Below are 110168 nucleotides of genomic sequence, written 5' to 3'. Positions count from 1 at the left end.
AGTATTACAACAATAACCGGATTAAGCAAAAACTGGCTGGCATGAGTCCGGTTCAATACCGTCTTCACACCAGCCAACTAGCTGCGTAATATGAAACTCTAACTTTTAGGGGTCACATCTGAAGCAGGATCTTCCTCCGGATATTTTTATTTTACTAATGAAAGTACTAAATCTTTAACGTCTAATACACTATCGAGAATGTATTCTGCATTGTGTTTTTCGAAGTCCGCTCTTGCGTCTTTTCCTGATAAGCCTGTCAGGACTGCTGCGAACGTACATCCCATTTTTCGAGCAGCGAGTAAATCTGCAAAGGAATCTCCCACTATCAAAGTTTCCTTACCATTAGGAATTGGCATTTCTTCCTCAATGCATTCTTGATCTGTCTTTGTTTTTCCGGACAGTGCCTTCACGTATGTAAAAGGATTTGGTTTTGAAAGTGGTGTTGCTTCTGGAATATTACGTTCAGCAGCCAAAACATCGTCTGCTGTAACGATATAATTCACGTCGAAATGTTTTAGCCACTCTAAATATTTAAATGGTTCTAGAGTCTCAAGTTCTGGACGTCCTGTTCCAATACCGATTGTGACCCCAGCTTTTTTTAATGATTCAAATAAAGATGCAATTTCCTCCGCTGGTGCTAATACTTTTTCTACAGATAAAAATCCTTTTTTTCCAGTTTGGACAGAAGGACGCCCCGTTGAAGCGAATACGTGCTTATCACCAACATACCATTCTTGGGAAACAAGTTCACAAGTAGACCAGAGTTCTCCTATTTCGCCAAAGACAGATTTTTCCACACCTAGCTTTTCTTTTGCTAAATCATCAAGATGCGAAAATAATCCTACCTTCGTTCTTTCAGACTGCTCAAAATCATCCAAAAATGCAGAAAAATCTAGGCTTAGCTCTTTTCCAGCTAAAGCTGCTCCGATTTCCAACAAAACGTCCCGATTCATTTCATTAGATACCCACTGTGCTACTTGTTTCGAATCTTTTACTTGCTCTAAAAGTCGAATTATTTGGTATGCTACTGTTAAATAAATCATGTCCCAGTTTGCATTTAGTCCACAAGACTTTTGAAACTTTAATACTAAATCATGTTCAAACACGCGAGCACGAATTTCATCAATTTCGGAATCGGAATAATCAGTTTTAAATTTTTCTGGATTCAACCCCAAATAATTTTTGCTATATAATATTTCCCACACCGTTAAAGCGGACGCATCAAAATAGCGTTCCTCGCTTAATAAAACCCCATCAACATCAAATAAAACCGTCTTAATCATCCAACTATCTCCTCATGTACATGATCAGCACTTCTATCCTTTAGTGTATCATAGCGACCATTGTTTTCAATCCTCATCTTTTACGTCTATATCTTCTGGAACAGGCTCATTCGCCAATTCCTCTACAAGGGCTTTATATTTTTCAAGCTGTTCAAAATGAGTTTTGAATTGATCTTTGTATATTAAAACTACCCCATCACCATCTCGTAAAAAACGAATTTTCCTTTGTAAAATTAAGTTTTCTACATACGGTACTGATACAGATAAATACTCTGCTGTTTCTTTTATCGTTAAGTACATCCCTTCAACCCCCATAAAAAAACTCGCATAATTCTTATTATATAATACCATCCTTATATTAAAAGGAGTGATCAACAATGCCAAGGAAAACAAGAGATACAGGTTCGCAAGCCACTCCCCATTTTGACGGGGAATATGAAGATATTATTAATGATCAAGGGTTGCAAAGTCCGCAAATGGGATTAAATATAAATATTACCGGGAAACAAAACTCATTTCATGTGTATGAACTTCCCAACAACGATATGAAAGATTTCGAAAAGCTAACAAGAGGTAAAAATGTAGAATAACCTCAAGAAATACTCAATCTACCCTCTAAAAGCGAATGTTTTGACACAACAAGTTTGTGTAAAACCATGCGTTCTAACGAAGATTCCTAAAAAAAATGCATGAATGGACTCCACTTCCTCCATTCATGCTTCTTCTAATCTTTGAGTTACAGTGTCAAGTGACTCGGTTCCTCCAAAATAAGCGAGACTTCCCTCGTTCAGATAAAGTATTTTATCTTCACACGATTGCCTGATTTCATCAACTAAATGAGTGCTAATTATAATGATACTGTGGTATGAAAGCCTCTGCAGAACCTGCCCAAAATGAAGCCGTTCTTCAATGTCCAAACTTTCAAACGGTTCATCTAAAATGCAAATTCGCGGAAGGTTTATGAGTGCTTGAATTAAACCTACTTTTTGTCGTTCTCCTCCCGAAAGATGGCGAATCTTCCTCCGTTTTACGTGAGTTAAATGACTCTCTTTCAACCAATGCTCAACAGACTTTTTTACAAGCTTCCGAGGGATTCCCTTATGATAAGCCATATAGGTTATATACTTTTCCACCGACATATCTGAATGCCCTGTAAAATGTTGAGGTAGAAAACCTATGATTTTCCTAATTTCATCTTTAGTTAGCTTTTTTCTGTACGTCCCCATCTGCTCGTCTCTGATCAAATGTGTATAATTAATTTCACCATTCATTGGTGTGATGGCAGTCGTAAGCAGCTTCAAAAGTGTACTTTTGCCAGCCCCATTTTTCCCAACAACATACGTAATTCCTTTTGTAAAAGAACACGAAATATTTTTTAAGTTTGTTGTATCCCCTGTTGAATATTCCACATTATTTAATGTTATTCTCATTTCAAATCCACCGAAAAGCGTTTCTTTAAAATAACACTACTCAATAAAAGAATTGAAACTACTAAAACCATCACGTTCATAACGATAAAATATTCATCACCTGGTGCTTGAAACAAGAGCTTTTTCTTTAATAACACTTGGCTGAACCAAATAAATAGTGTGATTGACAACCCTATTTTTTGCCCCAACCAAAATATTGCAACAAACCCAATCACACCAAAAAAGAAAACAGGAATAAAGGAACTGACGAGATATAGCATCGTACTTTCTTTCCCTACTATAACGAAACTTAATGGTAATGTGAGTACTAATTGTATTCCCATGACAATCATAAAACGAGTAAATATTTGTTGGATCATTGGATAGTAACTCAATGTTTCAATGATCTCGTTTCCTTCGTTTTTCGGTCTAAAGGAATACCCTATCACCCCGATAACAAGAAGTGTAATCCACTTGATCCAGCTCGCAAACCCAGTCACCGCGTCTGAAAAATTTTCACTAATCGTAAAAGTAATGGCAATCATAAGAAGAGCAGTTAACAGCCAGCTTGTCGTACCGTAAAAATTCCATTGTGATAAAAACATATTTATTATTTTTGATCTAGTCGAAAGAGATTGTTGCGTCGTTTCTAGCTCTTGACGCAAATCAACTGGACTTTGGTTTTGCTCCATATTTTTAATTTTTTGTATCAAATCGAGTGTCATTTCTCTCGTCGGCTCAGGGGCAGTAAATCGATCAAAATGAGCTTTCCATTCTTGTTCTAACTTCGTCAATTCTTGATTTTCACTCACTTCCTCCAACCCCTTTCCGCTCATCCGTAACTAATATGTTTTCAAGCTTTTTTAACCCACGAGCAATTCGGGTTTTTACTGTGTTAATTGAAAGATCCAATGCCAATGCTATTTCCGAATATTTGAAGTCCTGATAGAAACGTAGATAAAGAACCGTTCGATAATCAAGAGAAAGTTGATTTAACGATTCTACCATCCATTGGCGTTCAAGCTGATGATCAATAATATGGTGAACCTGCCCTGTTTTTTCTATATCTTGATCCGTCACATACTCAAGACGGGATGCTGGTTTTCTCCAATAATCCTTGCAAGTATTCGTCGCTATTTTATACATCCACGGTTTGAATTGATCTGGAACAAAACCTTTTTTTCCCTGTTGGTAGATTTTCAAAAACGTTTCTTGAACAACGTCTTCAGCCAATTTTTCATCTTGTAATAATCGATATATATATCCAAACAGAGGCTTATGATATCGGAAAACAAGTGCATCGAAAGCTGTGTCTATCCCAAGTGATAATTGCCGCATATATTCTTCATCTTGCATTCCCATCCCCCCGTTTCATGCTGACTTTCGATTGTTTTTTAAAATTGCTCCTATAGTACATATTACTCCTAGTCCGATATAAAACAATCGGTTAAAGAGAATCCAGCGATTTTCCGCTAAGAAAAGTCCACTTTCTCCGCTCACAACACGTTCAACACTTCCATATTTAAGTAAAATAGCATTTAATTCCCGAAGCAAGGCACCACCGAAAAGGATTGTCATCCAAAAAAGAATTCCAGCTATCAATCCTCCAAGCGAATGGTTTCCAATCATCGTTCCGAGAATAACAATTCCACCAATGGCCAGATACACTGGAATTGAAAAAACAAATCCTTTCCATACAAAATTTCCTAAAATAAATCCTAATGGCAAAGTAATGATAACCACTAAGACCACAAAAATAATGATGGAAAATAAAGTACGTTCAAGTAGAAACCTCCACCTAGATACGGGATATGTAATTAGCTGATTGTAAAATTTCGAATCCAAATCCACCGAAAAGCACCACTGAATAATAAATACAAACCAGATTGTTGCAATGTTTTCATAAATAAGACTAGATAAATCATCTATCGTATATGTCCCAGAGTTATATATAATTATCCCGATAATCGGTATCAGTACAATCGTTAATAACGAATATATGAATGTGCACCACAGCTTTAAAAATAGTCGAAGTCGAATTAAGAACCCCCTCATGATTTTAATTCTCCTTCGTATTGTTTTAAGGCGTCTTTCATGTCAAAATCCTGCTTGTTCTCGAGTCCTTTCCAATAATCGCAAAGAAATTTTACAACATCTTTAAATTGATCATGGCCATTCTCCTCATAGGTTTGTAACAAATTTACAAGTGAAAGATCCTCTTCTGCACCCCACCATGTAGATTTATACCATTCCACAAAACTAACCTGTTCGTGTAAATGATTCATAAGAATCCATTCCATTGCATCAACTATTATTCGAAAATCATCATTGTAACCTGCAGAAATTTCCGGATATATTTCATTTATTATTCCATATGCAATATCCCAATCATCCACCGATGCACTCCTTATAACAAAAAAGTCATGATTAACACTATCATGTATTTGATAATAGTAGTTATCGCTCATTACAAATACAACGGATGGACTCAAAGAAACCGCTAGCCAATCTTCCGTAAAACTCCATACTTTTTGATATCTTTCTATTACTGCTTTAGCACCGTTAAAAACTTCGGGATGTGCGACAACGCGAATATTTCCAACCTTTTCTTCCTTAAAATTCCCACCTACCAAGGATAGACCATATTGGGAAGTTCCTTGATATACTTCTTCATCGATCTGTGGAATTGTTAACGCAAAAGGAACTTTTTTATTCTCTCTCTTAATGTTAACTGTGAACTCCGTTGGAAAATCCTCGACTAGCCGAGCGTTCCTTAACTCAAATTGAGGATATAAATTATTGTGCTCCCTAGCAATGACGAGGGACCGCTTTCCGATTAAAGGATACCATCCCGCTTCTTTCGGAAGATACAATCGCTCATTTTTTATAAAAGCTTGTTCAATATAGCCATCATCGCGGTATTGCAAGATTTTCCCTTCATAATAAAGGTCTAGGTCAATTTCTTCACCAGGCTGTATCATTTGATCGAAATGAAGTGTAATAAAATCATTTTCTCTTGAACAAGTAACTGATTTTTCACTTGTACATTCTTTTATTTCTAATCCATGGTACAGTGTTAAAAATACTTCATTCACTGCATTATTTCCGTTATTTTTTATATTTAAGGTGCTTTGAACGTTTATATGATCATCAGCTTGAAGTTCCACATTCAAATCAGTTTTTTCCATTGAAAACTCATATGGTTGATCATCTTTATTGTATTCGTAGTAGGAATTCTCCCATTCGTAATATTCACCATCTCCATCAAAAGACTTGGCATATTGTTGCCCAGTTGCAATGTATTGTTCAAGAGCCTGATTATATTGCACAAATCGCATTCCACTTAACACAATTGTAGGAATGATTAAGATTGTAATCATAATGGGAAGCATCTTTTTTTCTTTATTGCTCCTTCGATGACGCCGGAACAATAATAGAGTTACAACAATGACTACGATTCCTAGCAACACAACGGCACTTTGGTGCAAAATTGAACTTTTAAACACATGGTGAATCCCCCATATCCCCTCATAAGGAGACCCAACAAACATATAATCAAATGGGGTTAATAAATGAAACTTTGGATTATCCCAAGTATTAGCTCGTCCAGTATAATCAAAAGGTAAAAGTAAACTTAATACTAAGATTGCTGGTATGCTAAGATACGCCAACATTGATTTAATCAAGATTCCAAATAAAAAACCAACAGAAATAAGAAGAAAAAATGCTCCTTCCATTTGGATGAATACGTAAAAGATATTTTTAAACCACTCTTCTACAGTCATTGCTGCACTAACAAACCAAATTGCTTGGCAGATTATTGTAATTACGGTAATACAAAGCCCGTACAATTGAGTAATAAGCCATTTCCCAATAATCCAATCTACATTTTTCACTTCGTATGTTACGACTAATTGTTCAAAATCATTATCCCGATCTTTACTCGCCATATAAACAGCAAACAGTCCGACAATGAGTAAATTGAGCATCAGCATCCAAATGAAACTTTGATAAAATGCAGCTGCACGTTCTTCATAATGGATAGGCTTTATTTCGTAAGAGATGATGACGTAGCCCAAACACAAAACATTTATTAAGAAAGGAATGGCTAGAAACTTATTGCGAAGTAAAAGGAGCCCTTCATTTCGAAAAACGGGTTTCACTATCTTCATGACGTCACCCCGTTTATGACCGCCATATAGCCGTCTTCTATTGTTGGTTGTATAGGGCTTACTTCGCCTTGAGGTTTTTCGTTTGAAATGATTCGAAAAACAACCTGATCCTTTTCTTTTCGACTGGAAATAATGACGTATTCTTTTTCGACTTGATCATATTCAGAAAAAGGTACCGTTAATTCCCATACTACATTTGTCGCGATTTCCGCTAACTCTTCAGTTGAACCTTGAAATAGGACATCGCCGTGATTAATGACTGCAACGTTTTCACAACTCGATTCAATATCACTAATAATATGTGTTGATAAAATAATAGAGTGGTCTTTACTCAACTTTTCTATTAAATTTCGAAAACGAATCCTTTCCGAAGGGTCAAGTCCTGCTGTAGGTTCATCGAGAATAATTAATTTAGGATTCCCGATTAGAGCCTGGGCAATGCCAAGCCGCCTCTTCATTCCACCTGAGTATCCTTTAATTTTTTTATTTGCTTGTGCAGTTAGGTTAACTTCTTCTAGTAGTTTCTCAACTTGTGAATTTCGTTCCTGTTGATTCGTCACACCTTTCATGGAAGCAACATAATGAAGGAATTCCTTTCCCGTAAACTGTGTTGGGACATTAAAATGCTGTGGCAAATAACCTAGCAGCTCCCTTACCTTATCTCCTTCTATTACTAAATCGTGGCCGTATATAGATACTTCGCCTTCTTGAAAAGGAAGAATCGTACTTAATATTTTCATTAAAGTTGTTTTTCCTGCCCCATTCGGTCCAAGAAGCCCGAATAAACCTGTACCAATTTGCAGATCAATATTTTTTAAAGCCTGAAATGAACGATAGGATTTTTGCAATCCTTCTATTTTTATAGACAATCCTTTTTCCCCCTAAAAATATCTTTCTGAATCCTACACGTATAGAAGGATAAAATTGTTTCATCTTTAGTTATTTTTGTTTCCACGTATAGTGTAAGATTTAAGGGCAAATTCGATTTACTTTCGTTTCCATCCCGATTCAGGATAGAATTCCCGAACAATTTCAATATCTTTTCTGTTTCATCGTGAATTATGATGGAATTCTCGACCAATTTCATATCCCTTTCAGTTTCATCGTGAATTTCGATAGAATTCTCGACCAATTACATATACCTTTCTGTTTCATCGTGAATCAGAAACGAATTCTCGAACACTTTCAATATCTTTTCTGTTTCATAGAGAATTAGAAATATATCATTAAAGGAAGTAACTTAAACGAAAACTCTTCGTCTGTTAATTTGGAGGTGTTAAAAATTGAATAAAATAATTTGCAGCTTATTTTTGATACTGTCACTGTTTTATTTATCAGGTTGTAAGAGCTCAGAATCAAAAGAAATAACTATAGGAAATCCTACTGCAGAAGAAGTCTTACGACAAGACGAAAAAGCGGATATCTTTCAATGGGATGACCTCATTTATACAACGAATGTGGATTGGGTAAATGAATTAGAACTTACGAGGAATGAGCTAATCGGCGAGATCCAAAAGTCATTTATAGACTTTTCCACAACACCTTTTGAAAACGGAATGGCAAATAAATTGCCGATAGGAGCTAAAATTTATTCGGCAAAACAACGAGGCGGTATATTAATTGTAGAGTTCAATAATGAAGAAAAGTATTATTTAGCTTTAGTTGAAGGTTAGATGTTTTGAGTAAAAATAATTGTTTTTATAAAAATTAAAGCAAAAAAGGTTTGGCGTAATTTCCAAACGTTTTTTGCTTATTTATTTTGAAGTGCGTTCACTAATTTGCTACATCACCAATTCTCAATCCGAATGATTTTAACTATTTTCCCTTCTTGTACCGTAATTTGTAATTCACCAGATTGCATATTATTTAACGAATCAACAATTACTTGTAGTTGATCACTTTCTTCTTTAACTTTTTCTGCCATTTCGCTCATCCCCTTTGATCATAAATTTACATAAGAACAAAAAAAGACCCCTTAATATGATAAGAGGTCTTCGCTTTTAATATATATAAGCAGTCGTCTCTTATCTGTCAGACCATACAAATCTGCTGGAATTGGCACCGTTTGAATACAAATGATTCAATGGTTGCCGAGGTTTCAACGGGCCAGTCCCTCCACCTCTCTTTATAAGAGTTATGGTTATTAAATTTTTTTCGTTAAAGTTAATTGTATTTTGAAAAAACGGCAATGTCAACCAACAATTACGTTTTCATCAATGCGTTGGAAAAAAATATTTCTTCACATTTTCTCTATATTGGTTATAATAGAGTCTGTTGTATTTTACAACACAAGCAAGACGTGGTTCGTGACCATCCCACGCTAAAAAACTAAGGAGAGAAATGAATATGAAAACAAAAACATTGGTGATCAATGGTATTTTGGCAGCACTTTATATTGTGGTAACTCTTTTGATTAAACCGATTGCTTTTACAAACATCCAGTTTCGTCTTTCAGAGATGTTTAATCATCTAGTTGTGTTTAACAAAAAATACATCTTTGGAATTGTTGTCGGTGTATTCCTAGCAAACTTGTTTTTTTCGGAATTGGGATTATATGATCTTATTTTCGGAGTTGGTCAATCAATCATTGCCTTATCCATTACGATTTTTTCAGGAAAATTTATAAAAGGCATCTGGAATCGTATGATTTTTAATACACTTATTTTCACATTTACAATGTTTATCATCGCTATTGAGCTTAATTTAGCTCTTGGATTCCCATTTTGGATTACGTGGATAAGCGTATCAATTGGTGAATTTATTGTAATGGCTATAGGTGCACCACTTATAATGGCACTGAATAAAAGAATCGATTTCAATAAACTACTTTCTTAATAATAGAAAGACTCTTTTTAAATTATTATTTACCTAAACGAAAACCCCTTAAATATAAGGGGTTTTCGTTTATACAATAATATATCTTTTTAAAGCTTGTTCCAATGAAGCAACAATATTCGCTTGTTTTTCAAGGGAAATTCCTAGCTGAATCATATTTTTCACAACATCGGGTCTAATTCCGCAAATAATTGCCTTACAGCCCATCATGACTGTTCCATCAATGACTTTTTTAAGACGATCAATGACATCTGGTTCCATTTCAGCTACACCAGATAAATCAATGATTAAGGTTTGTATTTTCATAATAGAAATTTCGTTTAAGACCTTTTCCATTATAATACCAACTCGTTTGTCATCAATAGGTCCAATTAGTGGAAGGACACATGTTTTTGCAGTTACCGGGATAATTGGAGTGGAAAGATGTTCAACAATTCTATTTTGTTCTTCTATTAATTTATCTTTAAACTCAGAGTAACTAATAAAGAAGCAATTTAAGAACTGGTCAATTTGGTTGTTAATCTTACTTTCAAGACTATAAAAGTCATCCCTGCTTGGTGGATCATCACATACCATTTCAAACTTATGTAAGAACATCCACAACGTTCTTCTAATTGCATGGAGCCATTCTAACTTAAAAGCCAATGTTAACTGAAATTTAGCCCATATTTTTCCCTCTTGCTTGGCAAAATCAATTACTTCTGACTCTCTTTCTTCAATAACATAATGAATAAGGCGTTGAGCATTTTCTAATAAATTTATATTACCAATAGAATGAATGTACTCAATTTTATCCCTTACATTAACAGCTTCACTTAAAAGCTTTTCTTCAAATTCTTGCCGATTTTCGTTTAAATAATCTATTAATGCTTTTGCATCATATGCTGATTTCACGATATCTCTTCCCCTTTTTTGGTGAATTGATTCACTAGCATTTTAGTTTATTCCTCATATTTTTTAATATTATCATAACTTCATTTTTTATAAAAACATAATGAATGGCATGGTCTAAATATTAAGACCAGTACCTCTATTAATAGGAACTGGTCTTATGTAGGGTTTACAATTACTTTCTCTCTGGTGGAACTTCTTTGTTTAGGGCTTCATAGAATTTTAGGACTGTAAAATAACTCAAGCCTAAATCTCCAACGCCCTCATATGCCGAGACAATATCGACACTGCAACGCAATGGTTCTACTTGAAGAACCGTTACAACGATTTGATTTCGTCTCATCCCTTTTTTTTCAATTAACAATTCACCGCGTTCTGCATCTAAATGTGTCAAATTCCAACCAGGAAGTTTATTACTTATGATATATTGAATTTTTTCAAGCAATACACGTTTACTTACTTTATAATAACGCGTTTTCAATTGTGGATCTTTCGCGCGATCACTTGTTTCCGTGCTATTTTTCCATAATCCCGTCAATATACGAGCAACAGACATGGTTTTCCCCCCTTTTTTTATAAAACTCGATTTAATATGTAGGTATGCGTATATTATATGTCTTTTCAGATGGTTATGTCTATTAAGCCGATGAAATAATTGTTCAAATAAAAAGAAAAGAAAGTCTAACAGCATTGACTTCCTTTTCTTAATCTCTTATTGTCTAGAAGACCAATCTTCTGCACGTTTTTGTAAATCATCCAAAAACTTTTGAATATCTGGCGCTTGGTCATTGGCTGCCTGACTGATAAATCCATTGATAGCAGGTGCAATTTCACTACTAAAGAATGGATTAGCTTCGTCCATCATAACGGAAGGAGAAACGGCAGCCACTTCCATCGCTTTTTGGATAAACTTATCTTCTGGTAATACAAAATCAGCCTCTGCTAGAGTCGGCGTAGCTTGGAAGTTTTCATAATTCCATTTTTGAGTTTCGTAACCCGCTAAAAACTTCATTACTTCCCAGGAAGCTTCTACGTTTTTAGCGTTCTTTGCCATAACAAATGGATCCATTGCAATCCATCCTTCACCTTTTGGACCAAGGTTTAATACTGGTACAAATCGATCTAATAACTCTTTATTTTTACTAGCTCGATATTCACCCATTGTAGGCCCGCCTGAATGGTCGAGGGCGATAGCAATATTGTTTGTTTCGATTCCAAAGTTTTCTTGACCTTGACCATTTACGAATTCAACTGGAGGATATTTTGCTGCTTCTTTTATCCATTCTAATACTTTTACCATTTCTGGTTCATTTAATTTCCATTCGATATTTTTTAGATCATCCAAAGAACCAACTGCACCAACTGCTCCAAATGCGTGGGTCAATGCTACAACAGTTGAAGCATTAAGAGAATTCCCACTCCACCATAATCCGTAATTTTCTTCACCGGTAACAGGATTTTTTCCTGTCATCTGTTTTGCTTTATCCAAAATTTCTTCAGGAGTTGGGTTCTCTGATAGTGGCTCAACACCCCATTCTTCAAACATCTTTTTATCATAGATCGTCACACGTTTTCCTAAAATTGCCGGAAGACCGAAGCGTGTGTTTCCATCAAAAGCAACGGTACTATAAGAATTTTCCCAAATTCCTTTTAAATATATATCGCCTTTAAAGCTAGTATCGTTTCCTATCAAATCGTCGATACTTCTTAAGAGCCCTTGCTGCATCCATTGAGACGCAAACGCTCCTCCTGAATAAATAACATCTACATCACCTGATTGCAACATAGCTGTTTGTTTCGCCTGTGCATTTTCCCAAGGAACTTGATATACCTCTAACTTAATGTTTGGGAATCTAGGGTAAAACTCTTCTTTCAAAAAGGTATTAAATCCAATATTATCAATTCCTGTGATCGGATCAATCCCATCTTCAAGCTGCCATCCAGCCAAGGAAACTCGTACAGTAGCTTCCACATCGGACACGACTTCAATATCTTTTTTCGAATTATTCTTGCCCCCACCACCGGAGGAAGAAGAGCATGCCGCTAATGTAAAAATAAGAACAAGCCCACTAAATATCGCTAATAATTTCTTCATTGTTAAGCCCCCTTCAAGGATTCATAGCTTTCGAGAAATTAATAAAACTAGATTATCCTAAAAATGCATCACCCCCCAAAAGGAAAATACTAAATGCTTAAGGATTTTTTACTGCTTTATACCTGATAAAGCGATACTCTCCACAATATATCTCTGAAGGAATAAATATAATGTAATGACTGGAATTAGACTGACGGTTGTAGCTGCCATGATGATAGATGGAAGTGGTTGGCTCTTATTGTAAGTAAACATTGCCAAACCAAGTTGAATGGTGTATTTATCAGGTGTTTTTAAAGCCAATAATGGCCAGAGTAAATCATTCCATACACCTAAAAATTGAAGAATCGTCATCGTTGCGATTATGGGGATGCACAAAGGAAAATACACTTTGAAAAAAACTCTAAATTCTCCGGCGCCATCAATGATTGCGGCCTCTCTCAATGTGGATGGAAGCTGATCTATAAATGATTTAGCCAAAAATGTACCGAAGGCATAATTTAGTGCAGGTAAATAAAACGCCCAATAGGTGTCTAGTAATTTTATTTTTGCAAAGAGCAAATATTGAGGTATCATTGTCATTTCAAAAGGAATCATCATTGTGCTTAATGCTAAAACGAGTACAATCATTGACCCTTTAAATCTTAATTTGGAGATAGCATAACCTGACAAAAGTGCAGACATCATGCTTACAAAAATAACTCCAATTGAAATAATTGCAGAGTTTATCATGTATTTAAGCATTGGGATATTTTTGAAAGCGAGTTCATAAGTTCTCGTTGAAAAATCCTTCGGCCAGAATCGCGGTGGAAAAGGAATATTAAGTCTTGCAGCCCAATCAAAACTTGTTAATAACATCCAAACAAAAGGAATAATCATAATTAACGAGCCCACTAACAGGACAACTAATAGTGTTAAGCTTCCTACTAGCTTAGATTTTTTCAAAGATTTACCTTGGAAGGATTTTGGATCTTCCATTTTCAAATTTGAAATACTTATAGGATTACTCATTTGATCCTCTCCTTCTAATCAAGATTGCTTTTCCTGTTTGATAGTAGCATGACGACCGTTAATACAAGAATAATCATAAATAAGATATATGAAGCAGCCGTTGCTATCCCCATTTGACTTGCAAGGAAAGCATTTCGATAAATATATAAAACGACTGTCATTAGGGAACCTGCAGGGTTTCCAGCCGTTCCCCCAATAAGCCAAACATCAGTAAAACGTTTCATTGCGCTGATTGTACTAATAATGACCATAAATAAAATAATTGGTTTTAAATAAGGAACAGTTATATAAAGCCACTTTTTAAACCAATTGGCTCCGTCTACTTCCGCGGCTTCATATAAGTCCCTAGGTACACTTGTTAATGCTGCGATAAAAATAATCGTATTGTATCCGAGCATTCCCCATAATGTCATTAAGACTATACTGAATCTAGAGAAACTAGGATTCGTAAACCAACCGATCGGATCCATCCCTACCCAACTAATAACAAAATTTAAAAGTCCTTCTTTTCCAGGATTGAATAGAAACTGAAAGAGAATACTAGTTGCAACTAGCGAAACAACGTTTGGAAGAAAATAAACCCCTTTGAAAAAGTTTCTCCATTTAAACCACGGAATATTATGTATAAAAGTAGCTAGAATAAAAGAAAAAGAAACTCCTAGTATTACTGCAAAAACTCCCATATAAACAGTGTTATAAAGTGATTTCCAAAAAACAGAATCAGATAGGACAAATTTATAATTGGATAATCCGATCCATTCTCCACCAAATGTAGATGCAGATTTTTGAAAGCTTAGCACTAAGGCTCCAAACATAGGATAGATTGCAAACATTAATACTCCAATTACTAATGGAGCTGAAAACATATAACCCGCCCAGTCAGTAGATGTAACTTTTTTCTTTTTACGAGGCTTTATTTCCATTCGTTTTTCTAAGGATGGATTGAGTTTCGTTTCCATTACTTCACCCCTTTAAAATTTGAGTTAATTACGCTTCCAGAGTAAGTCTCTCCTCTCCTATAGTTCTTTCTCCAGTGCCTTTATTAAGGTTACAATACCATAATAGAAGTAAAAATTTCAATGGTTTTTTCAGTATATTTTTAAGATTCAGATATTTTGACAGTGTTCTACAGCAATCAAATGAAAAAACGGAAATACATTCCTAATTTTAGGAACGCATTTCCGTTTAAATTCATGCTTTGTGTAGATATTAATCGAAATAAATCTCTTTTCCTTTTTGTGCGGATTCATAGATACCACATAAAATCTTTGTCATTTCGACACCGTCTTGTACAGGGCTGAATGTTTCTTTTTCCCCTAAGCAAACATCTACAAAATGGTCGACTTCATTTTGGAATCCATCAATAAAGTCAAATGTTAGGCTGTTTACTTGAGGAGTCATATTTAAGATTGTATCGTGTTTTTCGGAAATGATAGCTAGCTCTGGCTCTACTTCTGCACCACCTTTTGTACCATAAAGCTTCACAGCAATTTCATCCTTTTTAGCATGAAGCGTAAAGCTCACATCTACAAGCATGGAAGCTCCGTTTTCAAAGCGGATTAACGCATTTGCCATATCTTCTACTGTATTTTTTTCCGGATCATAATCAGCTGCTTGATAGAAAGCTAGATTTTTAATATTTTTGCGGTTACCTAGTTTATTATACGTATTACCGGAAATAGATTTAACTTTTGGACGTCCCATTAAATACCATAGAACATCAATAACGTGTACACCGATATCGATTAACGGGCCACCACCGGATCTTTCAACATCAGAGAACCAGCCACCAGGGTTACCAAGTCGACGAATACATGTAGCTTTTGTGAAGTAGATTTCACCTAATTCATCATTGTCGATGAATTTTTTCAATACTTGTGTGTTGGAAGCATATCTTCTAACGAATCCAACTTGTAATTTCTTTCCACTATTTTTCACAGCTTCTTCTAGCTTCAATGCTTTTTCAACACTTGTTGTCATTGGCTTTTCAACAAGAACATGCTTACCACTGTTTACTGCAGCAGTAGCAATTTCAGCATGAGTGTTGTTCCAAGTACAAATGCTTACTGCATCAACCTCTGGGTCATTCATTAAGTCATTGTAATCAACGTAAACTTTTTTCGCGCCATATTTTTCTGCTTTATCTTTTGCTCTTTGTTCATTTAAATCACAAATGGCATAAAGTTCTACTTTATCGTTCTTAACATATGCTCCTAAATGCGCTTCTGAAATGGAACCTGCTCCAATGACACCAATTTTTAATTTACTCATTATTTTTTTCCTCCTATGCTTCCTCAAATAATCTACGAACATTATTTAAAGCTATTTTTGAAGCTTGCTTACATTCTTCCAAACCTTCGAATTCAATAGAAATATATCCATCAAATTCTGAATTTTTAACGATTCTTACAATCTCTCTCATATCAATATCACCTTGGCCCACAATCGCGCCTCTTAAATAATTTCCTGCAATTGATTGGAAAAATCCGTCGCCAGGGTTTTGATAGGATGGTCTAATATAAAAATCTTTGAAATGGACAACTGATGCATGACCAATATTTTTCTTTACTGCAGATACCGGATTTTCGTCAGCACATAAGAAGTTTCCGATATCGACTGTCGTTTTAAAATTGTCACGATTCACTTCATTAATTAATCGAAGAACACGGTCACTTGCTTGAACATGGAAACCATGGTTTTCAATGCTCGTCGTAATACCATATTGAGCTGCGTAATCAGCAATTTGCTGACAAGCATCAACAATTATAGGAAGATCTTTTTCAAATTGAACGATTGATGTGTCACTTGGTGCGCGCCAAGCAACATCGTGTCTCATGAATTTAACTCCAAGAGCATTTGCGATATCAACTTGTTTTTTAACTCTTTCAATTTCTGCATCAAAAGCTTCTTTTGTTTCTGTTAAAAAGTTAGCACCAATTAAATAATGGGAAAGATCGATGCCAACACTTTGTGCTTTTTCTTTAATTTGTTCAATTAGTTCATCGTTATCATCAAGGCTAAAGCCTAATGGAACGATTTCAATATGTTCTCCACCATTGTCGGCTACCCATTGGATTGCATCTAAAATCGTCATTTCTCCGGAGTTAATTGCTTGGTATAAACTGTAAGAACTTAATCCGATTTTCATTTTGTCCACCTCTTAGGGATGTGTATTTAGTTTTTGCTGTATAGTTACATAGCTTATCGACTAGTGGATTTCTACTTCCTTTCTTACGATAAGTTAACATCGACTCGTTCCTCATCGTGCTTCCTTTTTCTCGTCGGGAATATGAAATCCTTACGTCGAAGTGCAGGGTGCTTCCACTTTTCTTTGTCTAGCTGCAGGCGCTAGGGGCTCGAGGTCAAATAACCTGAGGCATAAAAGTCAAAATACAGACTTTTTGCCTCAGAACATTTGCTTGTCGCCCCTTAGCAAGCGCCTTCCGCTTTTCTTACTATCTTTTCACCAATACAGCTTGGCCTTTTTCGAATGATTCGTAAGCTGCTTTTACGACTTCTAGTGTTCTTAAACCATCTGTACCAGTAATGGATGGTTCTCTTTCTTCTTTGATACATGCGATAAAGTCGTTAACGAGTCCTTCATCCATATCTTCTGCAAAAGGAAGTTGAGAAATTTCTTTAGAAGCGTCGTTATAATAAACGGAATGCTGTTTAAATGCATCAACCTGTAAGTTTCCTTTTGTTCCGATAAAGTTAATGATTGCATCTCCCCATGTTGGGAACGTTTGTGGTCTTGACCAGCTTGGATCAATGGAAACTATAACACCGGACTCAAGTTCTAAGGCTACCATTCCACAGTCTTCTACATCGATATCGTAAAATCTTCTATCAAGTTCAGCATAGACACTTTTCACTTCATCGTTAAGAACCCATCGAATGATGTCCATAATATGTACGATATGGTCAGTTGCAGCGCCACCTCCTGACAATTCTTTTTCTATAAACCAACCACCTGGCATTTTACCGTGGTTTGTTCCATTTATTGCAACAATTTCTCCAAGTGCTCCTGAATTAATCAACTCTTTCGCTTTTTGGAATCCTGGAGCAAATCGTACTGGATAAGCAATTTGAAGTTTAACTCCTTCTACTTCACAAACCCTGATCATTTCTTTTGCATCTTCAATTTCTGTTGCAATCGGTTTTTCACATAAAATATGTTTTTTAGCTCTTGCAGATTTGACAACATGCTCTTTATGATTAGCATTTTCAGAGCAAATGACAACTGCTTCAATATCTGTACTAAGAAACTCATCTAGATTTGATACATACTGGCAGCCAAAATGATTAGCCATTTCTTGTCCACGCTTTGCATCTTCATCCCAAATATACGCTAATTCCGTTTCAGGATGATTGACTAAATGCGTAGCGTAACTATGTGCGTGCATATGAGCAAAACTAATGATGCCGACTTTCATATTAATTTCCTCCTTTTCCTAGAGTGACAGGTTGTCCTTCTTCAGCAGATTTAACAGCAGCTTCGACAACCTTTATAACCTTCAAAGCATCTTCTGCCGTCACGATTGGTTGTGCCTCTCCAGAAATACATTGTACAAAATGCTCCAATTGGCGTTGGTATGGATCTTTCTCCATGATACTTCTTGGAATTTGGGCATTCTCATCTGAACGGAATTGAACGACTAATGGATTGCTGTCATCGTGATCGTATGTAATCATCCCTTTATCGCCTGTCAATTCAAAGGAAGCTTTAAATTTCGTCTCTGCCCACGATAGTTCAACATGTGCAATCGTTCCATCAGTCATCTTTAGATTAATAAAACCATACTCTAAGCCGCTTCGTTGTACTCTTTTAGCCATTACTCTTTCTACATCACCAAATGTCCATAGTACCCAATCCAAATCATGAACACCTAGATCCATAAATAAACCGCCGCTTTTTGACTCATCGGTATACCAAGAATCTTTCGCTGGATATGGAACTCCTCTAGATAATCTCATCACACCCGGCTTCCCAATGGCTCCATTTTTCACTTGCTCTCTTGCATTTACGTATTCTGGGAAGAATCGAAGAGTTTGAGCAACAAGTAATTGAACATTATTTTCAGCACAAACTTTAATGATATCTTCCGCTTCTTCACTCGTTAAAGCTAATGGCTTTTCACAAATAATGTGCTTCTTTTGATTTGCCGCTTCCATAACGAGAGCAGCATGTGTATGAGTTGGTGTACAAATATCAAACACATCTACCTCTGTATTGGCAACAAGCTCATCAATACTATTAAAAGCTTTTGTTCCATATTCACTAGCCACTTTTTCTAGTCTTTCTTGGTTACGGGCAATCACTCCGACGATTTCGATTCCCTCGATTTTTGACCAAGCAGATAAATGTCTTTGGCCAAGTTTCCCTGAACCGACTACAGCAATTTTCATTTACTCTTCCACCTCACATATTATCAATGACGCCTTGTAGATTTTTATGAAATTGTTCCATAAAAATCATGTAGTAAAAGTTAGTTTAATTCAGACATTCTAATCGTTTTATCTTCTTGATTTGATTGATTAGCAGCAAGGGTTAACGCTAAAGTTTTCAATCCCTCTTCATAAGAAGCTAAGATTAGTTCCTGATTATTCGTTCTTACCGCCTCAATGAAAGCACGGTCTTGAACCTCATAAAAATCAACCTTAGACTCATAGGTTTCTGTGTTACCTTTTTCAACTATTTTAAGAGTTGTCCCAACTAACTCAACACGGAAATCACGCCCTAACACTTCAACACCCATACGATGATCAGGTTGAGTGAAAGAACAGTCTAAATGTCCTACTGCACCTGATGAAAAAGTTACGTTAACAGACGTTACATCTGGAATATCAATATTTTCGATTGTCTCCATAACTTGAAGTGACATATTGGCATTAACCTTCTCAATTTCTCCTCCAAGGTATGTCATCAAGTCCATTACATGAGTAGCCTGTTCAACCAATTGGCCACCTGACTTACTCATAATTCGATACCAAGGTGTTTGTACAAAACTAGAAATATATTGACCTCGTACCATCGCAATCTTTTTATCAGCTAAATATTCCTTCGCCTTTTGGATTGTATCTAAATAACGAAGACAATATCCAGACGCATTGATGACACCTGATTCACGAATAACTTGTGCTTTTTTCTTCGCGACTTCAAGGTCCAGTTCTACCGGTTTTTCTACAAGTAGATGAATCCCCTTTTTAACCGCTTTTTCCTCAATTTCACCATGTGCAAATGGAGGAATACTCAAAAAAAGTGCATCAAATTGTTCATTTTCTAGCATTGAATCAAAATCAGTGTAGACAGAAGCGTTATATGCTTCACCTTGTTTTTTTGCATTTTCTTCATTAATATCGCAAACGGCTACAATTTCAGCATGTTCATTTTCTGAAACATTCTTTAAGTGGACTGAAGCAATACCTCCAACTCCTACAAAACCAACTTTAACTTTATCCATAATTTCGCTCCCCTACGCTCTCAGAATTACGTCCAAATGACGTGCAGTATCATCCGCTAAAGTGCTTGGGCACAAGGCATAAGGTGATAGTTCTGCAGTAAGTGTATCTTCATACCCAATCTCTTCAAGTGCTTGCTTTACAGATTTCCAATCAACATCTCCAGCAAGTAAAGGGACGAAACCGGTTATATTTCCAACCCTTGTACTAAAGTCTTTCACATGTATTTTAAAAATTCTTTTCCCTAAAATGTTGATCCATTGTTCTGGGAAGCCGAACTGCAATACATTCCCAACATCAAAATATGCTCCAATGTATTCTGAATCCAGCTCATCAATATATCGAGCCATCTCAAGTGGAGAAAGTAAAAATTTATTCCAAACATTTTCTATACCAATTTTGACGTTAAATTTTTCAGCAGTAGGAATGATTTGTTTAATTGCTTCTTGACTTCTCTCATAGCAGTCGTCATAAGAAACTTCCTTGGATACAGCTCCAGGCACCAGGAGAATCGTGTCCATTCCTATGAAGCTCGCAATCTCTAACATTTTTTCAACAACACGTATTCCTTCTTTTCTCACATTTTCATCAGGTGAGCTTAAAGGAGTTTTCCAAAGAAGGGATGTAGACAAGCTTCTTAGCTGCAATTGATACTCCGTAGCCAAGGCTACGATTTTTTCAGCTTCTTCCTTTGTAGTTTCTACTGTTAATCCTACGCCGCCAGCCTCATTTAAATTAAGTTCGACAGCATCAAAACCTGCATTTCTACTATACTCAAACACTTTTTCAATCGGCGTTCCTTCAGGATAACACCATTGATTAATACCTTTTAGCATAAAATCCCTCCTAAATTATTTTAAAATGTAGAGAAACATACATTTTTTATTGAATTTAGTCTTTTACTGTCTAGCTCCAGCTTATTTCAATGTAAAATGAAATAATTCATGGAGCAACAGTGAAGCAGAGCCAACGACTTCTGAATCATTACCAAAAGAACTTGGAAATACTTCTAATTGACGCGAATGCGTTTGCAGTGCATATCTAGAAATATGTTCATTCACTTTTTGTATTAAAAGCGGATTTTCAAAAGCCAATTCTCCACCTAATATTATTCTCTCAGGATTAAATAAATGAATGAGATTTACTAAGCCTGTACCAAGATAAAAAGCCATATCATCTAAAATAGTATTTGCTAGTACATCGCCTGCGAAAATGGCCTTTCGAAATAATTCCGGAGTTATTTTTGATAAATCTTCATGTACTTCTTCTACTAAAAGGGATTTGTTTCCTGCCTCAATTTCGGAAACAATTCGAGAACAAATGGCACGCCAGCTAACATAGTTTTCAAGGCAGCCAACGTTTCCACAATTACATGGAGCACCTTTATAATCAATGGTTGTATGCCCGAACTCACCAGCTCCTCCATGAAAACCACGGAAGATTGAATCATTTACGAGCATACTCGCTCCAACGCCATCTCCGATTGTCACATATATTAAGTTTTTAGATTGCTGATAATTTCCAAAACCTTTCTCCGCAAGTAGACTCCCATTCGTATCGTTATCTATGTATGTAGGAATATTAAAAGCGTCTTCTATTGCATTTTTTAATGGAAGATTATGAATTTTAAGTTTTGGATTATAAGCAACCATTCCTTTTTCTGAATCGACAATTCCTTGAATCGTGATGGAAATACCAAGGCAATTATTTAGATTTTTGCACTTTTTAAAAAAGTGATCAATCATCTTAATCAGTACATTACAAAAATCAAAATCGATGTTTTCTTTTAAAGAATGAACTTCTTTTCTTTTTACTTTTGCATTTAAATTCAATTCCGCAATAGTGATTTTGGATGCATCAATCGCAACTCCAATTAAGAAACAAACATCGGGATTCAATTGAACTAAAATCGGTTTTCTTCCGCCGCTAGATTCGCCTGTTCCTCCTTCTACAACTAGAGAATCGCGAATAAGGTCACTGACTGCAGAGGTAACAGTCGTTGGGCTTAAATTTACTTTTTTTGCAATTTCAGCCCTTGATATAGGGCCATTTTTTCGAATTACATCTAAAATGATTGACTTATTAAGTTCCTTAATAAGCTGTAGGTCACCTGTCCTTTTCAACATAATCTCCTTCCACTGAAATCGCTTTATAAGTTTCTTTCTCCAGTGCCCTTATTAAGTTTAAGAATAGCAAATATTGCTATTCTTTTCAATGGAATCTTCGTATGATTATTGATTTTTTTAAAAAAGTTCTGATAACCTTTTATTCAGTTGAAAGTTTAGGATTTATAAGGAATTGAGCTCACTATTTTTACCCCATTGGAATTCGTTTCTTGCATCCTTGTTCTTCATCAATTATTGTTTCAATTTTTTTCAATTGAACAAAAGTCTATAAATCTTCTATTATTATATATGCAGCTTTTACCGGTCCATGAACACCAACGACAAGATTCATTTCAATGTCCGCAGAATTACTAGGTCCTGTAATAAAATTGATACAGGAAGCAAGATGTTCGCCGTGTTTCACTTTTTCTCTGATGATTCTTGCTGCTTGCGTCATTCGTGGGACAATTGAACTTTTGGGCATAATAATGATTGACTTTAGAGGTAAAAAGCTTACTGTTCTCCCTTTATCTTTGTTGCTGAACAACACGGCTGTACCAGATTCTGCTAGAGTAATATCACTAATCGTAATTCCTATGTTTGCCTTTTCTGCTAGAGTAATATTTTCCTCTCCTAGTTCTGGATTCCATTGGTGGACTTGTATATTTTCTGACGGCCAAATGTGATTAAAAAGTGAGGAGAGTCCATATTCCTCAAATCGCGCATCTTTCCAAGTTACAATTGGTCCACCGCCGTATTGTGCAACGATTGTTCGTAATGTATCTATTAATTCCGTTTTATTCGTTTCAATTAAATCTGTGTGTATTTTTGTACACTGGGTTTTTAAGGCTTCAAGTAGTTCATCCGAATCGGCATGTTTTAATACTGCATCTTGTGGATGATAGCTCCAGTTGGGTTCTTCAACACTTGTTTGGAATTTGTCTCTTCCTAATCTGCTTGCAATTTTATTTAGGAATGCCTCCCTATTTTGGATTGTTCCACTCACGATTGATCCCCACCTTTTTTATGTTCTTTAAACCAATCTCGGAATCTTTCTTTGTTCGGAGCAGGGAATTCTCGAATTTCAGTCCAAGCTTTTAATGGGCCAACCCCTTTTGATATTTTGTTACCGTCTGTAAAAGGATTCATGGCAGTAGGAGCTATTTTGGAACCTAATTTGTAAAGGGACGGCGAAGCGGCACCTAAGCCAAATGCTTTCATAGCAAGCTTTTCAGAGATTGGCGCCCTTCCTTCTTTCTCAACGATGACTTGACGGTGCTTATGCAACAAATCATGAAGTGGAATTTTAACAGGACAAGCCTCTGTGCAAGCCCCACACAATGTTGAAGCATAAGGCAGTTCCTTATAGTCATCATAGCCTCCTAATAAAGGAGAAAGGACTGCCCCTATAGGACCTGAATAAATCGAACCATATGAATGTCCCCCTACATGACGATAAACAGGGCATACATTCACGCAAGCAGCACAGCGAATACACTGAAGAATTGATTGAAACTCTCCACCTAAAATATCCGACCTTCCATTATCAACTATGACTAAATGAAACTCTTCGGGACCGTCAACATCCCCCTCATCTTTTACACCTGTTAATACAGTAATATAGCTTGTTAACTTCTGACCAACTGCACTTCTAGTAAGTAAGCCGACTAAGACTTCCAATTCTTCAAATGTAGGAACAAGCCTTTCCATACCCATTACGGTGATTTGAGTCTTTGGTAAAGCCGTGACGAGATCAGCATTTCCCTCGTTTGTCACCAAACAAATTGATCCAGTTTCGGCTACGGCAAAATTACACCCCGTGATTCCAACATCAGCTGTCAAGTATTCATTTCGAAGCATTTGTCTCGCATGCCATGCCAATTCCTCTGGCTTTTCTGTCTGTTGATAGTTTAATTTTTCCGTAAAAACGTCCCTAATCTGCTCTTTATTCTTATGTAATGCAGGAGCGACAATATGTGATGGCGGATCATGATCATCTATTTGAAGAATGTATTCTCCTAAATCCGTTTCAATAACTTCACATCCAGCTTCCTCGAGGCACGGGTTCAAATTAATTTCTTCCGTTACCATAGACTTTGATTTTACGACTTTTTTAGCATTTTTCTTTTCGATTACACCACGGATGTATTCATTGGCTTCCTCAGGTGTTTCAGCAAAGAAAACATGCCCGCCTCTTTTTGAGACATTTTCACTTAATTGATACAAATAGTAATCGAGATTTTGCAAAACATGCTGCCGAATCTCTTCTCCAAGAGAACGCCACTCTTCCCAGTTTCCCAGTTCTTTCGCTTGATCCAGCCTTCTTGTCTGCAGTCTTTCCTGTGCGCTCGAAACGGCTCCTCTCATAAAAGTATTATGAATTCCCGTATCTACACGCTCCTTGAAATTACCAGTATCAATTTTCATAGGCATTATGATCACCCCGCTTTTTTATCAAAATTAACGATTATTTAATATTTCAGCTATATGCATTACTTTTACAGGTTTTCCAACTCGGTCGAGTCTTCCTCCAATATTCATTAAACATCCACAATCTGCACCGATTAAATATTCCGCTTCCGTTTCATCTATATGTTGTACTTTTTCGTCTACCATTTGCTCGGAAATCTGGGACATTTTCACTGAAAAAGTTCCACCAAATCCGCAGCATTGATGTTTTCCAGGCAGCTCCGTATATTCAAGCCCCTTCACATTTTTTAAAAGTTTCATAGGAGCTTCAGTTACTCCTAACAGCCTAGTCATATGACAGGAGGTATGGTACGTAACATGTCCTTTAAAAGTTGCTCCGACATCTTCAACCTTTAATACGTCTACAATAAATTCGGTTAATTCATATGTTTTTAGTTTAAGAGCTTTTGCCTTAGGTTCCCAAACTGGATCTCCTTTGAAAATATTCTCATATTCATGAAACATATAGGCACATGATCCTGAAAGACCAACGACATATTCCGCATCTTCAAAGGCTTTAATCATTCTTTTCATTGCTTCCTTTGAATCTTTTACATATCCACTATTATAAGCAGGCTGACCACAGCAAACATGCGACTCAGGAAAATCAACTTCGCATCCAAGCCGTTCTAATAACTCAACTGCTGATTTACCAACATGACTATGAAACATATCAACTAAACATGTAGCAAAAAGACTGACTTTCAAATTTATCACCCGCTCTCAATTAATGAAGTTTCATATAAATCTACTTTATTCCTATCAAGCTTTATAGTCAACAGGTCATCTGATGACTATAAAAAAACTTTTAGACGACTCGTTCAGTTTAACTTTTCATCTGTGAACGATATCGTCTTTTATCACTGAATCTTATTGCTCTTCTCAAAATATTCACCTAAAACTTGATCTACATTTTCTAGATGTTGCACCATTGCTTTTCTAGCAGCATTCTCATCACCGTGAAAAATAGCCTTATAAATATGTTTATGCTCTTCATATAGTTTTTCCGTTGTTGTTTGTCCTGAATAAAGCCATAGTCTTCTTGTTTCCTTCATCGTTTCTTGCATAAGACCAGAAACATGATTTAACAAGCTGGCTAGAAGCTGATTTTGCGACGCTTCTGCTATGGCAAGATGAAAATCTAGATCTGCTTTTTCTCCCAATTCTTCGTTGCCATTTGCTTTTTTCATTTCATCCAAAGCTATTTCCATTGCTTTTAAATTTTCGTTTGTTCTTTTTTTACTAGCGGAAACAACAGTGCCTGCTTCGATTATTTTTCTAACTTCTAAGAGATTCTCTACATCGTTCTTATTCATCAAAATCGCTGTGGACAAGGGAAATGCAATTTGATCAGAGCTAAACTCCTTTATATAAGTCCCTTCTCCTTGCTTCATTTCTACAAGTCCCATAGCTCTTAGTGCTGATAAAGCTTCTCTGATCGCTGAACGGCCAACTTGAAAATTTTCTGCAAGTTGTTCGACGGAATCTAATTTATCCCCTGGCTTTAATTGACCAGACCGAATCATCTCGTGAATGGCTTCTGCCACTTTTTCATATAGTTTAGTTTGTTTTATTTCTTTGTATTTCAATCCAATATCCCCTTTCTAAAAAAGCAAATCGATCCTGGAAGATTATGATATAATAAGCAAATCGTAACTTACCATCTTTTTGAACATGGGGTGTTCCAGATCTTTAGCATTGACGGTATTTTTTATCGATTAGGTACTTGGCTATTCAATTCCATGTTTCTAAATATTTTATTTATTATTTCTTGCATACCTATTATAACGATTTTCCCGGCTATTAGCGCGCTTTTCGGTGTCGTAAGACAGTGGAAGAGAAACAATGATGTATATGTTGTTGCACAGTTCAGGAAAATGTTTACTGAAAATTGGAAACAAAGTTATCTAGTCGGTATCTTAACTACGCTTATTGGTGGGTTTTTAGTTTTCGATTTTTATCTCTTATATCATACCGATATATCATATAAAACCGTCATCTTTGTTGCTCTAATGTTTATCATTTTTTTGTTTATGATTTGTTGCATTAGTATTTATCCATTAATGGTTCATTTAAAAACATCTTTTAAGCGTCTATGTATTTCTAGCCTTCAAGTCGGATTATTCAAGATTCACTTGTCTCTATTTTGTTTAATTCTTTTAGCAGCATGGACTACCTTATCGTTAAGATTTATCATTTTATTTGTATTTTTCTTTTTTAGCGTTTCAGCTTATATCATTTATTGGATAGCAGATGTTAAATTTAATAAATTGAAAGTTAAAGAGTAAATATCATCATGCCTTAAGTTGATATGAACAATAGTGGCTTGTCTTCTATTAAAACTATTTAATTCTCTTCTATTTAATATTTTTCTAAAATTCATCTTTTTATGTAGAGTCAAGCAGTGTACTATAATAATGAAATAGATAAAAAAATGGAGGCTTTTTAATGTCTAATCTAGAATTTCAATTAACAGATTCTTTAGAAAAAGTATTTCCTCATAACCAACCAAATGCGCTAGCTATGAAAACTATTTCTATTTTTCAAAATGAACAATTTTCTTTTCAATTAGCGTATCGATCTACTGATAATAAAAGAATTCATATTGGAGTGGAAGCAGACGATACGGTCCTAACATCCATCAGCCATGTGAAAAAGGTGCCTTCTAGTCTACCAGCCTATCCCGATTCACACGATGAAAATTACCTTTCTATTGAACCAGGTTTATTTCCAGACTTGTTAGAACCTGTAGTGTCTGATGTCATTGAACTTGAATCAGATGGCTGGAACGCGATTTGGATTGATGTTTGTCCAAGAGAAAATGCTGTGGGTGAAAAGACGGTATCATTACATATTACTGATGAAAATCATCAGTCCATTTACAATCAATCTTTAACTATTCAAGTCATTCCCTACGATTTACCTGAGCAAAAACTGATCCATACACAATGGTTCCATACTGATAGTTTAGCAAATTATTATGAAGTTGAAGCTTTTTCAGAAGAACATTGGCGAATCATCGAAAATTTCATTCGTACAGCAAACGAAAACGGAATAAATATGCTTCTTACCCCAATATTCACACCACCTTTGGATACGAAAGTTGGTGGGGAACGAACAACGGTTCAGCTTGTAAAAATTTCTTATGAAGATGGTACGTATTCATTTGATTTTTCATCGCTTAAAAAATGGCTAGATATTTGCGAACGAAACAGTATTAAATATATTGAAATTGCACACCTATTTACACAATGGGGTGCTGAATTTACTCCGAAAATAATGGTTGAGGAAGATGGAGTTCTTATAAGAAAATTTGGTTGGGATGTATCGGCTGACAGTAATGAATATCGTTTATTTTTAGAGTCATTTCTACCTGAGTTAACTGAGTTTTTAAAAGCAAACTGGGATGCGGAGAAAGTGTATTTTCATATTTCCGATGAACCAAACAATTCCAACATTACGACTTACGCAAAAGCGAAAGAGCTGGCAGAACCTTATTTAAAAGACTTTAAAATCATTGATGCATTAAGTGATTATTCATTCTATCAAAAAGGCATCGTTACGAAACCTGTTGTGGCAAATGATCATATACAAGAGTTTCTCGATAACCATGTCTCTAATTTATGGACATATTATTGCTGTGCACAAAATCAAAAAGTTAGTAATCGATTCATGTCCATGCCTTCAGCAAGAAACCGAATCATTGCTACACAATTATTTAAATACGATATCGAAGGATTTCTTCATTGGGGATATAATTTTTACAATAGCCAATACTCGATAGAGCCAATTGATCCTTATGTCATTACGGATGCAAAAGGTGCATTTCCTTCAGGCGATACGTTCCTCGTCTATCCTGGAAAAAACGGAGAAGCGATTCCGTCCATTCGTTCTCGGATCTTTTATCAAGCATTACAAGATTTGCGTGCGTTTCAATGGCTTGCTCAATTAAAAGGAAAAGATTTTGTTTTGAATATGATTGAAAAGTCTCAATCTATCACTTTTACTGAATATCCGAAAGACAAGGAATATATTTTTAATGTGAGAGAAGAGATTAATAGAGAATTAGAACGGGCTTTAAGTGAATAATTCAAAAGGCGATGGAAACAATTTCTCCGTCGCCTTTTTTGTTAACTTTTTGAAATATCGATCTAGCTTAAAAAGAGTCTGTCCCACAAAATAGATAGTTCACCTTGGGAAACAGCTTGTTCTCTTTCGAACCCTCAAGTAACATCGTAATAAATGTACTTTCGTTCAATTTAATTAATTCATTATAAGCAAACGAATCCGTCGGTTTAATCATTTCCACGATGCCTTCTTTTTTTGTAAATAGAACTTCATCTGATTCGCCACATTGCAAGAGTATTGTATAGTTCACAGCTTCAGATTCGGTCCTTTTTATGAAAACCGGTCTTAATTTATTCATTAATCCGTGATAATTAATGACTTTCCACATACCTGAGGTTTCAGCTACTTCTTCTGCTCCCCAATTTTGAAAATAACCTGAAAGTATGTGATTGCTTGGTAAGTCAATTCTGATACCGTCATAATGATTTATTTTATTTAATAGCGAAAGAACGGCATTTTCATGACCTTCTAAATAGCAACATTCATTGATTATAATTTTATTTCCATAAAGACGATAGCTTAAATACGCACTGATTTTATCATGATTCTTGGCCATAAGGAGGTTTGATGTCCTTTTTATTTGAGCTTCGAAATAAGAAGAAGATCGTATCCGAGTTCCAACGAAATTCTTACTGAACTTATCATACAAGGCTTTTATTTCTTCAAAATCCGACTCAACACATGGTGAAATTGTGTATTGATTTTCAGGAATTTCAGGAATTTTTCTTAAAACCTTATAATGCGTTGGAATCGTATGCCATCCAAGTTTTTCATAAAAAGGGTTAATACCAGCAAAAAGCAAAGACAAATCAAAATCGTTATCTTCCATCCATTTTATTTGTCTTTTCAAGATTGTATGAGTTAGACCTCTTCCACGAAATTCTGGAAGGGTTGCTACATTTCCAATTCCTCCTACCTTTAATATGACACCTTCATAGTTGATATAATAAGGAAAAATCTGAACCGCGGCCGCAATTTCTCCATTTACGTTTGCAATCCATGTAGATTTATAATTATAATCGTCTTCAATCTCCAATCGTTCTTGAAAAAAAGACTTATCTTCAGGGAATACCTTTCCCCATAGTTCATAAAGCTGTCCAAGCTCCCCGTCATTATGTATTGGTCTTATTTCAATTTTATCCATGGAATCACCTCATTTATAAGTATCTCAAAAAGGGGCTTGAACCTCAGCCCCTGTCATTCATTATAATATTTCTAGCCATTGAGTTCGGACATTGAGATCGTTTCAAGAGTCGGATTATGGTTTCCTTGATCGATTCGGACAACCTTCCCTCCATTACGAATGGATTCAGTTGCCGCACACCCTACCGCAACACTCATTCTGCCTGCAAATGGAGTTGTTAAAGGTTGTTTATTGTATAAAACTAAGTTGACGAAGTCCTCACAAATACGTGGGTCTGCACCACCATGTGTACCATCCATTTGTTTCATCTCGTATACGATATCGCTCATTTCATGCCATGAACCTGATTTTCTCGTTTTTACGTACACTTTATCGTTGACATCATCATTTTCAATGCGTCCTTTCGTTCCGATAAAAGTATAATTACGAGAATAGTCTGGCGTAAAATGACATTGCATATAAGAGGCCTTTATGCCGCCTTCTAATTCCATAATAACCATATTATTATCTTCAACATCAATTTCTTCACGGAAAGCACATTGTGTTAGACGATGTAAACTAACATCTGGGCACGTATCTTTTAATTCGCAGTCAGGGCAATATAAATCATTCGGCTTATCTCCGCCGTAATAGTCCAAGCTTCCAAATGCTGAAACTTTCGTAGCATATTTCCCTGTCAACCAATGAATAACATCGAAGTCATGAGAAGCTTTTTGTAAAAGTAGAGACGTAGTATTGGCAGCTGTTCCATGCCAATCATGATAATAGAAATAGCCACCAAGCCCTACAAAATGCCTTACCCAAACTGCTTTAATCTCGCCAATGACTCCTGAATCAATAATTTCTTTCATTGTTTGGTACATGCTCATATAGCGCATGTTAAATCCAATCATTAAATGTTTTCCTGATTTTTTCCACTCATCGAGAATGCGATCACATCCTTCTGGTGTAATGGCTAATGGCTTTTCACAATACACGTGTTTCCCAGCTCGTAGCGCAGCAATTGCATGTTCTTCATGCAAGAAATCAGGAGAAAAGATTGCGATTGCATCAATGTCATCTCTTTTTAGTAACTCTTTATAATCCGTTGTAATAAATCCATCTTTATTCACATCTTTTTTAAATCTTTCCAGTAACTGTAAGGATACATCCGCAGCCCCTACTACCACTGAATTTCCTTCTGGCTTATGCCAATATTCTACAATGGAGCTTCTACCACCCGCACCAATAATTCCGATTCTTAATTGTTTCACTGGTACCACCTCTTTTTAAGAGGGCTATTCATTTTTGTAATAGCCCTCAAATTTAGTCAATTGGATCTTAAGGCTATGGCTGTCTGCAATAGCAAAGATTTTATAATTAAAATAGCAATTGATACGTTTGGTTTTCACTCATATCAATTTCAATTAGACCATCGATAGGGTCTAAACGCTTATCATCTCTACCTTCTTCACGAATAATAACGGAGGTGCAAGATTTAAAAACAAATAGATTTTCAGTGTTTGAAGTTACTTTTAGCCCCGTCACTCGCAATTTGTCCCAAGACACATTCACTTCAAAACCACCTTGAACGCGAATTCCATTAATGGAACCTTTAATCCAAGTTGATGGTAGAGCCGGTAAAAGTTCGACATAGCCCTTATGAGATTGAATGATCATTTCTACTACTCCAGCTGTATAGCTGAAGTTTCCATCGATTTGAAAAGGTGGATGTGCTCCCAAAAGATTAGGGTATATTCCTCCCCCAACGAAAACTTCATTTTTTGCTTCAACGATGTTAAATAACTGTTGAAACAGTGCATTCACACGTTCACCATCTTTTAACCTAGCCCAAAGACAGATTTTCCAACCAAGACTCCAACCCGTTCCCATATCTCCTCTACGGTTAAGCGTCTGCTTAACAGCATCCAATAGTGGTCCTTCTGTTATTTGAGTCCCTGGATAAACACCGTACAAATGAGAAACATGGCGATGGTGAGGTTCAACGTCTTCGTAATCAATCGCCCATTCTTGTAATTGACCGTATTTACCTATTTGCATTGGATATAGGCGTTCTCTTGCATGTTTCACGTTCTCTATCCATTCATCTTCTATATCAAGAACAGCTGCCGCTTCGATACAATTTGTAAACAAATCCCAAATGATTTGCAAGTCCATCGTTGCACCCTTTGTTACTGAGCCCACCTGTCCTTTGTCCGTATAGAAGAGATGTTCCGGAGAAGTTGAGGGCGAGGTTGTCAAATAGCCATTTTCATCTTCTATTAACCAATCTAAACAAAATTCAGCTGCGCCTTTCATAATTGGAAGTGCTTCAGTTTCTAAAAAAGTTCGATCTTGAGAAAACGAAAAGTGTTCCCATAAATGTCGACATAGCCAAGGGCCTGACATTGGCCAAAACGCCCATATTGGATCCCCATGACGATCTCCACCAACTGGATCAGCATGTCTCCATAGATCAGTGTTATGGTGAGCTGTCCATCCTCTTAATCCATAGCGATCACTTACCATCCTCTCACCATTTACCGCTAATTCACTTACAAGTTTTAATAAAGGGCGATGACATTCTGCTAAATTCGTTATTTCAGCTGGCCAATAATTCATTTCTGCATTAATGTTTACTGTGTAATTGGATGACCACGGTGCACGAGTCAAGTCATTCCAAATCCCTTGCAGATTGGCAGGCTGTGTTCCTTCCCTCGATGACGAAATCAATAAGTAGCGCCCATATTGGAATAATAGTTCAACCATTCCTAAATCGCTTGAACCATTCTTTTTCACTCTTTCATCCGTATCAAGAATCTCTTCAGGTTTATTACATTCCAAAGATAATTCAACACGGTTATAAAGACTTTGATAATCTCTAATATGTTCAGCTTTTAACTGCTCATATGAAATACTCATAGCTTGAGCTAGAATCTCTTCATTTTTTCGAGTCAAATCGCCAAAATATTTCCCGGGCAATTGATCAAAACCATTAAATGAAGTAGCTACTGAAAAATAGATAGTAGCTTTAGACGCATTATGTATTGAAATTTTTCCATTTTGAATTTTCTTTTCTCCTGCATCTATAACGACACCTAATCTACCTTCAAAATGAATCGCTTTAGTCTCTTCAAATTCACCATAAACAATTGGTTGTTTATCTTCATTGAAATAGTTTGGTGCACAGTATTCAGGACAAATTCCTTGTAATATTAATTCATTTTCTGAGTTTGCCGTTCTATTTTTCAATATACTCTCTAGTAATATATCGAAATGCAAACTATTTTCTTCCGAACTCGTCAATTGAATGGCGAGTACTTGGTGTGGATAAGATATAAAAGCTTCCCTCTTAAAATGTACATTTCCTACCGAATACTTTACCGATGAAACCGCTTGTCGAATATCTAAGCTTCTTTCATAATTCCTAGCAATATTCCCATGCAAGAAATGGATTTTCATATCGCCAAGTGGCATATAGGATTGTGTATACGAACCAAACATATTCTTCGTTTCACTTATTGCTTCTTCATAATTCTCTTCATCTATTAATTTTCTTACCTTTTTAAGCGATTCCCTGTCATCATACTTTTTATCCTTTGACGGAGGACCGGACCATAACGTGTCTTCGTTCAATTGAAACTGCTCTACCTCAACACCACCAAAATGCATCGCTCCTAATCTTCCATTTCCAAGAGGCAAAGCTTCCGTCCATACTTTAGCAGCTTTTCTGTACATTAAATTCTTCAATTTACAATCTCCCTTCTCTACAATGTTTAGATTTTTAAAGCGCTATTTGTTTTCATTATTGTAATTTGATCATCGTTATGAATGTCACGGTCTTTCATTCCACGGATTTTAGTAGAGACATTCTTGAATCTTTTGTAAGTATTTTTAGTGAGAATTACATTTTTACATGTATTGAATTCATACAATAATCTGTTTTCCTCTACATTCTTCCCTTCCATATTAATGATTTTATTATTTCGAATGATTAAGTTCTCCACATTCTCAGCTAGAACTACACTTTCATGATGCATGAAAAAGATGTTATCTTCAATCGTAATATTTTTGTGAATGGCAACGGGTGAAATTTCCTCCCCTAAAGGTATCGGATGAATATGAATAGCAGGTTTTCGATCATTCCACCCTTCAACAGGAGTGATATCAAATATATTCCCGCGAATAGTCATATCTCTTACAGGACCTGATTCATACCAATCGTTCGAATCATTCGAAATAAATATTGTACTCATTGTAATATTTTGAAAATTATTCTTTTCAATCAATACTTTTCGACGGGTTGTGCATAATATTCCTCTTGTTGGAATATGGGCAAATGTATTATTCGTAATGATTACTTCCGGTGTATACGTCACATTCTCCATGACATATAGAAATTCATCGATTTCACTTTGGATATACTCAAATGGCAACTTTTTATCGAAGGTTACTTGCATCGTTTTAAGATCATTTCCATTTTGTCCAGGATGTGTGACATCTTTCACTTCATACTCTTCAAAATCCTCTCCCATCGTTCTTCGATTAAAGAAAGCAACTTTATCTCCTATGTGATATTGAGGAAATCCAGCCTGCTGGTGATGTGCGTATTTTACTTCAATCGAATATTCATCGATTATTTTTTCTACCCTTGTAAATGTACCGTGAATATTAATGGGATCGTCATGTGGATGGGCAAAATTGCAATTATCAATTATTATTTTTCCTTTCGCTCCGGAAACATGAATGGAATCAGCAAAACTAGATCCATGTTTTCCTAATGCTTCGTTAGGAATGAAATGGGTCTTTGCAAATGAAATGTCGCCACTCATCTGGATTAAAAATCCAAAACCGTGCAAATAATGAATCGTTACTTGCTCAAATGATATTTCTTCACTTTCCCAAATTAAAGCACCTGCCGTATTCCGATCAATGACTTTACAAAATTCAAAGACACGATTTGGTACTATTGCTTTCGGAAGTGATTGATCATAAAAAATACGAATATTTCCTTTACCGTGCTCTTCGATTTTCATTTTATTCTCTGCAAAAGGTCCCTCATTTACTGCAAATCTTCTTTTCACACCACTTGTTTCATCAAACCCAACAATAACCATATCATTTTTAGAATCTTCATCTTCCCAGTAATATTCATTTGTATAAGGACTCTTTTCACTTAACCAATAAAAATACTTCTGATCTCGTATTTCATATAGGAAATTTTCATTGATTCGACAATCAGCATAAAAATGATCATCTTTTTCATAAGTACTTTGAACGACTAATTCTGATAACGTGGATACTTCATAATCCCATGATAGGTTTTTAAGATGTATATTTTTCGAATGAAAAATCCCTAACCCCATAACATCTCCATGAAAAATAAACATGGAACCATTTCCTTCAATTGTAACGTTTTCAACATGTTCTATTAAAAAACAAACCGTTTTTATTGGATGTCTGATTGTGTCTGTATTCGAAGTATGGAATGCCCTTTTAGGAGCGCAATCCGGATAAAAGTGATAAACTCCTTTTGGAAAATCAATGATAATCTTACCCTCTGTCAACCTTTTAATATCCTCGAGCATTGAATAAACAATAGGTGAATGATCACTTCGTGTATTTGGTTTTCCACCGTAATTAACTATGCTGATAGTTCTCGCATTTCCTCTCATAAAATAGCACCTCAACCATTCTTCTAATAAACTAAAAAAAGAATACACTTCTATTTGGTACCTAAAAGTGTATTCTTTTTACTTATATTATTCTTTTTCTAAATCATATGCCTTTTGATAAATTTCTAAATATCGATCAACCTTCAGTTTCTTAAACCCGGCAATGTAATTATCCCACTCACTATCAATATTTTTTGTACCTGTAATAAACTGAACCATGTTTTCATTAATGTATTTATTAATATTAATTTGTAATAAGGAAACTTCCTCAGCCTCTTCTGGTTCTACCCAAGCCGAACCAGCAAGGAATATTTCTTTAGGTTCATTACCATCGTAACTTAATGTTGCGTTATAAAGTCTTCGCTCATAACCTTCAGGAGAATATTCATCAATTGCAGTAGCAGTTGCATCCCTAATTTCTCTTGTTAGCATGATCGGGCCTTTTTCACCCCAAGTGTTATATATCTTATTTTCTTCATCTTCTTCTTCTTTGTTTGGATCTTGAGGAACTCTAGCATATTTCGCTTGATTTCCTTTCAAGTCTATATCGTCTTCTTCACCGAATTTCCAATCAACGCCTTCAATTCCCTTTGTTGCTCTAACTGTACCTTCTTCGGTATATAAATAATCAGCTAATTTAATCAATGCTTCTGCTTTTGCCCCTTTTGCTTTTTCTGTAATCGCAAAAGTAAAGTTACTAATACTACCATAATCGGATGTATTGAATTTGGCACCTTGTGGTCCTTCAATTGGTGGTACAACATTGTAAGATGCAGAATTTTCGTTTTTCAAATCCATAAAAACAGCTAAATGATTGGCAGCTGATGCTCCAAGGACTGCCTCACCTTCTGGTGATCCAATTTGTTTTAATGCTTCCATATTCTGTGTATACGTTCCAGTATCAATTAATCCTTCTTCATATAAGGAATTGATATATTTAAGTCCCTCTTTCCATTCAGGACGCATCGCAGCTAAGTACAATTCTCCATCTTCAACATTAATATTATCTTTTCCGTTATTATGAATAAAAGCATTCATTAAAAAGATGTTCGGACTATTTCCAATTTCAGTTGTTTCACCGCTCAACGGGATTTCATCGTTCTTTCCATTTCCATTTGGATCGTTTGCTTTAAATGCACGTAATACATCTCTAAATTCCGCAGTATTCGTTGGCATATCTAAATTTAATTTTTCTAACCAATCAGTATTCATCCACATTTTACCATATCTTGAACAATGATAACATTCATTGATTTGAGGTAATGCATAAATATTACCGTCTGGAGCTGTAATCCCCTTTTCCAAATATGGAATGTCTTGCATCGCTTTAACGATGTTAGGCGCATGATCATTTATTAAATCGTTTAGAGGAAGAAAAACACCTTCCTTACCATATTTTTGTGCATCAACTTTTGAAATACCATCAAGCCAAGTTACTGATAAAAATGCATCTGGATAATCTCCACTAGCAAGTGCTAATTGTTGTTTTTCTTTAGCTGCATCTTGTGGTGCAAATTCCCAAGTAATTTTGATATTGAATTTTTCCTCTACATGTTTTGTAAACGTGTTAAATTCTGTTTCAAATTTTCCATCCCATGATAACAATGGCGTAAAAATTCTTACAGGGATTGGACCATCTTCGCCAGCATTATTATTTGATGAATTATTAGATGATGTATTCGTATCTTTTTTTGATGGAACGCAAGCAGTTAAAACTAGTGATAATACAATTAACAAAATAAAACTTACTATTTTTACTTTCTTCATATACATTTCCCCTCTTTTTTTCTATAAAATCTTTGACCTTACCCTTTTAAAGATCCAATTAATACTCCTTTTACAAAGTGTTTCTGAACGAATGGATATATGATTAAAACTGGTAAACTCGAAATGACGATTAAGGAATATTTCATTAGCTCTCTTAATCCTTGAGCTTTTAATAGTTGCATCACATCACCATTCGGGTCAACATTCAAAATAAGAACACTTCTTAAAACAAGCTGTAAAGGAAATAACTCTTCAGATTTCAAATAAATCATAGCATCAAAATAGGTGTTCCATTTCCCAACCGCATACATCAATACTAAAACTGCAATGATGGGCTTGGATAATGGTAAAACAACTTTTAAGATGAAATTAATATCACTGCAACCATCCATTTCACTAGCTTCCACTAATTCGTTAGGTATCGTCGATTGAAAAAATGTTCGTGCAATAATTACTTGAAATACCGCCAATGCGGATGGTAATAGTAAAGCCCAAATCGTATCAAGTAACTGAAGATTTTTGACTACTAGGTAAAGCGGAATTAATCCACCATCAAAAATCATCGTAAAAACAAGTAAAATCATAATGAAGTTTCTACCAAAAAAGGTTGGTCGAGAAAGTGGATAAGCTAGCATAATCGTAATACTAACACTGATCAGTGTACCAACTACTGCATAGAAAAATGAATTAGAAAATCCTAGAATAATTTGCGGATTTTTAAATACAGTTGTATACCCTTCCAATGTTGGATTTACCGGAAATAACCATACTCTCCCAGACGTAACTGCAGCAGGATCACTGAAAGATGCACTGAGTATATAAATTAATGGATAGAGCACAACAACTAGAACTAATGTTAGGAACACGTAAATGCTTCCCACAAAAATACGATCAGACCAAGAATCTTTTATTTTTGATTTTTTTTTCGGAATGACTACTTTACTATTTTCAGCTATGGTTTTCACATTGCTAACCCCCTACCATAAGCTTGATGATGAAAATCTTTTTGAAATCGCATTAGCTGATAAAATTAATATTAGATTAACAATGGAATTAAACAATCCAACAGCTGCGGCAAAGCTAAAGTTTGCACCTAATAGTCCTACTTTATAAACATAAGTAGAAATTACTTCACTGGAACTTGCGTTTAAATCATTTTGCATTAAATAAACTTTCTCAAATCCAAGAGACATGATATTACCAATATTTAAGATTAGTAATACGATAATAATTGGCATGATCCCAGGAATATCGATATTTATTATTTTTTGCCATCTGCTTGCTCCGTCTATTCGTGCTGCTTCATATAAAGATGTATCGATCCCAGCGAGGGCTGCTAAATAAATAATGGCTGAATATCCCGTACTTTGCCATACATCGGACCAAACATATATAGATTTAAAGTAAGCAGGATTTCCCATAAAATTAATAGGTCCAATGCCTAATAAACCAAGTATATTATTAACTAATCCAGCATTTGGGGACAAAAATAAAATAATAATTGAGACCATTATTACAGTTGAAATAAAGAATGGAGCATAGGTCACTGTTTGAACCAACTTCTTAAATCGAGCACTCGCCACTTCATTCAGAGCCAGTGCTAAGATAATGGGACAAATGAAACCAACTACAAAACCATAAAGACTTAAACCCAACGTATTTTTTATTAATAATGAGAAGTTGGGACTTTCAAAAAAATACTTAAAATACTTTAAACCTGCCCATTCACTTCCCATTATCCCTTTTATAACGCTATAGTCTTTAAAGGCAATAATGACTCCCGCCATCGGAACATATTTAAAAGTAATAAGGAAAAGTAACGGAATTATTACTAAAAAATATAATTGCCAATGTCTTTTAATTTTTTTCCATGGAGATCGCTTACTTCTTACAATGGTGCTTTTCAAATCTCGTTGAATAACATTACCATTTACTTCTCTAAACTCCACTTTTTCACCCCTTCTAATCATTTGATGTATACACAGATGACCAAAGCCTCATTTGTGTTACCGCTATCATAAATGATGACTTATAATTTTGAAAACAGACACTTTTTTATAAAGGTACAAAAAAAAACCCTTTATTTATAAGGGTTTCTCTTCTTAAAAGCTTGAAAACGTACAATTTTTTAAAAAGGTACACATTCTTGAAAGCAGTTCATTTATTTATATTTTTCACCATTTTTCTAAAATCAGAAGGTGAAGTTCCAGTTTTTCGTTTAAATGCCCTTCTAAACGAGTGAGCGCTATTATATCCTGCTTGTTCAGCAATCTCTTCTATCGATAGGGTTGTTTCCCCTAATTTTGTCTTTGCGAAATTTATTCGTACATCCTCAATATAATCTGAAATATTTATTCCTACATATTCTTTAAAGATTGTCGGCAACATCTTTTCTGGTAAATTTACAGCTTCAGATATTTTATATAAACATAAATCTGGATCACTAAAATTTATCTTTATCGTTTCTTTAATTTTTTTAAGCATTTGCATATTGCCAGCAAACTTTCGTTCATGAATACTTTCTGTAATTTCAAGTAATAATTTTCTAACCAGTTCAAAAGATGAAGTAAACTCCATTTTTTTATTCAATAATTCTTCAAACTGGTTATATATCTCTTCAACAATTACTGGATTAATTTGTGAGTTTTTAGCAAGTACTCGTAATATAGTGCTTTTCAAACATTCCAAAATTTGATAACCCATATTTGGTGTAATGATTCGTTTCGTAACATTATCACTATACAATTTCTCTAACAATCTGTCTACTTCTTCAAGTTCTCCATCTGTTACAGCATTTATTAAGCGATACTCTAGTTCAATAGGATAGTAAAATTCAATAACTTCCCCATGAAAAGAATCTTCATATTTATATATTTTTGGTCTTTGCTCTAAGCTCTGTATTAAAGGTAAACTTGATTTTGCCTCTTCATATGATTGATGTATTTTTAATAATTGATCATACTTTCTTCCAATTCCAATATTCACTTTGATACTATACTTATTTTCCAGCTGTTTCATTAATTTAGAAAGATTTATTTCCATTTTTTTTAAATCATCTGATGTAGGATTTTCATCATATGATTTTATAAAAGCAACTTGATCTGTACCTATATTAGATAAAATGATCTCTTCACCACATATTTCTGTTAATTCGTTTTGTATAATTAGTTGAGCAACATTCATTTCATTTATCATTTCTTTACTCATTTCGAGGGCCATGTCTTTTAACGTGTTCATTATCTCCAATATCCCTACAAATCCAAATTCACCTTTAAATGGAATCATGGACTGTTCTATTAATATCAATGTTTCTTTTGAAGAAGAATAATCGCCATACATTAACTTCTTAATGACGGAATCTCTTAAAATGGGCAGTTGATTTTGAATTTTATCACTAAGTTGGTTATTACTAATAATCATTTCTTCTACACTACTATGCAAAAAATCAAATGGATTTCTTACTTTTTTCATTTCTGTAAATTTCATAATTCCAAAAAGTCGATCTAAAGGGATGCTCTGCCTATATGAAAATAATAGGGCAACTAAAATACCTAAAATAATCGTAACTAAGGCGATAATAAAGCTAATCGTACGAATAAATTCTACATCTTTTGATAGTTCTTTCTTTGAAATAATCGCTGCATATGTCCAATTATTAAATTTAGATGTGGATTGTATATAAATATAATTTTTATCGGTAACTGTAAAGCTTTTATTAACTTTATCAAAACTAATGATATTTTCCTTCAAATTATCACTTGCAATGATTTGCCCATGTTCATCAAATATAAAAGCCGCTCCATCATATTGAGTTGAAATCCTGTTTAACAGCGACGTAAATTCATTTTCTTTGATCATAACTACAATATTTGCTTTTGGATTTTTTTTGTTATTAAAAGGAAGGGATTGTACATATGTTATGACTGATTCATTATTATTTCCTATCCTAACAGTTGTTGAAGGTAAATAGTATCGTGATCGATGTTCTTGATTTATCATTTTGTTCCATTCATCAAAGGTCAAACCTTTATACGAATAAAGTGCATAAAAGTCCTTCGGGCGTACATACGCAGATTCTGGTGAAACAATGATATCAATGTTATTAAAATAAATATAAAAATTTCTAAAAGAATTATTTGTAAACCAATACGGTGAAATACTATTACGAACCTTATAAATATCATAAACTAAATTTGCATCATCTTTTGATTTTTGAAACATCAACGTTTGAACATTAAGGTCAAGTGATAACTGATATGCAAGCCTTCCTAAGTCATCGTTCTTTTGATCAATTGTATTAATTGTTTCATATAATAAATTTTCACTAGTTTCAATGGCTTTTTCTTTTAATTTAAGTATATTAATTTGATAAATAAGAAAACTTGCTAATAATGGTATGATCAGGATTAAAAGATATGAAAATAAGAACTTCCTAAAAATACGGATTTTTTCAAAGTAATTTAGCATCTTATACTCCTTTCTACCATTGTTTAATTTATGGTATTTTAACGACTTTCTTTATTAACACTTATTGGTATGCCATTCGTCTGCTAGTGGACGGAAATTCTTCACATGCTTTATGCAATTGGAGTTGAGAGTTTCGTAGTAAGAATTTATTTAGACTCGTATTATTTGTTTATTTACCATAAAAAAAAGGGTAAATCTTTTACCCTTTTCCAGCAATATAACATGAAAATTCTCTTATCAACGGCGTTTCTACTGATTCCACTACAAACAACTTTAATTTAGTCGTTGTGATCGAAGGAATTTGTTTTATATACCTATGGCCAATTGCAGAACCTTCTAAAACTATTTTCCATTCTCCATCGATGAAGGCTGAGACTTCAAATTTGCGTACCCGTTCTCCGAATGCTATATCTTCCATTAAAACAATGTGATCAATAGTTGATTCATTTTCTAATAATAATTCTAATTCCGTTCCAGTACCTGAAACACTTCCTAGGGAATTTGAAAATCTTCTTTTGATTTCTGCTCCAAACTCCAATAGTCGTTTAGCGTCAATTTCAGGAATTAATCCGCGATTATCTGGCGAGAGGTTCAATAAAAGGTTTGTTCCATGTCCAACAGAATTGTAATATATATGCATCAAATCATCTAAAGAGCGTAGACTTTCTTCATCGTTTGGATGCCAGAACCAGTGAAGCTTGCGAATTGGAACATCACATTCAGCTGGAAGCCATTCAGGCGTACCCGGAAGCCACTTCACTTTTTCATCTGAGAACATACTGATCTTTGCAGCACTTTCTGTGTTCCAGCATGGATATGGCGCTACCCCTTCTTCATTTCCAACCCATCTGATTGTAGGTTGTCCCATATTGAAAATCATTGCGTCCGGTTGATATTTTTTTACGATGCCAATCATTCTTTCCCAGTTGTACTCTCTACCTTCTGAACCGGCCCCATCAAACCACACTTCCATAATTGGTCCATATTGTGTTAATAGTTCTGTCAGCTGCTCGCTGTAAAAATCATCATACGCCTCGGCATCTTCATAACACGGTTCATGTCGATCCCACGGAGATAAATAGAGGCCAAAATGAATGCCTTCATTTTTGCAAGCCTCTGCACATTCACGGACTACATCGCCTTTTCCATCTTTCCAAGGACTAGATTTAACAGAATAATCTGTTGTCGCAGTCGGCCATAGGCAAAAACCATCATGGTGTTTTGCTGTTAACACGAAATATTTGAATCCTGCATCTTTTGCAAGCTTTACCCATTGAGCTGCATCCAATTCAGTTGGATTGAACAGTTCCGGTGAATCCGTACCTTCTCCCCATTCTTGATCACAAAAAGTGTTAATACCAAAGTGACAAAAAATACCTAAATCGAGATCTTGCCAGGCAAGTTGTGCTTTAGTTGGAATTGCTAGATTAGTTGTTTTCATTTTCACACCTCAGAAATTTAAATAACGCCTTTTTTCAAGATGATATTGGCGTAGAGTGCCTTTTCACTTGTCGCGACTACCGCATATGCTTTCTTCGCACGTTCATAAAACTCAAATCGTTCAATATATTCAATTGGAGCTGTCTCGCCATTATTTTGGATAATGGCTTCATACTCTTCCCAAATGGTCGGTTGTACAGGATCACCTGGAACGACAGCCATCACTCCAATCGGGTGTTCAACATATGTATCAATTGGAAAAAATTTAAGAATGGCGGACAATAATTCTGGTATCCCGTGTCCATCACAACGAACTAAATGCTGGGCATGACTGGCAGCGGGGAAATTTCCATCTGCCAAAACAATTTCGTCCCCATGTCCCATTTCCATTAGTACTTTCATTAACTCTGGTGAAATAATCGGTGGTATTCCTTTTAACATATTATTTTTCCTCTATAAAGTAATTTGTCAATGTGCCTAATTTTTCTATTTCCACTGTGACGATATCGCCTGGCTGTAAATAAACTTGTTGTTCTTCTGGAAGTCCAAGGACTACACCTTCTGGGGTTCCAGTTAATATAATGTCTCCTGGCTCCAAAGTCATATATTGAGAAATATAGCTAACGATTTCAGCACAATTGAAAATCATATCGTTTGTATTTGAATCTTGTCTTAACTCTCCATTAACGTATGTTTTTAGAGTTAAATCATTTGGATTTCCTACTTCATCAGCAGTAACAAGAAAAGGTCCTACTGGACTAAACTTGTCACACGTTTTTCCTAGCAGCCATTGTGGCGTTCTTAATTGTAAATCTCGAGCAGATAAATCATTCACTGGGCAATAACCAAAAACATAATCAAGAGCATCTTCTTTTGAAACATATTTCGCTTTTTTACCAATAACAATGCCAAGTTCTACTTCATAATCTAGCTTTTCAGTTACTTTTGGTATCGGAATCTCACTATTATGACCAGTTAATGTATTATCAAACTTATTAAATAGAATTGGTACTTCAGGATATGGAGCATTTGTTTCATCAGCGTGCTTACGATAATTTAATCCTACACAAATGATTTTATGTGGCTTCGTTACACATGGTCCCCACGTAATATCATCTTCGTTAATGAATACTACTTTGTTTTCAGCATTAACATGATCGATAAAATCTTGTAATTTTGACACAGCTTCACGATTACCTGAAATGACATCCATAATATCTGTTTCTATGTCAAAATTGGCTCCGGATTTTGCTGAAGCGGAAATATCAATAATTCCTTTCTCTGTTTTAACTCCTAGTTTATGTACGCCTTGTTCTTCAAAAGTTAATAGTTTCATATTTGTCCTTCTCCTATTCTATGCATTTTTCCCAAACGTAACGCCGCCATCAATATATAGCGGTGAACCCATCATGAACTTGGATTCATCAGATGCTAAAAATAGTGCAGCGTTGGCGACATCTTCCGGCTTACCAAGCTCTCCACTTAATTGTCTAGCTTTTATTCCATTAATCGCTTCTTGAGGATCGCTATATGCTGTTTTTAAATAATTTTCAACAAAAGGGGTATAAATTGTACCCGGAAGCAATGCGTTAACACGTATATTGTATGGTGCATAATCTACTTGCATCGCTTTTGTAAGTGCTAAGATTGCGCCTTTCGTGGCGGAATATAATGCACGTTTCGCTAATCCCATTTCCGCGGCACAAGAGGACATATTAATAATACATCCATTTTTTCTTTCCATCATATGTGGAACAATATATTTGGATGGTAAATAGACGCCTTTTACATTAACACTCATCACTTTATCCCATACTTCAGGCTCAACTTCATCTAATCTACCAACATTACTGATTCCTACATTATTAAATAAAATATCAACTTGCTTATATTCACTTAGTACATATTCGGTCAATGCTTTAACCGATTCAGGGTTCGTTACGTCCGCATGAAAAAACGTTGCACTTCCCCCATTATCCTTAATAAGCTTAACTGTCTCTTCTCCATTTTCGCTTACGATATCATTGACTATGATGTGAGCACCTTCCTCAGCAAAGCGGAGTGCCGTAGCTCTGCCAATTCCACTTCCAGATCCAGTTATAATCGCTACTTTTCCTTCTAATCTCATAGCGTTAACTCCCTCTCTATATGGTCTTCCGGTTGGGCAGCTTTTACAGTAAGTCCCCCATCCACCATCAGTAAGTGGCCATTAATTTGCATGGCTTCATCTGAAGCTAAAAAGACAACCGCATCCCCAATTTGCTTCTCCGTTCCTAAACGCTTCATTGGATTTGCTTGGATTTCATTGCTACGAATCTCTGGATCTTTTAAATAATCACGGCACATTTCTGTATCAATCGTACTTGGACCAACCGCATTTACGTTAATATTGTATTTCCCGAGTTCAATCGCTAATGCTTTCGTCAATTGGTTAGCTGCTGCTTTTGATGAAATATAGTGAGGAACAACAGGACTTGTAACTAAAAGACTAGCAGTTGATGCGATATTAATGATTTTTCCATAGCGGTTTTTAATCATATTTTTTGCTGTACGTTGAGAAGTAAGAAAGATAGATTTTACATTCGTTTGATAAGTCGCGTCCCATATTTCTTCAGAAAGGGTTAAAAATGACTCGAATGGAGCGATTCCAGCATTATTCACTAGAATTTCCACACTTCCAAGTGTGTTCTCTACTTGGCTAATCATTTCATCCACTTCGACCTTAATTCCTACATCAGCTTTAACAATCATGTATTTTCCATTATATTTTTCTTGTAACTTTGCTATCAAGGCTTGCGCTTTTTCTATGTCAGCGGAAGAATAATAATTAATCGCAACGTTAGCTCCTTCTTCTGCTAATCTTTCTACAATAGCAGCTCCTATCCCCTGGCTACCGCCAGTTACGAGCGCCACACGATTTACTAGTCTTTTCATATTTTTCCTCCTCTTCTAATTTCGTATTTATAAACTAATTCCAATTCTACTAATGCTGAATTCAGTATGACCTAAAATCTCAGCTTTTGTCTGCTCTCCATTTGCTACATCCAAAATAAATTGATGGATCTTTTCTCCGGACTCATCTAACGTTTCTTTACCTAGTAAAACACCGCTCGTATCCACATCGATATTATCTGCCATTCGTTTTGCTGTAAGTTCATTTCCCGTAATTTTAATGACAGGAATAATAGGATTTCCTGTAGGTGTTCCTCTTCCAGTTGTAAAACACACGACGTGAACTCCAGCAGCAGCCATCCCTGTTACACATTCAATATCATTTCCTGGTGAATCCATGAAATAATAACCTTTGCCCGGAATTTCTTCTGCAAAATCAACCACTCCTTCTAATGGAGCAGTCCCCGCTTTACTAATACATCCAAGAGACTTTTCTTCAATAGAAGATAAACCGCCTTCAATATTCCCAGGGCTTGGATTTCCACCGCGCATATCGACCCCCATACGCTCGATTTCATCTTCAAATTGTTTAATGCAGTCGTATAGTTTTTCTTTTACTTGCTCATTCACTGCTTTGGCAGCAACTAAATGTTCAGCACCAATAATCTCTGTAGTCTCACCCATAACAATGGTTCCACCGCTATTTAAAATCAGATCAGCAGCTTTTCCAAGAGCAGGGTTGCTGCATAAACCAGAAGTAAAATCAGAACCGCCACATTTTACTCCAACAATAAGTTCTGAAGCAGGTACATCTTCAACAGGAATATCCTCAATCAACTTCATAAGCTTACGAGCTTCCTCAATCCCTTTTTGAATTGTTTTTATGGAACCGCCTTCAGTTTGAATATCAATCCATATGACTGGTTTCCCGGTAGTCTCTATATCGGCCTTCACTTCTTCCGCGTTGATGACTTCACAGCCGAGACTAACTATCAATACCGCTCCAACATTCGGATTTTTCCCCATGCCTACTAATACTTTATGCGTTCTTTCTTTATCAGAACCTACTTGGCTGCATCCATGTTGATGAGGGATAGCAACTGAATTAGGGATTTGTTGCTGGATTCTTGAGCAAACTTGATTCGCACAAACGACAGTTGGAAGAATTAAAAGATGATTTCTTATACCGAACTTTCCATTTTCTCTTCTGTATCCTTTAAACGTTTGCATGTTCTTTCCCTCCTTCTTTTTTATCTCCTCGTCCTCTTATTCCTTCGATATTATGTACATGGACATGCTCCCCAATTTGAATCTCACAAGTAGCAGCTCCAATCACTTCTCCGTATTTAATCACTTCTCTATGAGGTTGAATATTGGTAATTGCAGCTTTATGACCAAATTTAATATCTTGTTTCAACGTAATCTCGTAAGTGGTTCCTTCTTTCGTATACGTCAAAAGTTCTCCCTCTTTAAAATCTTTGAGAACGGTTGCAACATTATCTTTAGCATCCATAACGATGGAAGTTATTCCTTCTTGGTACGTTTGTTGGGACATTATAAAGTCTCCTTTCTATTAAACTAACCATTCTTTTTTTGTTATCGATAACAAAATAATAACAGTTAAAGAATAAACAGGCAACAAGTATTTTTATTTATATTATGTTGAACACTAATAATTATTAGTATATAAAATTAGCATTAATATAAAAGGATTAGACCTTCTATATTAATGCTATATTGTTAATCTTTTAGAAAAATCTCAACAACAGGAATTGGAATATCAGGTTTTTGAATAGGAAGTTCTAATGTTACAGACCCTGGTTTTATACGAGTGGATATAGAAGTAAGCGACTCATTAGGATCGTGTTCCTTATATTGAACTTCTGATGCATCATGTAATAACTGGGCATAGTCTATTTTCCCCGACAAACCATCAAGATGAATATGTCTAAATGGCCATGAAAAGATATGAAGATATAGGCGATTTCCCTTTTGAGTATATCTGCAATCTACAGGTGCTAATAGATCACTATTTGTTGCACCGTATATTGAGCGCGAATTTAGTCTCATCCATTGGCCAATGGCTCTTAAACTATTAAGTGACTTTTCGTCAATCTCACCCCGAGCATTTGGTCCAACATTGAGCAGAAGGTTTCCACCTTTTGAGACAGTATCTACCAGCATTTTTATTAGCATTTCATCAGATTTCCAATCAAGATTATCCCTATCGTAACCCCAACTGCCGTTAAGGGTTTGACAAGCTTCCCATATAACAGGATTCCCATCTTTTTCTAAAACTTCTCTTGGTTGATATTGCTCTGGTGTTATAACTCCACGCCCCAAATCCAAACGATCATTTAGTAGGATATCGGGCTGGAGTTCGAGTACCATCTTCTCCAATTTTTCAGATTGCCAATCTATTTTTCCTTTCCCAGTTGACCAACCCCAATCAAAAGTAGGGTAAGAGAAATCAAACCATAAATAATCGATTTTTCCGTAATTAGTTAATAACTCCCGAACTTGGCCATGTAAATATTCAGCATAATTTTCTATTTTTCTATTTTGAGCATTTGCTTTAAATACCTCGTCATCTCTTTGAGGGTGCAAACCATCAATAGGAAACTCAGGATGATGCCAATCAATCACCGAATGATAAAACCCTACCTTAAGCCCTTCTTCTCTAAAAGCATTCACCATTTCTAACAAAACATCTCGTTTGGCTGGTGTATTTGTTACTTTATAATCCGTTAAAGCACTATCCCAAAGCGCAAAACCTTCATGGTGTTTAGTTGTAATAACAAAATACTTCATTCCCGCTTCTTTTGCAGCACGAGCCCATATTTTTGGATCATATAAATCAGGATCAAAATATTTAAAATATTTTCTGTATGTATCTGGATGAATTTTTTCTCGATTCATTACCCATTCATGACGTGCAGCATTTGAATACAATCCCCAATGGATAAATAATCCAAATCGATCATGTAGAAGCCAAGTTGGGTCCCCATAATTTGTTGGCCAGTTAGAAGTTTTAGAAATTTCACTTACCGATGTCATTTGCTAATTCCTCCTATACATATTATTTTTTATATTTTGCATCATATGCTTCTTGATATATCTCAATGTATCGTTTTAGGTTCATGCTTTCTAAAGTTTTTAAGTACTTGTCCCAACCTTTATCAATGTCTTCAGTTCCAGTAATAAATTGTGCATTAGACTCATCTACGAAATTATTAATGGTTGATTCTAATTCTGCTAGTTCTGCAGATTGCTCTTGAGTAAAATAAAGCGGTGGTAATACTTTATCTTCTTCCGGTTTATACGGTTCATATTTCTCTTTTGTTTCTTTATACAGAATTGGTTCTAGTGGCTGATCCTTAGATTCGACTTCGCTTAATCTGAATAGGTCAGTACGTATAAGTGGACCTGTTTGTGCCCAATGGGTATTTTGAACTTCCCCATATGCTGATAATCTTGCCCACGTTGCTGGCTCACCATTAATACCAATTTCTCCTTCTTTTGCCCATCTCCAATCCTTATCAGGTTCTCCCGCTTCTGCCCTCAATGTCACTTCCTCTTGGTAAAACCCTTCTGCCCATCTAAGTGCTACTTCCGGATGTTTAGCTTGATTGGTAATAATAAATGAAGCTCTTGAAGGTACAGGTGGTTGATATCTTGCAACTCTGTATCCATCAGGTCCCGCTATAGGTGGAACTGCAACATAATCCATCCATTCACCGCTGTTTCCACCGGCTTGCATAAAATCACCTTGCCAATATCCCATCGCCATTCCTAAAATTCTATCCTTTGAATTTCCAGTTCTTTTTAGCTGGTCAATATCTTGTGTCAAGGCCTCTTTTGCCATTAATCCGTCTTGATACAATCTTTTTACGTACTTTAATCCTTCTTTCCACTGAGGTTTGTCGAATGGAACTTGTATTTTTCCATTCTCTAAATATTTGTCACTGTATATAAAAGCATTCATTAAATAACCAGGGTAAGGCCATAAATCTTTAGAACCTGAAATTGGTATTTCGTCGTTTTTACCGTTGCCATTAGGATCCTTTTCTTTAAAAGCTTTTAGCACTTCATACAAATCCTCTGTAGTTTCCGGCATGTCTAGTCCCAAATCATCTAACCATGGCTTGTAAACCCAAAGCTTTTGAGCCATTGTACAATGATAACACTCATTTACTGCAGGCAAAGAATAGATGTTGCCATCAGGAGCAGTTATCGCGTTCTTGATTTCTGGTCTTTCGTCTAAAAATTTCTTTACGTCTGTTCCTTGATCATCAATTAGATCATTGAGCTTTATAAACATACCTTGACTTCCATAAATCATAAGTTGCGATAATGTGACAGGACTACTCATTATGACATCCGGCAAGTCGCCACTGGATAAAATTAAATTCAATTTTTCCTCTGTATTTTGGCTGGGCATTACTTCCCATTCTATGTGAACATTTGTTTTTTCTTCATACCACTTTGTAAATGTATTCGTTTTAAAGTCTTCTACAGTTTGATTTGAAGGAACCAATACTCTTAACGTAACCTTTTCCTTTGTTATAGGAAATGTTCCTGGTTCAGTAAGTTCAACCTTCTCATTTTCATTTTTAGAATTTCCTGTTTTATCACTTTTGCACGCTGTTAATACTAGGGAGAATATTATCATTACTGATACGAAAATAAATGGTAGTTTTCTCACAAAATTACCCCCTTGTTTTTTATTAACTCGTCTTCGTTTTAAAAATTCCATACTTCTATACTTCGATACGCATCCCCCCTTAAAAACTAGAAATATAGGGTGTAAATAATTTATTTACTCCTTTACCGACCCAATCATTACACCTTTTACAAAATGCTTTTGCACAAATGGATAAATTACAAGCACAGGTAAAGAAGCAACTACAATCAAGGAGTATTTTAACAACTCTCTTAAACCGGACATGGATGCTTGCTTTTCAATATCTATAAAAACTTCTGGATCAATTTCGTTTTGCACGAGAATATTGTTTAATATTAGCTGTAATGGAAATAGGTCAGGATCACGTAAATAGATTAAAGCGTTAAAAAAAGCATTCCAGTGACCTACCGCATAAAACAAAGACATAACTGCAATTATGGGTCCAGAAAGTGGTACAACAACGCTTCTTAAAAAACGAAAATCACTGCAACCATCTATTTTAGCTGCTTCGACTAATTCATCGGGAATGGTCATTTTAAAATAGGTTCTTGTAATAATGACATTAAATACAGACATTGCATTAGGTATCATCATTGCCCATCTCGTATCCAGCATCCCGAGCTCTTTTACAAGTAAGTAATTCGGGATCAATCCCCCACTAAATAACATTGTGAATAAGAAGAGAAACATAAAAAAGTTTCTGCCATAAAATTCTTTTCTTGATAAAGGATAGGCTGCTAAAATAGTGAGCGTAACATTAATTGATGTACCAACTACCATATAAAAAAGTGAATTGCCGTACCCTGTCCAAATTTGCTTATATTTAAAAACCGCTTTGTACCCTTCCAAGCTAAAGTCAACAGGCCATAACCAAACTTCTCCGGCAAGAACGGCATCTGTAGAACTAAATGAAGAACTGACAATATATATTAATGGATAGACAAATATTAAGAGTAGGAAGCTAAGCATTACATAGTTCAATATTGTAAATACTCTATCTCTCCCAGTGTCTTTAATTGTATTGGTTGTCAACATTATCGCCCCGCATTTTAAGTTTCTTTACCATAAACTTTCTTGGCCAACTTTTTTAGCAAATTTATTAACAGAGTAGATTAATATTAATCCAATGATTGATTTGAATAATCCTATTGCTGCAGCGTATGAATAGTTTGGAACTGCGGAGACAAGACCCACCTTATATACATAGGTATCTATAATTTCAGAGCTTTTTAAGTTCAAGGGATTTTGCAATAACAAGGCTTTCTCAAAACCAACATTTAAAATATTCCCCATATCAAGAATAAGTAAAATAATGGTAATTGGTAGAATTCCAGGAATATCAATATGCCAAATTCTTTGGAGTTTAGAAGCCCCATCTATAACTGCTGCTTCATGCAATGCTGGACTAATGCTAGATAATGCAGCAAGATAAATAATGCAGCTAAATCCTACACTTTGCCAAATTCCTGACCAGACATAAATTGATTTGAAATAATCAGGGTTCCCCATAAAATGCACCGATTCAAATCCTAGTAAGGTGAGGAGGCCATTAATTGGACCTCTAGGTTCAAGGAATACAAAGATAATTCCTACCATAACTACCACTGAAATAAAATGTGGTGCATACGACACCATCTGTACTGTCTTTTTAAAACGTTTTTTATTAACATAATTAAGACTTAAGGCTAGAATGATTGGAAATGGAAATCCAGCAATTAATTGGTAAAAACTTAAGATTAGTGTATTTTTTATTACTCTCCAAAACTCATAAGAATTAAAGAATCTAATGAAATGGTCAAATCCAATCCATGGACTCCCTAAAATACCTTGTACAGGGTTAAAGCTCTTAAAAGCAATTGTGACACCATACATAGGAATGTAATGAAAAATAATGATATAAACAAATGGAAGGAAAAATAGTACATATAGCTGCCAACTATTTTTAATTTGTTTTAAAACAGACTTTTTCTTGTTTTTTCTAACAATTACAGAACTTTCTGTCTTTTCGCTAGATATCTTTGTAATTTCCAATATCTTCCCTCCTCTTAAATTACTAACACTAAATTTAAAGCGTTTTCATTTTTGTATTTTAATAGTTAATAAAAATACTTTTTAATATAATTTAATTTCTACGAAGTAAGTTATTATTCGAATATCGGACGGATATATGATTTACTCGTCCGATATTCTTCGGTTAAACTTTTATTCCGATTATTTATGAATTTAAACTTCATTCCAAAATCTTTTTAAGTTGTCCATTCCTATTTTCGATCCAACTTTACAATCTTCCATTCCTTCGAACTCAACTGTAATATAGCCATCATATCCAGATTCTTTGATAAGCTTAACAATTTCTCGAATCTTAATATCACCTTGTCCTACAATTGAACCTCTTAAGAAATTACCATTCGCTGATTTGAACCAATAGCCATCACCAGGATTTTCGTAATATGGACGGATATAAAAATCTTTAAAATGAACTAGAGATGCGAAAGGCAGATTTTTCTTAACTCCTACAATAGGATCTTCATCTACACATAAAAAATTTCCGACATCTAATGTAGTTTTAAAATTTGGTCTGTCCACAGCTAGTAATACCCGTTGCACACGATCACTAGCTTGTACACATTGACCATGGTTTTCAATCGTTGTTGTAATGCCGAACTCCGCAGCATAATCGGCTATTTGTCGACTTCCCTCAACGATTAGCGGCAAACTTTTTTCAAACCATTCAATCGTTATTTTTTCAGGAGGCAGTGTAAATGCAGTTACATCATGACGCATGTGTTTAATGCCCATTCGATGGATTAAATCAACATGAGTTTTTAACCTCTCAACTTCTTCCTTAAATTCTTCTTCAGTTTCTTGAACAAAATTAGCCGGCAACGAATAGTTAGATAACTCAATGCCTACAGATGCTGCCTTATCCCTTACAGCATCAGCAAGTTCCAGATTGTCAACAAGTGTAAATCCATAAGGAACAATCTCCATGTGTTCTCCACCGTTGTCAGCAATCCATTGAACAACATCAAGAATATCCATTTCTCCTGTTTTTAGTGCATTCAATAAACTGTATGTACTTAAACCAATTTTCACTTAAACCATCCTAACTTAATAAAAATTTTAGTTATCAAAAAGTTCCAATTCTATCACTGTGTCCATTTCATCAGGCAGTTGCGCTCCCGCTAAGTTTATGAAAGCACCACTTTCTATATCTGAGTATTGCTCAGCCATCCAAGGAGTTTGAACATGTAACTCCGATCCATCCGCTAACAATCTAGCCTTCTTAATTTTTCCTTTCAGACCAGCAAAATAAATCGGTCCAATACCACGATCATAAACGTGAGCATATAGCTTATTACCATTTTGTGTGTATCGTCCCCATTCAGGTTTAGGCAAACTTGAAGCTGTGCAACCATAAATACTCTCACCATTTCGTCTCATCCATTTACCGACTACTTCTAATATCTCTATGGATTCATCAGGTATTAAGCCCTTCGCATCAGGACCTACATTCAAAAGCAGATTTCCATTTTTACTAACACACTCTACTAAAGTTCTAATTACTTGTTTAGGTGATTTATAGTTTTTATCTTTAGAATGGTAACCCCAATTGTCATTCAAAGTAATACATGCTTCCCAAGGAATTTGCTCACCATTTTCATCAACAATACCTCCGGGAGGAACTATTTGTTCTGGTGAATAAAAATCTCCAGCATATATTTCTGGATTACTAGATTTAATGTTACCCCCAAGCCTATTATCAATAATAATGTCTGGTTGAATTTCACGTATCATGTTAATTAATTCTGTCGCTCTCCATTTTTCACCAGTCATATCATCGTAGGAAAAGTCAAACCACATAATATCAATTTTTCCGTAATTTGTAAGAAGCTCTCTTACTTGTCCATGCATATATTCAAGATATTGATCGAAATCAATATTTTTATCTTTAAAGTCTTCATTATCCCTCATCGGATGATTACGATCGCCAAATGCAGGATAATGTTCGTGATACCAATCAATAATCGAATAATAAAAACCTACTTTTAATCCTTCTTCACGGAATGCTTCTACATACTCCTTAATTAAATCTCTTTTGGCAGGAGTATTAGTAGCCTTATAATCTGTTAGTTTACTATCGAATAAACAGAATCCGTCATGATGTTTTGTAGTAAGTACTGCATACTTTTGTCCAGCTGCCTTTGCGGCACGTGCCCATTCTTTAGGGTTATAGTTTGTTGGGTTAAATTCTTCAAAAAACTCTTCGTAATCTTCAACACTCATCTTTTCACGGCTTCTAACCCACTCGCCTCTAGCAGGAATAGCATATAATCCCCAATGGATAAACATTCCAAACCTGTCATCTAAAAACCACTTAGTGCGCTCAATTCTGTTCAATTAATTTTGCACCCCTTTAAATATTTTATAAGCTAATAGAAAGCGTTTGCACTTCATCGAAATGTTATTAAATGTTATCGGTAATTTGAAGGTAACATTTCGAATTATTAAAGTCAATAAATTTTTCCAGTTTTTTAAATAATTTGGTTGAATAAAAATGATAAAGAATACCCGAAGTGCAGTTTCAATTGTTTATACTTTAATATCTAAAAGAAAAGTAGTGTAATATAATTATTTGATATACAATTCTAATGGGTAATAAATACCACCCATATAGCAATGATTTCAATTATTTGAGAATATTAGTATGTAAAATAGTTGCCAATTTGAAGAATTCATCAGAAAATTATTTATGCGCCATCATAGTTTAAATTAAATTTTTTAGGTAAATGTTATTAACATTTACTTTAGTAACATTGGATAATATAATTCCTATAATTAGAAAGGGATGATATGTTGGTAACAATTTACGATATAGCAAAAAAAGCTAATGTCTCAGCAATGACCGTATCAAGAGTCATAAATAATTCTGGGTCCATTAGCCAAAAAACGAAGGAAAAAGTGGAAGCTATTATAAATGAACTAGGTTATATTCCTAATAGTTCAGCTAGAAGTCTTATTTCTAAAAAAACAAAAATACTATCTTTAATGATCACTGATATATCTAATCCATTTTTTACAAGTGTTGCTCGTGGTGCAGAAGATAAGGCAATGCAGATGGGTTATCAATTAATGCTCTGTAACAGTGATGAGAATGTGGAAAAAGAATCAAAGTATATTGATATGCTCATTTCTACTGGAACCGATGGAGTATTAATTGCTCCTGCAAATGATTCTTCAAAAAAGAATATCCGAAAACTAACAAAATTTAATATTCCTTTTGTATTAATAGACCGACATATTAAGGATTTGGAATGTGACCAAGTGTTGAGTGACAACGAAACAACTACCCGTAGACTGATCGAGCACCTAATAAATCAGGGTCATAAAAAGATTGCGATTATCAATGCTCCTTTAGATGTGGCAACTGCTCGAGAACGCCAACAAGCATATTCCGATACACTGAAATTACATGGGCTAGAAGTTAACGAAAACTTAATTCATCAAAGTAATTTTCTACAAGACAATGATGTCTCAGAAGCGGTTAAAAAGATGATGGAATTACCGGAAGTTGAGCGCCCAACCGCTATATTTGCAACAAGCAATTTTATTGGAATCGATGCTGTTAAATTTTTAAAGGAACATAGTAAAAGAGTTCCCGAGGATGTGGCAGTTGTTTGTTATGACGGAGTGCCAAATTATACGGGAAGTGAGCCTTTTATTACAGCAGCAGAACAACCTTCGTATAATTTCGGATATTTGGGGATGCAAATGCTCATTGAACGAATTGAAAATACGGCTCCAAAAATGCCTAGAAAAATTGTACTCCCCGCAGAAATTCATGTTAGAAAATCGTCTATCCATTTGCTAGATTAAAAAACGAGGCTACTCATAAATTTGAGATAGCCTCGTTGATTTATTGCCTAGCTTCAGGAGCCCATCGACTAGCAAACTTTCAGCTTCTTCCTACGATAAGTCAACATCTGCTCGTCTTGTCTAGCTCCAGGCGCCTTGCGCTTTTCCAACCTCGCAGTGTTTCCTATATCTCGTCTGAAGCTTAAAAAATTTTTACTTCCCTGAACGGGCGCCTAGCGCTTTTCTTACAATTTATAAAATTTCTTCGCGTTTTCACCAAATAACAACTCTTTGTCTTTTGGCGACAACTCCTTAGCTAGATTTTCATTCACCACTTCGATAGCTTCATCATAAGAAGCAGCTAGAAGACATACTGGCCAATCACTCCCAAACATGATCCGATTAATGCCAAAACATTTATAAACATGACGTAAGTAAGGTTTAAAATCATCCATTTCCCATGATTGATGATCCGCTTCTGTCACAAGACCAGAAATTTTACACATAACGGTTTTATATTTCGCTATTTTCTCAATTTCCTCCGCCCATTTATCCCATTGCTGTTCTTTTATATTAGGTTTCGCACAATGATCAATGACAGCTCTTAATGTGGGAAACTCTTCTAATAGTTCGACAATAACAGGAAGATGCTTAGGATAGATTAATATATCAATTGGAAAATCATTCGCAATTAATAGATGAATATTCTTCTTTACGTCAGGTCTTACAATCCAGCGATCATCCTCCATGCTTTGAAGCATTGGCCGAATACCTACAAACTTCGGATGACTTTGCAATTTAGAAAAATGCTCAGGAAATTGTTCAGATGACAAGTCAATCCAACCAACTACCCCTCCAATAGAATCATTATGCTCTGCCAATTCTAGTAAAAATTCATTCTCCTTTAAATCAGGGGATGCTTGGACAACAATCGTTTTATCAATGTGATGCCGCTTTAAATGTGCCTCAAGATTCTCGGGAAGGAAATTGCGATAAATCGCAGCTAAATCAGAAGTGGGCCAATCTGTATGCTGATTTTCAAGCTTCCAATAATGTTGATGTGCATCGATTTTCATTATATCCATCCTTTATTAAAAATTCAGTTAATTGTTATGGATAACATTAACGAAGTTGAGATGAACTGTCAATCAACATTACAGTATAAAATCTATATTCTTCTCACTCAAATAATATCTATTCCATTTCAATATTTTTTTATTTCCCCTTTAATCAAAAACCGCGACATTGCTAAATTTATTATTCGCTTCAATCTTATTAAATAAATTCAAAGCTAACCAAATTAAAAAATATGCAGGTAGGCTTGCACAAAAAAATGGAATTAAGCCTGGTATCCATAAAAACAACCTATAAAAACAATATAAACCAAGACCAGAAATCAATGTATTAATTGGAAAAGCGACTCCAAGAATTAAAGAAAGAGAGAAATTTTTTAAAAGCTTCAGATCATAGTGCACGTAAATTGGAAAAATATTAATCAATAAAATATAAAATAAAATACTAACAATAAATATAACTATTAAAAGGACCGTTTTTATTAAATCATCGGCTGAGACACGTACAAGTGAGAAATTGAGATAAAACGATGAAGGCTCCAAGATGTTCTTTATGGGCTTTGAAGGATTAACATACGAAGAAGATGAAAATGGTAAACTAGTATACACTGAACATATTACTAATCATTCTGATGGCATTAACCTTGACCAAGCAGTCAGTCTATATTTGATGTGGCCAGGCGGTAACTATCCAGGATTTGTTAGGGAACAATTTTTCCAAGGTGCTGAATCAAAACCAACAACTAGAGCTAAAGCTGAAAAAGCTTTAACGTACGCCATTGATCAGCAGGATATTTGGCCAAGATTTAACTATACTTTGGAAGAAAATGATCAGTTAAGTGCTATATTGACTGATCTCGATCCTTTAGATAATTTTTTTCTTAAAGTGTTTTTTTGACTAACTATCACCTCCTTAAATGACATTCTCAGTAAAATATTCCAAACGCTTTCCCGACTAGTAAGAAATCCCTAGGAAAAATATCATAATTTCCATAAACTTTTTTCGTGAAAATTATCCAAGCGTTTTCCTGATGGTTAAAGAAACTTATCCAGAAGATTCTCTGATGATAAGTTCGAATGGTAATAATATTTTTACTGGAAGATTTAACTTACCTTCAACTTTATCTATTATTGTTTTTGCTGCCAATTCCCCAATTTCGTATTTAGGAATATTGATAGTTGTTAAAGGTGGATTGGAGTATTTCGACATTTCTATATTATCTATTCCTACAAATGCAATATCGTCTGGAATTTTCATATTATGTTCATGAACCGCACGCATTGCAGCAATTGCCATTAAATCACTTGCACAGAACATGGCAGTAGGAAGATCCTGTTCTGCCTCAAGTAACTTTTTCATACCTTCATAGCTATTATCTAATGACCACTTTGTATTTATGATCCATTTTTCTTGTAAATTAATTCCAGCTTCTTCAATTCCTAATCTATATCCTTGATACCTTTTTTCTGAAGATAGACTTTCATTTTTCTCACCTGTTCCACCACCAATGAAACCAATTTTTCTATGACCTTTCTCTACGAGGTGTTCAACAGCTTTTTTTGCTGCTCTAATTCTATCGTAATCAATGATAGTAATGGATTCTTCTGAATAGAAAAAATCTAACCCTACTATAGGTAAATATGTATTAATAAAATTAATAATTTCCTCATCAATCTTATCTACTAATATAAGACCTTCTATTTCAGATTCATGAACCATTTTGTGCAATCTTGCTTGGTCTTTTAACTCATCTTCATATACATTAACCAAGGTATAATTTAGTTTACTAAGTGTGTCATCAATACCAGTAAATATATTTGAAAAATATGGATTCATTTCTGCTAATTTAGGATTTGCTACCCAACCAATTGTCATGGTTCGTTTCTCTTTATGTTTATTCTGACTAGAAGCCAAATTTCTAGCATTTATATTCGGTATATATCCTAATTCTTTTACAGCATCCCAAACTTTTCTCTTTGTTTCTGGATTTATACTTCTACTACGATCATCCTTTATAACTCTTGAAACAGTTGAGATTGAAACCCCGACATATTCTGCAATATCTTTTAGCTTAACCACCTAATAAATCTCCTTTTTACTCGTGATAGCGTTTACAATAGACGTTAATTGATTAGAATATACCTTTTATGGTTATTACTGTCAACAGATAATTTTGATATATTCAGATTTATTGTTTTATTCTTTCAAATTCCCTATGATAAAAGTCATTTTTAAGAACAACGTAACTTCTGACAGTTCATAAACGCTCGGCTACTGCTTGCCTTGCTCGTCTGCTCATGAAGGCAACTTCTATTCCCCTCTTCGCTTGACAGCCCCCTTGTATGATAAGCGTTTTCAGTACAGTATAAGATATCATTTATTCAAAGATTTTCTAATAAATGGAGCGTAGAGAAAGTCAAAAATAACTTTCTCTACGCTCTATAGTCTTTTTTATAAAGGAGTGACTTTTATTTTTGTTAATAAGTCACCAACTAATTCCGGATCAATTTTTCCGGTCGTTTCTTGCAAGGCATTGGATATTCCACAGGCACACGCCCATTTCAAACACTCTTCTATATCATAATGATTATGTAAAGCAAAAGCCATGCCAGCTACCATACTATCTCCGGAACCAACAGGATTAACAACAGAAATAACAGGAATTTCGGCACGCAAAGTAGTATCGCTACCAACAAAAACTGCTCCATCAGCACCTAAAGAGATTAGTACATAATCTACCCCTTTATTACAGATTTCTCTTGCAACATCAATCATTTCCTGAAAGGATAGATCAGACCTTTTGGCAAATTGGCATATCTCATCTTTATTAGGTTTAATTAGGAACGGCTTTCCTTCTATTGCTAATTCTAATGAAATCCCACTCGTGTCCAAAATAAACGGTACATTAGACTCTTTTGCCTTTTCCGCGATTTCACGATAAAAATCCACTGATAATCCCGCAGGTAGACTTCCAGAAGCTATCACCATAGTCGCTTCCTCTAATAAATGCTTATATTTTTCACTGAAGTTATTAATATCTTCTTCAGCAACCATAGGTCCTTTTTCCATCAATTCTGTTTGAGTAGAATTTTCTTCATCAAGAAACGCTAAACACGTTCTAGTTTCCTCTCTAATTTGTGTAAAAGACTCCTCTAAACCCTCATTTCCAATATGTCTTTTAATCCATTCACCATTCTGTCCTCCTAGAAATCCAAGGCAAAGTGGATTCTCGCCAAGTTGTTTAAGTACACGAGATACATTTAATCCTTTTCCACCTGCTGTCTTAATCCCATTTTCTACACGATGGCCTTTATTTATTTTAAAATTATTTACACGATAGGAAATATCAATTGCTGGATTTAAAGTTACTGTAACGATCATAATATCAACCTACTTTTTATGAGAAATTTTAGTCTAGCACTAATAAATACTATACTACTTTTAAAAATAAATAAACGAGCAGGAAGCAACCGCTCCTACTCGCAGTAAATCAAACCACCGATTCACTACCTCTCAATTGATTAACATACTCCACCATATCAATTGTTTGTCCAGTAACTCTAGATTCTTCTGCTGCAAATGCAATTAGATGACTTTTGGCTGAAACCATACCGGAGCTATGACTTTTGTTTTCGTTACTCCTTACTTGTTTGATGAAGTCTTCCATAATGAGCGTATCAGCTCCATCATGACCACCTTCAACTTTTTCTGGGTAAATTTTTTCTACCCTTCCGTTAAAGTGTTTAATTTCGATTTCATTAATATGATGATTACCTCGAATTTCGCCTTTCGTTCCCATAATTTTGAACGTTCTACTAATCTCATTAGTGAATGCGGACATAGTAAAAGCTACCGTGACTTCATTATCAAATAATAGATTAACAACTTGATGATCAACTACATCGTTATCGCAACGATATACACATCTTCCGTATGGTCCTTCTTGTAAGGCATTTAATCTTTTTTCATATTTCGGTTCAAGAGTAACAACATTTGCTGGCCATTCATCTTTTTCATTTAAATACATTTTAATAGCGGAGAATGGGCAATCTCTTTCCACTTTACAACCGTCTGTGCATCTTGCTGTAGACCCTTCTGGTGCATTCTCTTCTTTGAAATAAGTTAAGCTTCCAAAAGAAGAAACCTTTACACATTCTGCTCCTACCAACCATTGAATCATATCCATATCATGACAGCTTTTTTGCAAAATCATCGGACTGGATTCTTTGGAATTACGCCAATTCCCACGAACAAAGCTATGAGAATGATGCAATACACCGACGTTTTCATTCCATTGTATAGTGGTAACTTTTCCAATCGTTTCTTGCTCAAGCAAACGTTTTAACGCTCTATAATAGGTTGAATATCTCATACCATGGCAAACAGATAAGAGACTTCCATATTTTTCAGCTTCCTCTGCCATTTCTAGTGACTCTTTCGGTATTGGAGACATTGGCTTTTCTAGTAAAATTTTATATCCTTTTCTGATGGCTTTCATGGTGGGTTCATAGTGCATTCGGTCTTGGGTGCAAATTAATAAGGCTTCACATAATTTTGGTTGATCTAATAGTTGTTCCCAGCTTGAAAACTGCATTTCAATAGGGATACCATGATCCCTCGCAAACTTTTCTCTTCTCTCACGATTTTCTTCAGCAACTGCAATAAACTTTATTTCATGCGGTTGTTTCAAAGCATAACTTGCGTATGCATGCATCCCCCTTGCACCAGCACCAATCAGAGCAGCTTGAATCACGAAACCCCATCCCTTCGCATTATCTTACTAGAATTCTATTATTCTTACTTAGTCATCTGATACACTTCAATTCCATTTACGAAAGTAGAATATAGAGTCAAATCATCGTCTACAATTAAAAAGTCTGCATCCTTACCAATTTCTAAAGATCCTTTTATGTGCTCAACTTTAGCTTGTCTTGCCGGTACCATCGTATAGGAAGGAAGGACGTCAAGTAAGGAATACCCCGTAAAAGAAATAACATTTTTAAGGGATTGGATCATTGTTAGTGTACTCCCTGCAAGAGTCGACCAATCTTTCAGGTATACTTGCCCCTTCGTTACAATTACACGTTCATATTCGCCATCCGGTAGACCCGCACAAAATACAGCATCTGTAATAGCACAAGTATTCCATACTCCTTTTACATCGAGCAGAAGTTTTACCATTTCTGGATGTACATGAATACCATCCGCAATAATTTCTGTTGTAAGTTCCTTTAAAGCCATTCCTGCTCCTGCAACCCCTGGTTCACGATGATGTAAGGGGCTCATACCATTAAAATGATGGGTTGTATGGGTCGCACCAAGCTTAGTCGCTTCTAAAACCTCTTGAAAATTCGCGTCGGAGTGACCAATGGATACGGTCACTCCCTGGTCTTTAAAATACTTTACAGCTTCAAAGCCATTTTCAACTTCTGGAGCAAGGGTGACTAGTTTTATTAGATGATTAGAAGCTTTAAGATATTCTTCAATTTCCTCTTTAGAAGACAAACGAATATCTGATTTTTCTTGGGCTCCACTCCGTTTTTCATTAATAAAAGGTCCTTCCAAATGTACTCCTATTAAATCAGCACCAGGCATTCCCTTTTCATATGATTCTGAAGCAGAATTCAAGGCTTTAATGATTTTTTCTTTTGATGCAGTGGAAGTTGTAGCTAAAAAAGAAGTAGTACCGTGTTTAGAATGGAAAGAACTTATCTCAGCCAATGATTCATAGCTTCCATCCATGAAACTATAACCATTTCCGCCATGTATATGAACATCAATAAGCCCCGGAATGATTGACATGCCCTTTACATCAACACTAACTTCATTACTGACAGACGCCCGTTCCCCTTCTCCAATCTCTAGAATTTTCCCATGTTCATCTACCAACATCCAACCATTTTCAATTATTTTATCAAGCAAGTAGATTTTGGCGTTTTTAAATAATTGGCTATCCATGTGTGCACCCTCTCATACTTATTTCAATAAACCGAATCCAGCGCACCCTTCCCAGTTAAAACGGAAACGATATTTTGGGCAGCTCTCATCATCATTGCGTCTCTTGTTTTCTTTGTTGCTGAACCAATATGTGGAACGGTTACGACATTTGGCATTTTTATTAATGGATTATCTTTTTCAACAGGCTCTTTTTGAAAAACATCAAGTCCGGCGCCGTAGATTTCTTTATTTTCCAAAGCACGTATCAAGGCTTGTTCATCCACTGTTTTCCCTCGGGAAACGTTTATAAAAAATGCTGAGTTTCTCATAAGTTTAAATTCCCTTTCTCCAATTAGGTGCTCTGTCTCTGGAGTAAGTGGAGTTAACATTACAATAAAGTCTGACCGTTTTAATAAGGAATCTAAATCGCAATATTCTGCTCCGTATTTTTCCTCAGCTCCCGGCTTTCTGTTCCGATTATAGTAAAGAACATCCATGTCGAAGCCAAACTTCGCTCTTCTTGCCACAGCTTCTCCAATTCTTCCCATCCCAATGATTCCAAGTGTTGAGCTATGTACATCTATTCCAAAAAAAAGTTGATCGTCTTTTGTGGGATTCCAATTTCCATCTTTTACTAAACGATCCAGTTCCGCAATTCTTCGTGCAGAGGCTAACATCAATGCAAATGTCAAATCAGCAACAGTTTCATCTAAAACATAAGGTGTGTTTGTACCAATCACATTAAATTTTTTCATAGCTTCTACATTAAAATTATTAAATCCGACTGATACATTACTAACAACTTTTAACTTTGGTGCGTTATTTAAAAGATCTTCGTCGATACGAATTCCCGACGTTAATAGTCCATCCACATCTTTTAATTCTTCTAACAGCAGATTTCGTGAAATACGATCTTCTCCGGTCCACTTGCGAAGTTCACAGTACTCAGAAAGATATTTTTCTACATCTGCAGAAATTGGCAGAGTTGCATAAATTTTTGGTTTCACAGCTTTTTTCCTCCTATCTAAGACAACGATACATTCATCTTACCATATTGACTGACAATACTGACAACGTTCATTAAGATAATAATTTTATAAATTTAGTAAAAAATAGATGTGATTGGAGGGATATTTTGTGAAAAAAGACAGAGGACAAAGAAATGATGATCCGAAGGTTGCACCTGGTGTTGATCCGGACGATTCTTATGGAGAAAATGCAACACAATCGGATGTAAATAAAGGAGAATATACAACAGTTACTAGACTCGTCTACGATGAATATGACCATAGTGAAAAATAATAATTCTTTTTATTAGAAGATATATCACTTTTGATTATCTTCTTTTTTTATTAATATAGTTGTTGAGTACTGAATGGAAGGGAACTAATCTTATGGAATTTACTGGCTTCACACAACATGATTTTGACACTTTTCATATAGAAGGTCTTGAAGAAAGAATGGAAGCGATCCAACAAAGGATTCAACCAAAATTTAAAGCATTAGGTGATGTTTTAACCGATGATTTATCTGCGATGATTGGATCAGAGATGTTTTTACATATTGCAAAGCATGCAAGACGTACAGTCAATCCACCAAAAGATACTTGGCTGGCTATTGCGGGAAATAAGCGCGGTTATAAGCAGCATCCACATTTTCAAGTTGGCCTTTTCGATGATCATTTATTTATTTGGCTAGCGTTCATTTATGAGTTGCCTAATAAAACAACAATCGCAAAAAATTTGCTAAAAAACATAAAAACGATTGAAAAATCGATTCCTTCCGATTTTGTTATATCTTTAGATCACATGAAAAAGGAATCTACTGCGGTGGAAGAAATAAAATTAAAAGAAGCCCTCACTCGTTTTCGTGATGTGAAAAAAGCTGAATTTTTGGTTGGCCGACATATTGATTCAAAGGATCCAATTCTTCAGGACGGCGAGCGCTTATCTGAATACGTAAAAAAGACGTTCGAAACGCTGGTTCCTATTTATCGACTTGCATTTAGTTGATTTACGAGTTTTTCGTTATTGAATTCAAATTGAAATAGTCATAATCTGGTTGTCGAGGTTTTTCTTGATCGAGAACATATTGAAAGCACTCATCGCGCCCCTGCTCTCGGGTTTTTCACTTGCAAGGGCACATTGAAGCGTTCATCGTGACCCCGCTCTCAGGTTTTTCGCTTTCAAGGTCACATTGAAGCGTTCATCGTGACCTTGCTCTCGGGTTTTTCTCCTTCAAGGGCACATTGAGGCGCTCATCGTGACCGTGCTCTCAGGTTTTTCGCTTTCAAGGGCACATTGAACCACTCATCGTGACCGTGCTCTCGGTTTTTTCTCCTTCAAGGGCACATTGAGGCGCTCATCGTGACCGTGCTCTCAGGTTTTTCGCTTTCAAGGGCACATTGAACCACTCATCGTGCCCCTGCTCCCGGGTTTTTCATCTGCAAGGGCACATTGAACCACTCATCGTGACCTTGCTCCCAGGTTTTTCACTTTCAAGGACACTTTGAAACGCTCATCGTGATCTTGCAACCCTTTTTTAAACAACAAAGGTCACATTCAATCAAATAATGTGACCTTTACATTTTTTGTTTTCTTAGGTTCCTGTCTAACTAAATACATTCTTACTATAGCAAGAATCATTGCGTTTCAACAGGACCAAATTTCGTCCATCCTACATCCTTTCTTACAGAAAGCCACGGACGGTTTTCTTCCCAATGGACTCCTACGGAAATACCGAATGTTTCTGTTAATAGTTCATCCGTCACAACCTCGCACTTAGGTCCAGCGGCAACTATTTTTCCATTACGAAGAAGCAACACATGACTAATTTCCTCCACAAGCTCTTCAATATGATGGGTTACATAAATTAAATTACAGTTGTAATTAGCAATTTCTTTTGTTAAAAGTAAAACATCTTCCCTAGAAAGAATATCTAGCCCTGAACATGGTTCGTCTAATATAAGGATTTTAGGATCATTCATTAAGGACCTCGCAATCAATACTCTTCTTTTTTCACCTTGGGATAATAGATTATAATTCTTCCCTTTTAAGTAATCTAAACGAAAGCTTTTTATTAAAGAATCTGCCTTATCCCAATCTTCTTCAGTAACTTCTTCATACAATCCAATGGAAGCAAATTTCCCGCTCACGACTATTTCTTCCACCGTTTCATGATCAAGCACTTCAGAAAAGCGTTCTAATGCACTACTGACAAATCCAATTTCTTTTCGCAAATCCGGTATATACGACTTTCCAAATTGACGTCCAAGAACATTAACATCACCTGTTGTCGGGAACTGATATCCTGTCACAATATTGAGCAAGGACGTTTTTCCAGATCCATTTAACCCAAGGATTGCCCAATGTTCATCCTTCTTTATTTCCCATTCGATTCCACTTAAGATTTCTTGTTTGTTTCTTCTAAATGAAACGTTCTTCATAGAGACAACTTTTTCCACCTTTGTAACCCTCACTTTATCTAAACTGTTCGAATTCCTTTATTATAGCATTTAAATATTGCATTTTTAAAAATATTCAATTCATTAATGGTAAAATAATAACATCAAATTTTTAGGGGATGGGAATATGTCTAAGCATATCAAGGTGGATGGGAATCGTTTTGTAGATAAATCCCGCAGACAAGTGTTGCTTCATGGCGTCAATATGGTTTGCAAAGATAAAACAAAAAACTATATTGGTTCTTGGACCGAGGAAGATTTTCAAAAATTACATTCATGGGGGATGAATGTTATAAGGCTTGGTGTTATCTGGGATGGAATTGAACCAGAACCAGGTGTATATGATGATCAATACGTTGAAAAATTACGATGCTTAATCCAGATGGCTAATCAATACGATCTTCATATATTTCTAGACATGCATCAAGATTTATTCAGCTCGGAGTTTGCTGATGGCGCACCTGCTTGGGCAACGATAACGGATGGAGAATTATTTGAACCCGGCCATATATGGAGCGATGCCTATTTATTTAATTCTGCTGTTCAAAATGCTTTCGACCATTTTTGGAACAATACCCCAGGCCCTGATGGTATTGGCATTCAAGATCATTTTATAAATGCTTGGGGATATTTAGTTGAAAAACTTCACACAGAACCGAATATCATCGGATATGATTTGATGAATGAACCTTTTATTGGAAGTGGTGTTCAAAAAGTAAATGAGCTAATGTTCACTACTTACGCAAACATTTACAGCGAACGATATGGTGAAGTTGATATAGAGCAATTATTTCTAGACTGGAGTAACCCAAATAACAAACATGATTACTTGAGTTTGCTTGAAGATGTAGATTCATTTAAGAGAGTAATAGACTCATCTGTAGAAGTTTTACAGTCATTTGAGAAAAATCAATTATCTAAACTATATTGCAATGTTGCTAAAGCGATTCGGACTACAGATAAAAATGGGATTTTATTTTTAGAAACAAATTATTTTTCCAATTTAGGTGTTTCAAGTGCAATTCTCTCCCTCGAAAATGAACAAGCGCAAGCTTATGCTCCCCATGCTTATGATCTAGTAACGGATACGGAATTAGCCCATACGGCTAACGACCGAAGATTGGAATTTATTTTTGAACGTCATGAAGAAACTAGAAAAAGATTAGGTATACCTATGCTTATAGGTGAATGGGGTGCTTTTTATGAAACAGATAATACTGGGCATGTTTCCTTACATATTCAGAGACTTTTAGAAAAGCATCTTTCAAGCGATACTTACTGGAGCTACACACCAAACATGGATAAAAGCTTATCATTTTTAGGTGTCTGCCGCGGATACCCTATAGCCGTTGCAGGACGCATCTTGCAATATCGGTATGAGCACAGCTTACAAACTTTTCAAATGAAGTGGGACGAATCGACTAATATAGCAAAACCGAGCATCATTTATTTACCAGATACTCGTGATATTAGTGTTACTTTAAGCCCTAATGGAAGCACCTATTCAATCAGTTCGATTGATAATTCTCATGCTGGTTATATAGAAATTCCTCCGATTACCGATGGGATTCGCAGCATTACAATAACAAAACATCGATAATAGGAAGAGGGCGGATCTCCAACAGGGAAATCCGCCCATTTTTTATGCTGATAAACTCATTGGCTTTTGACGATTTTTTAAAGCTAAACCACCCATTAATAATATTCCTACACCAACGAGAATACTAGGAATAATGAAAATTTGCGGGCTGTAACCTTCGATTAAAAACGGCAAAATATAGCCTATGAGGGATGCCATCTGAAATAAAAACACGTAAATACTTGAGCCGAATCCAATTTTCGTATGGAACATTCTTTGAACATACCCCATAGCTACCCCATACAACACAGAAACGTAAAAAGAATAAAGCGGTTGAACAAGGAAAAAGACGAAAAGTGGTGGACTCGTACTGTAAATCGTATATGTAACAAGCGCACAAAAGCTGCTCAATAAGATGACCCTCTTGCTACCAAATTTCATCGCCCAATAGCCTGCAAATGTCATAAATATCAATTCAAAAACCGCCTGAACACTCCATAAGTAAGACATGATTTGCGGTTTCTCAAACAACTCAACGACGACAAGCTGTAAATAAAGACCTCTTAACGAATCCGCACATCCAAGTAATAATAGTGCAAACAGCATTATAAAAGAAAATGCTTCCCCTTTTGATACATTCGATTCAACATCAACAGGATCGTATTCTTTGTATAATAAAAGGAGTACAAACAATAAAAAGTATCCTGCTAGATTTCCGAAGAGAATCCCTTTGAAACTAGCAATTAAAAATAAATTTGCTCCTAAAAGAAGACCAACAAAAAATCCAACACTCATCATGGCGCGCAGCCAAATTTGTGCTATCTCAAATATATTTGGTGCAAGCCTCATGAAGTGATTTCGTGCCATTGCAAAAAACTGTCCCATAATTAAACCAGAAGGTGCTACGGCAATAATCATACCAATTAGAGCTTCGATATAAGTATCCGCTCTCATATATAGAAGAAGACCAATCATACAAAGCACTAATGCAAATAGTGGCAATGGCTTTTTACGTTTCATTTTATCACTAACAAAGCCAACCATTATGGTAATCCCCATATTCATTAAAACTGAAACTGAGAAAATGGATGCAATTTGTACTTTAGACAACCCAATCCCTTCACGCATATAAACCGCATTCATTGGAGCTAAAATTCCTGTCCCAATTCCATACAAAAACAATCCAACAAGTAAATACCAAGCCCCTTTTATTCTTAAAAACTCATTAAAGTCCTTGAACACATTCATGATTCTTCTCCCATTTCCATGGATAAATTTTGTATATATATAATAGCACAGCGAGAATAAATCACTCTATCAAAATTGTAAAAATTTTAAATCAATAAAAATAAACCGGCACACAAAAACAAAAGTGGTGCCATTTTTATAATGAACACCCACTTTTTTTGCACATATGATATATGGCGTATGAGGAGAGGAGGAATCAATTTGTACACTCCTAATTATTACTACAATCCATATGGCTACTCATACAGGGGGGCATCGGTTTTTTATCCTTTTCCCAGTCCATTTTGTACGCGTCAAATGTTTCCGACCATTAGCACGAAACAATTTATTCAATCAACTGAAAAATATCGAATTCTTGTGAACGAAGCCAATAAATTAATTAATAAGATATCAACTTCCCCTAAATTAGCACAAGACATTATGGAAGCAGCTCAAAAGTCCAACCAACAAAAAGTAAATCAATTAATTCAATCCACAGGCATTACAGTTAAAACAAAAACTCATTTTAACCCGGATGGCATCGTTGTTGAATTATCAAATGCCAAAGACCCTAGCGATTGTTGTACATTAAAACTAGCCCTAAGATGGTAAATTGATGAAGTAAGGAATCCACTAACATGAGGAATCCTTATTTTTATTTTAACCATTTAAAATTAGAGCAACAATTTACCCAATCTCTGTATTCATTTGGTATTAATTGTGACCCGTCTTTACAAAAAAGAGACTGGCACATTCACACGCTCAAAAAATACCTTCTTTTTAAAAAGAAGGTAAATTATCTAAGTTGTTTTCTTTAATCCCATCAGGTTCGCTACGAATAATGTCTCTACCATACTTATGAAAGACATCAATATGGGCAATATTCCCATCCTTTGCTTCGTCAAGTGCTGTCACATAATCCAATTCCCGTCCTGATTTTGTTTTAAAGGCAATAATATCTCCATCATCATTTTTCCTGACAGCTACAATTTGCTCTTTTCCGTCTTGATCACCGTAGTTTTCATCCGCAGCTTGCTGCTCACTTTGTTCTCGATATTCGTTATAAATTTTTTCAAAATCTTTTTCTTGCACCTTCAACACCTCCAATGGTTATGTTCTACCAAACAGGTGTGTTTTATAAGTTCAATGTATAGATTAAAAACTTCTCTTTTGAATTGTGACGATATAAATCAGGGATTATTATTTCATTTTTCAATTCAAATGAAGTGTCATTCTCCAAATAATAAATATAGTTCTCTGAGCTATAATATAAAATCAATTCTACCTCTCTTGCAGATTCTTCGACTGAGAGAAGAATGTTATTTACGACTTTCATAAAAATTTGGATCGTAAATGGGTTAAAAAAGTAAAAACGATTGTCTTGAGGATGAATGACGTATTCTTCTGCGAGGCAGCATTGAAAATCAATTTTGTCTTTCCCAAATGGATGTTTTTTTATATAGCGCTTCTTATTTTCAACAGCTTCCTGATACAGATCTTCATTCATTTCAATTCCAGTAACGAACGACTTATACAAATGATGAATGTAAAAAAGCAAGCGGCCTTTTCCACATCCAAAATCAACAATACGATCACTATTTTTTAACTCATATTGATTAAATAAAATCTCTAATCCGCTATATGGCGTAGGCTCATAACGATGGTAATGAAAAGACGAATTAAAACCCATCTGTTCTCCATCCGTTTTTATATTTAATACGGCATCAAAATATTTCTCATTCACTATTTGAAATCCTCCGTTTTAGTTTGTTCGCATATTCAAAAGGGTACAACTCGGGTACGAGGGGGATTTATAATGGAGCTTTTTAGAGGCATCTCTTTTTTAAAAACATTATCACTAAATGAAATTCTACTTTTCTTTGTTTATGTGATTCTTATTTTTATTGTAAAATGGGGGCTCCTCTACTTTTTAAGAAATTGGATGAAATCTGATTGGGCGAAAAATCGTGTACTTCCTACTATACAAGCAATACTTAATTGGGCAACCTTTTACGGTACAATTCTCTTATTTCTATTTTATTTTTCGAATGAATCATGGCTTTTTTCACCCATTTACGAAAAAGATGGGGTTGAAGTATCGTTCATTCTTATCATTGTCGCTATAATGATTATCACATTTACGAGCAGACTTGTAAAAGCATTCACTGCCCATATCATGCCTTTTATATATGAGAAATTCGGCGTTGATATGGGGTTAAGCTTTACGATTAACCGACTTATTTATTATGTTGTGATGATAATTGCATTACTCATAAGTTTTCAAACGGTTGGGTTGGACATGCGAGCTTTCACGGTTGTCTTAAGCACGCTTGGTATAGGTATAGGGTTCGGACTGCGAAATGTTGCTGCTAATTTCGTATCAGGAATCATTATTTTATTCGAAAGGCCAATGGAGGTTGGAGAAACGGTCGAAATTGAGGAGAAAGTTGGACAAATTTCTAAAATTAATTTACGTTCGACCGTTATTACTCATAAGGGAGGAAAATTGGTCGTTCCGAACCAATATTTTATCGAACAAATCATCAATAGTCATTCCGGAGAACAATTAACCGCTGAAGTAAAAGTGAGCGTCCCGTTTGGTACAGATTCCTACAAAGTTGAAGCATTGCTTCGTGAAGCAGCAAAAAGTTTACAAGATGCCCCTACTCCTACTATTCGTTTTGTCGATTTTATTCAATCTGCTATGGAATTTTCAGTACAGCTTTCAGTTCAAAATGGCGCAGCTAAAGACGACATTGAGAATAAATTAAGACATGCCATCGCAGATATTTTTTCTAAAAACAATATAAAACTAGCTAGCTGTGCAGATACTATTCATATTTCGAAGGATCCGTAAAGGTAATATAAAAAAGATAAATAACCATACAAATCGCCATTGTCATAAAGCCCCAACCTAGAGTGATTTGCTGAATTAATAAATAGTTATTGCATAGTTGAACAGGGGCAAAAATATATAGCCAGCCCATACCGAAAACATGATTGTTAAATCTAACGTCATGACCAATTCATATTCGCTAGCACCGTTCCTGTTTATGTACATAAAAAAACTGCCCTGAAACTACTTAATCAGGACAGCTGTTCATTTGTTTTTAAATATTCCCCACGGAGAATATGTGTATAAAAAAGCTACAAACCCATTTATCAATAAAAATAAAGACCACATGATACTAGCACGATTAATTGCTGTATTGTGAAAAATATCCTTCGTATCATTGCTGAGCAAATCCGAAATATAATTTATAGTCAAAGGGGGCCAAGCGAATTCAATTAACAACAAGATATGAATGACAAGAAAAACACTAACATGTAGTAAAAAGCCTTGTTTAACAGATTTCGCATACTCCTTTTTAGATTGGATTGATGGAAGACGCTTGTCCTGAATTGGCAATGGCTTACCCTTTAATTCCATGATTTTCCTTTTTATATACAAGTCTAGCTTCTGGACATTTTGATTTCCAAACGTTAAAGCATAAAAATAAACTAATAAAATCGTAATTTGAAAAAATGAGATGCGCCCTGTATTAACATAATCCATAACGGCAAGGGGTAGATCCAAACATTCAAATATTATAGTAAATGCTAAAAAGATCACTTTGGCTTTAGTCTCAAACCAATATTTAAGTACCAAAAAGGTAATGAAGGCTATCCAAAATAATACCTCCATTGTAATTAATAAATGCCATTTATATGTAGAGATTATCTCTATCAATCTGACACCTCTTTCCTGATACAAAAAGGTCCTTTTCTAATCTATGACTTTTCCTCTTAATGAATGCCTCCTTCATTTATGAGTCATATTTTCTTCCGAAACGCTATAAGATAATATATCTATTCATGTTGGAGGGAGAATGTTGAAAAAGAATCAGGATACGCTCATTACAGGTGAAATGCTTATTAATTATTACGAGCTGAATAAGAAAAAGAAAGAAATAGAAGCGGAAATGAATCATTTAAAGAACATCTTTCATGATTATTTCGATCGTCAAATTGGCTCCCATGACAAAGGTGAAATTACGTTAAATGGTTACAAACTCCAACGACAAATAAGAAAAACAGAAAAATTTAACGAGGATGAAACGGTTAAGAGATTAGAAGATTTAAAAATGAATGATCTTATTCAAATCGTAAAAAAACCTGACGCACTCAAAATAAAATCAGCTATTAATCTAGGATTTTTACAAGAGAAAGACTTGGAAGGGTGTATTGTAACGACTACCTCTCCAGCGATATCTGTTAAACCACTGACTCCTAGATAAAACAAAGTGCACACTATCTAAAGAGATGATTTATATAGTCGATATGCGAGGAAAACAAAAAATCAAAGTACCTACTAAAAGGCACTTTGATTTTTTACGTAATCCCACAAATCCCAAGGATATTCTTTTGGAGGAAATGAGTGAAACTCTACTATTTTTTTTTTCGTTGGATGTTCAAATTTCAGAGAATGTGCCCATAATGCAATTTGTTGTCCGGGCTTATTAAAAGCTTGTCCATATTTCTGGTCACCGAAAAGAGGACAACCCGATGCTGACAACTGAACACGAATTTGATGAGATCTTCCGGTCAGAATACGAACAGCCAGCAGGCTTAAGTCTCCATTCTGCTCAATAACTTCATACTCAAGAATCGCTTTTTTTCCTTCTTTGTGAGTGGATGGAACCGTGTATACTATATTTTTACGTTGATCTTTATATAGATAATGTTCAAGTACTCCTTTTTTTCTTGGGGGCGTACCTCTTACAACTGCTATATATCTTCTATCCATCGTTTGCCTGCGAATCACATCAGATAATCGTGAAGCAGCCTTCGAAGTTTTGGCAAAAACCATGATGCCTCCAACAGGACGATCGAGGCGATGTACGAGGCCAAGATATACGTTTCCTGGCTTCTCATAGCGAATTTTCAAATCCTGCTTTAATAAAGTCTGTAAATCTAAATCTCTTGTATCATCTTTTTGAACTGGAATATTTACAGGCTTTTCTATTACAAGGAGATGATTGTCTTCAAATAAAATAGGAATTTGCATGCAAGTCCATACCCTTTCTATAATGGTCCAACACGTCTTATTATATGGCAATCCAATTAAAGGAACAAATTTACTTCAGACTGATAAAGAACCGCTAACTAATCTGCCTTCATACCAAACCGCTTGACGGTGTGAACGTCTAGCCACTGCTTCGGCAGAACAGCTTGCTTGCACCAATACGAAATTTGCTGAATCTCCAACCTTTGGCCATATTTGGTTTCCATCCTCATCTAATGGAGTTACCCCTCCTGTAATAAACTTAAGAGACTGCCCCAATGACACTTCATTCGTATTTCCATATAATTCAGCGAATCGTCCTACCTTCTCTAATTGATCGCCATTTCCGAATGGAGACCAGTGGTCTGTCAAACTATCGGTTCCCAACTTTATTTTTACTCCTTTTTTATGGAGCATCGGTAGTGGCATTGTTGTTTTTCCTATTGGAACTGTAGATGCGATTGACATGCCGAGAGACGCCATCCTTTCCGCTAATTCTTCGGCTTCTTTCGGGTCAGCACTAGCAAACCAAAAAGCGTGACTGATTGTAACCTTGTCCCGCAATCCAGCTTCTTCTGTTAAATCAACTAGACGTGTGAGAGTTTGCTTTCCTGCTTCACCACCATAATGCAAATGTATATCAATTCCAGCATCGTTCATTACGGCAATCTCAACCATTGTTTGCAGCGATTTTTCATTATCCCCATCTACTGTTATTGGATCTAGTCCTCCAACATGAGTGGCACCCTCTTTCATCGCCTCTTGTACCAGTTCAACGGAATCGGAATATAAAAGTCCATGCTGTGGAAAAGCAACAATTTCAGATGATAGCTTACCAGAAAATGATTCAAAGGCCTGGATTGTCGCTTCAAGACGCTTAAGACCGCTAGTAGGCTCAATATTACAATGTGCTCGCACATGTGTCGTCCCGAATCCTTGAAGTAATGACAATATTTCCTCGGCTTGTTTTTTTGATGTGGGCAAAATCTTTGGAAGCAAAATCTGCTCTTCCTCTATCCGATCAAAAATACTAGATATCGGATTAACAGCCTTCCAAGGTAAACCAAAATATGTTTTATCTAAATGAATATGTCCATCTTCAAAAGAAGGCAACATTAATAATTCTTTACAGTCGTATTTTGGAAGATGACTATACAATTCCTCTTCGGTTCCAATAATTTCAGCTATATTTCCATCCTCAATCCTAATATGACAAATCTTTGTTTCCGTACCAACAACACGGCCTGATTCCCTAACATAACCGTGCTCTAATGCTACATTCGTTAACCAATATGATGAATTTAACATACTATCCCATCCTCTCTAATCTCTAAATTATAATATCCTTTTTAAAGATGGGGAAATTTTTTCACAAAAAAAAACACTCTCGTAATGAGAGCGCAAATTAGGTTGGCATAATCTTTCGAACGACTTCATTCCACTCTATAGGATGATCCACAGGAATAGGCGGAGCTCCTGCCTCTTTTTGATTAATAGGCATTACTGGCTTCGTGAAGGTGCTCGATACATTTGAACATGGGAAAAATCCTATTACTTTTAATGTCTCATTTCCAATATTACGTATATTATGTGGAACCATAGAGGGAATCAACACCATCTCGTCTTTATTTAACTGGCTTGATTCTTCTCCTAACGTAATCTCCGCTCCTCCTTGCAGAATAAAAACAATCTCTTCCGCACTGTCGGTATGACTTCCAAGCTCGTGACCCGGTTCAAGTTCAAAAAATACAACAGAAGAATGCTCCGCTCCCGTAGTTGAATAGAAAGGAAATGCTATTTTCCTATGACTGTTTGATTCATTTTCAAGCCAGCCTTCTAACATTATAAGCTCATTTAGCTTGACCTTATTCATCTATATACTCCCCTTTTGCTAGACTCCCTCAATTGCTTTCTTTAGTTGAATTTATTCCAACTAATTCTTGCTTTTATCGATGACTTTCCAAAATTCTTTCGCTACTAATTGATAGCCTTCTTTACTTAAATGGATATCTAGAGGATTAGGAAGATATGTTTCATAGTGTTTTTCAATGAGTTTTGCAGTTGGAACAAAAGTATCTCCATTTACATGAGCTCGATCTGCTATCGTTTGGTTCAAAATATCAAGTAATGGCAACAGCTGTGCTTGATCTTCAGCTGAACGATAAGGGAAAGGATTATAATATCCCATTACATATACCTTGGCATGTGGATTTAGGGAGTCAATTGTACTGAGAATAATATGTAAATTCGCCCCTAATGCTTCGAAAGTAGATGGAAGTGTTGCTGGGTTACTTAATGCTCTAAGGAGATCATTTGCGCCAATATCAATCGTAATAAATTCGGCTTCTTTTATTTGATATTGAACCTTTGGATTTGAAAGAACATCGTTACGTAATTGCTCCGACGTATAACCTGACACTCCAAAGTTTGTAAAACCGACCGTGTATTGCGATTGCTCAAATCGATCTACAAGATAATCAGCATACCCCAAATCAATTTCACGATAAGGTGTCTGGCCAGCAGCTAACGAATCTCCTAACGCCACGTAATCAATCACTTTTTTTGCTGGCTTTGCTAACGCACTGTACGGTAAACTTACAAACAGAATTCCAACTAAAAGTAAACTAAACAGCCTTTTGCCAAGATTCATAAAATACCTCCCGTTGTTCTTAATAACGCACATATATATTATACAAAACAAAAAACGCACTAGCAACCTAGTCTAGAGCGTTTACCGAATTTAATAAGGAATTGTTACAAGAATCATTAAAAGAAAAAGAATCGTTAAATAATTTACGGAATATAAAAAGTTAGCATGTGCCCATTTAAGATTGTCTTTTGTAAAGAGGCCTTTGATTGCTACTACTAGCCATCCAATATTCAATATAGTTGCAATAACGATGAAAGTTGTACCCAGCTGCACTAGAAAAAATGGTAACGGTAGAAGGCATGCAATATATACAACCATTTGCCGCTTCGTTACGTCGAGCCCTCTTACAACTGGAAGCATCGCAACGCCTGCAGCCTTATATTCATCATATTTTTTAATCGCAATCGCAAAGGTATGAGGCATTTGCCAAATAAAAATAATCATAAATAATACAAGGGGAAGAAGTGGTATTCCAGGTATAATCGCTGCCCATCCAATAAGAGGCGTGACCGCTCCCGAAACACTTCCAATCACGGTATTTAGTGTGTATCTCCGTTTAGACCACATTGTGTACAAAATAACGTAGGTAAACCAGCCGATAAAAGCATAAACAGTGGCTTCTATTGTTGTAAAAAGTAATAAAATAAAGCCTACTATAGAAAGAACTATCCCTAATGCTAACACAATTTTAAGAGAAAAATGTCCTGTTACGGTTGGCCGTTTTTGTGTTCGAGCCATGATCGTATCGATATCGACATCGTACCAGTTATTTATTACCAAGGCACCTGCCATTACTAATGTACTTCCGATTATTGTCAGAACGAAAAGATTGATATTATCCATAAACGATTGGTTAGAAAAATGCAGTGCTAACCAGAATCCTGTGAAAACCGGCAATACATTTGCTATTAATACGCCAGCTTTAAATAGTGATTTTATATCAGAAATGAAAGTAGAAATACTACGTTCCTTGTCCATTATTTGGGAAGGCGCTTCGTTTTTTTTCATCCCAAGTCCTCCAGTAACAATTAATAAGTCATCATTACGTTTTATTATAACATCCATTATGTCTAAAGGTGTTCTTCCGATTTTGTTAAAATTGTAATATGATTTATTGTAAGGAATCTTTTTAAAATAGGAGGAATTTTGACTTGTCTAAACTCTCAATTTCTGAATTTATATTAAATACGAGCAATGGAAAAACACTTGCACCTGATGGAGCCAATCTGACAATCGCCGAATGGGAAGCCGAGGGTACTCCAAATGGAGAAACACCAATGTTCATTGCTCCACTTCATTTACATCATGAAGATGACGAAGCGTGGTTTGTTTTAGAGGGGACACTCGGATTTCAAATTGGGGACGAAACCATTGAAGCAAATCAGAATGAGGCTGTAATCGTACCAAGAGGAACACCACATACATTTTGGAATCCAAAACAAGAAACTGCACGTTATCTTATTATCATGACGAAGCAAACTAAAACATTAATCGAAGCCATACATAGCACTGAAGATCGAAGTCCAGAATTTATGAAAAAACTATTTGCGCAGTATGGTGCTGAGTTGCTTTGATGTGAAATGTTATTTATGAAGGAATAATTAAGAATTTTTGAATTTCTAAGGGAATTAGTTCACGAATTGGTTACCTTTATAGGTGATTTTCTACTTGCTCAGGGCTATAATCAATGCATTGGTTACCTTCATCAATGAGTTTCCACTTGCTCAGGGCTACAATCAATGCATTGGTTACCTTCATCAATGAGTTTCCACTTGCTCAGGGCTACAATCAATGCATTGGTTACCTTCATCACTGATTTCCCACTAGCTTAGGGTTCCAATCAATGCATTGGTTACCTTCATCACTGATTTCCCACTAGCTTAGGGTTCCAATCAATGCATTGGTTACCTTCATCACTGATTTCCCACTTACTTAGGGCACCAATCGACGTATTGATTACCTTCGTTGGTGATTTTCTACTAGCTCAAGGCTACAATCGACACTTTGGTTACCTTTATCACTGATTTTTTACCTACTCAGTTTACTAATCACCATTTTCAACAAAAAGGGAGACTGTCCAGTCTATCCGGACAGCTCCAAATTACAGCCTTAATTAGTGCATGCCGCTCCATTCACCTTGATTCTTAGATTTTTTCTCTTTTTTCGCTTTTTCTTTATGAGCACGATTGGCGTTTGCGCTGCCAAATTCTTTTGAGAACTCGGAATCTGTTTTACTGGAGTCAAATCCTTTTTTATTTTTTTGTTCCGGATCGTTTTTCTTTGTCCTCTTTGCCATGTTTATCCCTCCTTCGTTTCTTTAGTATTAGAAATGAAAGTGGGAATATACCGATTCAAAAATTTTACCAAGGTAATTTTTCTGGAGACAAACGAACCCAAATATAAAAAGTTATTGAAAAATGGAAGTTTTATTTTCATAAGTAATTATTTTATGCTTATTTTAATATCATTTTTTGTCTTAACCTCGTAGAAGTTTTATAGAAAAAAACAAGAGTAACTACCATTAAAAACAGTTTTGGCTTACAGCTTTGTTTATGCTGATTGTTGACCATTGATTTTTAGACAGCCTTTAGTGATTATTAATAAAATTTCCCCCTAAAAAAAAGTGCCTAGAAATCCAAAGGCACTGATATTAGGATTTTATCCCATCTCTATTCATAAATATTTTTCCCGTAAAAAATTTCATCCATTTCATTTGTAATTCTTTCAGTAATTTCCGCTGCTTCTTCTTCCTTGAGATTTTCTTTAGATTGAGCAAATAAATAGTTATCTAAATCAAATTCTTTAAGCTTGCATTTCGTATGAAAAATATTCTCTTGATAGACGTTAACATCAATCATATCAAACTCTTCTTTTAGATCATCAGGAATGTAATTTTGGATTGAATTTATTTCGTGATCGATAAATAATTTATGGCCATCCTTCGCCCTAGTAAAACCACGAACTCGATAATCAATAGACATCACATCCGTTTCAAATGAACGGATTAAATAGTTCAATGCTTTTAATGGTGAAATTTCACCGCAAGTAGATACATCTATATCTGCCCTAAATGTACTAATTCCTTCATCAGGATGGAATTCAGGATACGTATGGACAGTAATATGACTTTTATCAAGCTGAATTACTACATTGTCTGGTAGTGGGCCTGGCGATTCTTCATATGATTCTGCTGGAACTTCAACGACCGGTCCTTCGGAAACAAGAACTGTTACACTGGCGCCTTGTGGCACGTAATCCTGTTTTGCGATATTTAAAACATGCGCACCAATAATATTTGCCACATGCTGTAATATTTCTGTTAACCTATCTGCGTTGTATTGTTCATCAATATACTCAATATAAGCTTCACGATCTTTTTTCGTTTTAGTAAAACAAATATCATACATATTAAAACTTAATGATTTAGTTAAATTATTAAATCCATGAAGTTCAATTCTTTGTTCAGGAGTAAGTTTCATACTACCTTCCCTCCTCTATGTAATGAAACGCATCTTACAATAAGATACTGTTATGTTACCCTTTCTGTGAGATAAAAAAACAAAGTATCTATACAAAGATGTAATACTGTCTCTTTCTTATCAGAAAATTCACCCTAACTAACATGCAATTTGAAATATGGATGTGGTCTTTATTCGTGATTACAATTGAGGATTCAACATCGTTTATTATTGTGAGTGCTTATGATTAACTCTCCAGTCCTATATCTTCTGGTCATGTTCGTTCACTTTATTAGTTTCCTCACTTCAATAGCACATTTATTTTACTAATAGAGAGTAAACGATAGATTATGTTACTATCTTTATAAAGGGAGGATTCTGTGATTAATTTTAACCGAGTAACTGAAGAAACTTTAGAAAACGTACTTGAAATCGTGAATTCAAATTACGTATATAACACCCTAGAAAATGGGATTCCGTATAGAGAAATAAAAGAAATAAGGGATCAATTTCTCAATCAAAATACTGATAGCTTTATCATTTCCGTTGATAATCAACAAATTGGGATTATCGATTTTCTAAAAAATCATCCTAAAGACCATTGCCCCTGGATCGGCCTACTCATGATTCATGGAGATTTTCATTCAAAAGGTTATGGAAAAGCTATTTATCAGGCATTCGAAGACCTGTTTTTGCGACAAACTTTCAATAAAGTTCGGATTGGGATCATTCAGGAAAATGTGGTGGCTAGTCGTTTTTGGACATCCCTTGGATTTGAGATTTGTGATCAACGGCCTTGGGAAGGAAAAATCGTTTTCTGTTTAGAAAAACAAATTAGAAGAAGGAGTAGTTGTGAATGCAAAAATTAACAAAATCTACAAAAGACAGAGTGTGCAAGGAGTATGTGGAGGAATCGCTGATTTTTTTGGTATTTCGCCTTTAATTGTTAGAATAATATTTCTCTTTACACCTGGCTCACTCCTTATCTATATACTTCTTGCCTATACATTGCCTGAAAATCAGTCGTTATATTAAAAGCGATTAACTGGTGAGATTTTCATGCGCTTGGTGGAATCCAGACTGTTGTGAGTACCCTAGTTGTTGAAAATTCACATCCTAATTGTAGACATTCCACTCTAAAACATACTCAGTTGATAATTTTTAGAAAGTAGCTCCAATAATTTAATGCCAGCAATACTATTTCCTTTTTCATCTAAGGCTGGACCAAAGATTCCAATGCCAAATCTACCAGGAACCGCACCCATGATTCCGCCGGAAACACCACTTTTTGCCGGTATGCCAATTTTAATCGCAAATTCACCTGAAGCATTATACATACCGCAAGTGACCATGAATGTTTTGCATATACGTGCAATATGAACAGGGATGATTTGCTTACCACTATCTGGATCAACCCCATCCATTGCAAAAATCATCCCAATTCTTGCTAATTCTAAGCAGTTCATTTCGATTGCACATTGTTTCGTGTATAAGTCAATTAGTTCTTCAACATCTTCTTCAATAATGTGATGTTGTTTTAAAAAATAACATAATGCCCTATTCAAATCTGCAGATTTAAATTCTGAGTTTGCTACTTCCTCACAAAAATGAATCGTGGAATCATTGGCCATTTCCCTTATAAAAGCTAGGAGTCTTTGAAATCTCTCTTCAACATTTTTTCCCTTTATCATATGTGTGACGACAAGTGCGCCAGCATTAATCATTGGATTCAATGGTTTGGCAGGCGACAAGGTTTCTAATTTGGCAATGGAATTAAAAGGATCACCCGTCGGCTCCATCCCAACGCGTTCAAATACATAGTTCGACCCTCTATCCATTAAAACAAGTGCCAGACTAATGACCTTTGATATACTTTGAAGTGATATTTTCCTCTCAATATCACCTGCTGATATACATTGTCCATCAGGATACTGAATCGCTATTGATAAATCATGAGGATTAGCTCTTCCAAGTGCAGGAATATAATCCGCCACTTTGCCATCCTTTGTATATTTTTTCGCTTCTTTTACTAGTACATTTAATTCATCGCTTGATTGACACGACATCATCATCACCCAAACATAGTATGAACCATTGTTTGGATTATCACTCTACTTTTCAATCCAATATTTTTACAAATCCTTTAAAGATTGTCTCCTATTACTTATTTCTTCATTAACCATTAGATACATATCTTCTACCCCAGTGCTCGATGCTTCAAAAGTATATGCATTATCTTCTCGCACTCCAATATTATAAGCTTCTTGTGCCACATCGATATTCGCTCCAATAAAGATAAATTCCCATTGATGTATTTCTTCTTGACGCTTGATCATCTCTTTTATTTTCCGATACGTAAATTCTTGGCTTGCATTTTCCAAACCATCCGTAGTGATTACAAATATTACTTTATCTGGTTTACTATCTTTCGAAAATCTACGATCCACATCTAATATTGTTTTACCTATTGCATCTAGCAATGCCGTATATCCACGAACAAAATATTCTTTCTCCGTCAGCTTAGCTGTTCTAGCATCTATCCCTTCCCATAAAACTTCGTACTGATCATCAAATAGTACGGCTGTTACCATCGTTTCTCCCTCAAGTTTGCATTGTTTTTCAACTAGAGCATTGAATCCACCAATCGTGTCATTTTCTAGTCCAGCCATTGAACCACTTCGATCAAGCAAAAAAATAAGCTCTGTTAACATAAAAAATCCTCCCTTAATGATCTAATGGTATAATCATAGCTATGATTATCCATATTTTGGTCGCCTTTAAAGCGACATTTTAGGGAGTTGGACACTTTGCTCGATAACAAGTTGATAAGTGAATTGCGGGAGTTTATAGAATTTCACCTTATTTTTAAAACTTTCAATGTATCTGAAGAATTAATCCTTGAAGATATGTACAATGGGGAAATTGTGGACTATATCGAAACGAAAAGAAAACCTTCACTACAAAAGATACTTTTCGATTTTATCGACCGAAGAGGGGCAACTGATCCTGAAATCTATCATAAAGCTGGAATTGATAGAAAGCTTTTTTCCAAAATAAGATCAAATCCTGGCTACCGTCCTAAGAAAAATACGATAATCGCGCTTGCTTTAGCGTTGGAACTTAATCAAGAAGAGATGGATACTCTCTTACATTCTGCAGGATATACATTGTCAGATAGCGAAACCTTTGATTTAATCATTCAGTTTTGTATTGAGAAAAAGATATATAACATTCACGATGTTAACGAAGCTCTTGATCATTATGATTTGAAGCTTTTATAAAAAGACTCTTTTCTCAAGCTTTATTGCTATTATATATATATTTACATAATAAGAGTTGATTTGAATCTTAAAAATTAATCGTTCTGATGAGAAAAGAGCTGTCTACTTCATAAGAACAGCTAAACTTCATTGTTTAGGTGTAAAAGCGGGCTTATGGGCTTTTTACAAAGAAGACTGATTTAATAAATAAAGACAGTAGGAATCCTGATAATCTAGGATTCCTACTGTCTTTAGTACTTAATGTAGGGCAAGCTCTCTGCCTTTTTTGCTTAAAAGTATACTTGTCACGGCCATTGAGCCTATTCCGAGTATAAGAAGTAAAATAAAAACATTGTGCAAGCTCGATTCTAACACGCTGCCTTTTAATTCGTCGCTCAACCATAATCCCGATACGGCAATACCGATTGCCTGACCAAGATTTTTTAGTAAATTGTGCGAGCCCATTGCCACTCCGCGAACTTCCCATTCAACCGAAGACTGAACAGCAACATTGAAGGCGGTATAAGCCAATCCGAACCCAACTCCTAAAACTCCTGTCACAACCATCATCCATGTTACAGTCGTTTCAGTACGGAAAAATACCAACCCAATGCATCCGACAATAATAATCGCGATTCCAGCTAAAGTAATATGGGCAATAGGTTTCTTGCTCATCCACTTACCTGCTAAGAGGGCACCAAACGGCCATGTAACGGACATTGGCAACATCGCAATTCCGGAAAATGTCGCATTTAAATTTGTAACACCCTGTACCCATAATGGGATATAAAATGTAATAGTGACGAGAATAAAGCCTAATAAGAACCCTGTTGCATTAGATATCGAAATATATTTATTTTTAAATAGAGAAAGTGGCAGCATTGGCTCTCTTCCTTTTGCCTGAATCCAAAGAAAAAGACCAAGCCCTACGAATGCCACAATAAATAAAATTGAAATTTGACCTGTTACTTCCTTATATTCTTTTACTAACGTTAAAGCATATAAAAATGCACTCATACAGATGGTAAATGTTAAGATTCCTGCGTAATCAATGACTTGCTTTTTCTTTTCAATATGCTCATGCAAGGCAACCCATAAAAGAAATAAAGATATGATTCCAAATGGAAGATTCATAAAGAAAATCCAATGCCAGGATATCGTATCGACAATGAATCCTCCGGCAAGAGGTCCGAAAATACCGGCAATTCCCCATACACTGCTCATCCACCCTTGCATTTTCGCCCTCATATTAAATTCAAATACATCACCAATAATGGTAAAAGGAATAGTCGATAATGCTCCTGCGCCGATTCCTTGAATAAGGCGGAAAATAATGAGCTGCTCCATCGTTTGAGAAAGTCCGGAAAGCATAGAGCCCGCTAAAAATATTAGCGTACCTATCGTAAACATTAATTTTCGGCCAAATAAGTCAGCCATTTTCCCAAAAATCGGTGTACTGATGACGACCGCTAATAAATAAATCGAAATCACCCATGTGTATAAATGGCTCCCACCAAGATCATCTACAATCTTTGGCATCGCCGTGCTAACAATCGTTCCTTCAATGGCTGTAAGAAACGTTGAAATTAATAACGCGATTACAACAGATTTTTGTTTTGTCTCTTTATTCATTTATTCTCCCCCTTGTTGCACGATGAAAGCACGAGACCTTTTTAAGTATATCAAATTTTCACAATATAGACACTCCACCAAATCCTCCCAACAAAAGGAATAAAGACTGCCGTAATATATATTTTAGGCAGCCTTATTATCCGGAATCCAACTATTTCTTATTTAACAGTAAGGACTCTATTTCTTGAGCGTTGATTGGGCGACTGAACAAATAACCTTGGAGCTCGTCACAGCCCATTTGCAATAAAGTATTTTTTTCTCCATTTGTTTCAATCCCTTCAGCAACAACATTTAGTTGCAGTCCTTTTGCCATACTTAGGATGGACTGTACTAATCGAGATTTTTTCATATTTTGATCGATATCCGATATAAATTGACGGTCAATTTTTATTTCGTCGATTGGTAGTTGCAGCAATGGATATAAAGAGGAATACCCCTTACCGAAGTCATCAATGGAAATTTTGACACCAATATCTTTTAACTGCTTAATGATGCTCGCTACATGATCCAAATTTTTTATAAAAACACTTTCTGTTATTTCTAGCTTTATATATTTAGGATCTATTCCTGAAATGTCCAACGCTTCTTTTACCATTGAAACTAAAGAATCTTGTTGAAATTGCTTTGCCGAAATGTTTACCGAAATAGGAACTTTCGGAAATCCACGATCCTGCCATTCTTTATTCTGCTTACACGCTTCGATTAAGGACCAGCGATCAATTTTTAGGATTAATCCAATTTCCTCAGCAATTGGAATAAAAGAACCAGGAGAAACAAAGCCAAGTTCCGGATCAATCCAGCGAATCAACGCTTCCATACTTGTAATTTTACCCAATCGATATTTTGGTTGATAATATAAGACAAAATCTCCCCTATCGACAGCTAGCCTCAATGAATTTTCAATAAGCAGGCGATTATCATATTTATTTCGCATTGATTCATTGAAAAAATGAGCTACATTTCCCCCTTTTTCTTTAGATTGATACATGGCAATATCAGCACATTTTAAAAGACTGTCGATATCCTTCCCATCTTCAGGATACACACTTATTCCAATGCTCGCGGTAACATAAAGCAAATGTCCTTGAATAGAAAACGGAGCCGAAAATTCGTCTTGCAATTGCTTAAGCATTTCATGTATTTCTTCTTTCATTTCAATACTAAAAACTATGACAAATTCATCTCCGCTTAGCCTGAAAATTTGTCGACGATCATTATTCAATGTTCGAAGATGGTCTGCAACTAATTGTAGTAGTGTGTCGCCTGCCATATGGCCAATCGTATCATTGACTTGTTTAAATTGATTAATATCAATAAAAATTACAGCAAATTGAGAAGAAGTTTGGTTATATATCAAACTTTGTACGTAATCTTGAAAATGCCTGCGATTCGGCAACCCCGTCAGCACATCATAAAAAGCTAAACGATTTAATCTAAACTCAGATTCAATTAACTGTTCGGTTTGCTCCTTTAACTTACTATTCATCGAATTACTTTCCCTAAATAATTCGGCTAATTTTTCAGCCATTTCTCTTAGATTTTTCGAAAGTAACCGCAATTCCGAAACATGACCTTGAGGCCATTCAATTGTTTCGTTTTGAACTAATTTTTGTGGTAAATGTGTCGTTGCCAATGTCAGTTGTCTAATATTAGTCATAAAAATACGACTGACTGTTTGAACAAACATAATGATAAAAATCGCAAATATGACGGAATATCCGAGCTGTTCCAAAAAGATATTATATAGCTGATTTTGGTATTGAGAAATTGGAATTAGAAACATTACTTTCATAGAGAGCGGCTTAATATCATCAGAGAATAAATAATATCCTCCGCTCCATTTGCGAATGGGATATCCCTCATCCCCCTTTGGTAAAATGACCTTAAAATCAGTAGCTGATGTATTCAGAACATCGTAATCGTTCCAATTATTTACAGTTCGGGTAGGGATATTAGTAGTACTTGATCCATATACAAGGTTATCCAAATCACTAATGACAACATCAAAATCATTGGCTTGATAATGTGAAACCAAATCACTTACCTTATTTGTCAGTAAATCTTCTGTTTTCCAATTTAACATTTCTTTTTGTATTAGACTCACACTGTGTTTTACAGCAAAAATATTATCTTGATCCAAAGATTCCTTTGTATTCCATACATTCGTCATGACACTAAAAAAGAATGGAAGAATGATAGAAATAAAAGTGATATGTGATAAAAATTGATGAATTGAAACGTTGTTGCGGCTAATCTTATTATTTTTAAAAAACTTATAGAACGGAACATAAGCTAAAAGCATATCGGCTATTAAAACATTAAATAGTCCATTAACAACTGTTTTACCTATTTGAAAATAGAGAGCATTTCCAATTAAATAAGTTTGGTTGATTAATAAAAGCCCAACAAAACCTATTGTCATCCAAAATAAAATGTCCACAAAAAACATTTTTGCTTTTCTGCCATTAAGAAAAAAAGCACCTACAAATAAGACTTCCACAATTAACAAAGCATGCTGGGTTACATGTGAAAAGTGGTGAGGTATTAAAAGAAAAGCTAGTAAACCTGCAATTACAGCATGCGGCAGCCCAAAGAGACGGAGCATTAAAAATAAGAAAATACTTGTAAAAGTAAATGATATTCCGTAAATGAAAGATACATTAAAGCTTGAAGATAAAAGAATAAGTCCTAATAAAAGAATGAAAAGGAAATTTTCACTATTCCATATTTTATGTTTAAACATAGAAACAACCCAATCTATTAGTAATACAATCTTTCTATATTAATCATCATAAATGGAAAGAGTAATGGTTGTAAACAATACAGCAATAAAGGAAAAGATTTGCGGATAGCAATAACAAGAAATATATTTTTTCATAATGCTCATTTGACACATTTTCCTTTTACTTCTTATAGTGCATAAACTCTATTTTGGTTGCTTGTCTAACTCCTGTGTTTTTGTAATTCAACAACACAATATCTAATTTTAGAAACTTAAGCTAGTAAAAATAAAAGAAAAGGGCTACTTCACCCTTTTCCTTATCTCTTCATATTATGATGATATTATCAACTTCTTGTTTTCACTTTTTTCCCCATTAATCTTTGATAATCCAAAAGATCTTCGGGCTTATCGGGGTCAACATTAATAACTACCTTCCATCCCATTTCGTCACAAGTACGATACAGTTCGTTCGCTTTTTCCTCCGAATGGACATATAAAACGGCTGGTCTTGCATTTGACCCTAATTTAGACATTTTCCATCCTCCTCTTATTTTCTCATTTAATATCTAATTCCACTAACTTTTCATAAGCTTTGGTTCGAGAATAATTGTGCGACTGCCACATATTTGTTGGCCTTATTTCTGCTTTTATTTGTTTTAACAAATCGTTCAACTCTTGATTGTTAGGTTCTTTTTCGTGTAGTTCGATTAATCCCAAGAGTCCAGTTGAGGAAAATCTACTCATATATAAAGAATCAATTTTTCCCGTTTGCTCGAAGCGTTCAAAATTTTGCTCGACAACAAACCTGTCAATATTAACGATATTGAGGCCAACATAATAAACAAGGGTTGCGATGAAATAGAAGTGGAACAATGAAAGCTTTTCGAGCCAAATTTTTATTAACGTGTAGGTTAAAATCACCATAAGAAAAATCATGAACGAGTGTGCGAGTACTCGTGTAAATGTAAAGCCATACGCATTCTCGTACATAGTCAAGCGCATGAAGGCAGATATAAGAAGGACACCACTTGATAAAACTAAAATAGTTAGAGCACTCCGAATCGCACTTTTCAAAAATCCTTGCACATTTTTCGTTAAACTTATAACACCTGTTGTAACACTAAGATTTATGAGAGTGACAAATAGCAATTCAAAAAATCCACGTCGTGCATATTCTGCATATGTGTACCCTTCATCAAGTGTGCCGCTGAAGAAATATTTAAATTGAATAACTACGAATAGTATATAAACTATATCAAGAAGACTTAAAATCGTTAAAGTAATAATTCCATCCATAGAAATTGGCTTAAATTCCTTTTGCTCCGTAATGGTATTCTTTTGCAAAAGAACTTGCATAAAGCCGAAGAACATGAATGTGTAGATTAAAATGATGATAAAGCGAAATGCATATTCTGCCTTAAAGTTAAATAGGTTCGGGATGCTGGTTATAAGTTGTTCAAACTGAGTATCTGCCGAAATTAATAGGTTAAGTATGATAAATAGTAACGGTACAGATATGATAAGCCCTATTAAAATCTTACCCCAGACATCATAATGCTTTTTGTTGGAACTTTTCTTTAACAAACTGGAAACATATTTTATAAAAATTGCATTATACCTAATCCCATCGATAAGACGACGTAACATATAGAAAATAAAACGCACGTTACTCCACTCTGTTTTTTCTTGTGAAGTAATTAAAACAAGATGAAATATAACAAGTGCAGGGATGATCAGGACGTTTAATGCATAAAAAAGTTCTGTATCATACAAATAATAACTGATGGCCAACAACCAGATTGCAATGAGAACTAAATATCCCAATCGTTGGTGTGAGAAAGGATATGATCGAAACCGATAACAAAATATTGTATAAAACAATACAATAAATACAATATATGAAATACCAATTTGTCCCCTGAAAAAAGCTTCTTCCGCTACAATTCCTACTAAAAAACACATTATGAAAAATAACCAGTCTATCTTTTCGATTTTCAATTCCATACTATTACCTCCTTATTCTATGTATATAGATATTCTATGTAGATAGTTAAAAAAAAGCTCACACTGAAGCTTTTTTGCCCCATTTATAACTGATTAAACAAACCGGGTATAAAAGAAGCGTGAATAAAATACAAAGTCCAATAAACGTTTGCGTCAGTAATGGATAAAACCATTTATGAGGAATAATTTGAAAAACGGTTAAAATCATAAGAATGATATTTGGAATCAAAGCTAAAACAAATGTTCTCTTTAACAGTTTTCTGCCATTATGTCCAAATCCTCTTCCAATTTCGTAACCTAAAAGTGCCCAAAAAAACATGTATATAAACGCAATAACAATCGGAAAGCTTGTCAACCGATCCCAAAAATAAGTTAACCAGTACCAATCGAACAAATTATGCGCTAATGTGAGAGTCGCCCCTCCTCCAAAAAACAAAACATTCACAGCAACAAACAGCCATTTCATATTACTTGGTGTAACGGAAAGTTCTTCCTTCCACATGGCCGCAATTTCTTTAGGTGTCCCTAATTTTGAATAGATTTGATCCCGCATTTCGTCTTCATCAACTAGGGCTGGGAGACAACCAAGGAACTCATCAAGATGAGCAGCATATTCCTCTAAGATAGATACCTTTTCTTGATGATTTGCAAGACTTTCCTCAAGTTCTGCTAAAAACTCATTCTTCAACCGTTCCATGATTTTTTCTCCCAATTACCTTGTTCATGACTGAAACAAAGTCGTGCCATTCATCGGTTTTTTCAAGAAGCATTTCTCTTCCTTCATCAGTTATATGGTAATACTTCCTTGCCGGCCCCTTCTCTTGTTCCTGCCAATAGCATTCAATATACCCTTGCTTTTCAAGCTTATGCAGGGCAGGATATAGCGTACCTTCCTTAAAGGAAATTCCATTACTGCTGCGCTTCTCCAATTCCTTAACAAGCTCATAACCATACATATCCCGCTCGTTCAATAGTTGAAGCAACAAAAGGGATGTACTGCCTTTAACTAATTCTCGATTAAACATTTTTTCACCTACCTAGATTTATTAGGTATATAGAAATTCTATATTAACTTAAACAGATTGTAAAGAATCAATTTAGATTTTTTTTATATAGCTGGAGGGCCAAACTTTCCTTCATGAAAATCACGATATGCCTGTTGGATTTCTTCCATCGTATTCATTACAAACGGACCATATGCTATGACTTCTTCTTTTAAAGGCACTCCAGAATAGACTAGCAATTTTGCACGTTCATTAGCCTTGATAACCAATTCACTTTCTTGATCTGAACCATCTTCTTTAAATGTAAGGGTCGCAACACCAGTTTTCTTCAATCTCACCTTCGACTCTCCAATTTCCACTTCTCCAGATCGGACAACTAGAAAAGCATTATGATTTTCAGGAAGTAGGTGGGTATATTCGCCAGCCTCTTTGAAAGATATTTCCGTCATTGTAATGGGAACTAGACTGTTCATCGGTCCAGTAACTCCCCCAATATTTCCCGAGTAAACCTTTAAATGTCCACTGTCAAAAGGTACAACTGGGACATCTTCGACATAAATATTCTGATAGCTTGTTTTTGTATTTTTTAAATGCTTGGGAAGGTTTAGCCATAGCTGCAGCGTATGGATTAAATCATCATCGACTGCTTCTTCTGCATGCCTCGCTGCCCACCCAGCATTCATATATTGTACGTCTCCAGCTTCTAGAATTGAATGACCTCCATGATTATCGATATGCTCAAGCCTACCGTCAATTACATATGTGATGGTTTGAAAGCCACGATGAGGATGGTCCGAAAAAGTACCACGTTTAAACCAATCATCCGCCATTAAGATAAAAGGATCAAATTCTTCCTTACGTTCTGGTGGAAGAACCCAGCCCTGTTGGACGTGGGGGTAGCCATTTTCATTGTATTTAACATACCAATGGTCTTTCACATCTCGTTGAAATTTTATTTGTTTTTGCATAGGTCATATGCTCCCTTATTTTATAAAGTGCTTAATGATGTTAAGTCCATTTTTCATATTAGGATATCGAAAAGGCAAATCAAATCTGGTCGTTTGCTTAAGAATACTTTTATGATGTGAGAATGTATCAAAGCTCCCTTTTCCATGATAAGCTCCAACACCGCTGCTTCCAACTCCTCCGAATGGCAAATAAGGTGAAGCTAGGTGGTAGACCGTATCGTTAATACAACCCCCTCCGAAAGAAATGCCCGTTATTACTTCATCTTGGAGCTGCTCATTTTTAGTAAAAAGATAAAGTGCGAGCGGATTCGGGTGTTGTTGAATCCCTTCAATCACATTAGAAAGCTTTTGATATTCAAGTACTGGAAGAATAGGTCCAAAAATCTCATCCATCATAATGGGATCATTCCAAGTAATATTCATAACGACAGTTGGTTCAATCACCAAATTTTCCTCGTCTTTTTCTCCTCCAAAGATAATTTCTCCATCTTGAAGGAATGATTCTAATCGTTGGAAGTGCCTTTTACTAACAATATGTGTAAAATTCGGATTCTTTAATGGTTTCTCCCCATAAAGCTCCCTGATTGCTAGGCCTAGTTGGTGAAGAAAAACATCTCGAATGTTTTTATGAACATATAAATAATCAGGGGCAACACACGTTTGTCCAGCGTTCATGAATTTTCCCCATGCGATCCTTTTTGCCGCTAACTTGATATCGGCGTCTTCGTGAACAATGCACGGACTCTTTCCACCAAGCTCCAAAGTGACAGGTGTTACATGTTTCGCAGCTGCCTCCATGATAATTTTTCCGACTGAAACACTGCCAGTAAAAAAAATATAATCAAATTTTTCCGCCAGTAGCGCTTCACTCGTTTCAATTCCGCCTTGGACAACTGAAACATATTCTTCCGAAAAGATTTCACCTATCATATTTCCGAAAACAGCGGATGTCTTTGGGGTTAATTCAGATGGCTTTATGATAGCACAATTCCCAGAGGCAATCGCTCCTATTAGGGGTGCGACTGCCAATTGAAATGGATAATTCCAAGGTGCGATAATGAGTACAACTCCATATGGTTCAGGATATATATAGCTTTTAGAGCCAACATGCGTAATAGGTGTTTTTACCCTTTTAGGCTTACTCCATGAACGCAAATGTTTTTGGATGAAACGAATTTCTTCAAGCACAATTCCGATTTCACTAGTATACGATTCAAATTCTGATTTATTTAAATCTGCTTTTAACGCATCCATCAACTGCTTCTCGTGTGCCTTAATACCGTTCCTCAGTTTCTGTAGTGCAGCTAATCTATATGAAATTGACTTTGTCGTTCCTGAATGAAAAAACTTATTTTGTTTATCGACAAGTGTTTTAAAATTTCCCACGATTCTCAACTCCATACTGGAAAACAATCCAATTTAATACCCCGGATAACGATCCCAGTTTACATTTCTCTCGTTGTATTCAATGAGCAAGTCATCCGCTATCTGGATGAGAACATCCTTTAATTCTACAAGTTCAATCCATTCTTCAGGTATTTTTTCGATTCCAAGGAATGCTCCAAGGATATTCCCTGTAATGGCACCTGTACTATCGCTATCACCACTATGATTTACCGCTACAAATAACGCCTTTTTAAAATTCTCCTGATACTTCAAAGCGCAATAAACTGAAATGGCTAGAGCTTCTTCACCTACCCAACCTTCTCCAAGCTGGCTAATGGCATCAATATCAGTTATATTACTCTTTGAAAGCTCGAGTGCCTTCTTTAACAATTCACTGCATTCATGGTGATTCTCGTAATGTTCAAGTTCAAAAATCGTATTTTCAACTGCTTTTTCAATATCTTGTCCTTCTATTATGCATGCTATTAGATATGCTAAGGCACCTGCCGAAAGATACCCAGATGGATGCCCGTGGGTAAGTGCTGCAAATTCGGCTCCCATTTTAAATGCACGTTCTTTTTGATAAAACAATCCAGCTGGAGCAACTCGCATCACTCCTCCACAGCCTTTACTATTATTAATCGGCTCTTCTATGGAACCTTGCTTTCTACTTCGAAGCGCAGAAAGGCACGTATTTCCCGGTGCTCGACTTGCAAAAAGTTCCTTCTCCTCAAGAAGCCATCCATCATACACCCATTCATATTTTTCCACTCTCGTGTAATCCTGGGTCAGCAACCATCTCTGATATGCATGAAAAACGACGGATGGTGGGTGACAGATCCCTTTTAAGACACCTCTCGTTTCAGCCCTTAGCATTCCTTCAGCAGTGAAAAGGGTCATTTGCGTATCATCTGTAATCTCCGCTTTTCCGGAAGTTGAGATATGTAAATCTTGAATCCCTTCAGATCCATAGCGGCGATGAATTTCATTCAATTTCATAAATTCAACCGGCCAACCTAAAGCATCTCCAATGGCTCCGCCTAAAAGACATCCTCTAAAAAATACTTGACTACGTTTCATGGTATCATCACCTTTATCATTTTAGTAGAATAATAACTTTTAAGACATTCGTACTGGGTTAGTAGCTCCGGATGCTTTTGATGGATATTATTTCAAATATCCATCAATATCCTCATTTCATATGCTTATCGCTTCCTATATTAATACGAATTTCATGATGGAATTACCTTTAAATTCTCAAAAGTATTTTCACTTCGCCTTAACATATTTAAAAGCCACTCTATACATCGAGTGGCTCTGTTAATTATCATTCTTATTTGACTGTATTATGTAACCTTACTATGGACGATGAAAGTCTGGCAATGTCTCGTAAAGTATTTTTCTACTATCCTCAAGTTCTTTATTTCTAACGTCCACTTTTTTTACGTCCACTTCATTTCCATTCAGTTCAATTAATAGAACTTCCATGTTGCAAATAGGCGCTCCAGCTTGGATATAATGATGACAATTCTCGCGGTGGTAATCTTGTATATGAGTATGACCGTTGAAATAAATTACCAATCCCTCTCTTTTCTTCAACAACGGGCGAATATCTTGGAACGATACTAAATCCGCACTATTAGGAGAAAAAGCTGTTGTTTCTGGAACAGGATGATGAGCAAATATGAACAATGGTTTCTCCCTTGAACGAACAATTTGCTCTTCAAGCCACTGCCATTGCTTCTGATCTAATCCCCAGCCATGAAGTTCAAATTCTTTTGTCGTATCTAGAAATAATAGTAAAGCACTTTGCGTTTCAATCCAATCATACGAAGGCTGTTGAATGAGTGAGCAGATTTCTTCTTTCGAGAGAGATAATACGTCATGATTTCCAAGTACGGCACGAAAGTTAATGTCGTACTGTTTAATATAATTATAGATTGTTAAGAATTCACTTTCTAAACCAAGATGGGTCAAATCGCCGATTGAAACGTAAAAATCAGCTTCAATACTAAAAAATTCACGTAAATATTGCTCAAAAAAATGGTCAACAGCAGCTGATAATTCTTTTTTGTTTGAATCTACATCTGGATAATGCAAATCACCTAATAATGCGATGCGCATTAAGATCACCTCATCTTTTTTTCACTGCTGTTGTCCCTCGAATAATAAGTTGTGGTTTAAATAAAACGTGTTCTTTTTTTTGATTTTTATCTTTAATCTCGCTAATGATAACATCGACAACCCTTTTTCCCATCTCCGTGATGGGTTGTGCGATAGTTGTTAGACCTGGAACAGTTGTGGTCGCTAAAATGGTATTATCGAAGCCAACGATTGATAAGTCTTCAGGAATGTTAAGCCCCATTTCATTTGCCTCTTGGATGACACCTACTGCAATAAGATCGTTGCAAGCAAAGATACCAGTCGGGACTTTCCCTTTTTCAACAATTTTTCTTAAACATTCCCTTCCATTTTCAATAGAAGCAACCGTCCTGATAATATTTTCTTCACTCGTTTTGATACCATGCTCCTCGTGAGCTTCCAAATAGCCATAAATTCTATGCTTACTGCTTTTAGCGTACTCAGCAATGATGACGATATCTCGATGTCCTTCAGATAGGAGATGTGATGTAGCTTCATACCCTCCTTTAAAATCATCAACGGATATTGATGTCACCCCAAGCCCCGCATCATCTTGCGTTAACATGACTAGCGGTATCTTTCGGTCGACTACCCCTTTTAAAATCTCGATATTATGGAAGCTTGAAGCAACAATCATTCCATCCACTTGTTTTCTTTGCAGTAATTCAACGTATTTCTTTTCTTTCTCTGTGTTTTCATCCGTGCTGCAGATAATAACACTCATGCCACTTTCATGTGCACGGTCCTCAATTGTTTTCGCTATTTCCGAGAAAAAAGGATTGGAAATATCGGGGACTAAGAGACCTAGTGTTTCCGTCCCCTTGCCAGTCAATGCAGATGCCATCAAGCTCGGTTGATAATTAAGCTTCTCCATTGTTTCCTTGACCTTTTGCCTTGTCGTATCACGCATATTCCCTGTATTATTAATCACTTTTGATACGGTGGCGATAGATACCCCAGCCGCTTTCGCCACATCATATATAGTCGCTTTCATTTCTAGCTGCCTCATTTCTTTCTTTCATCCTATTACCATTGTATCAGATGAAAGAATCGGCATTACCCTTGAATGATTTTTTCTGTTTTCACCTGGATTAACCGTCCTGTTTCAAACGATTTTTTACATGAATATCCTAAAATGGTTGATTGTACTCCATCTTTAACGGTGATTGCAGGTTTGCGTTTATCCAAAATACAGTTGATGAATTCCTCGGTCTCACTTAAATATGCCTGCTCGAAGCGTTCCAAAAATCCATCAACACATTCTTGGATAACACCTTCATCTTTCATAATAACAACTTGATTTCGTTCAGGAACAGTCCCTATTCGAAGCGTTCCTTTTGTGCCAATAATTTCGGTTTCGATATGATATCCATGCGCACAGTTTCGCCCAGCCACAAAAATTCCAATTGCGTTATTCTCAAATCGAACCATTGCCGCTCCCGTTTCCGCATCCTCTATCTCATCGAATTCAGGACGAGCATAACTTCCCCCGATTGCCCAAACTTCCTTTGCTTCCTCTCCAAGATACCAGCGAGCTAAATCGAAATCGTGAATGGACATATCTAAGAACAGTCCGCCGCTGTAATTTGCACGCGCGAATGTTAAAAAGCTGTCCATTTTACTTGCCGGGTCCAAGCCGTAACAACGAATCAGGAATGGTTTTCCGATGATTCCCGCTTCAATTTTTTCCTTTGCCGCCATATAAGAGCGGTCATATCTGCGCATAAATCCGAGCATAAACACTTGATCTGGATGGGCTTTTACAGCAGTCTCTACATCAAGCGCTTCTTCTACATATAATCCTAGCGGTTTTTCACTAAAAACATGGAATCCTAGACTAAGAGCCTGCTTAATTTGTTCACAATGAAAATTAGAAGGAGAGGCAATGAAAATGGCATCTAATTCGGGATTCGCAAGCATATCTTCATATTTTGTATAGCCATATGGAATATTCCATGCATCCATCACTTCCTGAACTTCCTCTTCTACGACACTGCACACTGCCGTTAATTCGCAATGGGGGATTCTAAATGCTAGATTTCCAGCATGCTTTCTTCCAAGTCGACCAAGACCAACGATTCCGACTTTCACTTTTTTCATTCGCCATCACACTCCGGCTGTTTCTTTTATAAAATGACGTGCCTTTAAAGCATATTCGAACGGATTGGCTTGCGCCGGATCTTGCTCTGCCTCAACAATCATCCATCCTTTATACCCCGACTTTGCTAAGACTTGAAAGACAGGTTCAAAGTTGATTGCTCCATCACCTGGAACAGTGAAAACCCCTTTTTTCACCCCTGTTAAAAAGCTAAGGCGATCTTGTTTAACTTCTCTAGCAATCTCGGGACGAACATCTTTTAAATGAACGTGTTTGATTCTCGGGAAATGTTTTTCCAATACATCCAGTGGATTCTCTCCGGAAAAATAAAGATGTCCAGTATCATATAAAAGAAAAACGAGATTCGAATCCGTCATCTCCATTAGGCGATCAATTTCTTCCGTTGTTTGCACGCCTGTCCCCATATGATGATGGTAAACGAGTTTCATATCTTTCTCTTTTGCGAGTTCACCTAATCTATTTAATCCTTCCGCAAGCTTCGTCCATTCCTCATCTGTAAAAATAGGCTTTTCAGCAAATAAAGGTGTGTTTACATTTCCTTGAATACTTCGTCCTTGTTCAGAAACGACGATTACTTTTGCACCCATCTCATATAAAAAATCTCGATGGGCAATATACGCTTTTTCCGTTTCCTCAAAAGGCTTTGTCGTTAAAAATGCACTAAACCAAGCGCTTGCAATTTCTAAATTTCTTAACGTTAATGCTTTTTTTAGTATCGGGATATCTCGAGGATACTTGTTGCCGACTTCTGTACCAGAAAACCCAGCGAGCGCCATCTCACTTATACATTGTTCGAATGTATTTTCTCCACCAAGTTCGGGTAAGTCGTCGTTCGTCCAACCAATAGGTGCAATCCCAAGCTTCACTGCGGTAACATCAAACATAACAGCTTCCTCCAATCAATACTGTCTCGCTTTTTTTAGTTGTTCTTCTTTTTCTTCAAAAGCTGCTTGAATTGATTCTTTTTTCGATACTTCCGCAACCCCAACATGCCACCAAGCCCCGTATCCATCTGTCATTGTTTTAGGCAGAACCTTAATATCTATCAAGGTGGAAACGGTTTGTTTTTTCGCATCTTCGAGAGCGTCACGTAATTGGTCAAGAGTTCTTGCTGTATAGGTTTTCACGCCGTATCCCGCAGCACTTTGCGCATAATCAATATGCATAATCGGTCCAGTTAATAGATTGGTTTCTTGATCACGCATACGGAACTCGGTGCCAAAGCTACCCATTCCATTTCCCATTTGCAGATTATTGATACAACCGAAGCCCGCATTATCAAATAGAAGAACATTAATTTTCTTCTTTTCTTGTATACTTGTAATCAACTCGGAATGAAGCATTAAATAACTGCCATCCCCAACAAATGCATACACTTCTTGGTCAGGAGCGGCCATTTTTGCTCCGAGCGCACCTGCAATTTCATAACCCATACACGAATATCCGTATTCCATATGGTACGTATTAGGTGCTTTACTCACCCACATTCTTTGTAGATCACCTGGTAAACTTCCGGAAGAACCAACAACAATTGCATCATCATCAATCGTTTCATTGACAGTACCGATCACCGCTGTTTGTGTGAGGCATGAACCAAAAACCTCTTCATATTCAACAAGTGTGTCATCCAAGTGTCCCGCCACTTCGGGTTTAAAATCTTCTGACTTAAAATTGGTTTCGCATAGTCTTTTTAATTCAACTTGCCAAGCCTCTTTCGCATCTTTTATTTCATTTTCATAAGAGCTTCTATATTCAATTTTATCCATTTTATCTGTAAGTGCTTCCAATGCTATTTTTGCGTCAGCCACAACTTGAGTCGCATCTAGTTTCCCTGCATGAAATTCAGATATATTAATCGTTATAAAATCAACATCATCTGATTGAAAAAGATGTTTTGAAGCAGTTGTAAAATCGGTAAATCTTGTACCAATGCCAATAACTAAATCCGCCGATTTTGCGATGATATTTGCCGCAGCATTTCCGGTTACACCAATACCACCTAAATTAAGTGGATGTGTGCTTTCAATCGCACTTTTTCCAGCTTGCGTTTCTGCAATAGGAATGTGGAAGGTTTCAGCAAAATTACGCAGAGTCGTTGCAGCTTCTGAATATCGGACTCCTCCACCACATATGATGATTGGCTTTTTCTTACCCTTGATTAATTCAATCGCTTCGTATAATGCTCGATCCGTTGGCTTTATTCTATTAATCGTATATACACGTTTTTTAAAAAAGGATTCTGGAAAATCATATGCCTCTCCTTGAACATCTTGAGGTAGAGCGATTGTGACCGCTCCAGCATCTCCTTGATTCGTCAACACACGCATTGCATTGATCATGGCAGACATCAATTGCTCAGGACGATTGATTCGATCCCAATATTTACTGACAGCTTTGAATGCATCATTCGTAGAAATTCCTAGATTATAAGTTTGTTCGATTTGTTGTAGAACCGGATCTGGTTGTCGAGTCGCAAACGTATCACCAGTAATCAAGAGCAACGGAATATTATTGGCAGTTGCCGTCGCAGCAGCTGTCACCATATTTGCCGACCCGGGACCTACGGATGCTGTACATGCGATGAGTTGCCCGTGGTGTTTTTGTTTCGCAAACGCAGTCGCCACATGAGCCATCCCTTGTTCGTTTCGACCTTGATATACTTCAAGATCCCCACTATCCTCTTCTAGTGCCTGCCCCATCCCGAGAACATTCCCGTGGCCAAAAATTGTAAAAACTCCTTTAAAAAGCTTTTGCTCTTTACCGTCTCTTTCCATATACTGCTGATTCAAAAACTTAATCAAAGCTTGAGCAGTTGTCAGTTTCAATAAACTCACCTCATTTTTTGTTAATTGCGTTTGAATAGGTCGTGTACTTTGTCTGAATTCTCGATCAAAACTTCTTTTGGTACGATTTCATCGAGTATTAGCATTGGATTCTCGACCAATTCTTGTTCCGGAACAATTTCATCGAGTATTACCACTGAATTCTCGACCAAAACTTATTCCTGAACAATTTCCTCGAGAATTAGCTCTGGATTCTCGACCAATTCTTCCTCCTGAACAATTTCATCGAGAATTAGCTCTGAATTCTCGACCAAAACTTCCTCTGGAACAATTTTATCGGGAATTAGCTCTGAATTCTCGACCAATTCTTCCTCCTGAACATTTTCGTCGAGTATTACCACTGAATTCTCGACCAATTCTTCCTCCTGAACATTTTCATCGAGAATTAGCTCTGAATTCTCGATCAAATCTTCCTCCTGAACAATTTCATCGAGTATTACCTATGAATTCTCGATCAAATCTTCTCCCCGAACTATTTCATCGAGAATTAGCTCTGAATTCTCGACCAATTCTTCTTCCGGAACAATTTCATCGAGTATTACCTATGAATTCTCGATCTAATCTTCCTACTGAATCAATTTCATCAAGAAACTACCAAATATTCGAGATGAAATCTGCTAATCTTTCAATTTCATCTCGAATAAGCTATAACTTACACCCACCTCGTAGTGACAACTTTCTTTCTCGTATAAAATTCGACCCCATCAGTACCATTGGCATGCAAATCTCCATAGAAGGAATCTTTATACCCCGAAAATGGGAAGAATGCCATTGGGGCTGGTACCCCGATATTCACGCCGAGCATGCCTGCGTCGATTGTTTCGCGGAACTTGCGAACGTTTCCGCCGTCTTTTGTAAAAATACATGCGCCATTCGCAAAACGTGATTGATTCGCAAGTTCTACTGCTTCCTCAAGATTTTTTATCCGTGCGATGGACAATACGGGAGCGAAGATTTCGTCTTGCCAAATTTTCATTTCACTCGTCACTTCGTCAAAAATAGTAGCACCTACGAAATAGCCGCCTTCATTCACTTCATCATTACGTCCATCGCGAACAAGTCGAGCACCTTCTTCTACGCCTTTTTCAATATAGTGCAATGTCCTTTCTTTATGTTGTTCGCGAATGACTGGACCCAGAAAAATACCATCATTTGACCCATCGCCCATTTTAATGTCATTTGTTTTTTGTAATAAAATTTCTATAAATTCATCAGCAACTGACTCTTCAACCGCCACTACAGATGCTGCCATACAACGCTCACCAGCAGAACCAAATGCTGCATTCATAATTTGCGTAGCTGCGTTTTCCAAGTTGGCATCTTTTAGCACAATGGAATGATTTTTTGCACCCGCAAGCGCTTGAACCCTCTTTAAGTTTTGAGTTCCACGTTTATATACATACTCAGCAACAGGTTGAGATCCTACAAAAGATATGGCTTTTACATTTTTATGATCTAGCAAACCATTTACAACATCATGTGCGCCATGAACGATATTGAGCACTCCTTTTGGCAATCCTGCTTCTTCAAAAAGCTCCGCTAGACGATTAGCTAGTAATGGCGTCCTTTCTGAAGGCTTAAGAACAAACGTGTTCCCTGTTACGATTGCCATCGGGAACATCCAGCACGGCACCATCATCGGAAAGTTAAAAGGTGTAATTCCTCCAACAACTCCGAGTGGATAACGGTAAACTCCGGATTCAAGATCCGTAGCAATGGAAGGTAATTGTTTTCCCATCATCAAAGTTGGTGCTCCAGACGCAAATTCCACACACTCAATACCACGCAATACTTCCCCATGTGCCTCGGTAAAATTCTTCCCGTTTTCTTTTGTAATGAGTGTCGCAAGCTCATCCCAATGCTCTACTAAAAGTTGTTGATATTTAAAGAGAATACGAGCGCGCCTTGGTACAGGAACCTCTTTCCAAGTCTCGAATGCTTTTGCCGCCGATTGTACTGCAGCGTCTACGTCTTCCTTCGTCGAAATCGGAACATGGGCAAGCTCTTCCCCTGTTGCCGGGTTATAGACAATTTCAGTTTTCGTCGTATTGGCGTCTACCCATTCCCCACCTATATAGTTTTGTAAAATCTGCACTTTTGTTTGAGTCATGTTCAAAACCTCCAAGTTTATTAATCAATCGCAACAGCTTCAGACATAAATTCATCGATTTCATTCTTCGTTGGCATCGCATCTGAGCAGCTATGTTTGGAAATGACAATTGCTGCTGAAGCACTTCCAAATTCCATTGCTTTCGGAATATCCCAACCATTCATCAATCCGAAAATAAATGCTGACGCATACGCATCTCCTGCTCCAAACGTCTTTAATACTTTCGTTTTAAATGTTCCGCCTTTATGGGATTCACCATTTTTTGTATAAGCGATTGATCCTTCAGAACCATGCTTGATAACAACGATTTCCGCATGATAATCAAACCATTTCTGAGCTGTTTTTTGATCATCTTTCTGGAAGTCTTTTTCAAATTGCTCCATCATATCGAACTCTTCACGTGTACCAATAATAACGTCGCATTTTTCCGCAGCCAAATTGTAATACACCGCTGTTTCTTGTGGAGATTTCCATGTATACGGGCGGTAATCTAAATCCATGATGACGACGACGCCATTCTTACGAGCATAATCTAATGCCAAGAATACCGCTTCTCTGGAAGGACTAGCCGCGAGCGCTGTACCGGAAACGAGCAAAGCTTTTGATTGTTTAATATAGTCTTCAGAGACATTTGAAGTATCGAGTTTTAGATCTGCAACATTATCCCTGTACATTAAAATACTGCAATCTTCCGGACTTTTAATCTCTGTAAAAGCTAAACCTGTTACAGCCCCGGTCTGATCGACTGAAACAACAGATGTATCGATATCATTTTTATTTAAGTAATGAACAATAAAACGCCCCATTTGATCGTCTGCCACTTTACCAATAAACCCTGTTTTCAAACCTAATCTTGACGCACCAATCGTAATATTCGCAGGAGACCCTCCAACATATTTAGAAAAAGACGATGTTTCTTCCATTGGACGGTTGAATTGATCAGCATTTAAATCGATGCAAAGTCTTCCTATTCCGACTAAATCAAGGGAACGCTCTTGTTTAAAATTCAAATTATACATATTTATCATCCTTTCTATTATTTTGGAAATAGCCATTCATGGTCCGGATCATTGTGAAACTTCCAAGTCCGTTTTGGTCCAGCCATAACGTTTAAATAATAGGATTCATAACCTGGAACAGCTGACACTGGATGATATCCTTCAGGAACCAACACGACATTTCGATGCTCCACGCTCAATGTTTCATCTAAACTGCGATCATCGTTATAAACTCTCTGAAAAACAAATCCTTGAGACGGATTAATCTCATGGTAGTATGTTTCTTCCAAGTATGATTCATGTGGCAAACGATCCTCATCATGTTTATGTGGCGGATAACTCGATGTATTCCCTTCAGGTGTAAAAACCTCAACGACTAGCAAACTATCAGCGTCTTTTTGTTCAGGTAAAATATTGTGGATTTTCCTGCTCATTTTCCCTGAGCCACGATCCTCTTGTCCTACATCTTCAGGAGCAATGAGTCTAGCAGGATAATTTCCTTTTCCTGGAGCTAAGCAAACAGCCAATTCTAAATCGGTCGACGCTTTTACTGTATAAGTGTCATTGTTCGGTACATACACGGAATATGGAGGAAGCTTTTCAAAAACACTCATTCTTTTTCCTATACTTTGAAATGTCTCTTTCTCCGTATGTACATCTGCTTTTCCGCTTAATAACACAAGACACACTTCATTGTTTTCGGTAAGTTTGGTCAACTCCTCCCCTTCCTTCAAGGAATAGACTTCAAATCCAACATACTCCCAATTCGCAGATTCCGGTGAGACGTACAAAATTTTCCCTTCCTGATCGCGTTTCTGAGGTTTAATAAGTAATTCAGACACGTACATCCTCCTTTTCCAATTCTGATAAAGATACTGAACGCTTTTCCTTAACAGATTGCTGAGCAGCAAGTGCGATTAATTCGGCCTTATATCCATCTTCACCACTGCAAGTAACTGCTTTATTTTCAATAATTGCATTCGCAAATTCGTGAATTTCAGACATAAATGCTGCTTTATAACGGTCAAGGAAGAAAAATTTAGGATGGTCTAAAAGGATGGAATCTTTTGTTGCGATTTGAACATTCGTATATCTTTCATTTTCAGCAAAGGCAACGCCTAGATCGCCGAACACTTCAATACGTTGATCATAGCCATACATCGCTTGCCGGCTATTATCGATGACACCGAGCGAGCCATCTTCAAACGTAAGAGTTGTGACTGCAGTATCAACATCGTTGTATTTTTCAAAAATGGGATCAACTAAATTTGCAGCTTTTACTGATACTTCTACTACTTCTTTTCCTGATAAGTAGCGAATCATATCAAAATCGTGAATCGTCATGTCCATGAACATGCCGCCCGAACGTTTTATGTATTCTTCATGTGGTGGTTGTGGATCTCTTGATGTAATTTTAATAATATGGGGATTTCCAACTGTTCCTGCTCTAACGGTTTCATACACTTTGCGAAAATCCTGGTCAAAGCGACGATTAAATCCTACCTGAAGCTTAACTCCAGCTTCCTGAACTGCTTTTAATGCTTCTCTCGTTTCTTCAATATTAAAACTAATTGGTTTTTCACAGAAAATATGTTTTCCAGCCTTTGCGGCCGCTTTTATAAAATGGACATGCGTGTCTGTAGATGAACAAATAAAAACAGCATCGATAGATGGATCTGTAAGGATTTCTTCTGGATCCGTTGAAATAAGGGGTATTTGTTGCTCAAAATGCGTTCCCTTCAAATGGTCGGTATGGATATCGGCAATCACTTTTAAGTTAAAGACATTCGATCGCAGCATATTATCCGCATGTAGCTGACCAATCCTTCCAGCTCCGATAATCCCGACGTTAATTTTTTTCAAAATCTTCACCTCTTTATTTTAGTTAAGCGCTTACCTAAATAGCAAAAAAATATGAACTTAATATCATGCAAGTTCTAATTGGTTTTCATTTCTGAAACTCTATTTAAAAGTAAAGCGCTTTCCTCTATAACTATATAACACTATTTTCCACTTATCAATATTGATTGTGAGAATATTTAATAAATGTGACTCAAATTATAGTCCACTAATGGCGAAACTAAACATAAATAGTTGTAGCACCTTTTTGAAGAACCCATTAGATTCTTCTATTTTATCTCTAAAAAAGATGGAAATTACTCAAAAACAAAAAAGAAGGAAAAAAGTTCTCCCTCTTTTGGTAATAAAAATTTGTTTTTATCTCAACTAAAACTTCCTATACTTTTTCAATATAGCTTTTAGCTACTTTGCACTCGCTCGCTTTATCATAACACCTTCCATTTTTAGCTATACGAGTACACGGGCATGTTTTACACCGTGTGCCTTCTGCCGTTTGGTAGGAAAAACAGCATGTTTTTCTGATTCTCAACTCTTCATCCTGATCTTCAAGATACGTTTTCTCTACATAGAATTTCTGCAATGGATTTTCTTTATAATCGCCAAATAATTGTCCACTTGCTTCAACAATTAAATAGTGGAAATCATCTATAACATTCTCGCTCTTATAATCTTTTAATTCAATTTCATAAAGCCAAAATAAGTATACAGAAATGTTTTCCCATAGAATAAAGTTAGAAATACCTGCATTTTTTCCGAGTTGCGAAATAATGGGATAAATATTGTTGGAAAAAAGCTCCTTTGAAACAAGATTGCGCCACTGAATACGGGGCTCACTTGTATCCCATTCTTGAACAGTTATGTTCTTTAGAGAAAACTTAGGAAGCCAATTCTGACCACGTTCAGGTGCTTCCATATTTACATTATCTAGAGAAATATTAATTTTCTTATTCCAAACCGTCATAGCATATAGAGAGATAACCGCTAAGAATGCATACCTTTTGATGAAGATGGAGGCTGCTGCTTTTTTAGTTGGGGCTCCAATTGCCAAGGTTAGATTTTTCATAAAGTCTTGAAGAAACGATTCATCCAATAATTTTTCTATACAGAATGAATTCCCTTGTTTCACATCATACCTATATTTTTTTAATAGAAGGAGTTCATTATCTTGTAACACACTAGCCATTCATTACTACCGCCTTATCAAGAATACATCTTCCTTTACCATATGGAATACAAAGTGGAGTACCAAATATAGGATCAATTGTAACTTCGCAGTTCATGTCAAATACTGCCTTTACTAGGTTACAATTGATAACATATTCCGGTTTCCCTTGTGCATATACCTTTTGATCCTTGATGGCAACCACGTTATGAGCATAACGGCACGCAAGGTTTAAATCATGCAGGACCATAACAACTGTTCTTTTTTGCTTTTCGTTTAATTCAAAAAGCAAATCAAGAATTTCTATTTGATGGGTCATATCTAAATATGTGGTTGGCTCATCCAAGAGGATAATATCAGTATCCTGTGCGAGGGTCATCGCAATCCAGGCGCGCTGTCTCTGCCCGCCAGAAAGAGAATCAACTGTTCTTTCTTTTAAATCCTCTAAACGAGTCGCCTTTAGAGCATCGTTTACCTTTTTCTCATCTTCCTTGGACCACTGCTTCAACCAAGTTTGATGTGGATAACGTCCTTGTTTAACAAGCTGAAGGACAGTTAGTGCTTCAGGAGCTACTGGCGACTGTGGTAAAATCGCCATTTTTCGAGCGACTTTCCTTGTTGAAAGCTTGGCAATTGCTTCACCTTCCAGCAAAACACTTCCGGACTTAGGCTTTAAGAGTCGGGCAATTGAACGAAGAAGAGTTGATTTGCCACACCCATTCCCGCCGATAAAAACAGTAATTTCACCTTTCGGGATCTTCAAATCCAGTTCATTAATAATGAGTGTCTCACCATAGGAAAGGGATAAATTCTTCGTTTCTATCGCATTCATTCTCATGCCAACTCCTTTTCATTTTACGAATTTCTTGTTTTAAAAAGTAAATAGATAAAATATGGGGCGCCAATTCCTGCTGTAAAAACACCAGCGGGGATTTCTAATGGAGAAAACAATGTTCTTCCAATCAAATCAGCCACCATCACTAGTATTCCTCCTAGCAATGCCGCCACCGGAAGCAAGGCACCAAACGAAGAGCCTACTAATCGTCTCGCCATATGAGGCGCCATCAAACCGACAAATCCAATCCCTCCGGCAAAGGCGACCGAACTACCGATTAAGACGGTACTAATCATCAATAGGAAAAAGCGTTGTTTCTGTACTTTTCCACCTAAACCAGTTGCCACCTCATCACCAAGTTCTTGGATATTGACAGTCCTTGCTGCAACTAAAGCAATAGTAAGAAATACAATTGTCCAAGGCACCAGTATGACTACATTTTTCCAATTCGAACCGTAAACTGTTCCAGTGATCCATATATTCGCCTGACTTGCTTGGTAAATCGGCCCCATAACCATCATTAAAGTTGTCAATGCTTGCATTAACGCGGAAATTCCAATCCCAATTAACACTAGGCGGATAGGGGATACACCATTCTTCCAAGAAAGAAAATATACTAAAAAAGCAACAATGCCTGCCCCTAAAAATGCCGCTAAAGGAAGCCAAGCGATACTAACAGTTAAAGAATGATTTTTATCACTAAAAATAGCTAAAAACGTGACAACTGCTACACTAGCTCCACCGGTAATTCCAAGGATATCAGGAGAAGCAAGCGGGTTTCGAATCATTCCTTGTAGTATCCCTCCCGCTACTGCCAATGACATACCTACAGCTAAAGCAACAATTATTCTTGGTAAACGAAAGGAGGTAATGACGAGCTGTTCCATTTCAGAGCCGCCACCAAATAAAACTTTGACCACGGTAAGTGGATTTATTTTCATATCTCCTGATCCAGTACTTATAACAAAGATTAGGAACGTAACAACTAGGAGGATAGCAAATATCATCGCTGCTTTTCGATCAAGCAAAAACGATATTCTTCCCTTAATAAAGCGAATGTTTTTATATTTTCTCATTTGCCATTAAACCCCTTTCTTGCAATGTAAATAAAGAATGGGGTTCCAATAATCGCCGTCATTACACCGACAGGGATCTCTTGAGGCATTAATATATATCTTGCACTAATATCTGCACATATCAAAAGGACCGCACCTAAAACTCCCGATAATGGAATAACCCAGCGATGGTCGGTACCGATGATTGATCTTGCTATATGTGGCACTACTATTCCAACAAATCCAATTGGACCTGCAGCAGCAACAGAGCCGCCTGCTAACAAGATAACCAGCACTCCTACGGTCATTTTTATTAGTCCAGTATTTAATCCTAGCCCTTTCGCAACATCATCACCCATGGATAGAATATTCATTTTTTTGGCTATCAAAATCGAGCCAATCCAACCAATTCCCATATAAGGTAAAACCGACATCAAGGTTTCCAATTTTCTCCCTTGGACAGAACCTGCTAGCCAAAATAAAACCTGATCAAGGAGTGCTTCGTTTATTACTAATAATCCTTGAGTAAAGGACGCAAACAAAGCTGACATAGCTGCACCAGCTAATGTTAGCTTCATCGGTGTTAATCCTTGCCTTCCCAATGAACCAATAGCATAAACAATTATAGCTGCAATGGCTGCACCTAGAAAGGCTAGTACATTGAATGCCTGCAAATTATTAACTGAGAATACAGAGATGGCAACGACTACCGCAAATCCACCTCCGGCATTAATCCCAAATAATCCTGGTGACGCCAAAGGATTTTTTGTTAATGTCTGCATCAAAGCTCCAGCAATAGCCAAACTTGCCCCCACCGCTGCTGCAATAAACGTTCTTGGAAGTCTTACAGTTTGAATAATTATATGTTCGTTTGA

Annotated in this window: 108 protein-coding genes and 2 riboswitches (1 of these 110 only partly in view); of the genes, 18 read left to right on the top strand and 90 right to left on the bottom strand. The window is 36.0% G+C overall.

The window, feature by feature from the left end; all coding sequences use genetic code 11:
* On the top strand, positions 1 to 89 hold an 89-nt coding region (locus MT489_RS22455), incomplete at its 5' end, for an IS3 family transposase (protein ID WP_425311309.1).
* 57 nt (positions 90 to 146) lie between these two features.
* Here MT489_RS22455 and MT489_RS12435 read toward each other — a convergent pair.
* Together MT489_RS12435 and MT489_RS12430 are read right to left on the bottom strand one after the other, a co-directional pair.
* The gene (locus MT489_RS12435) at positions 147 to 1283 is read right to left on the bottom strand and encodes an HAD family hydrolase (RefSeq protein ID WP_244681874.1); all 1137 of its coding nucleotides are present in this window, start codon (positions 1281 to 1283) and stop codon (positions 147 to 149) included.
* A 66-nt stretch (positions 1284 to 1349) separates the two neighbouring features.
* Positions 1350 to 1583, bottom strand: a complete 234-nt coding sequence (locus tag MT489_RS12430; protein WP_244681873.1) for an excisionase family DNA-binding protein — start codon at positions 1581 to 1583, stop codon at positions 1350 to 1352.
* A 77-nt stretch (positions 1584 to 1660) separates the two neighbouring features.
* On the opposite strand from MT489_RS12430, the gene MT489_RS12425 reads away from it, so the two are divergent.
* Positions 1661 to 1873 carry a hypothetical protein gene (locus MT489_RS12425; RefSeq protein WP_244681872.1) on the top strand — a complete coding sequence of 71 codons (213 nt, stop codon included), beginning with the start codon at positions 1661 to 1663 and terminating at the stop codon, positions 1871 to 1873.
* Positions 1874 to 1996: 123 nt separating this feature from the next.
* Here MT489_RS12425 and MT489_RS12420 read toward each other — a convergent pair whose 3' ends face one another.
* From MT489_RS12420 to MT489_RS12395, 6 genes are read right to left on the bottom strand one after another with little or no spacing between them, the layout of a single operon-like run.
* The gene (locus tag MT489_RS12420) at positions 1997 to 2713 is read right to left on the bottom strand and encodes an ATP-binding cassette domain-containing protein (RefSeq protein ID WP_244681871.1); all 717 of its coding nucleotides are present in this window, start codon (positions 2711 to 2713) and stop codon (positions 1997 to 1999) included.
* A complete protein-coding gene (locus MT489_RS12415; RefSeq protein ID WP_244681870.1) occupies positions 2710 to 3504 on the bottom strand; it encodes a hypothetical protein in 795 nt (264 codons plus the stop codon). The genes MT489_RS12420 and MT489_RS12415 overlap by 4 nt, the downstream gene beginning before the upstream one ends.
* On the bottom strand, positions 3497 to 4048 hold the full coding sequence (locus MT489_RS12410) for an RNA polymerase sigma factor (RefSeq protein WP_244681869.1): 552 nt from the start codon (positions 4046 to 4048) through the stop codon (positions 3497 to 3499). The genes MT489_RS12415 and MT489_RS12410 overlap by 8 nt, the downstream gene beginning before the upstream one ends.
* Positions 4049 to 4063: 15 nt before the next feature.
* Positions 4064 to 4747: a hypothetical protein gene (locus tag MT489_RS12405; protein ID WP_244681868.1), complete on the bottom strand. Its 684-nt coding sequence runs from the start codon at positions 4745 to 4747 to the stop codon at positions 4064 to 4066.
* Positions 4744 to 6864 carry an ABC transporter permease/M1 family aminopeptidase gene (locus MT489_RS12400; protein WP_244681867.1) on the bottom strand — a complete coding sequence of 707 codons (2121 nt, stop codon included), beginning with the start codon at positions 6862 to 6864 and terminating at the stop codon, positions 4744 to 4746. Before MT489_RS12400 ends, MT489_RS12405 begins: the two co-directional genes overlap by 4 nt.
* Entirely contained in the window at positions 6861 to 7733 is an 873-nt protein-coding gene (locus MT489_RS12395; protein ID WP_244681866.1) for an ABC transporter ATP-binding protein, read from the bottom strand. The genes MT489_RS12400 and MT489_RS12395 overlap by 4 nt, the downstream gene beginning before the upstream one ends.
* A 414-nt stretch (positions 7734 to 8147) precedes the next feature.
* Here MT489_RS12395 and MT489_RS12390 point away from each other — a divergent pair, with 414 nt between their 5' ends.
* Complete coding sequence (locus MT489_RS12390) at positions 8148 to 8537, top strand: hypothetical protein (protein WP_244681865.1); 390 nt, start codon at positions 8148 to 8150, stop codon at positions 8535 to 8537.
* Positions 8538 to 8650: 113 nt separating this feature from the next.
* Here MT489_RS12390 and MT489_RS12385 read toward each other — a convergent pair whose 3' ends face one another.
* Positions 8651 to 8788, bottom strand: a complete 138-nt coding sequence (locus MT489_RS12385) for a DUF2292 domain-containing protein (protein ID WP_244681864.1) — start codon at positions 8786 to 8788, stop codon at positions 8651 to 8653.
* A gap of 97 nt (positions 8789 to 8885) precedes the next feature.
* A riboswitch (SAM riboswitch) is annotated at positions 8886 to 8998 on the bottom strand.
* A 159-nt stretch (positions 8999 to 9157) separates the two neighbouring features.
* Positions 9158 to 9202, top strand: a riboswitch (PreQ1 riboswitch).
* 8 nt (positions 9203 to 9210) lie between these two features.
* Here MT489_RS12385 and MT489_RS12380 point away from each other — a divergent pair.
* Positions 9211 to 9699, top strand: a complete 489-nt coding sequence (locus tag MT489_RS12380; protein WP_244681863.1) for a QueT transporter family protein — start codon at positions 9211 to 9213, stop codon at positions 9697 to 9699.
* 69 nt (positions 9700 to 9768) lie between these two features.
* Here MT489_RS12380 and MT489_RS12375 read toward each other — a convergent pair whose 3' ends face one another.
* The 16 genes from MT489_RS12375 to MT489_RS12300 form a co-directional block, all read right to left on the bottom strand.
* Positions 9769 to 10593: an STAS domain-containing protein gene (locus MT489_RS12375; protein WP_244681862.1), complete on the bottom strand. Its 825-nt coding sequence runs from the start codon at positions 10591 to 10593 to the stop codon at positions 9769 to 9771.
* 172 nt (positions 10594 to 10765) lie between these two features.
* Complete coding sequence (locus tag MT489_RS12370; RefSeq protein ID WP_244681861.1) at positions 10766 to 11146, bottom strand: hypothetical protein; 381 nt, start codon at positions 11144 to 11146, stop codon at positions 10766 to 10768.
* A 156-nt stretch (positions 11147 to 11302) separates the two neighbouring features.
* Positions 11303 to 12685: an extracellular solute-binding protein gene (locus MT489_RS12365; RefSeq protein ID WP_244681860.1), complete on the bottom strand. Its 1383-nt coding sequence runs from the start codon at positions 12683 to 12685 to the stop codon at positions 11303 to 11305.
* A 108-nt stretch (positions 12686 to 12793) separates the two neighbouring features.
* Entirely contained in the window at positions 12794 to 13693 is a 900-nt protein-coding gene (locus MT489_RS12360) for a carbohydrate ABC transporter permease (protein WP_370876384.1), read from the bottom strand.
* A 14-nt stretch (positions 13694 to 13707) separates the two neighbouring features.
* Entirely contained in the window at positions 13708 to 14652 is a 945-nt protein-coding gene (locus tag MT489_RS12355) for a carbohydrate ABC transporter permease (protein WP_244681859.1), read from the bottom strand.
* 250 nt (positions 14653 to 14902) lie between these two features.
* Positions 14903 to 15964 carry a Gfo/Idh/MocA family protein gene (locus MT489_RS12350; RefSeq protein ID WP_244681858.1) on the bottom strand — a complete coding sequence of 354 codons (1062 nt, stop codon included), beginning with the start codon at positions 15962 to 15964 and terminating at the stop codon, positions 14903 to 14905.
* A 13-nt stretch (positions 15965 to 15977) separates the two neighbouring features.
* On the bottom strand, positions 15978 to 16841 hold the full coding sequence (locus tag MT489_RS12345) for a sugar phosphate isomerase/epimerase family protein (RefSeq protein ID WP_244681857.1): 864 nt from the start codon (positions 16839 to 16841) through the stop codon (positions 15978 to 15980).
* A 307-nt stretch (positions 16842 to 17148) separates the two neighbouring features.
* Positions 17149 to 18129, bottom strand: coding sequence for a Gfo/Idh/MocA family protein (locus MT489_RS12340; protein WP_244681856.1), 981 nt, complete (start codon positions 18127 to 18129; stop codon positions 17149 to 17151).
* 1 nt (position 18130) lies between these two features.
* Positions 18131 to 19102: a Gfo/Idh/MocA family protein gene (locus MT489_RS12335; RefSeq protein ID WP_244681855.1), complete on the bottom strand. Its 972-nt coding sequence runs from the start codon at positions 19100 to 19102 to the stop codon at positions 18131 to 18133.
* 80 nt (positions 19103 to 19182) lie between these two features.
* Positions 19183 to 20157 carry a Gfo/Idh/MocA family protein gene (locus MT489_RS12330; protein WP_244681854.1) on the bottom strand — a complete coding sequence of 325 codons (975 nt, stop codon included), beginning with the start codon at positions 20155 to 20157 and terminating at the stop codon, positions 19183 to 19185.
* 12 nt (positions 20158 to 20169) lie between these two features.
* Complete coding sequence (locus MT489_RS12325; protein ID WP_244681853.1) at positions 20170 to 20991, bottom strand: sugar phosphate isomerase/epimerase family protein; 822 nt, start codon at positions 20989 to 20991, stop codon at positions 20170 to 20172.
* 81 nt (positions 20992 to 21072) lie between these two features.
* Complete coding sequence (locus tag MT489_RS12320) at positions 21073 to 22281, bottom strand: ROK family transcriptional regulator (RefSeq protein WP_244681852.1); 1209 nt, start codon at positions 22279 to 22281, stop codon at positions 21073 to 21075.
* A 265-nt stretch (positions 22282 to 22546) separates the two neighbouring features.
* Positions 22547 to 23266 carry a LutC/YkgG family protein gene (locus MT489_RS12315; RefSeq protein WP_307415507.1) on the bottom strand — a complete coding sequence of 240 codons (720 nt, stop codon included), beginning with the start codon at positions 23264 to 23266 and terminating at the stop codon, positions 22547 to 22549.
* Positions 23263 to 24693 (bottom strand): LutB/LldF family L-lactate oxidation iron-sulfur protein, encoded by a 1431-nt coding sequence (locus MT489_RS12310; RefSeq protein ID WP_244681851.1) that lies wholly within the window; start codon positions 24691 to 24693, stop codon positions 23263 to 23265. The genes MT489_RS12315 and MT489_RS12310 overlap by 4 nt, the downstream gene beginning before the upstream one ends.
* A 27-nt stretch (positions 24694 to 24720) precedes the next feature.
* Positions 24721 to 25437 (bottom strand): (Fe-S)-binding protein, encoded by a 717-nt coding sequence (locus MT489_RS12305; RefSeq protein ID WP_244681850.1) that lies wholly within the window; start codon positions 25435 to 25437, stop codon positions 24721 to 24723.
* 152 nt (positions 25438 to 25589) lie between these two features.
* Positions 25590 to 26318, bottom strand: coding sequence for a FadR/GntR family transcriptional regulator (locus MT489_RS12300; RefSeq protein ID WP_280518597.1), 729 nt, complete (start codon positions 26316 to 26318; stop codon positions 25590 to 25592).
* Between the two features lie 153 nt (positions 26319 to 26471).
* On the opposite strand from MT489_RS12300, the gene MT489_RS22450 reads away from it, so the two are divergent.
* Positions 26472 to 27017 carry a DUF624 domain-containing protein gene (locus MT489_RS22450; RefSeq protein ID WP_370876388.1) on the top strand — a complete coding sequence of 182 codons (546 nt, stop codon included), beginning with the start codon at positions 26472 to 26474 and terminating at the stop codon, positions 27015 to 27017.
* Between the two features lie 160 nt (positions 27018 to 27177).
* Positions 27178 to 28818: a DUF4091 domain-containing protein gene (locus tag MT489_RS12295; RefSeq protein WP_244681849.1), complete on the top strand. Its 1641-nt coding sequence runs from the start codon at positions 27178 to 27180 to the stop codon at positions 28816 to 28818.
* A gap of 67 nt (positions 28819 to 28885) precedes the next feature.
* Here MT489_RS12295 and MT489_RS12290 read toward each other — a convergent pair whose 3' ends face one another.
* The 21 genes from MT489_RS12290 to MT489_RS12185 form a co-directional block, all read right to left on the bottom strand.
* The gene (locus MT489_RS12290; RefSeq protein ID WP_244681848.1) at positions 28886 to 30001 is read right to left on the bottom strand and encodes a GNAT family N-acetyltransferase; all 1116 of its coding nucleotides are present in this window, start codon (positions 29999 to 30001) and stop codon (positions 28886 to 28888) included.
* A gap of 71 nt (positions 30002 to 30072) precedes the next feature.
* The gene (locus MT489_RS12285) at positions 30073 to 31254 is read right to left on the bottom strand and encodes a Gfo/Idh/MocA family protein (RefSeq protein ID WP_244681847.1); all 1182 of its coding nucleotides are present in this window, start codon (positions 31252 to 31254) and stop codon (positions 30073 to 30075) included.
* A gap of 106 nt (positions 31255 to 31360) precedes the next feature.
* Positions 31361 to 33730, bottom strand: coding sequence for a glycoside hydrolase family 95 protein (locus tag MT489_RS12280; protein ID WP_244681846.1), 2370 nt, complete (start codon positions 33728 to 33730; stop codon positions 31361 to 31363).
* 26 nt (positions 33731 to 33756) lie between these two features.
* Positions 33757 to 35655 (bottom strand): right-handed parallel beta-helix repeat-containing protein, encoded by a 1899-nt coding sequence (locus MT489_RS12275; RefSeq protein WP_244681845.1) that lies wholly within the window; start codon positions 35653 to 35655, stop codon positions 33757 to 33759.
* An 87-nt stretch (positions 35656 to 35742) separates the two neighbouring features.
* The gene (locus MT489_RS12270; RefSeq protein WP_244681844.1) at positions 35743 to 37422 is read right to left on the bottom strand and encodes an extracellular solute-binding protein; all 1680 of its coding nucleotides are present in this window, start codon (positions 37420 to 37422) and stop codon (positions 35743 to 35745) included.
* Between the two features lie 38 nt (positions 37423 to 37460).
* A complete protein-coding gene (locus MT489_RS12265) occupies positions 37461 to 38378 on the bottom strand; it encodes a carbohydrate ABC transporter permease (protein WP_370876389.1) in 918 nt (305 codons plus the stop codon).
* 21 nt (positions 38379 to 38399) lie between these two features.
* A complete protein-coding gene (locus MT489_RS12260) occupies positions 38400 to 39341 on the bottom strand; it encodes an ABC transporter permease (protein WP_244681885.1) in 942 nt (313 codons plus the stop codon).
* Between the two features lie 238 nt (positions 39342 to 39579).
* Positions 39580 to 41889, bottom strand: a complete 2310-nt coding sequence (locus MT489_RS22155; protein ID WP_280518596.1) for a helix-turn-helix domain-containing protein — start codon at positions 41887 to 41889, stop codon at positions 39580 to 39582.
* Between the two features lie 199 nt (positions 41890 to 42088).
* Positions 42089 to 43330 carry an alpha-L-fucosidase gene (locus tag MT489_RS12245; RefSeq protein WP_244681842.1) on the bottom strand — a complete coding sequence of 414 codons (1242 nt, stop codon included), beginning with the start codon at positions 43328 to 43330 and terminating at the stop codon, positions 42089 to 42091.
* Positions 43331 to 43347: 17 nt separating this feature from the next.
* Positions 43348 to 43770 (bottom strand): L-fucose mutarotase, encoded by a 423-nt coding sequence (fucU, locus tag MT489_RS12240; protein ID WP_244681841.1) that lies wholly within the window; start codon positions 43768 to 43770, stop codon positions 43348 to 43350.
* 1 nt (position 43771) lies between these two features.
* Positions 43772 to 44665, bottom strand: coding sequence for a fumarylacetoacetate hydrolase family protein (locus MT489_RS12235; protein ID WP_244681840.1), 894 nt, complete (start codon positions 44663 to 44665; stop codon positions 43772 to 43774).
* A gap of 18 nt (positions 44666 to 44683) precedes the next feature.
* Positions 44684 to 45457 carry an SDR family NAD(P)-dependent oxidoreductase gene (locus MT489_RS12230; protein WP_244681839.1) on the bottom strand — a complete coding sequence of 258 codons (774 nt, stop codon included), beginning with the start codon at positions 45455 to 45457 and terminating at the stop codon, positions 44684 to 44686.
* Positions 45454 to 46263, bottom strand: coding sequence for an SDR family NAD(P)-dependent oxidoreductase (locus MT489_RS12225; RefSeq protein ID WP_244681838.1), 810 nt, complete (start codon positions 46261 to 46263; stop codon positions 45454 to 45456). Before MT489_RS12225 ends, MT489_RS12230 begins: the two co-directional genes overlap by 4 nt.
* A 27-nt stretch (positions 46264 to 46290) precedes the next feature.
* A complete protein-coding gene (locus MT489_RS12220) occupies positions 46291 to 47451 on the bottom strand; it encodes a UxaA family hydrolase (protein ID WP_244681837.1) in 1161 nt (386 codons plus the stop codon).
* Entirely contained in the window at positions 47438 to 47776 is a 339-nt protein-coding gene (locus MT489_RS12215; RefSeq protein WP_244681836.1) for a UxaA family hydrolase, read from the bottom strand. Before MT489_RS12215 ends, MT489_RS12220 begins: the two co-directional genes overlap by 14 nt.
* A gap of 185 nt (positions 47777 to 47961) precedes the next feature.
* The gene (locus MT489_RS12210; RefSeq protein ID WP_244681835.1) at positions 47962 to 49278 is read right to left on the bottom strand and encodes an alpha-L-fucosidase; all 1317 of its coding nucleotides are present in this window, start codon (positions 49276 to 49278) and stop codon (positions 47962 to 47964) included.
* A 22-nt stretch (positions 49279 to 49300) separates the two neighbouring features.
* Entirely contained in the window at positions 49301 to 50926 is a 1626-nt protein-coding gene (locus MT489_RS12205; RefSeq protein WP_244681834.1) for an ABC transporter substrate-binding protein, read from the bottom strand.
* 114 nt (positions 50927 to 51040) lie between these two features.
* Positions 51041 to 51940, bottom strand: coding sequence for a carbohydrate ABC transporter permease (locus MT489_RS12200; protein ID WP_244681833.1), 900 nt, complete (start codon positions 51938 to 51940; stop codon positions 51041 to 51043).
* A 24-nt stretch (positions 51941 to 51964) separates the two neighbouring features.
* A complete protein-coding gene (locus MT489_RS12195) occupies positions 51965 to 52936 on the bottom strand; it encodes an ABC transporter permease (RefSeq protein ID WP_244681832.1) in 972 nt (323 codons plus the stop codon).
* A 192-nt stretch (positions 52937 to 53128) separates the two neighbouring features.
* Entirely contained in the window at positions 53129 to 54001 is an 873-nt protein-coding gene (locus MT489_RS12190; protein ID WP_244681831.1) for a sugar phosphate isomerase/epimerase family protein, read from the bottom strand.
* Positions 54002 to 54028: 27 nt separating this feature from the next.
* Positions 54029 to 55306 carry an alpha-L-fucosidase gene (locus MT489_RS12185; RefSeq protein WP_280518595.1) on the bottom strand — a complete coding sequence of 426 codons (1278 nt, stop codon included), beginning with the start codon at positions 55304 to 55306 and terminating at the stop codon, positions 54029 to 54031.
* 453 nt (positions 55307 to 55759) lie between these two features.
* Here MT489_RS12185 and MT489_RS12180 point away from each other — a divergent pair, with 453 nt between their 5' ends.
* Positions 55760 to 56782 carry a LacI family DNA-binding transcriptional regulator gene (locus tag MT489_RS12180; RefSeq protein WP_244681830.1) on the top strand — a complete coding sequence of 341 codons (1023 nt, stop codon included), beginning with the start codon at positions 55760 to 55762 and terminating at the stop codon, positions 56780 to 56782.
* 224 nt (positions 56783 to 57006) lie between these two features.
* Here MT489_RS12180 and MT489_RS12175 read toward each other — a convergent pair whose 3' ends face one another.
* Complete coding sequence (locus tag MT489_RS12175; protein ID WP_244681829.1) at positions 57007 to 57837, bottom strand: amidohydrolase family protein; 831 nt, start codon at positions 57835 to 57837, stop codon at positions 57007 to 57009.
* A 541-nt stretch (positions 57838 to 58378) separates the two neighbouring features.
* Here MT489_RS12175 and MT489_RS12170 point away from each other — a divergent pair.
* Positions 58379 to 58732 (top strand): hypothetical protein, encoded by a 354-nt coding sequence (locus MT489_RS12170; RefSeq protein WP_244681828.1) that lies wholly within the window; start codon positions 58379 to 58381, stop codon positions 58730 to 58732.
* A gap of 147 nt (positions 58733 to 58879) precedes the next feature.
* On the opposite strand, the gene MT489_RS12165 is transcribed toward MT489_RS12170, so the two are convergent.
* The 5 genes from MT489_RS12165 to MT489_RS12145 all read right to left on the bottom strand — a co-directional run bounded on the left by MT489_RS12165 (position 58880) and on the right by MT489_RS12145 (position 64779).
* Entirely contained in the window at positions 58880 to 59914 is a 1035-nt protein-coding gene (locus MT489_RS12165) for a LacI family DNA-binding transcriptional regulator (RefSeq protein ID WP_244681827.1), read from the bottom strand.
* Between the two features lie 372 nt (positions 59915 to 60286).
* The gene (pfkB, locus tag MT489_RS12160; RefSeq protein ID WP_244681826.1) at positions 60287 to 61216 is read right to left on the bottom strand and encodes a 1-phosphofructokinase; all 930 of its coding nucleotides are present in this window, start codon (positions 61214 to 61216) and stop codon (positions 60287 to 60289) included.
* Positions 61217 to 61325: 109 nt separating this feature from the next.
* A complete protein-coding gene (locus tag MT489_RS12155; RefSeq protein WP_244681825.1) occupies positions 61326 to 62588 on the bottom strand; it encodes a Gfo/Idh/MocA family protein in 1263 nt (420 codons plus the stop codon).
* Positions 62589 to 62632: 44 nt separating this feature from the next.
* On the bottom strand, positions 62633 to 63793 hold the full coding sequence (gene nagA / locus MT489_RS12150) for an N-acetylglucosamine-6-phosphate deacetylase (RefSeq protein ID WP_244681824.1): 1161 nt from the start codon (positions 63791 to 63793) through the stop codon (positions 62633 to 62635).
* Positions 63794 to 63816: 23 nt separating this feature from the next.
* On the bottom strand, positions 63817 to 64779 hold the full coding sequence (locus MT489_RS12145) for a 2-hydroxyacid dehydrogenase (RefSeq protein ID WP_244681823.1): 963 nt from the start codon (positions 64777 to 64779) through the stop codon (positions 63817 to 63819).
* A 130-nt stretch (positions 64780 to 64909) separates the two neighbouring features.
* On the opposite strand from MT489_RS12145, the gene MT489_RS12140 reads away from it, so the two are divergent.
* Both MT489_RS12140 and MT489_RS12135 read left to right on the top strand, forming a co-directional pair.
* On the top strand, positions 64910 to 65074 hold the full coding sequence (locus tag MT489_RS12140; protein WP_244681822.1) for a hypothetical protein: 165 nt from the start codon (positions 64910 to 64912) through the stop codon (positions 65072 to 65074).
* Positions 65075 to 65166: 92 nt separating this feature from the next.
* On the top strand, positions 65167 to 65784 hold the full coding sequence (locus MT489_RS12135; protein ID WP_244681821.1) for a YktB family protein: 618 nt from the start codon (positions 65167 to 65169) through the stop codon (positions 65782 to 65784).
* Between the two features lie 629 nt (positions 65785 to 66413).
* On the opposite strand, the gene MT489_RS12130 is transcribed toward MT489_RS12135, so the two are convergent.
* Entirely contained in the window at positions 66414 to 67235 is an 822-nt protein-coding gene (locus tag MT489_RS12130; protein ID WP_244681820.1) for an ABC transporter ATP-binding protein, read from the bottom strand.
* 127 nt (positions 67236 to 67362) lie between these two features.
* On the opposite strand from MT489_RS12130, the gene MT489_RS12125 reads away from it, so the two are divergent.
* Entirely contained in the window at positions 67363 to 68835 is a 1473-nt protein-coding gene (locus tag MT489_RS12125) for a cellulase family glycosylhydrolase (protein ID WP_244681819.1), read from the top strand.
* Positions 68836 to 68877: 42 nt separating this feature from the next.
* On the opposite strand, the gene MT489_RS12120 is transcribed toward MT489_RS12125, so the two are convergent.
* The gene (locus MT489_RS12120; RefSeq protein ID WP_244681818.1) at positions 68878 to 70062 is read right to left on the bottom strand and encodes an MFS transporter; all 1185 of its coding nucleotides are present in this window, start codon (positions 70060 to 70062) and stop codon (positions 68878 to 68880) included.
* Positions 70063 to 70263: 201 nt separating this feature from the next.
* Here MT489_RS12120 and MT489_RS12115 point away from each other — a divergent pair, with 201 nt between their 5' ends.
* Entirely contained in the window at positions 70264 to 70653 is a 390-nt protein-coding gene (locus MT489_RS12115; protein WP_244681817.1) for a YuzC family spore coat inner layer protein, read from the top strand.
* Between the two features lie 168 nt (positions 70654 to 70821).
* On the opposite strand, the gene MT489_RS12110 is transcribed toward MT489_RS12115, so the two are convergent.
* Together MT489_RS12110 and MT489_RS12105 are read right to left on the bottom strand one after the other, a co-directional pair.
* Positions 70822 to 71133, bottom strand: coding sequence for a DUF3892 domain-containing protein (locus tag MT489_RS12110; RefSeq protein ID WP_244681816.1), 312 nt, complete (start codon positions 71131 to 71133; stop codon positions 70822 to 70824).
* A gap of 43 nt (positions 71134 to 71176) precedes the next feature.
* On the bottom strand, positions 71177 to 71785 hold the full coding sequence (locus MT489_RS12105) for an SAM-dependent methyltransferase (RefSeq protein WP_244681815.1): 609 nt from the start codon (positions 71783 to 71785) through the stop codon (positions 71177 to 71179).
* Between the two features lie 72 nt (positions 71786 to 71857).
* On the opposite strand from MT489_RS12105, the gene MT489_RS12100 reads away from it, so the two are divergent.
* Positions 71858 to 72898, top strand: a complete 1041-nt coding sequence (locus tag MT489_RS12100) for a mechanosensitive ion channel family protein (protein ID WP_244681814.1) — start codon at positions 71858 to 71860, stop codon at positions 72896 to 72898.
* A gap of 243 nt (positions 72899 to 73141) precedes the next feature.
* Here the strand turns inward: MT489_RS12100 and MT489_RS12095 are convergent, their stop codons facing one another.
* Entirely contained in the window at positions 73142 to 73771 is a 630-nt protein-coding gene (locus MT489_RS12095; protein WP_244681813.1) for a hypothetical protein, read from the bottom strand.
* 139 nt (positions 73772 to 73910) lie between these two features.
* Between MT489_RS12095 and MT489_RS12090 the strand changes: the two genes are divergently transcribed.
* Entirely contained in the window at positions 73911 to 74318 is a 408-nt protein-coding gene (locus tag MT489_RS12090) for a hypothetical protein (protein ID WP_244681812.1), read from the top strand.
* A 74-nt stretch (positions 74319 to 74392) separates the two neighbouring features.
* Here the strand turns inward: MT489_RS12090 and MT489_RS12085 are convergent, their stop codons facing one another.
* The 5 genes from MT489_RS12085 to cyoE all read right to left on the bottom strand — a co-directional run bounded on the left by MT489_RS12085 (position 74393) and on the right by cyoE (position 78743).
* Entirely contained in the window at positions 74393 to 75088 is a 696-nt protein-coding gene (locus tag MT489_RS12085; protein ID WP_244681811.1) for an RluA family pseudouridine synthase, read from the bottom strand.
* Between the two features lie 75 nt (positions 75089 to 75163).
* A complete protein-coding gene (locus MT489_RS12080; RefSeq protein WP_244681810.1) occupies positions 75164 to 76393 on the bottom strand; it encodes an amidohydrolase in 1230 nt (409 codons plus the stop codon).
* 97 nt (positions 76394 to 76490) lie between these two features.
* Positions 76491 to 76958: a cupin domain-containing protein gene (locus MT489_RS12075; protein WP_244681809.1), complete on the bottom strand. Its 468-nt coding sequence runs from the start codon at positions 76956 to 76958 to the stop codon at positions 76491 to 76493.
* A gap of 60 nt (positions 76959 to 77018) precedes the next feature.
* Positions 77019 to 77735 (bottom strand): SGNH/GDSL hydrolase family protein, encoded by a 717-nt coding sequence (locus tag MT489_RS12070; RefSeq protein WP_244681808.1) that lies wholly within the window; start codon positions 77733 to 77735, stop codon positions 77019 to 77021.
* A 90-nt stretch (positions 77736 to 77825) separates the two neighbouring features.
* Positions 77826 to 78743, bottom strand: coding sequence for a heme o synthase (gene cyoE / locus MT489_RS12065; protein WP_244681807.1), 918 nt, complete (start codon positions 78741 to 78743; stop codon positions 77826 to 77828).
* A 143-nt stretch (positions 78744 to 78886) separates the two neighbouring features.
* Between cyoE and MT489_RS12060 the strand changes: the two genes are divergently transcribed.
* A complete protein-coding gene (locus MT489_RS12060; RefSeq protein WP_244681806.1) occupies positions 78887 to 79309 on the top strand; it encodes a cupin domain-containing protein in 423 nt (140 codons plus the stop codon).
* Positions 79310 to 79848: 539 nt separating this feature from the next.
* On the opposite strand, the gene MT489_RS12055 is transcribed toward MT489_RS12060, so the two are convergent.
* Positions 79849 to 80031 (bottom strand): hypothetical protein, encoded by a 183-nt coding sequence (locus tag MT489_RS12055; protein WP_213126605.1) that lies wholly within the window; start codon positions 80029 to 80031, stop codon positions 79849 to 79851.
* 373 nt (positions 80032 to 80404) lie between these two features.
* Positions 80405 to 81214: an adenosylmethionine decarboxylase gene (gene speD, locus MT489_RS12050; protein WP_244681805.1), complete on the bottom strand. Its 810-nt coding sequence runs from the start codon at positions 81212 to 81214 to the stop codon at positions 80405 to 80407.
* A 359-nt stretch (positions 81215 to 81573) separates the two neighbouring features.
* Here speD and MT489_RS12045 point away from each other — a divergent pair, with 359 nt between their 5' ends.
* Both MT489_RS12045 and MT489_RS12040 read left to right on the top strand, forming a co-directional pair.
* Entirely contained in the window at positions 81574 to 82062 is a 489-nt protein-coding gene (locus tag MT489_RS12045; RefSeq protein ID WP_244681804.1) for a GNAT family N-acetyltransferase, read from the top strand.
* Entirely contained in the window at positions 82046 to 82228 is a 183-nt protein-coding gene (locus MT489_RS12040; RefSeq protein ID WP_244681803.1) for a PspC domain-containing protein, read from the top strand. The genes MT489_RS12045 and MT489_RS12040 overlap by 17 nt, the downstream gene beginning before the upstream one ends.
* A gap of 101 nt (positions 82229 to 82329) precedes the next feature.
* Here the strand turns inward: MT489_RS12040 and glsA are convergent, their stop codons facing one another.
* On the bottom strand, positions 82330 to 83259 hold the full coding sequence (gene glsA, locus MT489_RS12035) for a glutaminase A (protein ID WP_244681802.1): 930 nt from the start codon (positions 83257 to 83259) through the stop codon (positions 82330 to 82332).
* A 66-nt stretch (positions 83260 to 83325) separates the two neighbouring features.
* Complete coding sequence (locus MT489_RS12030) at positions 83326 to 83904, bottom strand: vWA domain-containing protein (RefSeq protein WP_244681801.1); 579 nt, start codon at positions 83902 to 83904, stop codon at positions 83326 to 83328.
* 96 nt (positions 83905 to 84000) lie between these two features.
* Between MT489_RS12030 and MT489_RS12025 the strand changes: the two genes are divergently transcribed.
* Positions 84001 to 84474: a hypothetical protein gene (locus tag MT489_RS12025; RefSeq protein ID WP_244681800.1), complete on the top strand. Its 474-nt coding sequence runs from the start codon at positions 84001 to 84003 to the stop codon at positions 84472 to 84474.
* Between the two features lie 237 nt (positions 84475 to 84711).
* On the opposite strand, the gene MT489_RS12020 is transcribed toward MT489_RS12025, so the two are convergent.
* The 24 genes from MT489_RS12020 to MT489_RS11905 form a co-directional block, all read right to left on the bottom strand.
* Positions 84712 to 86085, bottom strand: a complete 1374-nt coding sequence (locus MT489_RS12020; RefSeq protein ID WP_244681799.1) for an MDR family MFS transporter — start codon at positions 86083 to 86085, stop codon at positions 84712 to 84714.
* A gap of 151 nt (positions 86086 to 86236) precedes the next feature.
* Positions 86237 to 88828: a putative bifunctional diguanylate cyclase/phosphodiesterase gene (locus MT489_RS12015; protein WP_244681798.1), complete on the bottom strand. Its 2592-nt coding sequence runs from the start codon at positions 88826 to 88828 to the stop codon at positions 86237 to 86239.
* A gap of 323 nt (positions 88829 to 89151) precedes the next feature.
* Positions 89152 to 89340, bottom strand: a complete 189-nt coding sequence (locus MT489_RS12010) for a hypothetical protein (protein WP_244681797.1) — start codon at positions 89338 to 89340, stop codon at positions 89152 to 89154.
* Between the two features lie 22 nt (positions 89341 to 89362).
* The gene (locus MT489_RS12005; protein ID WP_244681796.1) at positions 89363 to 90811 is read right to left on the bottom strand and encodes a DUF4153 domain-containing protein; all 1449 of its coding nucleotides are present in this window, start codon (positions 90809 to 90811) and stop codon (positions 89363 to 89365) included.
* A 58-nt stretch (positions 90812 to 90869) separates the two neighbouring features.
* A complete protein-coding gene (locus MT489_RS12000) occupies positions 90870 to 91508 on the bottom strand; it encodes a DUF1700 domain-containing protein (RefSeq protein WP_244681795.1) in 639 nt (212 codons plus the stop codon).
* A complete protein-coding gene (locus MT489_RS11995; protein WP_244681794.1) occupies positions 91489 to 91836 on the bottom strand; it encodes a PadR family transcriptional regulator in 348 nt (115 codons plus the stop codon). The genes MT489_RS12000 and MT489_RS11995 overlap by 20 nt, the downstream gene beginning before the upstream one ends.
* An 83-nt stretch (positions 91837 to 91919) precedes the next feature.
* Positions 91920 to 92783 (bottom strand): pirin family protein, encoded by an 864-nt coding sequence (locus tag MT489_RS11990; protein ID WP_244681793.1) that lies wholly within the window; start codon positions 92781 to 92783, stop codon positions 91920 to 91922.
* 15 nt (positions 92784 to 92798) lie between these two features.
* Entirely contained in the window at positions 92799 to 94169 is a 1371-nt protein-coding gene (locus tag MT489_RS11985) for an aldehyde dehydrogenase (RefSeq protein ID WP_244681792.1), read from the bottom strand.
* A gap of 33 nt (positions 94170 to 94202) precedes the next feature.
* Positions 94203 to 95249 (bottom strand): ADP-ribosylglycohydrolase family protein, encoded by a 1047-nt coding sequence (locus MT489_RS11980; RefSeq protein ID WP_244681791.1) that lies wholly within the window; start codon positions 95247 to 95249, stop codon positions 94203 to 94205.
* Between the two features lie 279 nt (positions 95250 to 95528).
* Positions 95529 to 96293: a metallophosphoesterase family protein gene (locus MT489_RS11975; protein WP_244681790.1), complete on the bottom strand. Its 765-nt coding sequence runs from the start codon at positions 96291 to 96293 to the stop codon at positions 95529 to 95531.
* A gap of 10 nt (positions 96294 to 96303) precedes the next feature.
* On the bottom strand, positions 96304 to 97305 hold the full coding sequence (locus MT489_RS11970; RefSeq protein WP_244681789.1) for a LacI family DNA-binding transcriptional regulator: 1002 nt from the start codon (positions 97303 to 97305) through the stop codon (positions 96304 to 96306).
* A 62-nt stretch (positions 97306 to 97367) separates the two neighbouring features.
* A complete protein-coding gene (locus MT489_RS11965) occupies positions 97368 to 98411 on the bottom strand; it encodes a Gfo/Idh/MocA family protein (protein WP_244681788.1) in 1044 nt (347 codons plus the stop codon).
* Between the two features lie 6 nt (positions 98412 to 98417).
* Positions 98418 to 99314 carry a myo-inosose-2 dehydratase gene (gene iolE / locus MT489_RS11960; protein WP_244681787.1) on the bottom strand — a complete coding sequence of 299 codons (897 nt, stop codon included), beginning with the start codon at positions 99312 to 99314 and terminating at the stop codon, positions 98418 to 98420.
* Positions 99315 to 99329: 15 nt separating this feature from the next.
* Positions 99330 to 101264: a 3D-(3,5/4)-trihydroxycyclohexane-1,2-dione acylhydrolase (decyclizing) gene (gene iolD, locus MT489_RS11955; protein ID WP_244681786.1), complete on the bottom strand. Its 1935-nt coding sequence runs from the start codon at positions 101262 to 101264 to the stop codon at positions 99330 to 99332.
* 11 nt (positions 101265 to 101275) lie between these two features.
* Positions 101276 to 101425 (bottom strand): hypothetical protein, encoded by a 150-nt coding sequence (locus tag MT489_RS11950; protein WP_244681785.1) that lies wholly within the window; start codon positions 101423 to 101425, stop codon positions 101276 to 101278.
* Between the two features lie 3 nt (positions 101426 to 101428).
* Positions 101429 to 101680 carry a hypothetical protein gene (locus MT489_RS11945; protein WP_244681784.1) on the bottom strand — a complete coding sequence of 84 codons (252 nt, stop codon included), beginning with the start codon at positions 101678 to 101680 and terminating at the stop codon, positions 101429 to 101431.
* Positions 101681 to 101925: 245 nt separating this feature from the next.
* Positions 101926 to 103383, bottom strand: a complete 1458-nt coding sequence (locus MT489_RS11940) for a CoA-acylating methylmalonate-semialdehyde dehydrogenase (RefSeq protein ID WP_244681783.1) — start codon at positions 103381 to 103383, stop codon at positions 101926 to 101928.
* 20 nt (positions 103384 to 103403) lie between these two features.
* Positions 103404 to 104402: a 5-dehydro-2-deoxygluconokinase gene (gene iolC, locus MT489_RS11935; RefSeq protein WP_244681782.1), complete on the bottom strand. Its 999-nt coding sequence runs from the start codon at positions 104400 to 104402 to the stop codon at positions 103404 to 103406.
* 17 nt (positions 104403 to 104419) lie between these two features.
* A complete protein-coding gene (iolB, locus tag MT489_RS11930) occupies positions 104420 to 105223 on the bottom strand; it encodes a 5-deoxy-glucuronate isomerase (protein WP_244681781.1) in 804 nt (267 codons plus the stop codon).
* A complete protein-coding gene (gene iolG, locus MT489_RS11925; protein WP_244681780.1) occupies positions 105216 to 106244 on the bottom strand; it encodes an inositol 2-dehydrogenase in 1029 nt (342 codons plus the stop codon). The genes iolB and iolG overlap by 8 nt, the downstream gene beginning before the upstream one ends.
* A 373-nt stretch (positions 106245 to 106617) precedes the next feature.
* On the bottom strand, positions 106618 to 107424 hold the full coding sequence (locus MT489_RS11920) for a (2Fe-2S)-binding protein (protein ID WP_244681779.1): 807 nt from the start codon (positions 107422 to 107424) through the stop codon (positions 106618 to 106620).
* Positions 107417 to 108235, bottom strand: a complete 819-nt coding sequence (locus MT489_RS11915) for an ABC transporter ATP-binding protein (protein WP_244681778.1) — start codon at positions 108233 to 108235, stop codon at positions 107417 to 107419. The genes MT489_RS11920 and MT489_RS11915 overlap by 8 nt, the downstream gene beginning before the upstream one ends.
* A gap of 23 nt (positions 108236 to 108258) precedes the next feature.
* Entirely contained in the window at positions 108259 to 109314 is a 1056-nt protein-coding gene (locus tag MT489_RS11910) for a FecCD family ABC transporter permease (RefSeq protein WP_244681777.1), read from the bottom strand.
* Positions 109311 to 110168, bottom strand: the 3' portion of a protein-coding gene (locus MT489_RS11905; RefSeq protein ID WP_244681776.1) for a FecCD family ABC transporter permease. Its footprint extends 147 nt past the window's final position; the window shows 858 of its 1005 coding nt (coding positions 148-1005); its start codon lies off the right edge, out of view; its stop codon occupies positions 109311 to 109313. The genes MT489_RS11910 and MT489_RS11905 overlap by 4 nt, the downstream gene beginning before the upstream one ends.

It is taken from the genome of Lederbergia wuyishanensis (genome assembly GCF_022900255.1).
Classification (GTDB): Bacteria; Bacillota; Bacilli; order Bacillales; family Bacillaceae_C; genus Lederbergia; species Lederbergia wuyishanensis.
Note: the sequence above shows the minus strand (reverse complement) of the source record. Positions and strands in the feature narration are given on the sequence as shown.

Bases quoted from the DNA above. Each gene is read 5' to 3' on its own strand.
- MT489_RS12310 (WP_244681851.1), bottom strand. From the start codon at position 24,693: ATGCCTATGAAAATTGATACTGGTAATTTCAAGGAGCGTGTAGATACG.
- MT489_RS12290 (WP_244681848.1), bottom strand. From the start codon at position 30,001: ATGGATAAAATTGAAATAAGACCAATACATAATGACGGGGAGCTTGGA.
- MT489_RS12295 (WP_244681849.1), top strand. From the start codon at position 27,178: ATGTCTAATCTAGAATTTCAATTAACAGATTCTTTAGAAAAAGTATTT.
- MT489_RS12090 (WP_244681812.1), top strand. From the start codon at position 73,911: ATGTTGAAAAAGAATCAGGATACGCTCATTACAGGTGAAATGCTTATT.
- MT489_RS11970 (WP_244681789.1), bottom strand. From the start codon at position 97,305: ATGAAAGCGACTATATATGATGTGGCGAAAGCGGCTGGGGTATCTATC.
- MT489_RS12170 (WP_244681828.1), top strand. From the start codon at position 58,379: ATGTTCTTTATGGGCTTTGAAGGATTAACATACGAAGAAGATGAAAAT.
- fucU (WP_244681841.1), bottom strand. From the start codon at position 43,770: ATGTTAAAAGGAATACCACCGATTATTTCACCAGAGTTAATGAAAGTA.
- MT489_RS12345 (WP_244681857.1), bottom strand. From the start codon at position 16,841: ATGAAAATCGGATTAAGTTCTTACAGTTTATACCAAGCAATTAACTCC.
- MT489_RS12350 (WP_244681858.1), bottom strand. From the start codon at position 15,964: ATGAGTAAATTAAAAATTGGTGTCATTGGAGCAGGTTCCATTTCAGAA.
- MT489_RS11965 (WP_244681788.1), bottom strand. From the start codon at position 98,411: ATGAAAAAAGTGAAAGTCGGAATCGTTGGTCTTGGTCGACTTGGAAGA.
- MT489_RS12005 (WP_244681796.1), bottom strand. From the start codon at position 90,811: ATGGAATTGAAAATCGAAAAGATAGACTGGTTATTTTTCATAATGTGT.
- pfkB (WP_244681826.1), bottom strand. From the start codon at position 61,216: ATGATCGTTACAGTAACTTTAAATCCAGCAATTGATATTTCCTATCGT.
- MT489_RS12070 (WP_244681808.1), bottom strand. From the start codon at position 77,735: ATGAATCTTGGCAAAAGGCTGTTTAGTTTACTTTTAGTTGGAATTCTG.
- MT489_RS12360 (WP_370876384.1), bottom strand. From the start codon at position 13,693: ATGAGTAATCCTATAAGTATTTCAAATTTGAAAATGGAAGATCCAAAA.
- MT489_RS12275 (WP_244681845.1), bottom strand. From the start codon at position 35,655: ATGAGAGGAAATGCGAGAACTATCAGCATAGTTAATTACGGTGGAAAA.
- MT489_RS11915 (WP_244681778.1), bottom strand. From the start codon at position 108,235: ATGAATGCGATAGAAACGAAGAATTTATCCCTTTCCTATGGTGAGACA.
- MT489_RS12365 (WP_244681860.1), bottom strand. From the start codon at position 12,685: ATGAAGAAATTATTAGCGATATTTAGTGGGCTTGTTCTTATTTTTACA.
- MT489_RS12320 (WP_244681852.1), bottom strand. From the start codon at position 22,281: ATGTTGAAAAGGACAGGTGACCTACAGCTTATTAAGGAACTTAATAAG.
- MT489_RS12380 (WP_244681863.1), top strand. From the start codon at position 9,211: ATGAAAACAAAAACATTGGTGATCAATGGTATTTTGGCAGCACTTTAT.
- MT489_RS12410 (WP_244681869.1), bottom strand. From the start codon at position 4,048: ATGCAAGATGAAGAATATATGCGGCAATTATCACTTGGGATAGACACA.
- MT489_RS12015 (WP_244681798.1), bottom strand. From the start codon at position 88,828: ATGTTTAAACATAAAATATGGAATAGTGAAAATTTCCTTTTCATTCTT.
- MT489_RS12175 (WP_244681829.1), bottom strand. From the start codon at position 57,837: ATGAAAATCGATGCACATCAACATTATTGGAAGCTTGAAAATCAGCAT.
- MT489_RS22450 (WP_370876388.1), top strand. From the start codon at position 26,472: ATGTTTCTAAATATTTTATTTATTATTTCTTGCATACCTATTATAACG.
- MT489_RS12245 (WP_244681842.1), bottom strand. From the start codon at position 43,330: ATGAAAACAACTAATCTAGCAATTCCAACTAAAGCACAACTTGCCTGG.
- MT489_RS12235 (WP_244681840.1), bottom strand. From the start codon at position 44,665: ATGAAACTATTAACTTTTGAAGAACAAGGCGTACATAAACTAGGAGTT.
- MT489_RS12355 (WP_244681859.1), bottom strand. From the start codon at position 14,652: ATGGAAACGAAACTCAATCCATCCTTAGAAAAACGAATGGAAATAAAG.
- MT489_RS12420 (WP_244681871.1), bottom strand. From the start codon at position 2,713: ATGAGAATAACATTAAATAATGTGGAATATTCAACAGGGGATACAACA.
- MT489_RS12215 (WP_244681836.1), bottom strand. From the start codon at position 47,776: ATGTCCCAACAAACGTACCAAGAAGGAATAACTTCCATCGTTATGGAT.
- MT489_RS12385 (WP_244681864.1), bottom strand. From the start codon at position 8,788: ATGGCAGAAAAAGTTAAAGAAGAAAGTGATCAACTACAAGTAATTGTT.
- MT489_RS11910 (WP_244681777.1), bottom strand. From the start codon at position 109,314: ATGAGAAAATATAAAAACATTCGCTTTATTAAGGGAAGAATATCGTTT.
- iolC (WP_244681782.1), bottom strand. From the start codon at position 104,402: ATGTATAATTTGAATTTTAAACAAGAGCGTTCCCTTGATTTAGTCGGA.
- MT489_RS12125 (WP_244681819.1), top strand. From the start codon at position 67,363: ATGTCTAAGCATATCAAGGTGGATGGGAATCGTTTTGTAGATAAATCC.
- MT489_RS12020 (WP_244681799.1), bottom strand. From the start codon at position 86,085: ATGAATAAAGAGACAAAACAAAAATCTGTTGTAATCGCGTTATTAATT.
- MT489_RS12180 (WP_244681830.1), top strand. From the start codon at position 55,760: ATGTTGGTAACAATTTACGATATAGCAAAAAAAGCTAATGTCTCAGCA.
- MT489_RS12270 (WP_244681844.1), bottom strand. From the start codon at position 37,422: ATGAAGAAAGTAAAAATAGTAAGTTTTATTTTGTTAATTGTATTATCA.
- MT489_RS12075 (WP_244681809.1), bottom strand. From the start codon at position 76,958: ATGAATAAGGTCAAGCTAAATGAGCTTATAATGTTAGAAGGCTGGCTT.
- MT489_RS12425 (WP_244681872.1), top strand. From the start codon at position 1,661: ATGCCAAGGAAAACAAGAGATACAGGTTCGCAAGCCACTCCCCATTTT.
- MT489_RS11990 (WP_244681793.1), bottom strand. From the start codon at position 92,783: ATGCAAAAACAAATAAAATTTCAACGAGATGTGAAAGACCATTGGTAT.
- MT489_RS12055 (WP_213126605.1), bottom strand. From the start codon at position 80,031: ATGGCAAAGAGGACAAAGAAAAACGATCCGGAACAAAAAAATAAAAAA.
- MT489_RS12330 (WP_244681854.1), bottom strand. From the start codon at position 20,157: ATGGATAAAGTTAAAGTTGGTTTTGTAGGAGTTGGAGGTATTGCTTCA.
- MT489_RS12210 (WP_244681835.1), bottom strand. From the start codon at position 49,278: ATGACATCGGTAAGTGAAATTTCTAAAACTTCTAACTGGCCAACAAAT.
- speD (WP_244681805.1), bottom strand. From the start codon at position 81,214: ATGAAACTTACTCCTGAACAAAGAATTGAACTTCATGGATTTAATAAT.
- nagA (WP_244681824.1), bottom strand. From the start codon at position 63,793: ATGGATAGCCAATTATTTAAAAACGCCAAAATCTACTTGCTTGATAAA.
- MT489_RS12080 (WP_244681810.1), bottom strand. From the start codon at position 76,393: ATGTTAAATTCATCATATTGGTTAACGAATGTAGCATTAGAGCACGGT.
- MT489_RS12220 (WP_244681837.1), bottom strand. From the start codon at position 47,451: ATGCAAACGTTTAAAGGATACAGAAGAGAAAATGGAAAGTTCGGTATA.
- MT489_RS12030 (WP_244681801.1), bottom strand. From the start codon at position 83,904: ATGTTAACAGAGCTTATTTTTTTGCTTGATCGAAGTGGTTCAATGGCT.
- MT489_RS12135 (WP_244681821.1), top strand. From the start codon at position 65,167: ATGGAATTTACTGGCTTCACACAACATGATTTTGACACTTTTCATATA.
- MT489_RS11920 (WP_244681779.1), bottom strand. From the start codon at position 107,424: ATGGCTAGTGTGTTACAAGATAATGAACTCCTTCTATTAAAAAAATAT.
- MT489_RS12085 (WP_244681811.1), bottom strand. From the start codon at position 75,088: ATGCAAATTCCTATTTTATTTGAAGACAATCATCTCCTTGTAATAGAA.
- MT489_RS12230 (WP_244681839.1), bottom strand. From the start codon at position 45,457: ATGAGATTAGAAGGAAAAGTAGCGATTATAACTGGATCTGGAAGTGGA.
- MT489_RS11980 (WP_244681791.1), bottom strand. From the start codon at position 95,249: ATGAAACGTAGTCAAGTATTTTTTAGAGGATGTCTTTTAGGCGGAGCC.
- MT489_RS12325 (WP_244681853.1), bottom strand. From the start codon at position 20,991: ATGCTAAAAGGTATTAATCAATGGTGTTATCCTGAAGGAACGCCGATT.
- MT489_RS12430 (WP_244681873.1), bottom strand. From the start codon at position 1,583: ATGTACTTAACGATAAAAGAAACAGCAGAGTATTTATCTGTATCAGTA.
- MT489_RS12435 (WP_244681874.1), bottom strand. From the start codon at position 1,283: ATGATTAAGACGGTTTTATTTGATGTTGATGGGGTTTTATTAAGCGAG.
- MT489_RS12335 (WP_244681855.1), bottom strand. From the start codon at position 19,102: ATGAAAATTGCTGTAGTCGGTTCAGGGAAACTTGGCCAAAGACATTTA.
- MT489_RS11975 (WP_244681790.1), bottom strand. From the start codon at position 96,293: ATGCGCATCGCATTATTAGGTGATTTGCATTATCCAGATGTAGATTCA.
- MT489_RS11995 (WP_244681794.1), bottom strand. From the start codon at position 91,836: ATGTTTAATCGAGAATTAGTTAAAGGCAGTACATCCCTTTTGTTGCTT.
- MT489_RS11940 (WP_244681783.1), bottom strand. From the start codon at position 103,383: ATGACTCAAACAAAAGTGCAGATTTTACAAAACTATATAGGTGGGGAA.
- cyoE (WP_244681807.1), bottom strand. From the start codon at position 78,743: ATGAAAAAAAACGAAGCGCCTTCCCAAATAATGGACAAGGAACGTAGT.
- MT489_RS12400 (WP_244681867.1), bottom strand. From the start codon at position 6,864: ATGAAGATAGTGAAACCCGTTTTTCGAAATGAAGGGCTCCTTTTACTT.
- MT489_RS12100 (WP_244681814.1), top strand. From the start codon at position 71,858: ATGGAGCTTTTTAGAGGCATCTCTTTTTTAAAAACATTATCACTAAAT.
- MT489_RS12200 (WP_244681833.1), bottom strand. From the start codon at position 51,940: ATGTTGACAACCAATACAATTAAAGACACTGGGAGAGATAGAGTATTT.
- MT489_RS12370 (WP_244681861.1), bottom strand. From the start codon at position 11,146: ATGTCTGTTGCTCGTATATTGACGGGATTATGGAAAAATAGCACGGAA.
- MT489_RS22155 (WP_280518596.1), bottom strand. From the start codon at position 41,889: ATGCTAAATTACTTTGAAAAAATCCGTATTTTTAGGAAGTTCTTATTT.
- iolE (WP_244681787.1), bottom strand. From the start codon at position 99,314: ATGTTTGATGTTACCGCAGTGAAGCTTGGGATTGCACCTATTGGTTGG.
- glsA (WP_244681802.1), bottom strand. From the start codon at position 83,259: ATGTCGTGTCAATCAAGCGATGAATTAAATGTACTAGTAAAAGAAGCG.
- MT489_RS12000 (WP_244681795.1), bottom strand. From the start codon at position 91,508: ATGGAACGGTTGAAGAATGAGTTTTTAGCAGAACTTGAGGAAAGTCTT.
- MT489_RS12120 (WP_244681818.1), bottom strand. From the start codon at position 70,062: ATGAATGTGTTCAAGGACTTTAATGAGTTTTTAAGAATAAAAGGGGCT.
- MT489_RS12340 (WP_244681856.1), bottom strand. From the start codon at position 18,129: ATGAAAGTCGGCATCATTAGTTTTGCTCATATGCACGCACATAGTTAC.
- MT489_RS12405 (WP_244681868.1), bottom strand. From the start codon at position 4,747: ATGAGGGGGTTCTTAATTCGACTTCGACTATTTTTAAAGCTGTGGTGC.
- MT489_RS12010 (WP_244681797.1), bottom strand. From the start codon at position 89,340: ATGTCTAAATTAGGGTCAAATGCAAGACCAGCCGTTTTATATGTCCAT.
- MT489_RS12225 (WP_244681838.1), bottom strand. From the start codon at position 46,263: ATGAAAAGACTAGTAAATCGTGTGGCGCTCGTAACTGGCGGTAGCCAG.